The sequence below is a fragment of the Vogesella oryzagri genome, from assembly GCF_040148885.1.
GTDB classification, from domain to species: domain Bacteria; phylum Pseudomonadota; class Gammaproteobacteria; order Burkholderiales; family Chromobacteriaceae; genus Vogesella; species Vogesella oryzagri.
Window position 1 is genome coordinate 1 of sequence record NZ_JBEFLD010000009.1, and the last position, 112,712, is coordinate 112,712.

General features: G+C 59.1%; 110 protein-coding genes and 2 pseudogenes (1 of these 112 running past the window's edge). 63 read left to right on the plus strand and 49 right to left on the minus strand.

All coding sequences use genetic code 11. From position 1 onward, the window contains the following. The 4 genes from ABNW52_RS15950 to ABNW52_RS15965 form a co-directional block, all read left to right on the plus strand. A partial coding sequence (locus ABNW52_RS15950; RefSeq protein WP_349589923.1) for a sarcosine oxidase subunit gamma occupies window positions 1–458 on the plus strand: 458 nt, incomplete at its 5' end. A 78-nt stretch (window positions 459–536) separates the two neighbouring features. Then, window positions 537–1,505, plus strand: a complete 969-nt coding sequence (locus ABNW52_RS15955; RefSeq protein WP_349589925.1) for a dipeptidase — start codon at window positions 537–539, stop codon at window positions 1,503–1,505. Window positions 1,506–1,583: 78 nt separating this feature from the next. Next, on the plus strand, window positions 1,584–2,639 hold the full coding sequence (locus tag ABNW52_RS15960) for an HAD family hydrolase (RefSeq protein WP_349589928.1): 1,056 nt from the start codon (window positions 1,584–1,586) through the stop codon (window positions 2,637–2,639). Between the two features lie 70 nt (window positions 2,640–2,709). Continuing rightward, window positions 2,710–3,564 (plus strand): glycine betaine ABC transporter substrate-binding protein, encoded by an 855-nt coding sequence (locus tag ABNW52_RS15965; protein ID WP_349589931.1) that lies wholly within the window; start codon window positions 2,710–2,712, stop codon window positions 3,562–3,564. Window positions 3,565–3,640: 76 nt separating this feature from the next. On the opposite strand, the gene ABNW52_RS15970 is transcribed toward ABNW52_RS15965, so the two are convergent. Next, window positions 3,641–4,984: a diguanylate cyclase domain-containing protein gene (locus ABNW52_RS15970; RefSeq protein WP_349589934.1), complete on the minus strand. Its 1,344-nt coding sequence runs from the start codon at window positions 4,982–4,984 to the stop codon at window positions 3,641–3,643. A gap of 604 nt (window positions 4,985–5,588) precedes the next feature. On the opposite strand from ABNW52_RS15970, the gene gspG reads away from it, so the two are divergent. The 12 genes from gspG (at window position 5,589) to ABNW52_RS16030 (ending at window position 17,540) form a co-directional block, all read left to right on the plus strand. Further along, window positions 5,589–6,026 carry a type II secretion system major pseudopilin GspG gene (gene gspG / locus ABNW52_RS15975; RefSeq protein WP_349589937.1) on the plus strand — a complete coding sequence of 146 codons (438 nt, stop codon included), beginning with the start codon at window positions 5,589–5,591 and terminating at the stop codon, window positions 6,024–6,026. Between the two features lie 7 nt (window positions 6,027–6,033). After that, a complete protein-coding gene (locus ABNW52_RS15980) occupies window positions 6,034–7,224 on the plus strand; it encodes a type II secretion system F family protein (RefSeq protein WP_349589939.1) in 1,191 nt (396 codons plus the stop codon). Then, window positions 7,221–8,918: a GspE/PulE family protein gene (locus ABNW52_RS15985; protein WP_349589941.1), complete on the plus strand. Its 1,698-nt coding sequence runs from the start codon at window positions 7,221–7,223 to the stop codon at window positions 8,916–8,918. The genes ABNW52_RS15980 and ABNW52_RS15985 overlap by 4 nt, the downstream gene beginning before the upstream one ends. After that, a complete protein-coding gene (locus ABNW52_RS15990) occupies window positions 8,899–9,726 on the plus strand; it encodes a hypothetical protein (RefSeq protein ID WP_349589944.1) in 828 nt (275 codons plus the stop codon). Before ABNW52_RS15985 ends, ABNW52_RS15990 begins: the two co-directional genes overlap by 20 nt. Further along, complete coding sequence (locus ABNW52_RS15995) at window positions 9,723–10,253, plus strand: hypothetical protein (protein ID WP_349589947.1); 531 nt, start codon at window positions 9,723–9,725, stop codon at window positions 10,251–10,253. The genes ABNW52_RS15990 and ABNW52_RS15995 overlap by 4 nt, the downstream gene beginning before the upstream one ends. Then, the gene (locus tag ABNW52_RS16000; protein WP_349589949.1) at window positions 10,250–10,792 is read left to right on the plus strand and encodes a hypothetical protein; all 543 of its coding nucleotides are present in this window, start codon (window positions 10,250–10,252) and stop codon (window positions 10,790–10,792) included. Before ABNW52_RS15995 ends, ABNW52_RS16000 begins: the two co-directional genes overlap by 4 nt. After that, a complete protein-coding gene (locus tag ABNW52_RS16005) occupies window positions 10,789–11,292 on the plus strand; it encodes a hypothetical protein (RefSeq protein WP_349589952.1) in 504 nt (167 codons plus the stop codon). The genes ABNW52_RS16000 and ABNW52_RS16005 overlap by 4 nt, the downstream gene beginning before the upstream one ends. Continuing rightward, window positions 11,289–13,244 (plus strand): secretin N-terminal domain-containing protein, encoded by a 1,956-nt coding sequence (locus tag ABNW52_RS16010; protein WP_349589954.1) that lies wholly within the window; start codon window positions 11,289–11,291, stop codon window positions 13,242–13,244. The genes ABNW52_RS16005 and ABNW52_RS16010 overlap by 4 nt, the downstream gene beginning before the upstream one ends. Before the next feature lie 10 nt (window positions 13,245–13,254). Next, window positions 13,255–13,734: a type II secretion system protein gene (locus tag ABNW52_RS16015; protein ID WP_349589955.1), complete on the plus strand. Its 480-nt coding sequence runs from the start codon at window positions 13,255–13,257 to the stop codon at window positions 13,732–13,734. Then, window positions 13,676–14,119 (plus strand): type II secretion system protein, encoded by a 444-nt coding sequence (locus tag ABNW52_RS16020; protein WP_349590352.1) that lies wholly within the window; start codon window positions 13,676–13,678, stop codon window positions 14,117–14,119. Before ABNW52_RS16015 ends, ABNW52_RS16020 begins: the two co-directional genes overlap by 59 nt. Beyond that, window positions 14,094–14,738 carry a type II secretion system protein gene (locus ABNW52_RS16025; RefSeq protein WP_386108345.1) on the plus strand — a complete coding sequence of 215 codons (645 nt, stop codon included), beginning with the start codon at window positions 14,094–14,096 and terminating at the stop codon, window positions 14,736–14,738. Before ABNW52_RS16020 ends, ABNW52_RS16025 begins: the two co-directional genes overlap by 26 nt. A gap of 771 nt (window positions 14,739–15,509) precedes the next feature. Continuing rightward, complete coding sequence (locus ABNW52_RS16030; RefSeq protein WP_349589959.1) at window positions 15,510–17,540, plus strand: Ig-like domain-containing protein; 2,031 nt, start codon at window positions 15,510–15,512, stop codon at window positions 17,538–17,540. 169 nt (window positions 17,541–17,709) lie between these two features. On the opposite strand, the gene ABNW52_RS16035 is transcribed toward ABNW52_RS16030, so the two are convergent. Then, entirely contained in the window at window positions 17,710–19,029 is a 1,320-nt protein-coding gene (locus ABNW52_RS16035) for a choice-of-anchor Q domain-containing protein (RefSeq protein ID WP_349589962.1), read from the minus strand. 80 nt (window positions 19,030–19,109) lie between these two features. Beyond that, window positions 19,110–22,088, minus strand: a complete 2,979-nt coding sequence (locus ABNW52_RS16040; RefSeq protein WP_349589964.1) for a DUF7507 domain-containing protein — start codon at window positions 22,086–22,088, stop codon at window positions 19,110–19,112. Between the two features lie 490 nt (window positions 22,089–22,578). Between ABNW52_RS16040 and ABNW52_RS16045 the strand changes: the two genes are divergently transcribed. Further along, complete coding sequence (locus ABNW52_RS16045; protein WP_349589966.1) at window positions 22,579–23,313, plus strand: DsbC family protein; 735 nt, start codon at window positions 22,579–22,581, stop codon at window positions 23,311–23,313. 695 nt (window positions 23,314–24,008) lie between these two features. Then, complete coding sequence (locus ABNW52_RS16050; protein ID WP_349589968.1) at window positions 24,009–26,033, plus strand: peptidase M11; 2,025 nt, start codon at window positions 24,009–24,011, stop codon at window positions 26,031–26,033. Between the two features lie 126 nt (window positions 26,034–26,159). Here ABNW52_RS16050 and ABNW52_RS16055 read toward each other — a convergent pair whose 3' ends face one another. The 7 genes from ABNW52_RS16055 to ABNW52_RS16085 all read right to left on the minus strand — a co-directional run bounded on the left by ABNW52_RS16055 (window position 26,160) and on the right by ABNW52_RS16085 (window position 35,776). Beyond that, the gene (locus tag ABNW52_RS16055; protein ID WP_349589969.1) at window positions 26,160–27,806 is read right to left on the minus strand and encodes a hypothetical protein; all 1,647 of its coding nucleotides are present in this window, start codon (window positions 27,804–27,806) and stop codon (window positions 26,160–26,162) included. A gap of 363 nt (window positions 27,807–28,169) precedes the next feature. Continuing rightward, on the minus strand, window positions 28,170–28,817 hold the full coding sequence (locus ABNW52_RS16060; protein WP_349589972.1) for a lytic transglycosylase domain-containing protein: 648 nt from the start codon (window positions 28,815–28,817) through the stop codon (window positions 28,170–28,172). 12 nt (window positions 28,818–28,829) lie between these two features. After that, entirely contained in the window at window positions 28,830–29,582 is a 753-nt protein-coding gene (locus ABNW52_RS16065; protein ID WP_349589974.1) for a general secretion pathway protein GspB, read from the minus strand. Between the two features lie 10 nt (window positions 29,583–29,592). Beyond that, window positions 29,593–31,203 carry an ExeA family protein gene (locus ABNW52_RS16070; protein ID WP_349589977.1) on the minus strand — a complete coding sequence of 537 codons (1,611 nt, stop codon included), beginning with the start codon at window positions 31,201–31,203 and terminating at the stop codon, window positions 29,593–29,595. A gap of 414 nt (window positions 31,204–31,617) precedes the next feature. Then, entirely contained in the window at window positions 31,618–33,432 is a 1,815-nt protein-coding gene (locus ABNW52_RS16075; protein ID WP_349589980.1) for an amidohydrolase, read from the minus strand. A 144-nt stretch (window positions 33,433–33,576) separates the two neighbouring features. Continuing rightward, a complete protein-coding gene (locus ABNW52_RS16080) occupies window positions 33,577–34,677 on the minus strand; it encodes a helix-turn-helix domain-containing protein (protein ID WP_349589982.1) in 1,101 nt (366 codons plus the stop codon). 187 nt (window positions 34,678–34,864) lie between these two features. Then, on the minus strand, window positions 34,865–35,776 hold the full coding sequence (locus ABNW52_RS16085; protein WP_349589984.1) for a LysR family transcriptional regulator: 912 nt from the start codon (window positions 35,774–35,776) through the stop codon (window positions 34,865–34,867). Window positions 35,777–35,874: 98 nt separating this feature from the next. On the opposite strand from ABNW52_RS16085, the gene ABNW52_RS16090 reads away from it, so the two are divergent. From ABNW52_RS16090 to argE, 4 genes are all read left to right on the plus strand, one after another. Beyond that, window positions 35,875–37,164: a flavin-containing monooxygenase gene (locus ABNW52_RS16090; RefSeq protein ID WP_349589986.1), complete on the plus strand. Its 1,290-nt coding sequence runs from the start codon at window positions 35,875–35,877 to the stop codon at window positions 37,162–37,164. 62 nt (window positions 37,165–37,226) lie between these two features. Beyond that, the gene (locus ABNW52_RS16095; RefSeq protein ID WP_349589988.1) at window positions 37,227–37,646 is read left to right on the plus strand and encodes a RidA family protein; all 420 of its coding nucleotides are present in this window, start codon (window positions 37,227–37,229) and stop codon (window positions 37,644–37,646) included. Beyond that, window positions 37,646–38,320, plus strand: a complete 675-nt coding sequence (locus ABNW52_RS16100) for a DUF1028 domain-containing protein (protein WP_349589991.1) — start codon at window positions 37,646–37,648, stop codon at window positions 38,318–38,320. The genes ABNW52_RS16095 and ABNW52_RS16100 overlap by 1 nt, the downstream gene beginning before the upstream one ends. Beyond that, on the plus strand, window positions 38,317–39,483 hold the full coding sequence (gene argE, locus ABNW52_RS16105; RefSeq protein WP_349589994.1) for an acetylornithine deacetylase: 1,167 nt from the start codon (window positions 38,317–38,319) through the stop codon (window positions 39,481–39,483). The genes ABNW52_RS16100 and argE overlap by 4 nt, the downstream gene beginning before the upstream one ends. A gap of 340 nt (window positions 39,484–39,823) precedes the next feature. On the opposite strand, the gene ABNW52_RS16110 is transcribed toward argE, so the two are convergent. Together ABNW52_RS16110 and ABNW52_RS16115 are read right to left on the minus strand one after the other, a co-directional pair. Continuing rightward, complete coding sequence (locus tag ABNW52_RS16110; RefSeq protein WP_349589996.1) at window positions 39,824–40,852, minus strand: chorismate transformation FkbO/Hyg5 family protein; 1,029 nt, start codon at window positions 40,850–40,852, stop codon at window positions 39,824–39,826. Between the two features lie 57 nt (window positions 40,853–40,909). Beyond that, on the minus strand, window positions 40,910–41,593 hold the full coding sequence (locus ABNW52_RS16115; protein WP_349589998.1) for a phosphatase PAP2 family protein: 684 nt from the start codon (window positions 41,591–41,593) through the stop codon (window positions 40,910–40,912). Window positions 41,594–41,828: 235 nt separating this feature from the next. Here ABNW52_RS16115 and ABNW52_RS16120 point away from each other — a divergent pair, with 235 nt between their 5' ends. Genes ABNW52_RS16120 through fabG form a run of 13 tightly spaced genes read left to right on the plus strand, consistent with a single transcriptional unit; the run spans window position 41,829 to window position 53,001 of the window. Then, a complete protein-coding gene (locus ABNW52_RS16120; protein ID WP_349590000.1) occupies window positions 41,829–42,107 on the plus strand; it encodes a phosphopantetheine-binding protein in 279 nt (92 codons plus the stop codon). After that, window positions 42,104–42,760 (plus strand): COG4648 family protein, encoded by a 657-nt coding sequence (locus tag ABNW52_RS16125; RefSeq protein WP_349590002.1) that lies wholly within the window; start codon window positions 42,104–42,106, stop codon window positions 42,758–42,760. The genes ABNW52_RS16120 and ABNW52_RS16125 overlap by 4 nt, the downstream gene beginning before the upstream one ends. A 33-nt stretch (window positions 42,761–42,793) precedes the next feature. Continuing rightward, window positions 42,794–44,140, plus strand: coding sequence for an AMP-binding protein (locus tag ABNW52_RS16130; RefSeq protein ID WP_349590004.1), 1,347 nt, complete (start codon window positions 42,794–42,796; stop codon window positions 44,138–44,140). 2 nt (window positions 44,141–44,142) lie between these two features. Then, the gene (locus ABNW52_RS16135; RefSeq protein WP_349590006.1) at window positions 44,143–44,439 is read left to right on the plus strand and encodes an ApeI family dehydratase; all 297 of its coding nucleotides are present in this window, start codon (window positions 44,143–44,145) and stop codon (window positions 44,437–44,439) included. After that, window positions 44,436–45,353 (plus strand): LpxL/LpxP family acyltransferase, encoded by a 918-nt coding sequence (locus tag ABNW52_RS16140; protein WP_349590009.1) that lies wholly within the window; start codon window positions 44,436–44,438, stop codon window positions 45,351–45,353. The genes ABNW52_RS16135 and ABNW52_RS16140 overlap by 4 nt, the downstream gene beginning before the upstream one ends. A 7-nt stretch (window positions 45,354–45,360) precedes the next feature. Beyond that, on the plus strand, window positions 45,361–45,948 hold the full coding sequence (locus ABNW52_RS16145) for a LolA-related protein (protein WP_349590011.1): 588 nt from the start codon (window positions 45,361–45,363) through the stop codon (window positions 45,946–45,948). After that, on the plus strand, window positions 45,945–48,293 hold the full coding sequence (locus ABNW52_RS16150) for an MMPL family transporter (protein ID WP_349590013.1): 2,349 nt from the start codon (window positions 45,945–45,947) through the stop codon (window positions 48,291–48,293). The genes ABNW52_RS16145 and ABNW52_RS16150 overlap by 4 nt, the downstream gene beginning before the upstream one ends. Next, on the plus strand, window positions 48,280–48,978 hold the full coding sequence (locus ABNW52_RS16155) for an alpha/beta fold hydrolase (RefSeq protein WP_349590016.1): 699 nt from the start codon (window positions 48,280–48,282) through the stop codon (window positions 48,976–48,978). The genes ABNW52_RS16150 and ABNW52_RS16155 overlap by 14 nt, the downstream gene beginning before the upstream one ends. After that, window positions 48,975–49,769: a polysaccharide deacetylase family protein gene (locus ABNW52_RS16160; protein WP_349590019.1), complete on the plus strand. Its 795-nt coding sequence runs from the start codon at window positions 48,975–48,977 to the stop codon at window positions 49,767–49,769. Before ABNW52_RS16155 ends, ABNW52_RS16160 begins: the two co-directional genes overlap by 4 nt. 58 nt (window positions 49,770–49,827) lie before the next feature. After that, window positions 49,828–51,021, plus strand: coding sequence for a beta-ketoacyl-[acyl-carrier-protein] synthase family protein (locus ABNW52_RS16165; RefSeq protein WP_349590022.1), 1,194 nt, complete (start codon window positions 49,828–49,830; stop codon window positions 51,019–51,021). Further along, window positions 51,018–51,812 (plus strand): beta-ketoacyl synthase chain length factor, encoded by a 795-nt coding sequence (locus ABNW52_RS16170; protein WP_349590025.1) that lies wholly within the window; start codon window positions 51,018–51,020, stop codon window positions 51,810–51,812. Before ABNW52_RS16165 ends, ABNW52_RS16170 begins: the two co-directional genes overlap by 4 nt. Next, window positions 51,809–52,273, plus strand: a complete 465-nt coding sequence (locus tag ABNW52_RS16175) for a hotdog family protein (RefSeq protein WP_349590028.1) — start codon at window positions 51,809–51,811, stop codon at window positions 52,271–52,273. Before ABNW52_RS16170 ends, ABNW52_RS16175 begins: the two co-directional genes overlap by 4 nt. 8 nt (window positions 52,274–52,281) lie before the next feature. Beyond that, complete coding sequence (gene fabG / locus ABNW52_RS16180; protein WP_349590030.1) at window positions 52,282–53,001, plus strand: 3-oxoacyl-ACP reductase FabG; 720 nt, start codon at window positions 52,282–52,284, stop codon at window positions 52,999–53,001. A gap of 119 nt (window positions 53,002–53,120) precedes the next feature. Here fabG and ABNW52_RS16185 read toward each other — a convergent pair whose 3' ends face one another. From ABNW52_RS16185 to ABNW52_RS16195, 3 genes are read right to left on the minus strand one after another with little or no spacing between them, the layout of a single operon-like run. Further along, window positions 53,121–53,621, minus strand: a complete 501-nt coding sequence (locus ABNW52_RS16185; RefSeq protein WP_349590032.1) for a 3-hydroxyacyl-ACP dehydratase FabZ family protein — start codon at window positions 53,619–53,621, stop codon at window positions 53,121–53,123. A gap of 2 nt (window positions 53,622–53,623) precedes the next feature. Beyond that, a complete protein-coding gene (locus ABNW52_RS16190; protein WP_349590034.1) occupies window positions 53,624–54,871 on the minus strand; it encodes a beta-ketoacyl-[acyl-carrier-protein] synthase family protein in 1,248 nt (415 codons plus the stop codon). Then, the gene (locus ABNW52_RS16195; protein WP_349590037.1) at window positions 54,871–55,149 is read right to left on the minus strand and encodes an acyl carrier protein; all 279 of its coding nucleotides are present in this window, start codon (window positions 55,147–55,149) and stop codon (window positions 54,871–54,873) included. The genes ABNW52_RS16190 and ABNW52_RS16195 overlap by 1 nt, the downstream gene beginning before the upstream one ends. Before the next feature lie 118 nt (window positions 55,150–55,267). Here ABNW52_RS16195 and ABNW52_RS16200 point away from each other — a divergent pair, with 118 nt between their 5' ends. The 4 genes from ABNW52_RS16200 (at window position 55,268) to ABNW52_RS16215 (ending at window position 58,410) form a co-directional block, all read left to right on the plus strand. Continuing rightward, entirely contained in the window at window positions 55,268–56,146 is an 879-nt protein-coding gene (locus ABNW52_RS16200; protein ID WP_349590039.1) for a lysophospholipid acyltransferase family protein, read from the plus strand. Window positions 56,147–56,256: 110 nt separating this feature from the next. Next, window positions 56,257–57,030 carry a glycosyltransferase family 2 protein gene (locus ABNW52_RS16205; RefSeq protein WP_349590041.1) on the plus strand — a complete coding sequence of 258 codons (774 nt, stop codon included), beginning with the start codon at window positions 56,257–56,259 and terminating at the stop codon, window positions 57,028–57,030. A gap of 68 nt (window positions 57,031–57,098) precedes the next feature. After that, on the plus strand, window positions 57,099–57,416 hold the full coding sequence (locus tag ABNW52_RS16210; RefSeq protein ID WP_349590044.1) for a hypothetical protein: 318 nt from the start codon (window positions 57,099–57,101) through the stop codon (window positions 57,414–57,416). A 337-nt stretch (window positions 57,417–57,753) separates the two neighbouring features. Next, complete coding sequence (locus ABNW52_RS16215) at window positions 57,754–58,410, plus strand: dihydrofolate reductase family protein (RefSeq protein ID WP_349590047.1); 657 nt, start codon at window positions 57,754–57,756, stop codon at window positions 58,408–58,410. A gap of 92 nt (window positions 58,411–58,502) precedes the next feature. Here ABNW52_RS16215 and ABNW52_RS16220 read toward each other — a convergent pair whose 3' ends face one another. The 11 genes from ABNW52_RS16220 to ABNW52_RS16270 all read right to left on the minus strand — a co-directional run bounded on the left by ABNW52_RS16220 (window position 58,503) and on the right by ABNW52_RS16270 (window position 69,650). After that, window positions 58,503–58,772: a hypothetical protein gene (locus tag ABNW52_RS16220; RefSeq protein ID WP_349590049.1), complete on the minus strand. Its 270-nt coding sequence runs from the start codon at window positions 58,770–58,772 to the stop codon at window positions 58,503–58,505. A gap of 26 nt (window positions 58,773–58,798) precedes the next feature. Further along, window positions 58,799–59,014 carry a hypothetical protein gene (locus tag ABNW52_RS16225; RefSeq protein WP_349590052.1) on the minus strand — a complete coding sequence of 72 codons (216 nt, stop codon included), beginning with the start codon at window positions 59,012–59,014 and terminating at the stop codon, window positions 58,799–58,801. A gap of 36 nt (window positions 59,015–59,050) precedes the next feature. Next, window positions 59,051–59,431: an ABC transporter substrate-binding protein gene (locus ABNW52_RS16230; RefSeq protein ID WP_349590055.1), complete on the minus strand. Its 381-nt coding sequence runs from the start codon at window positions 59,429–59,431 to the stop codon at window positions 59,051–59,053. A 102-nt stretch (window positions 59,432–59,533) separates the two neighbouring features. Next, entirely contained in the window at window positions 59,534–60,643 is a 1,110-nt protein-coding gene (locus tag ABNW52_RS16235; protein ID WP_349590058.1) for an FAD-binding oxidoreductase, read from the minus strand. 317 nt (window positions 60,644–60,960) lie between these two features. Then, the gene (locus tag ABNW52_RS16240; protein WP_349590060.1) at window positions 60,961–62,172 is read right to left on the minus strand and encodes an aromatic ring-hydroxylating oxygenase subunit alpha; all 1,212 of its coding nucleotides are present in this window, start codon (window positions 62,170–62,172) and stop codon (window positions 60,961–60,963) included. Between the two features lie 434 nt (window positions 62,173–62,606). After that, the gene (locus ABNW52_RS16245) at window positions 62,607–63,440 is read right to left on the minus strand and encodes an ABC transporter permease subunit (RefSeq protein ID WP_349590063.1); all 834 of its coding nucleotides are present in this window, start codon (window positions 63,438–63,440) and stop codon (window positions 62,607–62,609) included. Between the two features lie 9 nt (window positions 63,441–63,449). Next, on the minus strand, window positions 63,450–64,307 hold the full coding sequence (locus ABNW52_RS16250; protein WP_349590354.1) for an ABC transporter permease subunit: 858 nt from the start codon (window positions 64,305–64,307) through the stop codon (window positions 63,450–63,452). Between the two features lie 110 nt (window positions 64,308–64,417). Then, on the minus strand, window positions 64,418–65,554 hold the full coding sequence (locus ABNW52_RS16255; protein ID WP_349590065.1) for an ABC transporter ATP-binding protein: 1,137 nt from the start codon (window positions 65,552–65,554) through the stop codon (window positions 64,418–64,420). 35 nt (window positions 65,555–65,589) lie between these two features. Further along, the gene (locus tag ABNW52_RS16260; protein ID WP_349590066.1) at window positions 65,590–66,684 is read right to left on the minus strand and encodes a polyamine ABC transporter substrate-binding protein; all 1,095 of its coding nucleotides are present in this window, start codon (window positions 66,682–66,684) and stop codon (window positions 65,590–65,592) included. A gap of 56 nt (window positions 66,685–66,740) precedes the next feature. Beyond that, window positions 66,741–68,129, minus strand: coding sequence for an aspartate aminotransferase family protein (locus ABNW52_RS16265; protein WP_349590069.1), 1,389 nt, complete (start codon window positions 68,127–68,129; stop codon window positions 66,741–66,743). A 24-nt stretch (window positions 68,130–68,153) separates the two neighbouring features. Then, the gene (locus ABNW52_RS16270) at window positions 68,154–69,650 is read right to left on the minus strand and encodes an aldehyde dehydrogenase (protein ID WP_349590072.1); all 1,497 of its coding nucleotides are present in this window, start codon (window positions 69,648–69,650) and stop codon (window positions 68,154–68,156) included. A gap of 180 nt (window positions 69,651–69,830) precedes the next feature. Here ABNW52_RS16270 and ABNW52_RS16275 point away from each other — a divergent pair, with 180 nt between their 5' ends. Continuing rightward, on the plus strand, window positions 69,831–70,613 hold the full coding sequence (locus ABNW52_RS16275; RefSeq protein ID WP_349590075.1) for a helix-turn-helix transcriptional regulator: 783 nt from the start codon (window positions 69,831–69,833) through the stop codon (window positions 70,611–70,613). A 216-nt stretch (window positions 70,614–70,829) separates the two neighbouring features. Here the strand turns inward: ABNW52_RS16275 and ABNW52_RS16280 are convergent, their stop codons facing one another. From ABNW52_RS16280 to ABNW52_RS16300, 5 genes are all read right to left on the minus strand, one after another. After that, on the minus strand, window positions 70,830–71,786 hold the full coding sequence (locus tag ABNW52_RS16280) for an AraC-like ligand-binding domain-containing protein (RefSeq protein ID WP_349590076.1): 957 nt from the start codon (window positions 71,784–71,786) through the stop codon (window positions 70,830–70,832). 118 nt (window positions 71,787–71,904) lie between these two features. After that, window positions 71,905–73,989, minus strand: a complete 2,085-nt coding sequence (capA, locus tag ABNW52_RS16285) for a caprolactamase subunit alpha (RefSeq protein WP_349590079.1) — start codon at window positions 73,987–73,989, stop codon at window positions 71,905–71,907. After that, complete coding sequence (capB, locus tag ABNW52_RS16290; protein ID WP_349590082.1) at window positions 73,986–75,770, minus strand: caprolactamase subunit beta; 1,785 nt, start codon at window positions 75,768–75,770, stop codon at window positions 73,986–73,988. Before capB ends, capA begins: the two co-directional genes overlap by 4 nt. A 208-nt stretch (window positions 75,771–75,978) precedes the next feature. Next, window positions 75,979–77,319 carry a purine-cytosine permease family protein gene (locus ABNW52_RS16295; RefSeq protein WP_349590084.1) on the minus strand — a complete coding sequence of 447 codons (1,341 nt, stop codon included), beginning with the start codon at window positions 77,317–77,319 and terminating at the stop codon, window positions 75,979–75,981. A 230-nt stretch (window positions 77,320–77,549) separates the two neighbouring features. Then, window positions 77,550–78,710: a DUF2798 domain-containing protein gene (locus ABNW52_RS16300; RefSeq protein ID WP_349590086.1), complete on the minus strand. Its 1,161-nt coding sequence runs from the start codon at window positions 78,708–78,710 to the stop codon at window positions 77,550–77,552. Window positions 78,711–78,969: 259 nt separating this feature from the next. On the opposite strand from ABNW52_RS16300, the pseudogene ABNW52_RS16305 reads away from it, so the two are divergent. Then, window positions 78,970–79,257 (plus strand): annotated as a pseudogene (locus ABNW52_RS16305) (integrase core domain-containing protein); the annotation flags it as partial. Window positions 79,258–79,747: 490 nt separating this feature from the next. Here the strand turns inward: ABNW52_RS16305 and ABNW52_RS16310 are convergent. Together ABNW52_RS16310 and ABNW52_RS16315 are read right to left on the minus strand one after the other, a co-directional pair. Continuing rightward, a complete protein-coding gene (locus tag ABNW52_RS16310) occupies window positions 79,748–80,245 on the minus strand; it encodes a hypothetical protein (RefSeq protein WP_349590089.1) in 498 nt (165 codons plus the stop codon). Next, window positions 80,242–80,802, minus strand: a complete 561-nt coding sequence (locus tag ABNW52_RS16315) for a hypothetical protein (protein WP_349590092.1) — start codon at window positions 80,800–80,802, stop codon at window positions 80,242–80,244. The genes ABNW52_RS16310 and ABNW52_RS16315 overlap by 4 nt, the downstream gene beginning before the upstream one ends. A 699-nt stretch (window positions 80,803–81,501) precedes the next feature. Here ABNW52_RS16315 and ABNW52_RS16320 point away from each other — a divergent pair. Beyond that, window positions 81,502–82,167, plus strand: a complete 666-nt coding sequence (locus tag ABNW52_RS16320; RefSeq protein WP_349590095.1) for a hypothetical protein — start codon at window positions 81,502–81,504, stop codon at window positions 82,165–82,167. Window positions 82,168–82,470: 303 nt separating this feature from the next. Here ABNW52_RS16320 and ABNW52_RS16325 read toward each other — a convergent pair whose 3' ends face one another. From ABNW52_RS16325 to ABNW52_RS16340, 4 genes are all read right to left on the minus strand, one after another. Continuing rightward, window positions 82,471–82,851: a hypothetical protein gene (locus ABNW52_RS16325; protein WP_349590098.1), complete on the minus strand. Its 381-nt coding sequence runs from the start codon at window positions 82,849–82,851 to the stop codon at window positions 82,471–82,473. Between the two features lie 104 nt (window positions 82,852–82,955). Further along, window positions 82,956–83,672, minus strand: coding sequence for a hypothetical protein (locus ABNW52_RS16330; RefSeq protein ID WP_349590100.1), 717 nt, complete (start codon window positions 83,670–83,672; stop codon window positions 82,956–82,958). A 283-nt stretch (window positions 83,673–83,955) separates the two neighbouring features. After that, the gene (locus tag ABNW52_RS16335; protein WP_349590102.1) at window positions 83,956–84,207 is read right to left on the minus strand and encodes a hypothetical protein; all 252 of its coding nucleotides are present in this window, start codon (window positions 84,205–84,207) and stop codon (window positions 83,956–83,958) included. Window positions 84,208–84,319: 112 nt separating this feature from the next. Then, window positions 84,320–84,493 carry a hypothetical protein gene (locus ABNW52_RS16340; protein ID WP_349590104.1) on the minus strand — a complete coding sequence of 58 codons (174 nt, stop codon included), beginning with the start codon at window positions 84,491–84,493 and terminating at the stop codon, window positions 84,320–84,322. Between the two features lie 596 nt (window positions 84,494–85,089). On the opposite strand from ABNW52_RS16340, the gene ABNW52_RS16345 reads away from it, so the two are divergent. The 4 genes from ABNW52_RS16345 to ABNW52_RS16360 are packed head-to-tail and all read left to right on the plus strand — an operon-like array spanning window position 85,090 to window position 90,493. Then, complete coding sequence (locus ABNW52_RS16345) at window positions 85,090–85,950, plus strand: DNA adenine methylase (protein ID WP_349590106.1); 861 nt, start codon at window positions 85,090–85,092, stop codon at window positions 85,948–85,950. 13 nt (window positions 85,951–85,963) lie between these two features. Beyond that, window positions 85,964–87,976 carry an ATP-binding protein gene (locus ABNW52_RS16350; RefSeq protein WP_349590109.1) on the plus strand — a complete coding sequence of 671 codons (2,013 nt, stop codon included), beginning with the start codon at window positions 85,964–85,966 and terminating at the stop codon, window positions 87,974–87,976. 17 nt (window positions 87,977–87,993) lie between these two features. Beyond that, the gene (locus tag ABNW52_RS16355; protein ID WP_349590112.1) at window positions 87,994–89,337 is read left to right on the plus strand and encodes a hypothetical protein; all 1,344 of its coding nucleotides are present in this window, start codon (window positions 87,994–87,996) and stop codon (window positions 89,335–89,337) included. A gap of 10 nt (window positions 89,338–89,347) precedes the next feature. Further along, window positions 89,348–90,493: an HNH endonuclease gene (locus ABNW52_RS16360; protein WP_349590115.1), complete on the plus strand. Its 1,146-nt coding sequence runs from the start codon at window positions 89,348–89,350 to the stop codon at window positions 90,491–90,493. A 15-nt stretch (window positions 90,494–90,508) separates the two neighbouring features. Here the strand turns inward: ABNW52_RS16360 and ABNW52_RS16365 are convergent, their stop codons facing one another. Then, the gene (locus ABNW52_RS16365; protein ID WP_349590118.1) at window positions 90,509–90,754 is read right to left on the minus strand and encodes a hypothetical protein; all 246 of its coding nucleotides are present in this window, start codon (window positions 90,752–90,754) and stop codon (window positions 90,509–90,511) included. 38 nt (window positions 90,755–90,792) lie between these two features. Between ABNW52_RS16365 and ABNW52_RS16370 the strand changes: the two genes are divergently transcribed. Further along, complete coding sequence (locus tag ABNW52_RS16370) at window positions 90,793–91,017, plus strand: hypothetical protein (protein ID WP_349590121.1); 225 nt, start codon at window positions 90,793–90,795, stop codon at window positions 91,015–91,017. Between the two features lie 157 nt (window positions 91,018–91,174). On the opposite strand, the gene ABNW52_RS16375 is transcribed toward ABNW52_RS16370, so the two are convergent. Continuing rightward, window positions 91,175–92,383, minus strand: a complete 1,209-nt coding sequence (locus ABNW52_RS16375) for a phospholipase D family protein (protein WP_349590124.1) — start codon at window positions 92,381–92,383, stop codon at window positions 91,175–91,177. A gap of 326 nt (window positions 92,384–92,709) precedes the next feature. Continuing rightward, a complete protein-coding gene (locus tag ABNW52_RS16380; RefSeq protein WP_349590126.1) occupies window positions 92,710–93,153 on the minus strand; it encodes a hypothetical protein in 444 nt (147 codons plus the stop codon). Between the two features lie 673 nt (window positions 93,154–93,826). Here ABNW52_RS16380 and ABNW52_RS16385 point away from each other — a divergent pair. Further along, window positions 93,827–94,375, plus strand: coding sequence for a Rha family transcriptional regulator (locus ABNW52_RS16385; protein WP_349590128.1), 549 nt, complete (start codon window positions 93,827–93,829; stop codon window positions 94,373–94,375). A gap of 489 nt (window positions 94,376–94,864) precedes the next feature. Here the strand turns inward: ABNW52_RS16385 and ABNW52_RS16390 are convergent, their stop codons facing one another. The 3 genes from ABNW52_RS16390 to ABNW52_RS16400 all read right to left on the minus strand — a co-directional run bounded on the left by ABNW52_RS16390 (window position 94,865) and on the right by ABNW52_RS16400 (window position 98,087). Beyond that, the gene (locus ABNW52_RS16390; protein ID WP_349590131.1) at window positions 94,865–95,440 is read right to left on the minus strand and encodes a hypothetical protein; all 576 of its coding nucleotides are present in this window, start codon (window positions 95,438–95,440) and stop codon (window positions 94,865–94,867) included. Continuing rightward, on the minus strand, window positions 95,441–96,928 hold the full coding sequence (locus ABNW52_RS16395) for an AAA family ATPase (protein WP_349590133.1): 1,488 nt from the start codon (window positions 96,926–96,928) through the stop codon (window positions 95,441–95,443). It lies immediately after the preceding gene. Between the two features lie 481 nt (window positions 96,929–97,409). Further along, window positions 97,410–98,087, minus strand: a complete 678-nt coding sequence (locus ABNW52_RS16400; protein WP_349590135.1) for an XRE family transcriptional regulator — start codon at window positions 98,085–98,087, stop codon at window positions 97,410–97,412. 44 nt (window positions 98,088–98,131) lie between these two features. Here ABNW52_RS16400 and ABNW52_RS16405 point away from each other — a divergent pair, with 44 nt between their 5' ends. The 10 genes from ABNW52_RS16405 to ABNW52_RS16450 all read left to right on the plus strand — a co-directional run bounded on the left by ABNW52_RS16405 (window position 98,132) and on the right by ABNW52_RS16450 (window position 103,946). After that, entirely contained in the window at window positions 98,132–98,449 is a 318-nt protein-coding gene (locus ABNW52_RS16405) for a YdaS family helix-turn-helix protein (protein WP_349590138.1), read from the plus strand. Window positions 98,450–98,587: 138 nt separating this feature from the next. Continuing rightward, window positions 98,588–99,046, plus strand: a complete 459-nt coding sequence (locus ABNW52_RS16410; protein WP_349590140.1) for a phage regulatory CII family protein — start codon at window positions 98,588–98,590, stop codon at window positions 99,044–99,046. After that, on the plus strand, window positions 99,006–99,653 hold the full coding sequence (locus tag ABNW52_RS16415; protein ID WP_349590142.1) for a gp53-like domain-containing protein: 648 nt from the start codon (window positions 99,006–99,008) through the stop codon (window positions 99,651–99,653). The genes ABNW52_RS16410 and ABNW52_RS16415 overlap by 41 nt, the downstream gene beginning before the upstream one ends. Before the next feature lie 9 nt (window positions 99,654–99,662). Further along, window positions 99,663–100,247: a hypothetical protein gene (locus ABNW52_RS16420; protein WP_349590145.1), complete on the plus strand. Its 585-nt coding sequence runs from the start codon at window positions 99,663–99,665 to the stop codon at window positions 100,245–100,247. Then, on the plus strand, window positions 100,244–101,215 hold the full coding sequence (locus tag ABNW52_RS16425; RefSeq protein ID WP_349590148.1) for a phage tail sheath subtilisin-like domain-containing protein: 972 nt from the start codon (window positions 100,244–100,246) through the stop codon (window positions 101,213–101,215). Before ABNW52_RS16420 ends, ABNW52_RS16425 begins: the two co-directional genes overlap by 4 nt. 72 nt (window positions 101,216–101,287) lie before the next feature. After that, window positions 101,288–101,494, plus strand: a complete 207-nt coding sequence (locus tag ABNW52_RS16430; protein WP_349590151.1) for a tail protein X — start codon at window positions 101,288–101,290, stop codon at window positions 101,492–101,494. Window positions 101,495–101,497: 3 nt separating this feature from the next. Next, window positions 101,498–102,547, plus strand: coding sequence for a phage late control D family protein (locus ABNW52_RS16435; protein ID WP_349590153.1), 1,050 nt, complete (start codon window positions 101,498–101,500; stop codon window positions 102,545–102,547). 56 nt (window positions 102,548–102,603) lie between these two features. Then, window positions 102,604–102,882: a phage holin family protein gene (locus ABNW52_RS16440; protein ID WP_349590156.1), complete on the plus strand. Its 279-nt coding sequence runs from the start codon at window positions 102,604–102,606 to the stop codon at window positions 102,880–102,882. A gap of 60 nt (window positions 102,883–102,942) precedes the next feature. Then, on the plus strand, window positions 102,943–103,440 hold the full coding sequence (locus ABNW52_RS16445; protein ID WP_349590158.1) for a glycoside hydrolase family 24 protein: 498 nt from the start codon (window positions 102,943–102,945) through the stop codon (window positions 103,438–103,440). After that, complete coding sequence (locus ABNW52_RS16450; protein WP_349590160.1) at window positions 103,437–103,946, plus strand: lysis system i-spanin subunit Rz; 510 nt, start codon at window positions 103,437–103,439, stop codon at window positions 103,944–103,946. Before ABNW52_RS16445 ends, ABNW52_RS16450 begins: the two co-directional genes overlap by 4 nt. Here the strand turns inward: ABNW52_RS16450 and ABNW52_RS16455 are convergent. Both ABNW52_RS16455 and ABNW52_RS16460 read right to left on the minus strand, forming a co-directional pair. After that, window positions 103,920–104,897, minus strand: a complete 978-nt coding sequence (locus ABNW52_RS16455; RefSeq protein ID WP_349590162.1) for a DUF2971 domain-containing protein — start codon at window positions 104,895–104,897, stop codon at window positions 103,920–103,922. The two genes, ABNW52_RS16450 and ABNW52_RS16455, sit on opposite strands and share 27 nt — an antisense overlap. 63 nt (window positions 104,898–104,960) lie before the next feature. After that, window positions 104,961–105,566, minus strand: a complete 606-nt coding sequence (locus ABNW52_RS16460) for a hypothetical protein (RefSeq protein WP_349590165.1) — start codon at window positions 105,564–105,566, stop codon at window positions 104,961–104,963. A gap of 166 nt (window positions 105,567–105,732) precedes the next feature. On the opposite strand from ABNW52_RS16460, the gene ABNW52_RS16465 reads away from it, so the two are divergent. Both ABNW52_RS16465 and ABNW52_RS16470 read left to right on the plus strand, forming a co-directional pair. Beyond that, entirely contained in the window at window positions 105,733–106,161 is a 429-nt protein-coding gene (locus ABNW52_RS16465) for a LexA family protein (protein WP_349590167.1), read from the plus strand. A 2-nt stretch (window positions 106,162–106,163) separates the two neighbouring features. Further along, on the plus strand, window positions 106,164–107,429 hold the full coding sequence (locus tag ABNW52_RS16470) for a Y-family DNA polymerase (protein WP_349590169.1): 1,266 nt from the start codon (window positions 106,164–106,166) through the stop codon (window positions 107,427–107,429). Between the two features lie 555 nt (window positions 107,430–107,984). Here ABNW52_RS16470 and ABNW52_RS16475 read toward each other — a convergent pair. From ABNW52_RS16475 to ABNW52_RS16485, 3 genes are all read right to left on the minus strand, one after another. Then, entirely contained in the window at window positions 107,985–108,173 is a 189-nt protein-coding gene (locus tag ABNW52_RS16475; RefSeq protein WP_349590171.1) for a hypothetical protein, read from the minus strand. A 116-nt stretch (window positions 108,174–108,289) separates the two neighbouring features. Further along, window positions 108,290–109,510 carry a hypothetical protein gene (locus ABNW52_RS16480; RefSeq protein WP_349590173.1) on the minus strand — a complete coding sequence of 407 codons (1,221 nt, stop codon included), beginning with the start codon at window positions 109,508–109,510 and terminating at the stop codon, window positions 108,290–108,292. Further along, the gene (locus ABNW52_RS16485) at window positions 109,482–110,693 is read right to left on the minus strand and encodes a nucleoid-associated protein (RefSeq protein ID WP_349590175.1); all 1,212 of its coding nucleotides are present in this window, start codon (window positions 110,691–110,693) and stop codon (window positions 109,482–109,484) included. The genes ABNW52_RS16480 and ABNW52_RS16485 overlap by 29 nt, the downstream gene beginning before the upstream one ends. A gap of 447 nt (window positions 110,694–111,140) precedes the next feature. Here ABNW52_RS16485 and ABNW52_RS18630 point away from each other — a divergent pair. Continuing rightward, a pseudogene (locus tag ABNW52_RS18630) lies at window positions 111,141–111,464 on the plus strand (BRO-N domain-containing protein); the annotation flags it as partial. Between the two features lie 32 nt (window positions 111,465–111,496). Here the strand turns inward: ABNW52_RS18630 and ABNW52_RS18635 are convergent. Beyond that, a complete protein-coding gene (locus ABNW52_RS18635; RefSeq protein ID WP_465270731.1) occupies window positions 111,497–111,823 on the minus strand; it encodes a portal protein in 327 nt (108 codons plus the stop codon). On the opposite strand from ABNW52_RS18635, the gene ABNW52_RS16495 reads away from it, so the two are divergent. Then, complete coding sequence (locus ABNW52_RS16495; protein ID WP_349590180.1) at window positions 111,712–112,119, plus strand: tyrosine-type recombinase/integrase; 408 nt, start codon at window positions 111,712–111,714, stop codon at window positions 112,117–112,119. The genes ABNW52_RS18635 and ABNW52_RS16495 overlap by 112 nt on opposite strands. Before the next feature lie 220 nt (window positions 112,120–112,339). After that, on the plus strand, window positions 112,340–112,712 hold the 5' portion of the coding sequence (locus ABNW52_RS16500) for a tyrosine-type recombinase/integrase (RefSeq protein ID WP_349590182.1). It continues 830 nt past the right edge of the window; only the first 373 of its 1,203 coding nucleotides appear in the window; it begins with the start codon at window positions 112,340–112,342; its stop codon lies off the right edge, out of view.

Genomic DNA, 112,712 nt, shown 5'->3' on the forward strand with positions numbered 1-112,712 from the left:
CGGGCGTGCTGCTGTGGCAGTCGCCGGACGAGCTGCTGCTGATCACCCGCCGCGCCGAGCTGACCCAAAGGTTGGCCGCTTTCGATGCCGCCTTTGCCGGCCTGTTCGCCCAGGCGGTGGACAACAGTGGCGGGCTGACCTGCCTGTCGCTGTCAGGTGCCGAGCACGTCACCGTGCTGCGCCACATGGGGGTGTACGACTTCGAATCGATCGCCGTGGGCCAGGTGGTGAACACCGTGCTGGGCAAAGCGGGTGGCATGGTGTTGCGGCTGGAGAACGACGGGGTGTTTCTGGTGATTCGTCGCAGCTTTGCCGACTACCTGTGGCTGCTGCTGCGCAAGGTGGCGACACCGTACCGCTTTGCGGTGACCAAGCTGCCGGAATCGGCCAGCCACCCGCTGCTGCGGCTGGTGGACAAGCAGCACGCCACCCCGGCTCGCAAGGCCGTGACTGCCTGATCTGTCACTGTTAATTCTGTCTCGGCGGTGCGCCTGACGCCCCGCTGCGGCCAACTCATGCTCAAAGGAAACGCCATCATGTCATTGCATCAAGACAGCGTCGTTATTGACGGCCTGATTATCGCCAAGTGGGAGCGCTCGGTCTTCGAAGACATGCGCAAGGGCGGCCTGACCGCGGCCAACTGTACCGTGTCGGTATGGGAAGGCTTTGCCGATACCGTGAGCAACATCGCCGAGATGAAGCAGAAAATCCGCCAGTACGACGAAATCCTGTCGCTGGTGCGCACCACCGACGACATCCGCAAGGCCAAGGCCGACGGCAAGACCGGCATCATCCTGGGCTTCCAGAACGCGCATGCCTTCGAAGACAACATCGGCTACATCGAGGCTTTCGCCGATATGGGCGTGCGCGTGGTGCAGCTGTGCTACAACACGCAGAACCTGATCGGCACCGGCTGCTACGAGCGTGATGGCGGTCTGTCCGGCTTTGGCCGCGAGGTGATTGCCGAGATGAACCGCACCGGCATCATGGTTGACCTGTCGCACGTCGGCGGCAACACCTCGAAAGAGGCGATCCTGGAATCCAAGAAGCCGGTGTGCTACTCGCACTGCCTGCCGTCCGGCCTGAAAGAGCACCCGCGTAACAAGAGCGACGAGGAGCTGAAGTTCATTGCCGACCACGGCGGCTTCATCGGCGTGACCATGTTCCCACCGTTCCTCAAGCGCGGTATCGAAGCCACCGTCGACGACTACGTGGAAGCGATGGACTACGTGATCAATCTGGTGGGCGAAGACTGCGTCGGCTTCGGCACCGACTTTACCCAGGGCTACGACAAGGGCTTCTTCGACTGGATCACCCACGACAAGGGCCGCTATCGCCGCCTGACCAGCTTTGGCACCATCCTCAACCCGGAAGGCATCCGCACCATCGGCGAAACGCCCAATCTGACCGCTGCCATGGAAAAGGCCGGCTGGAGCGAAAGCAAGATGCGCAAGGTGCTGGGGGAAAACTGGCTGCGGGTATTTGGCGAGGTATGGGGGGCGTAAATCCAATTCAGCCCGGCATGTAAGGCATGCCGGGTTTTTTGTTGTCGGCAGTTTTGTCCCCACCTACAGGAGTTGCTGATGAATCGTTTCAAACGCCTTACCGTTTCCCTGTCACTGCTGCTGGCCGCCGCCGGTAGCCAAGCCACCGAACTGGCGCATTGGCCGGCAGATGCCGCCAGTCGGCTCAATGGCCTGATCAGCAAGCATGCCAACAAGGGCGAGTACGCGGTGTTCGACATGGACAACACCAGTTACCGCTATGACCTGGAAGAATCGTTGCTGCCCTATCTGGAAATGAAGGGCGTGCTGACCCGCGACAAGCTGGACCCGTCGCTGAAGCTGCTGCCGTTCAAGGACGGTCCGGGCTTCAGGGAGAGCCTCAACAGCTACTACTACCGCTTGTGCGAGGTGGACGATCTGGTGTGCTACCCGTGGGTGGCGCAGGTGTTCTCCGGTTTCACGCTGAAAGAGCTGAAGGGCTACGTCGACGAGCTGATGGCCTACGACAAGCCGATCCCGATCAAGTACTACAACGGCGAGCAGGTAGTGGAGGGCACGGTCAACCGGCCACGCATCTACACCGGCATGCAGGAGCTGTACAACAAGCTGCAGGAAAACGGCATCGAGGTGTATGTGATGACCGCCGCCAGCGAGGAGCTGGTGCGCATGGTGGCCAGCGATCCGAAGTATGGCTACAACGTCAAGCCGCAGAACGTGATCGGGGTGAACCTGCTGCTGAAAGATCGTGCCAGCGGCGCGCTGACCACTTCGCGGCTGCAGATCAAGAAGGGCAAGTACGACGCTGCGGCCAACCTGGGGCTGGAGCTGACGCCGTTCCTGATGAACCCGATGACCTGGTATGAAGGCAAGCTCGGCAGCATCGTCGGCTGGATCGACCAGTGGCGCAAACCGGTGCTGGTGGCGGGCGATACGCCGATTTCCGATGGCTACATGCTGCTTAACAGTACCGATATCGACAAGGGCGGCATGCGGGTGTGGGTGAACCGCAAGGCCAAGTACATGCCGGCAATGCAATCGTGGTGGGAAAAATCCGCCCAGCAGCAAAAGGCACTGGGTCAGGCGGTAACCGCCGACAAGAACTGGCTGGTGGTGAAGCCGGAAGAGATTCAATAAGAAGTGCCATTCAGGTGCTCGCAATGGGCAGTTTCTCGTGATTACCTACATAACAGGCTGAGGAATAGAGATGAACACAAATAGCAAGTACTTCACCCGTATGACGTTGCTGGCAGCCGCCGTGGCTTGTAGTGCCGGCGCTTATGCTGCTGACAAGCCGACGATCAAGATTGGTTATGTGGAAGGCTGGTCCGACAGCGTGGCCACTACCCAGGTGGCGGCCAACATCATCAAGACCAAGCTCGGTTACCCGGTAGAGCTGGTGCCGGTAGCGGCCGGCATCATGTGGCAGGGCGTGGCGCGTGGCGATCTGGATGCCACGCTGTCGGCCTGGCTGCCGGCCACCCATGGTGACTACTACCAGAAGCTGAAGGACAAGGTGGTGATCGCCGGTACCAACTATCCGGGTGCCAAGATCGGCCTGATCGTGCCGGAATACGTGCCGGCCAAGACCATTACCGACCTTAATAAGTACAAGGAGGTGTTTCAGGGTCGCATCGTCGGCATTGATGCCGGCGCCGGGGTGATGAAGCGCACCGAGGTGGCGATCAAGGATTACGGCCTGGATGTGAAGCTGATGCCTAGCTCCGGCCCGGGTATGGCGTCCGAGCTGGCTCGTGCCATCAATGCCAAGCGCCCGATCGCGGTAACCGGCTGGATTCCGCACTGGATGTTTGCCAAGTGGCGCCTGCGCTTCCTGGAAGACCCGAAAAAGGTCTACGGCGAAGAGGAGCATGTTGATACCGTGGTGAACCCGGGCCTGGCGGCCAAGGCACCGGCCGTGGCCAGCTTCCTGAAGAAATTCAGCTGGAAGGCGGAAGAGGTGGGTAACGTGATGCTGGACGTGGAAAACGGCATCAAGCCGGCCGCTGCGGCCGAAAAATGGGTAGCCGGCAACAGCGCCCGTGTGGCTGGCTGGCTGTAAGCCACCCCGCTAACGCAGTACAAAGCCCCGGTAGCGCAAGCTGCCGGGGCTTTTTGTCGCCAAAGGTTGGCCGCAATCAGCGCGCGTGCTGGCCGCGGCGCTGCTTCTTCATCTGGTACATCATGTCGTCGGCGTGGCTGAGCAGCTGCTGTCCGTTGCTGCCGTGTTCCGGGAAGTGGGCGACGCCGACGCTGACATGGACTTGCAGCGCGCAGGCATTGACGTCGATCGGCGTGGCAAACGCCTGCTGGATTTTCTCCGCCACCAGGCTGGCATGTTCCGGCCGCAGGTGGTTTTCGATCAGCACGATGAACTCGTCGCCGCCAATGCGCGCCACCGAGTCCGAACCGCGCACGCACTGGCTCAAGCGGCTGGCCACCGCCTGCAGCAGCAGGTCGCCGGTGGTGTGGCCCAGGCTGTCGTTGATGTGCTTGAAGTTGTCCAGGTCCAGATACAGCAGTGCCACCCGGCTGTTGTGGCGGATCGCCTTGGTCAGCGCGTTTTGCAGCTTGTCGTTCAGCAGCGCGCGGTTGGGCAGCCCGGTGAGGGCATCATGCTGGGCCAGATGCTGTAGGCGGCTGTGCAGCTGCTTGCGCTCGATGGCGGTGGCGATCTGGGTAGAGACGTATTGCAGCAGCTCCTGATGCTGCAGGGTATAGCTCATGCTGGCGTGGTAGCTTTTCAGAATCAGCACGCCGGTCACGCCCATGCTGGCGCACAGCGGCACGCCCAGCCAGCTTTGCAGCAGGGGGTCGTCCAGCTCCGCGGCGCATTCCGGCTGATTCAACTGCCGCTGCCACAGCAAAGGTTGGCCGCTGGTGATGACCTGATTGCCCAGCGCACACAGGTCCGGCGGCGTCAGCGGCGCGTCTGCCGGGCGCGTATCTACCTGGTAGGGCACGCTCAGCTGCTGGCTGGCGGCATCGTAGAGGGCCACCGCGAAATTCTGCGCCGGCAACAGCTCGCCAATGATCTGGTGGATTTGCTGATACAGCGCCGGCAGATTCTCGGCGGCATGCGCGGCTTCGGAGATGGCAAACAGCGCCGCCTGCATCGATTCCGCCCGCTTGCGTTCGGTGACATCGCGCGCCACGGCAATGCGCATCTGGTTCGATTCGGACCAGCGGGCCGACCACATGATGTGCACCACCTTGCCATCCTTGCGGATATAGCGGTTTTCAAAATGCGGGTTGGGCTGGCCGGCCATGATCTTGCCGGCGGCGGCAAGCGTGCGCTCACGGTCGGCGGGATGGATGAAGGCCAGCATGGAGTGGCCCACCATCTCCTCCGGCGTGTAGCCGAAGATCTGCTCGCCGGCGGCGCTGACAAACACAAAGCGGCCGTCGCTATCCACCGCGCACACGGCATCCAGCAGCAGCTCCATGAAGGAGGCTGGATTCAGCTGCTTGTTCATTGCCATGGTGGAAATCCTGCGTGGTGATTTGTTTGCCGTGCGGCAGCGAGACATGCCTTATCGACCCGGGCACTTTCACTACGACAATACAATACCCGACGGGCATTGTCTGCCAGGAAATGGTGTGCGGCCAACGTTCTGACACCAGCCCAGCTGGCGTGTCTGCCGTGCGGTGCCGCCGCGCAGCCCGGCTGTGGCTGGCGCACAGCGGCCAGTCAGCGCTGCCACGTGTGGCCGCCTGTCATCTCCCTTGTTTCATCTCGCCCGCGTGGCCGCGCTGGTTGCGGGGCGCCGTGGGCGGCTGACTGCCGGGCTGCCGGCGGGCTTCATGTCGGCATACTATCCAGAAAGGATTTTCTGCGCTGTTGTGCCATTGGGTATTGGTGGTAAGCAAATTCATGCTTGCATTGATAATTAAATATGCGTACCAGTTATTTTTACGGCATTAATAAGCACGAGGCAGACTACAGGGTAGCATGAAATTAATGGCGGAAAAAATTGGCTGCACTATAAAGAAGCCAAGCTAAATATGCAGCATGCGCAATCTATTTGAAACCATGATGGACAGCTGCATTGCTTTCCCAAACTTTATGTTTGCAGGGAGTGTTGCGTGTCATTTTTTTCTGTTTTTTCTGATCGTGGCAGCAGGCATGCCGGCTTTACCTTGCTAGAACTGCTGGTGGTGCTGGTCATCATTGGCTTGCTGGCCGGCTATGTTGCGCCGCGCTATTTTGCGCAAGTTGGCAAGGCCGAGGTAAAAACGGCACGGGCGCAAATAGATGCGTTTGAAAAGGCGCTGGATCAATACCGCCTTGATACCGGGCATTATCCTTCCAGTGAGCAGGGTTTGACTGCGCTGTTTGGCAAGCCGACCGACGAGCCAAACTGGCAGGGGCCGTATCTGAAAAAGGCCGCGCCGCAGGATCCGTGGGGGCGTAATTATATTTATCGCTACCCCGGTGAACACGCCGATTTTGACTTGTTCAGCTATGGCAAAGATGGGCAACTGGGGGGCAGCGGCGAGGAAGCCGATATCGGAAACTGGTAGCGCAGCCATGCAATTCGAAATCAAGGCAGTCGATAGAATCGGCAAAATACAGTTGCTGACACTGGATGCGGCAAGCGACGATGATGCGCTGCGGCAGGCCGATGCCCAGGGCTATGCGGTATTGACCATAAAACGCCAGTCAGGTAGCAGTTTATTATCTGGCAAGAAACATACCGGTTTTCAATTGAATCTGTTTACCCAGGAGTTATTGGCACTGTTGGCCGCCGGTCTGGTATTGGTCGAGGCGATTGAAACGCTGAATGAAAAAGAGCAGCGTGCAGAATCCAGACAAATATTGCTGCAGATTGTCGGCCTATTGAAAGAAGGCAAGTCTTTTTCCGATGCCTTACAGTTTTATCCCGCTATATTTCCTGCCCTGTATATTGCCACCGTGCGTGCCAGTGAAAAAACCGGTGATTTGCAGCAGGCCCTGAAACGCTATGCCGCCTACCAGGAGCAAGCGGACCTGGTGAAGAAAAAACTGGTCAATGCCTCGATCTATCCCGCCTTGCTGATCTTGATGGGGTCGCTGGTTTTCCTGTTTCTGCTGGGCTATGTGGTGCCGCGGTTTTCTCGGGTGTATGAGGCGGTCGGCAGTGAGCTGCCGCTTTTCTCCCGCCTGCTGCTGCAGTGGGGGCAGTTTATCGAAGGACATGCGCTGACGTTGCTGCTGCTGGTGCTGGCCGCTCTGGTGCTGCTCGTCCAGCTGCTGAGCCGTCCGGGCGTGCGTCGCTGGCTGCTGGATCGCCTGTGGCAGCTGCCGGTGCTGGGCGTGCACATGCACTTGTATCAGCTGGCCCGCTTCTATCGCATGCTCGGCATGCTGCTGGTCAGCGGGATTCCGGTGGTGCCGGCGCTGGGCATGGTGGCGGGGCTGCTGCAGTTTTCGATGAGTGACCGCCTGCAGCAGGTGGCGGCCCAGATTGCGGAAGGCAAGCCGTTGTCGCAAGCCATGCATGGCAACGACCTGACCACGCCGGTGGTATTGCGCATGTTGCGGGTAGGGGAAAAAAGCGGGCAGATGGGCGCAATGATGGAGCACATCGCCAAGTTCTATGAAGACGAGATTGCCATGACCGTCGAGCGCTTTACGCGCTTGTTCGAGCCGGTGCTGATGGCATTTATCGGTTTGCTGATCGGTGCGGTAGTGGTGCTGATGTACCTGCCGATTTTCGAGCTGGCTGGGAGCATACGATGAGCCAGGACGCCTTACTGCCGGGTCGCACCCTCGTGTTGACGGATGCCCAGCTGCGCGAATCGCGCGAGCTGGCCCGGCTGCACAACCGGCCACTGATTTCCATTCTGGAGGAGCGCTCTGGCTTGTCGCCGGAGGCGTTCGTGGCGTCGTTGGCGCAGACCTTTCACTACCCGGTGCGCAGTATGGAGGATTTGCAGTCGCTGACACCGGCGTTCGAAATCGTGCCGTATCTGGAGGCCGCGCAGCACGAGTGCATGCTGTGCCGGACCGAGAACGGAGCGCTGCAACTGCTGTTTGTCGATCCGTTCGATGCGGACTTCCGCGCCTGGGCCAACTGCGCGGTGCCGGCTGCGGCCAACTGGTGCCTGGTGCACCATGCCGACCTTGCCGCCTTCTTGCTGCGCTCGGAGGAATCCTGGCGCGCGGTGGATCTGCTGCTTGGCCACGATGGCAATGCCCAGGTGGCGACCACGGCGATCGAGGATATCTCCTACAAGTCCATCAGCGAGGACACTAGCCAGGTGGTCAAGCTGGTGCACTCGGTGATTTACGACGCCTTGAAGATGGGCGCCAGCGACATTCACCTGGAGGCCGAAGCCGGCGGGCTGGCGATGAAATACCGGGTGGACGGGGTGTTGCTGCCGGCCGGTAGCCTGCGCGGGGCGGATCTGGCCGAGCAGATGGTGTCGCGGGTCAAGGTGATGTCGGAGCTGGACATCACCGAACGGCGCATTCCGCAGGACGGCCGCTTCAAGATCGCCATGCAGGGCCGCGAGGTGGATTTCCGCGTCTCCATCATGCCTAGCCTGCTGGGCGAGGATGCGGTGCTGCGCATCCTGGACCGGCAGGCGCTGACCGACCAGCTGCATGAATTGCGGCTGGACAGCCTGGGTTTCGATCAAGGGCTGATCGGCGAGATGCGCCGCTACATCTGCGAGCCTTACGGCATGGTGCTGGTCACCGGGCCGACCGGTAGCGGCAAGACCACCACGCTGTACGCCGCCGTCACCGAGATCAACTCCGGCCGCGACAAGATCATCACCATCGAAGAGCCGGTGGAATACCAGCTGCCCGGCGTGTTGCAGATTCAGGTCAACGAGAAAAAGGGCCTGTCCTTTGCCCGCGGGCTGCGCTCCATTCTGCGCCATGACCCGGACAAGATCCTGGTGGGCGAAATCCGCGATACCGAAACCGCGCAGATTGCGGTGCAGGCGGCGCTGACCGGGCACCTGGTGTTCACCACCGTGCACGCCAACAACGTGTTCGATGTCATTGGCCGCTTCGTGCACATGGGGGTGGAACCCTACAGCTTTGTTTCCGCGCTGAACTGCATTTTTGCCCAGCGGCTGGTGCGGCTTAACTGCCCGCATTGCTCACACCCGGAGCAGCCATCGGCGGCACTGTTGGCCGCATCCGGTATCACCGCGGAGCAGACCGCCGTGGCCAACTTCCGTGCCGGCAGCGGCTGCGGTCACTGCCGTGGCACCGGTTTCAAGGGCCGCAAGGCGATCGGGGAGATGCTGCGGCTGACGGATGAGATTCGCGAATTGATCGTGATGCGGGAACCGATCCGCACCATCAAGGAAGCGGCGCGGCGCAACGGGACGCGCTTCTTGCGGGAGGCTGCCATGGATATGGTGGTCCGCGGCGAGACCACATTACAGGAAGTCAATCGTGTTACTTTCGTGGCATGACCGGCTAGTGCTGGCAATCACCCCCGAGCAACTGGTGTTGCGCCATGCCCGGGCCGGGTGGCGTCCGCAGCTGAGCGACATCACGGTAAGCGCCGACGCGGATGCCACCCCCGGCTGGCAAGCGCTGTTGCCGCAGCTGGAGCAACTGCTGCGCAGCCGACAGTGGCAGCGGCCGGTGCTGAGCGTGGTGCTGTCCAATCGGCTGGCACGCTATCAATTGCTGCCGTGGAGCGACGAGCTGCACGGGCCGGCAGAGTGGCTGGCGCTGGCGCGGCACAATTACCGCCAGGTGTTTGGCGAGTTGGCCGCCGGCTGGCGCTATCGCCTGTCCGGCAATGGCTATGGCCGCGCGGTGCTGGCGTGCGCCATCGACGAGGCGCTGCTTACCAGTCTGCAGGGGCTTTGCGACAAGCTGGCTATCCGCCTGCAGCTGGTGCAGCCCTATCTCATGGTGGCCTTCAATCTGTGGCGCAAACAGCTGAACGTGCAGGATGGTGGCCTGCTGCTGGCCGAGCCGGGGCTACTGAGTCTGGCCAGTTTCCGCCATGCCAGCTGGCAGAGCTTGCTGTTTGAAACCCTGCCGGCCGAGCAGCCGGGCGCGGCGTCGCTGGCGCTGCATCGCATGCTGCTGCAGCTGGAACAGTCGCAGCTGCCGAGCGAGCTGGCCACCTTTACCCCCGGCTATGCCATCGCGCCGACGCGGCCAAGTCCACGCCTGCGCCCGCTGCAGCTACCCGCCGAGGCCGGTCATCCAGGTTCGGCGTTGGCCGCATGCTATGGCCTGGCGTCGAGCGGAGGAGGGAGATGATGCGCGCCCTCGAACTAGACTTCGTACAGGCCCGGCGTGTGCGGCCGGGACGCGTGCTGTTGCTGCTGCTGGCCGTGGCGGCGGTAGCGCTGACCGGTTGGCATTACCGGCAGCAGACGGCCAATCTGCAGCAGTTCCAGGCACTGGCCAACCATAACCAGCAGGCATTGCAGCGGATAAGCCCGGTGAGCGAGCGCAAGCTCGACCCGGCGCTGCAGAAGCAGATCGTGCAGGCCAATGCCACCTGGGACGAGCTGGCACAGCCGTGGGACGCCTTGTTCGCCGAGCTGGAAGCCGCGGCCAACAAGCAGGTTGCCTTGCTGGCGCTGGAGGTGGACGGCAAGAAACGGCTGTTGCGCATCACCGCCGAGGTCAAGCAGCGGCAGGCGCTGCTGGACTACATGTCGCGGCTGGAAAAACTGCCGGGCGTCAGCGACGTGGCGCTGCAGGAGCACCACATCAATCTGCAGGACAAGGAGCTACCGATCCGCTTCACGCTGCAGGCCAAGTGGGAGCTGGCATCATGATCGCCGCCCGCTGGCGCTACTTGCTGGCGCAGACCGACCAGGCACTGTGGGTGCTGCTGCTGGTGCTGCTGGGCTGCGGGCTGTTCTATGTCACCGTCAGCCGGCCGCTGCAAGCGCAGCTGACGGCGACGCAGCAGCAAATCCAGCTGCAGCGGCAGGCGTTGGCCAAGCTGCGCTATCAGCAGGCGCACCCGGTAGCCAGTCCGCAGCTGCGGCTCAGCCAGTTTTATCGTTCCTTCCCAGTGCAGGGGCAGGCGGAGCAGTGGCTGCAGAAAGTCTATGCCGCGGCCGATGCACAGCAACTGCAGCTGCCGCGCGGAGAGTACAAGGTGCAGCCCCTGCCGGGCAGCCAGCTGCTGCGCTACGAAATCGCCCTGCCGCTGCGCGGCAACTATCGCCAGTTGCGGCAGTTCCTGTCGCGGGCAATGGCGGACAACCCGGCGCTGCTGCTGGATGACCTGCGCTTCAAGCGCGACAACATCGGGCAGGAGCAGCTGGATGCCACCATGCATCTGGCTGTACTGATGAGGGGGGAATGAGCATGCTGACCCCACGCCAACGCGTCTTGCTGCTGGTTTCCGCCCTGGTGGTGACGCTGGGGCTGGTCGTGATGGCGCCGGATGACGGCGCACAGGCCCCGCTGGCGGTGGTTAGCAGCGAGCGGGTGCGTGTGACCAAGGCCGCCGCCCCGCCGCAGGCAGAGCTGCGCGCGCTGTCATTGGCGAGCCTGCCGCGGCAGGTGCCGCAGGATGGCTCTGCGGCCAACCTGTTTCCACAGCAGACATGGTACGTGCCGCCGCCACCGCCAAAACCCGCACCACCCAGCCCGCCTGCCTTGCCGTTTACCTATATCGGCAAGCTGGTCGATGGTGACCAGGTGACCGTCTTTGTCAGCAACGGCGATCGCAATCTGGTGTTGAAGAACCATGATGTCGTCGACGGGACCTACCGGGTGGAAGCCATCACCCCGCCCGTCATGCGGCTCACCTATTTGCCGCTCCAGATGCAGCAAACCCTGGATATAGGAGGCGCAAATTGAAACGCTTAATCGTGTTGCTCCCCACCGTGCTGCTGCTGTGGGCTTGTGCCAGTAACAAGGAGTTCATGGAAGGCAAGCAGCTGCTGCTGGATGGCCATGTCGAGGAAGGCCTGGCCCGTCTTGAGCGGGTGGTCAAGGCCGAGCCGGGTAACGCCGAGTACAAGAGCTACCTGTTTACCCAGCGCGAGCGGGCCATCAACCAGTGGCTGGCAGCAGCCAACAGCGCCCAAGTGAGCGGGCAGCTGGACGATGCCGAGCAGCTGTTCCAGCGCGTGCTGCGGCTGGATGCGCAGAACCAGCGGGCGCAGGATGGGCTGGAGGCGCTGTCGCTCAGCCGCCGTCATGTGCAGCTGCTGGCCGATGCGCAGCAGCAGATGGAAAAAGGCGATCGCGCCGCCGCCCTGGCCACGGTGCAGCGGGTGCTGTCCGAAAACCCGCGCCAGCGCGATGCGCGGGTGTTGCAGCGCAAGCTGTACGATCAGCAGGCCGCACCCTCGCTGCTCAGCCCACAGTTGCAGGCCGCCATGTCGCGGCCCATCACGCTGGAGTTCCGTGATGCGGCACTCAAGGCGGTATTCGAGGTGATCTCGCGCACCGCCGGCATCAATTTTGTGTTCGACAAGGATGTGCGCCCGGATCTGCGCGCCACCATCTTTGTGCGCAATACCCGTATTGAGGATGCCGTGCAGTTGCTGCTGGTCACCAATCAGCTTAGCCAGCGGGTGCTCAGCGACAACACCGTCATGATCTACCCCAATAACCCGGCCAAGCTGAAGGACTATCAGGAGCTGGTGATCCGCAGTTTCTTCCTGGCCAATGCCGAGGCCAAGGATGCGGCCAACCTGATCCGCGCGCTGGTCAAGACCCGCGATGTGTATGTGGACGACAAACGCAACCTGGTGGTGATGCGGGATACCCCGGAAGCGGTGCAACTGGCAGAGAAACTGCTGGCCACCCAGGATCTGGCCGAGCCGGAAGCGATTCTGGAGGTCGAGGTGCTGGAGGTGAATCGCGCCCGGCTGCAGAACCTGGGTATCGAGTGGCCGGCGCAGATCGGCTACGGCTTGCTGGATAAGGGCAGCACCACCTCGTCGACCACCGGCGGCGTCATCGTGTCCTCCTCCACGCCCGGCGGCAGCCTGTCCAGCGGCATGATCGACCTGCGCGCCAATCCGCTGGGCTTGACCACCTTCATTCCCAATCCGGCCATTCTGCTGCGGCTGCGGGCACAGGACAGCAACGCCAACGTGCTGGCCAATCCGCGCATCCGGGTGAAAAACCACGAGAAAGCCAAGATCCACATCGGCGACAAGGTGCCGGTGTTTACCAGCACCGCGGTGGTGAACGCCGGTATCGCGCAGTCGGTGTCCTATCTGGACGTGGGGGTGAAACTGGAAGTACAGCCCAGTATCGGGCTGGATGACGACGTCACCATCGATGTCGGCCTGGAGGTCAGCAGTATCGTCAAGCAAGTGGATTTTGGCAGCAGTACGGCGTACCAGATCGGCTCGCGGGCGGCGGACACCGTGCTACGGCTGCGCGATGGCGAGACACAGGTACTGGCCGGGCTGATTCAGGATGAGGACCGCAGCTCGATCACCAAGGTGCCGGGGCTGGGCGATCTGCCACTGCTTGGCCGGCTGTTTTCCAGCAATAACGACAACCGTTCCAAAACGGAAATCGTGCTGCTGATTACCCCGCATATCGTGCACAACCTGGCGGTGCCGGACCCGCGCTTTACCCAGTTCCGGGCCGGGACGGAAAGTACGGTGGGTGGTGGCGTATCCGGCGGCAGCGCACCGCCGGCCACCATCGTCGCCACGCCGGCCATTGTGCCGCCACCACCGGCGCCGAGCATGGTGCCGGTGCCGGGGATCGTGCCCTTCCGCTCGACGCCGGCCGTGCCGCCGTCTGGCGCGCCACCGGGCGGGAGTACACCGCCAGTTCAGTGAGGGCATGGCCATGCTTTCCCGTCGGATGCAGGGTTTCACTCTGATAGAACTGGTGGTGACGGTTGCCATCATCGCTTTGCTGGCCAGCGTGGCGCTGCCGCTGGCCGAGCTGACGGTGCAGCGGCAGAAGGAGCAGGCGCTGCAGCAGGCGTTGCGGCAGTTAAGAGAGGCCATTGATGCTTATAAGGCAGCGGTGGATCAGGGCAAGATTCCCCGCGCGGCGGACGAAAGCGGTTATCCGAAGACCCTGGCGGTACTGACGGATGGCGTGGTCGACCCCAAGGATCCGGAAGGCAAGCGCCGCTTCTATTTCCTGCGCCGTATCCCCCGCGACCCGATGGCCAGCAACGAGCAGGCGCCGGTCGACAGCTGGGGACTGCGTAGCTACGCCAGCCCGGCGGATAATCCCGAGGAGGGCGAAGATGTCTATGATGTTTACTCGTTGTCGCAAGGCGTCGGGCTCAACGGCATCCCCTACCGGCAGTGGTAACGGCCGCAGACGGCGCTGGTCAGCCGGCTTTACCCTGATCGAGCTGATTGTGGTGATGGTGATCATCTCGCTGTTGCTCACCATCGCGGTTCCCCGCTACCTGGATAGCGTGGCCAGGGCGCGCGAGGCGGTGCTGCTGAGCGATCTGTCTACCATGCGCGATGCCATCGACAAATACTATGGCGACCGGGCGCGCTACCCGGACAGCCTGCAAGCGCTGGTTACCGATCGCTACTTACGCAAACTGCCGGCCGATCCGTTTACCGATACCGAAACCAGCTGGGTGGTGGTCCCACCGGACGACCCCAGCAAGGGCGGGGTCTACGATGTTCGTAGCGGCGCGGAAGGGGAGACCCGTGATGGCACGCCGCTGCGCGAGCTGTAGCCATTCGGCGCGACGCCGCCCGGCCTGGCCGCGTCGGCAGCATGGCTTCAGCTATCTGGGGTTGCTGGCGGTGCTGCTGGTGCTGGGCTGGTGGTTGGCCGCAAGCGGGCAGATCTGGTCAACCGTAGTGCAGCGGCAACGTGAGAGAGAGCTGCTGTTTATCGGCAATCAGTTCCGGCAGGCTATCGCGCAATACTATGAACAGTCGCCGGGTGGGGCCAAACGTTTCCCGCCCACGCTGGCGGCGCTGTTGCAAGACCCGCGTTTTCCATTCACTCGCCGCTATTTGCGCCGCGTCTATCCCGATCCATTTACCGCCAAGGCCGAATGGGGGCTTATCCGCGCCCCGGATGAAGGCATTGCCGGGGTGTATAGCCTGGCGGCAGGCAAGCCGCTGAAGCGGGATAATTTTTCGCCGCAAGACCGCGATTTTGCCCAGGCCGACAGCTACGCTGATTGGCGCTTTGTTTATCGATTGGTAGCGGCCTCCCCCGGTGCTGTCAGCGACAGTTCCGGCGCGCCGGAACAGGCGGCGTCTCAGCCTGCCGCGGAGGCGCCTTCTATCCCATCCCCACCATCCGAGGCGGGCAGTGACACGGGTGAACTCTCGCCCGAGTAACTATCTACTTGCAGAATATCGCTATATTAATTCGCCTTTTATTTTTGCAATCTGAATAGCCGCCGCCGATTTGGCGGCTATTTTTTTTGCCAAAATCTGACTGTTAAGCAATGATTGCAAGTTTTTGCCAAAACCATCCATTGATATTTTGATTGTAACTGTACTGGTGAAGTATTTTTCTAATTTATATGCAGTATGATATACGATGCTTTTTATTTTTAGAATAAATGGATGTAATCCTGGAGATAATGGGTGGCACTATTTTTGTGACGGTGTGTGTCAGGTGTGTATTAGTTTGTTGACGGTGTGGTGTTGTAAAAAATAACACGTTAAGTGAGTGATTTTGCTGGATTATTCTTTTTGAAAAATGTTGAATAAATAAATATACAAACAGTATTTATTGTATGTACTAATTTTGTCATAAAATATTTTGCCTATTTTTTTTGAAATCAGGATGTGTATAGTAAGGGCTAGATCCTAAACGAAGCGCTACGAATTCAAGAAAAACCGGGTCCGGTTTGATATGAATTCTGGTTAATAGGCGCCGAGGGTTGAGCTGAAAGCTTTGTTATCAATTTTGGAATCTAATAAACAATATATTTAAAATAGCCGCAGCGCATTTTCTGCTTTTAGAGCTTTAAACCAAATGATCTCGTCTTAAATGGGCCGGATGCTTGGAAAAGTTGCAGAAAAATGCGCAAGCCAGCGCCTCACCGGCACATGGCAACGGCGGCAAGCAGGTTCCAGGGCATTTGTGAAAGGAAGTAGTCGATGTTTACCCGCACCCAGGCCACCGGCCAGAAGTCAGGTCAGATTTTTCAGCTCGCACTGCTGCTGCCATTGATGGCAGCCGTGGGCGGCTTTACGCCGGTACACGCGGCAGTGCCGCCGCAGGCGCAACAGGCGTTGCAGGCCGCAGGCAAAGTGGAGCTGGAAGGTGAATTGGAAGTGCTGCATGTACACAATGCAGACAAGACAAGCGGCTATCGCTATTTCCTGCATACCGACAAAGGCCGTGTCGAAATGAAGTTCAAAGGCAAGGGGCCACGGCAGCCCAGTGGTGCCCGCTTGAAGGTAAAGGGCAGCCAGAGCGGCAATGTGCTGGCGCTGGATTCATCCACCTCTGGCAGCGTGCAGGTATTGGCATCGCCGGAGCCCAACACCTTTGGTACCCAAAACACTGCGGTATTGCTGGTGAATTTCCAGGACAACCAGACCCAGCCCTATACCAAGGACCAGGCAAACACAGTGGTGTTTGGCGAGGGCAATAGCTTTATCAAGGAAAACTCGTCGCAGCAGACCTCGATCAGTGGCAGCGTATTTGGCTGGATCACCATGCCGATTGCCCAGACTTGCGATTACATGGTGATTCGCGATGCGGCGCTGCAAGCGGCGACCAATGCCGGCGTGAATATCTCCGCCTATAGCCGCCACGTGATTGTGATGCCGAAAAACAGCACCTGCGCCTGGGCTGGCCTGGGCACCGTAGGCGGCAGCCCGTCTACTGCCTGGATGAATGGCAACCTGACTCGTAAACCGTTTACCCATGAATTCGGCCATAACCTGGGGATGTGGCATTCGCATTCGCTGGAATGTGGTGCCACCACGCTGGGCAGTAGCTGCACGCGCAGCGAATATGGTGACTGGTTCGATACCATGGGTGCTGGTTTGGCTGTGCATTACAACGCCTTCCAGAAAGAACGTCTGGGCTGGCTGAATTACGGTGTGTCGCCGGCTATCGCCACGGTGGAAAGCGGCAGTGCTACCGTCATGATCCAGCCCTATGCGGCTACCGGCAATGGCACCAAGGCAGTGAAGCTGCTGAAGTCAGTTAATGCCACTACCGGACAAAAAAGCTGGTACTACCTGGAGTATCGCCAGGCCATCAACTTGGATACGCCCTTGGAAAATAGTCCGGGTATAACTGGTGGTGTACTGGTGCACATGGCCACCGAAGGGGACGGCGACAGCAGCGATCTGCTGGACATGACCCCGGCTAGTAATACCAACCTTTCCTATGAGTGGAGCGATGCATCGCTGGCCGTGGGTAAGACCTACACCGATGCCAATGGTGTCAGCATGACCGTGCTGTCTGCCGACGGTACCGGTGCCGCCGTGAGCGTCAGCACCACCGGCCAGACTGCACCCGTGCCCAGCTGCGTGCGGGCCAACCCGACCGTAACGCTGACTAGCAGCCAGAGCGGGACGGTAACGCCGGGCGGTGCGGCCAACTACACCCTGAGTGTCACCAATGCCGATGGTAGCGCCTGCAGCAGCAGCACCTTCAACCTGGCATCGGTAGTGCCGGCCGGCTGGAGTGGCAGCCTGGGTGCCGCCTCGCTGACCCTGGCCGCAGGTGCCAGCGGTAGCACCACCCTGACCGTGACTTCGTCCAGCACGGCCACCAACGGTAGCTACAGCATTAGCACCAATGCCAGTAATGCCACGCAGTCCGGTTACCAGGGGGCGGCCAGCGCCAGCTTCAGCGTGCAGGCCACGACTACCAGCGGTGGCACCACCACCAACCTGGCCCCGGTTGCTGTGAGCGATAGCGCCGCCACCCGCATCGGTACTGCCGTCACCATTACCGTGCTGGGCAACGACTACGATCCGGAAGGCAAGGCGCTGGCCGTCACCGCCGTGACCACCCCCAGCAAGGGCAAGGTAAGCATCAACAGCAATGGCACGTTGACCTACACCCCGAACAGCAAGGCCAAAGGTGGCGACAGCTTCAGCTACACCATCAGCGATGGGGTCAACAAAGCCAGCACCAGCGTGGCAGTACAGATCAGCACCAGGTAACAAGCGTATGAATGCCCTGTTGTGCCCGGCAAGTTTGCCGGGCATTTTTTTTGCTGCGCCACCCCGCGTGGAGGGGCGCAGCAGGGGGTGGAGGGGGGCGGTGGCGCGTGACGGCACTGCTTGCCACGAAGCGATGGCTGCATTGGCCAACTCGCGCGAGTCGGGTTGGTTAGTCCAGCAATTCGATGCCTCGCAGCTGCAGTTGTGTGTTGCGGGCAAACGGGGCACCGGTGCCGCGCAGGGTGATGGCGGCACAGTTGGCCGCATCCAGTGCCAGCGGAACGCTTGGTGCGGGCAGGGGCGAGGCCAGCGTTATTTGCTGTGGAGTGCCAAAGATGTGCGGGTCGAACAGGATGGTGGCGGATTTGCCCATGGCTTCGACCAGGCTGAGGGCGCCACGCAGCGAGCAGTCACCCCGCGTGCCACTGCAGGCGGCGGCAGGACTGTCGGCAAGGGTGTTCACCATCAAGCGTGGGTAGGCCTGTACTTCGAAGGCTCCGATATCAACGATGCCCGCCACAATGCGGGGGTCACCGTTGCCGCGCTGATCCCATTCCAGTGGTTGATCCTGTTCGTCGAGTGCCGCCGCGTTGCTGCCCAGGTTGATGGCCGGGCTGCCGCCACCCAGCGGCAGGGTGGGGGTAGGGCCATTGTAATAACCCAGCGCTTCCAGCCGTGGCTCCTGCTGGCTGACAGGTTGGCCGCACCCCTGGTGTTTCATGATCAGATTGTTGTCGCTGGCCGGGTGCAGTGCGCCTAGCAGAACACAGTCGGTTTCGCTCTGGCTGTTGGCCAGCAGGGTGTTGCGCAGCCATAGCCCGCCAAGGCTATGAAGCGCCCCTCCGGTCTGCGCGGCATTGTCGGCAAAGGTGCTGTTGCCCACCACTAACTCCCCGCCGGATTGCGCGATGCCGCCACCGTGGCGAGCGGCCCCATTGCGGTAAAACGTGCTGTTGATGATGTGGCTCCGGCCGGCGGTCTGCAAAATTGCGCCGCCATCCTCGCTCGCATGATTTTGCAAAAAGCTCACGCCGTTTACCCGTAGCTGGCCACTGCTCAGAATGGCCGCGCCTGCCGGCGCCTGGCCATCGGCCAGTGTCAGGTCTGTTATGGCGACCTTGCCGTCCGCTGCGACTTCCAGCAGGCGAAAGCGCTTGGCGCCGCTGATGATGATGCCGCCGCTTTGCCACAGCTGGCTTGGCTGCTGTCCTTGCAGGGTCAGTTCACCATGCAATACCGGTAAAGGGGAGCGCAGTGTGATGGTGGCCGGTGCGGCCAACGTTTCGAGTTCAAAGCGCACAAGATGCGAGCCCGGCTGTTGCCGGCTGTCCAGGATGGCCTGGCGCAGCGAGCCCGGGCCGCTGTCCTGCACATTCAGCACTCGATGCAGTAGCGGCTGGGGGGGCTCGTTCCCCCAGACCAACGGGGCGATCAGGCAACACAGCAGGGCGGCGCTGGTGGCCGCTAGCTGACGTAATGGAAGCAACATGGCCGCTCTCCCATCGGGGATGAAAAAGGCCGGTCCGAGGACCGGCCTGACTGGTTGGTGACCAGTTGTGGCGACTACGCTCAGTTGCAGTCGGCCACCGGGATGTCAGCATGCTGACGAGAAGAACGCGGGTCGGCATGTTTGACCACCGTACCATCGGCGTCGATGATGGCAGTGTTGTCGCCAGAGCCGTTGTAATCACCCAGCAGACCTTTCAGGCGCAGGATGTTGTTACGGTCACACACGGTGCTGCTGTTATTGTCATAGCAGTAGCTCAGTGCTTGTTGCTCGGCTTTTACGATGTCCAGACCCGACTTCGGATCAATCGGCAGTGATTTGCCGTTATCCAGCGCAGTGTTGAGGATGGCGGCAAGCAACTGGAAGGATGCCAGTTCCGTGGCCTGACACAGCTGGCTACGTTTCGTGCCGTTGCTGTTCTTGGCCGGGCTGGCCCAGAAGATGCCCATTACCTCGCTGCACTCTTCGACGTTCCTCCAACCAAGGCTGATACTGCCCGACAGATGGTCGTAGAACACATGGCAGGTGTAGCCAGTGTCGAAGCCATGAGTCTGCCAGAAGCCCGGGGTGCGAGTGGCGCCACCTTGTACTACAGAGCAACTTGAGCTTGCGCTGTGGTTGATCACGTTAGGCAAGCCATACTGCGTCGGCAGGGTTGCGGTGGCATCAACCGTGTTGTTTACGCTCGTGCCGGTGGCGATCATGCTGCCTTGTGCAAGGTAGCAGCCGTCAGAGGCATTGTTGTCATACACGCAGTTGTTGTTCACCACGGTGCCCAAGGCGATATTGCTCAGGTCGATACCAGTTGCCGCATCTTTCAGGGCCAGTACCAGCGGGATATCGCCGGTATTCAGCACCTTGATGTCGAAGTTGGCACTAGCACCAGCCGGAACCGGCTCGCTAACGCAGGACTTGCTGACCGTGTAGGCTGGATGCACCAGATCAACTTCGTGCGATGCCTCGGCAAAAGCTGCATTGGCAAACGCATCAACCAGAGTAACTTTAACCGTATTCTTCAGCGGATCAGCATCACCTGCCTGGATGGCGCGCGAGGCAGTAAAGGTGCAACTGTCGCCGGTATTGCCGGCTGCCGCCAGTTGATCGGTACCACAACCGGTAACCGCTTTCATGTCATCCAGCAGGTCACCCAGCACGTTGTCGCTGAGTGAGGTTACTGTGGTTGGCACATTGCTTTCGCTGGTTACCTTGAAGGTGTAAGTGACGGTATCACCCACCTTGGCGTATTGCGGACCTGTTTTTTTGATCGTCACGCCCACGAATGCCGGTGTAATGACGACCTTGGCACTTGCCTGCTTGCTCAGCACGTTCGGCCAGTTTTGTGGTGAGCAGGTGGCCACCGCAGTATTGGTACACTCTACTAGCCCGTCCAGCCGTAGTGCACACCAGCTTAGTTTGATGTTGTCGAACAGGAATTGCGGTGTCAGCTCCTTGCTGCCGTTTGGCACCAGTCCGGTCACCGTTTCGTTGATACCCAGCATGGCGTCGGTGATGGTGCAATTGAGCAGTGGCGTATCGTCCGAGCTGGTGTTGGTCAGCTTGATCTTATAGTTCACTGTTTGGCCTTGCAGTATCGCAGTTGGGTCGGCTGTCTTGGTCAGGGTAATCGACGGCTGGAACAGGTTGACCTCGTGCCCGGACGTTGCCGTCAGGGAGGTGCCTGTCAGGTTCGCTTTCTCCCGGTAGATTGCGGTTGCCGTATTGGGCAGAGGATCAGGATCCCCGGCTTGTACGGTACGACGCAGGGTAACGGTACAGGTGGCACCACCGACCAGGCTGGCACCGCAGGTATTGCCAAGCACATAGCTGTTGCTCTGGTCTACACCACCGGTGGTGATGGCGCCCAGTACGCTATCGCTAATGCTTTGTTTGTACAGGGTTTGTATGCCTGTGTTGGTGATGGTGATGGTGTAATCGACCGGATCGCTGACTTTCGACAGCGTGTCGCCCGTTTTTTCAACCTTCATACCGCAGACGTTGAATTGCCCCATGGCAAAGTCTTTCAACTCGGCACTCAGCGAGTGGGACGAGCGGGTTTCCGCCATGAAGGTGCTGAAGCAGCCCAAATCCAGTCCCAGGGCTGTCAGGTCGATACCGCCTTCAAACAGTGCTGCCGTTTGGTAGCTGTGCTGGCCATCCTTGTTGGTGTAACCCCAGGGTGGTGTTTCACCGGCGATATTGTTGATGACAGCACAGGCCTGATCGCCAGTGCCTACCAGCGAGCAGTCGGCTCCACTCTTGTCGGCCACCAGTGTCATGGTCGGTACGCCAGTGGCACTTACGGCACTGACTTTATAAATGGTGATGTTGCCAACATCGCCACCACCGACAAAGTCCACCAGGACCAGGATGTCGCCTACCGCATGCACGCCTTTAAAAGCTGGTTTCACTCCCAGGCTGATCGGGTTGCGGAAGAACCAGAACCCCATCTCGGCATCGCCACTGGTATCGAGGCGATCGGCACCAAAGTAGAAAATGATGTGATCGTCAGCGGCCTTGTAGGCGGCGGCAAACGCATGGGCAATATCGTCTTTGTCAGGGACGACATCATTGGCGTTGTTGTACTCCCAGGATTTGTTGGCATTTAGCGTGGTGTCGATAGCTTCCTCATCTTTGGAGCCGCCACCGGTAAAAAAGCTGGTTTCTGCAGCGCCAGTTGGATCTTCAACGAAGGCACGGGCAAAGGCATGGTCGGTGCCAGCGTAGACATTGGCCCAGTCATCCGGCATGCCAGCGGGGTTGTCCGCTACGTTGGCCGCACCGCAGTTGACCACGGTGTCCACGCCTTTCTCTTGTACGGTACAGGTTGTGGGTTGATCGAGTTCAAACAGGTTGTCGTCGTGAACTGCCCAGACCGGGCTGGCTGCCAGGCTGGCCAGAATGATTGCCAGAATGGCGGGGGCACGTCGTATCAGTGCCAATAGCCTGCTCTGGACGCCGGATTGAGGTGGTGCCGTACACCTGCTGTCTGTCGTGGGACAGGCAGCAGGGGTGTCCGGCATCCCTGTGACTAGATGACTCATTTTGCACCTCCAGATACTTAAGAGGCGGTTCCTGCCAGGAATCGCTCGCCGATTCCCCTGTGATAAATCTAGCTAAATGAAAGAGTGGCAACGCTAATCGTTATGCTTATTGTGGTTGTGCCGTTTGGGAGGCAAGGTCAACGACGGAGCAGTGAAATGTCGGTTCACGAGTCCGATCGGGACAGCTCGATTTTAGGTTTTTCAGACATCTAATTCAACTAATAATTTAAAGTAATGTAAATGAGTGTGATATATAGCTAGGTATGCAAGTGGCCAATGACAACTATTTTCAACATTACTTTTAATTGAAAGTGTTCAAAGCATCTGCAGGCTTCTATTACTAGTACGGGGTTAATGCTGTTGGCCCGGCCAGGCCGGTAATTGCCTGCCAGATAGGCCAAAAATGCCGGTCCCGCGCTATTGCCGGCTTACCCGTGCAGCACCAGACCGCTTGGCTATAGTGTGGAAGTAACTCTGTAGAGGAGGGTGCATGATGAAGCGCGAGGGCAGCTGGAAACTATTGCTGATGGCCGCGGCGATGGTGGTTGGCTTTGCCGGTGTGGTACAGGCCGACGAAGCGCAGGTGGCGACGCAGTTGGAGCAGCGCTTTCCCGGCATGAAGGCCGAGCAGGTGCGCAAGGCGCCAATGCCTGGCTGGTATGAGATATTCAGCAGCGGCCAGTTGTTCTACGTGGACGATGGTGTGAACTTTGTGCTGCAGGGTGCGGTGATCGATGCCAAGACACGGCAGAACCTGACCGCCATGCAATTGGCCAAGCTGACAGTGTTGCCGTTCGACAAGCTGCCGTTCGAGCAGGCGATCAAGATCGTCAAGGGCGACGGCAAGCGCAAGATGGCGGTGTTCGAGGACCCGCATTGCCCGTATTGCAAGCAACTGGAGGGCGAGCTGCTGTCGGTCAACAACGTTACCGTCTACGTGTTCCTGTTCCCTATCGAGCAGCTGCATCCGGGCGCCACGTTGAAATCGCGGCAGATATGGTGTGCCAGCGACCCGGCCAAGGCATGGTTGGCCGCAGTTAATGATGGCGTGGCCCCTGGCGGCACCGGCGACTGTGCCAATCCGGTGGCGAACCTGGAAGCACTGGCACGCAAGCACCGCATTACCGGCACCCCCACCATGTTTTTTGAGAACAACGAGCGCGTAGCGGGCGCTGTGCCGGCGGCGCGTATTGAGGCCTTGCTGAACGCGGCGGCCAGCCGCTGAGTCATTTTCGCCACTAGTTTCGATCTCCTGTCTTTTTGCGGGCCGGGTGTTTGCCAACACCCGGCCCGCAGTCTTTTGCGCCGGCCGGCTGGCTCCCGACGGGCGGCTACGGTGGTCTTCGCATTCAATACTGTTCCCCGCGGGTTTTGAAAAAATCAAAGCTTCGTCATGGCAATTTGGCATACAAGCCTTGCTGTGGCTGGCTATTTTTTTTACCCTGTGAATCTTGGTTATTTTTTACCTGTTTTAAATTTATTTTCTTTGGGTTTTATTTGAAATCTTCATTGCCATATTAATATCTCATGATGAATATTAATTGCCAGCGTTAAGCTGTTTGGCAAGTGATTTAATATCACCTATTGACACAGGCGTATGAATTTAAACGGTAAATTAATATATTGTACCTGTATGAATTTTTTTCAAAATGGCAGTAATGCAGCGTTGCAATTCATATTTTCCTCTGTATATTCTGGCCTTGGGTGTAAAGAAATTGTTGGAAACAAAATTGCGCTGGACGAGAGGGTTGTTTTGAATCTGGGACGGGTTGTTACGGGTCAGTAATTTTAAACAAAACACTAATTGTCTAAAAAGCGCTTTGCTTGATAAATATCGGGCAAATCACCGGGCTGATGGATATCGGGTCGGTTGCGCAGGCAGCGACAAGGTGGTTTCCGGGCGTGTAAAGGAGCAAGTCAGTGCGTAATTCTCAATTTTCGTGCGGCCAACGTATGGCCAAGTGGGCCGCTTTGCTGGCCGGTTTGTTGCTGGCCGGCCAGGCGGCATCGCTGCAGGCGGCGGTACCCGCTGCAAAGGTTACTGCCGTACAGGCGCAGGCCGGCACCGCGGCAGCGGTGGAGCTGGAAGGTGAGCTGGAGGTGCAGCACGAGGATGATTTCGAGAACAAGAAGAGCCGTACCCGGCATTTCCTGAAGACCGAGTCTGGAGAGCGATATGAGCTCCATTTCAAGGGCGATAAGCCACATCACCCCAGCGGCACCAAGTTGCGTGTCAGGGGGGCTAAGAGTGGTTCCATTCTCTATCTGGACTCCAGCAGCAGCGTTCAGGTTATGGCTCTGGCCTCACCCTCTACCTTGGGCGAACACAAAGTATTGGTAATGATGGTTAACTTCCAGGACAACGCTACCCAGCCCTTTACGCTTGCCGACGCGAGCAGCGTAGTGTTCACCCAGACTAATAACTTCATGCGTGAAAATTCGTCCCAGCAGACTTGGATTTCTGGTAACGCATACGGCTGGTATACGCTTCCTATTACGAGTACTTGTGATTCATTTCAAATCATCTCGCATGGGGAGCAGGCTGCGACGGCTGCGGGGATTAACTTGGCAAACTATTCCCATCATGTTTATGTGATGCCTAAAAACATGTCTTGCGGTTGGTCTGGGAGTGGGACGATGGGGGGGGTGCCTGCAAATATCGTGATTAATGGGAGCCTGGAGGCAAAGGTTGTTGCTCATGAGTTTGGTCATAACTTAGGGCTTGATCATTCTCATGGTTTGAATTGTGGTACAGGTACAATTGGCTCATCTTGCACCAGTATTGAATATGGTGATGCAGCTGATGTTATGGGAAATACTGGGGCGGGCCATTTCAATGCATTCCAGAAGGAGCGGTTGGGCTGGCTGAACAATGGCACAATGCCTACCATTACCACTGTGCAAAATAGCGGTAGTTACACTTTGGAACCCTATGAAACCGCTAGTGGTAATCCCAAGGCACTAAAGGTTCTCAAAAGTGTTGACTCTGTTACAGGAGTACGCACTTGGTATTACATTGAGTACCGTCAAGCGATTGGTTTTGATGCTTATCTTGCAACGTTACCGATCAGTAATTATATGACTGGGGTAGTGATTCGAACTGGATCAGAGTCTGGTTCTGGCACAAGCTTTCTGCTTGACATGACTCCTAATAGCGACTCAACTTCATGGGATTGGTACGACGCGGCTTTGACTTCTGGAGTGAGTTTTAGTGATTCGACGGCCGGTGTAACTATTACAACGACGTGGACAAATGGCGCCGGTGCTGGGGTCGATATACAGCTGGCTAATTCAACGTCCTGTACGCATGCGAATCCGTCAGTGGTGATGTCAAGTTCGCAAAATTCTTTGGTGGCAGTTGGTACTGTGGTGGCGTACACGGTTGCGCTCACCAACAACGACAGCAGTGCCTGCGCTGCATCAACCTTCAACCTGCAGCCGAACGTGCCGGCCGGTTGGAGCGGTACTCTTGGAAGCCCTGCCCTGACTGTCAGCCCGGGGGGCGCCAGCTCTACGACGCTCTCCGTAGCCTCCGCCTCTACTGCCGTGGCGGGTACATACAGCGTTGGGGTAACTGCTACCAATAATAGTGCTAGCAGCGCTAGTGCCTCGGCTAGCTACACGATTGCTTCTGCGACTAGTGCGAATTTGTCAACCTCGGTTATGACCGATAAGGCGAGCTATAACAAGGGCAGTACGGTGCAGATTACCAGCACGGTTATGTTGAACAGCAAGCCAGTTACCAATGCTAGTGTGGCTTTCAGTGTAACCAAACCAAACGGAACGGTGGTCAGCCAGTCGATAATTACCGATAGCAAAGGCCAAGCGGTGTATCAGATGCGTCTTAGTAAACAGAAAGACCCAGCGGGGATGTACCAGGTCAAAGGCATTGCTAGTAGTAGTGGCAGTTCCGCTAGTGCCAGTACGAGTTTCTTAGTACAATAAAGTGTTGCAAGCCGGATGACATGAAAGTGTACCATCCGGCTTGCCGTTTTCTGGATAATAAAATGGCGCTCGGAGGTGCCGCGCGCCATTTTTTCAAGAGAAAATGTTACTACATTCGGTGGAGGATTAATTGCACAGCGGGCAGGTTGCTGTGATCGTTGCTTTTTGATCCTCTTGGAGAGCCGGGTTTGTGCCAATTGCCGTTACCGTGTCACTAAACTGTGCCGTTGAGGGGTCAGTGATACCGCCATTGGCTTGGCTGGGAGTGTACGAACCAGAGTAAGGAACAACCCCGGTTGAGACGCAGTTGTCGGTGGTAGGTTGAACCAATACCTGGGATGGTAGGGACGAGCTATCGGCTCCGTTCTTTGGCGCATCCGTGATAGTTACTTTAAGTGGAACATCACCCTGCACGCAGGCATAGCCAGAGTAATTAACTTTAACCACCACTTGGCCATTGACTACGTCAAGGACAGTAGAGCAGTCCTTGGTAATGACCAGTTTAGGATTCAGTTGCAATGGTGAGCACTTCACTGAAGCTGGGTCGGCGACAATTGTGGTGCTGCCGAATACCGTTTTAGCCGTTACCGTATTCACTGGAGGGTTGTCATCCGTAAAGAACGTATCGGTGAACGAAACAGTACCGTTTACTGCTAGTGGGGATGCAAGGGTTTGAGATTTTGTTTGATCATCCGACGTGTCGCCAGGTGTTCCGACATCATCCACGATTGTGATCACGCTTCCAGTGGGTAGACTACCTGAACCTTCATTTTTGACGGTCGCTGTGTAGGTCGCCAAGTAAAACTTGGATGTGTTGTCCTGTGAAGTGGTAAGGCGAGTTACACTGCAAGACTTGCTAACCGAGATCTTGCAAGTCTGGAAGGAGTGCAGCACAAAATCCTTAAGTTGTGCAGTTTCTGACTGTGAACTCCGTGTTTCAGCCATGAAGGCGGAGAAGCACACATCAGTGCCTAACGTTTCGGTAACATCGATGCCGCCTTCAAAGAAGCTGATTGGCGGGAAAGTGCCCGGCGATCCGGATTTCGGTGTATAGCCCCAAGGGGCTGTTTGGTCGCTGCTGTTAAAAGAGGCGCAATAAGTGTGGTTGGATGGCAGCCCCGAATCTCCACATTGAGCAACTGATGTTCCTGGCCCCCCGGCAAGCCGCTGCAAAGTCCCTCCCTTGATATCGCCACCTGTCCCGACCCATTTGAGGACTTCGATGTTACCAACGGCGCCACCTTGGGTGACATTGACCAGAATGAGCAGATCTCCTACCTGATGTACGCCGTTAAACGTACCACCAGACTTAGGAGCGACCTTATCCTTGAAGAACCAGAAGCCCAATTGCGCATCACCGTCGTTGGAAGAGCGATCCAGACCGAAATAGAAAATCAGATGGTTGTTATGGGCCGGGTCGATATAGGCTGCGGCATAAGCGTTGGTGATGTTGTCCTTGTCCGGGACGCTACCATCCGTGAATCTCCATTGTGAAACATCGCTGACGTCTTTTGATCCACCCGTGGTAAAGATGGATTGTGGGGCAGGATCTGGTACCAAGCCGGTACGGGCGATGGCAGGGCCGCTATATGTGCCTGCGTTGACCGTCGACCAGTCTTCGCCTGTAGTGGATTCATCTACCGCGTTAGCGTTTTTCTCAAGCTCAAAGAGTCCCAAAGTGTCGATTGCATAGGTTGGCGTTATGCCACTCATCATGACGGCCATACACAATCCTGCTGCCGTCAAGAAATTTCGTAATGTAAAGGTTCTCACGATAACCTCCTCTGAATTGCTCAAAGGCGGTTCCTGCTAAGGAATCGCACGCATGATTCCCCTCTCCTGCGAAATACTCCGCCAAGATGACCTATCGCTATTACTTTTTATTCGGGTGCGGAATCATCAAGCGAAACACCGGCCTGCTGCCTGGCGGGTTGGTGATCATGGCACTCCCCCACAGCGATATCACTACAGCCGATCTTTACCTCCTCCCTTTGTGACGGCGGGATTTCGTATGCTCCATGCTAGTATTTGCTGACAAGTAATTCAAAGAAATATTTAAAATATAGTAGTGGCAATAATGGGGTGTAATGCTGCTCCAGCCAGCATGTTTGGGGAGGAATTTGGGGTAGTGGAGGGTTAGGGTTGCTGTTGATTGCGGCTGTAGTGGCCTAGCACGCGCGGGATGTAATTACGGGTTTCCTGATAGGGCGGCACGGTGTTGTTGTAGCGCATGACGGCCTGTTCGCCAGCGTTATAGGCGGCCAGGGCCAGGTGCAGGTTGTTCTGGAAGCGCGTCATCAAGTCGCGCAGGTACAAGGCGCCGGCACGCATGTTCTGCTCCGGGTCGAGCGGATCCGCCACGCCGTAGCGCAAGGCGGTGGCCGGCATCAGCTGCATCAGCCCCATCGCGCCTTTGGGGGACACTGCCTGGGGGTTGTAGCCGGATTCTGTGGCCACTACCGCGTGCAGCAGTGCGGCGTCCATGCTCAGTGCCTGGGCGGTACGGTCCACCAGCTCGCCCCAGCGCAGGCGCAGCTGCTGGCTGTCAGCCTGGCGCCGGCTACGGGTGCTCGCTTGCGCAGGCTCGCGGGGGCCGCGCTGCAGCAGACGGTAACGCCAGTCCTGCGGCACATTGCTCAAGTGCACCACGCCTTCGCTGTCGGTAAAGCTATAGATGTCACCGCCAGCGCCCAGCGCCATGCCGCTACACACCAGGCTGAGCAGCGCGAGTACCGCGGGCTTGGCCAGCCGGAAACTGTGGCGGGGCGGGGGCAGGGTATCCATGTCCATTTCCCGTCAGTACAGGCCCCGGCGGAAGCGGTAGCCCTTGTAGCGCAGGATGACGCCATCCGGCTGGATACGCTCCAGCGTCATGCCGGCAATGATGTCGTCGCCGGTATGGCGCGCACGATCGTTGATGATGGCCAGGTGCTCGCCATTGTCCGGCGACAGCGACAGGCCGGACACCACCACGTTCTTGTCCACCTCTTGCCGCAGTGCTGCCGGCAGTTCGCTGATATCCAGAATGCGATCGCGGTTGGCTGCGGTGCTGTCGGTGGCGGCAACCTCGTCTTTTACGAGCGGCTTGGCCGGGGGCTGCGGGTTGGCCATCGCCGGCGCTTTGGCTACCCGGCTCGGCGCGGGCCGGGCGGCAGCCGGTGCAGTGGCGGGCGGTGTGATGGCAGACGGCGCGATCGCCGGCTGGCGCGGTGCCGCAACTAGCGGGGCCGGCGGCGTGCTGTTATCCGAAACGATTGCTGCTGGTGCTTCGCGCACAGCGGGCGGGCGGGGCGCGATGGCGGTTGCCGGTGCCGTGGCTACCGCAGCCGTGGGCGCGTTGGCCGCAGGCAGCCCGGGGCGCTGGAACAAGATCGCGGCCAGACCCGCGGCACACAGTGCCACGCCAATCGACAACAGCGCCAGCCGGGAGCGGGGCGGCGGTGGCGAGCGGGTTTCCGCCGGGTAGCTGGCCACGCTCTGCAGCGATGGCACCGCCGAGCGCTGGCGTTCTTGTTCGGCTTTCAGCAGGGCATCAAGAATGTATGACATAAGCAGTTCCTCATGCCGACGTTGGCCGCACTGTCAGTTGCGGGGCGTAACGGCTGGCGTCGCCGTGTGCCAGCAGGATCAGGGTCAACGGCCCGGCGATGCCGTCCGCGGGCACGCCCATCCGTTTCTGGAATTCGCGCAGTCGCTGCTCAAGCTGCTTGTCGAAGATCACATCCCAGCGGGGGGTACCGTCGCTGCCGGATTGTTGCTCCAGCCGCTGCCACAGCCAGGTCACGCCCAGGCCGCGGCTCCCCTGCGCCATTGGCCCCTGGTAGCCCGGCGGGGGGCGCCATAGCAGTTGATAGCTGCCATCCCACGCCGTCTGCAGCAAGCGGGAAGGCACGGTACTGCGCAGCTGGCCGTTACCGACGGTGGCCTGGTCGTTGTGCAGCTGCTCCAGCAGCAGGTAGCCATCGCTGCCGGCGGTCTGCATGTGCAGCAGAACCGGCAGATTCAGCTGCAGCAGCAGGGCCAGATCGCCACGGCCATGCAGGCAGGCCAGGCCTGCCAGTGCTGCCTGCTGGCAGAATTCGTCGGTAGCGCCGCTGCTGGCGGAAAGTTTCCATTGCTGCAGCAGGGCAAGGTTGGCCGCAGGCGCTGTGGCCGGCGCCGGCAAGCTGCTGGCCATCACCGCGGCTGGCGGGCCAGGCAGTGCCGGCGCGGCTGCGACTTTGTGCGCGCTGCTAGTCGCCACTGGCGGCCGGGCCGCTGCCGGGGCCTCCTGCCGGTAGAGCAGCAGGGTCGAGGCAAGTGCGGTGGCGCTGACCAGCAGCGCCCCGGCGGTCAGCAGTTTCTGTCCGCGGCGGTGGCGCATCTCCGGGCCAAACACCTCGGCGGCGGCCGTGCGCAAGGTGGCCTTGTCGACCTCGGTCTTGCCTTGCACATAGCAGCCCAGCAGTGCGCGGTCGCACAGCAGGTTGAGCTTGCGCGGTATGCCGCCGCTGTAGCGGTACAGCAGTGGTGTCAGTTTGTCCGGAAACAGGCTGCGGCTGCAGTCGGCAATTGCCAGCCGGTGATGGATGTAGTCGGCAATTTCCGCCGCTGGCAGCGGCCCCAGGTGATAGCGCGAGACAATGCGCTGTGACAGTTGGCGCAGCGATGGCCGCTCCAGCTTGTCACGTAATTCCGGCTGCCCCAGCAGCGCAATATGCAGCAGCTTGCGCTGATTGGTTTCCAGGTTGGTCAGCAGCCGGATCTGCTCCAGCACGTCGTCGTCCAGATTCTGCGCTTCATCGATGATCACCAGCGTGGTACGCCCCTTGGCGTGGCTGTCCAGCAGGTAGCTGTTGATGCGGTCGATGTACTCTTTGGAGCCCGGCGCGGCCGGCAAGGGGATGTGCAGTTCTTCGCAAATGGTGGACAGCAGTTCCTGCGCATTCAGCTTGGGGTTGAAGATCAGCGCCACATCGCATTCCGGTGGCAGCTGCTGCAGGAAGCAGCGGCAGAGTGTCGTTTTGCCGGTGCCGATATCGCCGGTCAGCAGCACGAAACCGCCATTGTTCATCGCCCCGTACATCAGGTGGGCAAGCGCCTCCCGGTGCTGTTGGCTCATGAACAGAAAGTGCGGGTCCGGCGCGATGGAGAACGGCAAGCCGGAGAAGCCATAATGGTGTGTATACATGATGGGCGGCTTCGGTAGCACGCTACGGCTGATGTCAAAAAGTATAGTTAGCGAGCGGGAAAATACTAATCGCCGCGGCATGGCCGCCCGCCTGCGGCAGGCGTCATGTCGCGGTGTGGCGCGGGCGGGCAAGCCGCGCGGCGGGGTGGTTTCTGTGCGTGCAGCGGTGCCGGCACGGCTGCAGCGTCAAGATGGTTGCGGCCAACTTGAGGTGTGATTGTTGACCATCTGCGCTGCTGGCTGGTAGCGGATAAGTTGGCCGCAGGCTGACAAGGCCGGCCAGTCAAGCGCGCTGAAGCGGCGCAAGACACGGGGCAAGTGCTGTAGCAAAACAGCCGCCACAGCAAAACAGCCGCCGGCGGCAAGGGGTTGCCACCGGCGGCTGTGCTTATGCCGCGAAATGCGCGCAGGGGGTTAGTGGAAGCGTGGCGCGCGCCAGACCTCTTTGCCGCCAACCATGGTCAGCAGCACGCGGGTATGGGCCAGCTGCGACAGCGGTGCGCGCATGAAGTTTTTGTCCAGCACGATCAGGTCGGCATACTTGCCCGGCTCGATGGAGCCGAGCTGGCGCTCCAGCCGCAGTTGATAGGCGGCGTTCATGGTAATGGCACGGATGACGTCGCTTCTGGACAGCAGCGGGTCCAGGTTGAGCCGGCCGCGGTATTCGGCGCCAAAGCCGGCCGGGTGCTGCGGGTCGCCGCTGCGGGTGACGCCGACGCGCAGATTGTAGAAATAGGCCATCGGATCGACCGGCCAGTCGCTGCCGTAGGCGATGCGGGTATCGGCCTGGCGCAGGCTGCCTTCCGGCTCCATGTGGGCATAGCGTTGCTTGCCCAGCTGCTTTGCCACTGCCTCCACCGAGTACGGCGCGCGCTGCGCCCACTGGAACGACATCACCGCGCTGGTGTTCAGCTGCTTGAAGCGCCGGTAATCCGCCGGGTCCACCAGCTCGGCGTGGGCAATCGCCGGGCGGAAGTCCTGCAGACCCGGCTGGCTGCGGGTGTAGGCCACCGCGTCCAGCGCCTGGCGCACGGTGGCGTCGCCGATGGCATGCATGTGCACGTCCAGCCCCTGGCGCGCCGCCTGCAGCACCACGTCGTTGACCTGCTGCTGGTTGAAGTAGCCCTCGCCCAGATGCTGGCCCGGCAGCCATTCGGCATGCTTGTCCTTGGCCGGCTCTACCCGGTACGGCGCCAGCAGGCGGGCGGTCTGCGCCGGCGCCTGCAGCACGCCGTCCATCCACAGTTTGACGTTGCTGACGCGGATGCCGGGCTGGCTGCCGGCATCGGCATTGTATTTGGCGGCGATGGCCTTGATGCCGGCGATGGCGTCGGCCGGCTTGTTGGCCTCGTCCGGGGTAACCTTGATTGCAAACAGCGCCCGCGCGGTCAGCGCGCCTTGCTGCTGCAGTGTGGAGAACACCTGCACCTCCCGCTCGTCGCTCAGCGCCGACAGAAAGGTGGTAACGCCGGCTTCGCCGAACTTGCCCAGCGCCAGGCGGGCAAAGTGCAGCTGCTCGCTGTCGCTGGCTTGCGGCTTGCTGTTGTCGCTGAGCAGCACAGCGCCATCCTCGATCATGCCGCTTGGCTCACCGTTGGCCGCACGGCCGATCACGCCGCCCGGCGGGTTGGCGGTTTGTGCCGTGATGCCGGAGGCCTGCAGCGCCTTGCTGTTGTTGAGGCGGGAGTGATTGTCGATGGAGGTAACGATGATCGGGCGGCTCTGGCTGAGCGCGTCCAGGTCGGCCTTCACCGGGTCGCGGTCCAGCTTGACGGTGGCCTGGCGGTCCCAGTTGACCACCTCCAGCCAGGTGCTGTCCGGCGTGTTGGCTTTCTCGGCCAGACAGCTGCGCACCTTGTCCTGCAACTGCGCCACCGTGACCGGCTTGTAGTCCAGGTTGCACTTGGTCATGCCTTCGCCGCCGGTCAGCGGGTGGACGTGGCCGTCCACCAGGCCGGGCATCAGCATCTTGCCATGCAGGTCGATCTGCCGGGTGCGTGGCCCGATGTAGCGGGCCAGGTCACGGTTAGTGCCGACAAAGATAATGTGGCCATCCTTGACCGCCACGGCCTGACGCACCGTGTCGTGGCGATCGACGGTGTAGACGTAGCCATTCTTGAATACCGTGTCGGCGCTTGGCGCGGCGGCGGACGCCTGCGCGGCCAGCAGGCTGGCGACGGCCAGCGCCAGCGGGCGCAGCTGCTGGCGGGCAAACAGGGGGTGCGACATGTTCTCCTCCTCTTTCTTATGAGTTGCCTTGCCGCGCCGGGTGGTGCGGCAGGAGTGTCAACTATATGAAACCGGAGGTCGCGGCCTGGTATCTCCACGCCTGGATTGTGTAGCCGCAGGCACGGCTCTGGGTGGTGGCGGGCGTCAGCTGTCGGCTTCGCGGGCAAACTGGCGCGGCGTTTTGCCGGTGTAGCGTTTGAAGGCGCGGAAGAAGCTCACCCGCTCGCCATAGCCAAGCTGCGCGGCGATCTGTTCGATACTCAGGACGCCTTGCCGCAGTTCGGCGCAGGCATAGGCCATGCGCACCTGCTCCAGCAGCGCGGAAAAACTGGTTTGCTCGTCGCGCAGGTGGGCTTGCAGGGTGCTGGGCGCCAGGTGCAGCTCCTGTGCCGCCTGCTGCAGCGTGGGGGTGCTGCAGAGAATGGCGCCTTCCAGCCAGTGCTGCAGCCGTGTCCTGGTGGATGCCTCGTGGCGGCAGGCGGCAAGCTGCTTTTCGCAGGCGCGCAGCACCGCCGCCTGGGTGTCGGCATCGTAAGACAGCAGCGGGGTATCGACCCAGGCCAGCGGCAGGGTGAGCAGGTTGCGCGCGGCGGCGAAATGGATCTTGCCGGGGAAGTAACGGTACATCTCGTCGGCGTAGCTGGGCTCCGGATAGACGAAGCTCAGCTCGGCCTGCTGCATCTCGGTGATGTACGGCAGCAGGTCGGCGATGCCGGACCACAGCGAAAACATCCAGTCTTCGATCAAGCAGCGGTGCTCGATGGCGGCCTGGTCCGGAAACTGCAGTACCAGCCGTTGCGGGGTGTAGTGGACGTTGAGCCCGGTGTAGCCGGCCAGCGTCTGGTAACGGCGCGCGGTGCTGAACAGTTCGCGCAGGTTCTTGCTGCTGTGCAGCGCATAACCGAATGTGCCCAGGTCGGTCAGCTTGCTCATCGCCCCCATGCGCACGCCCAGCGCCGGTAACGGTAGCTCGTGTACCAGCAGGGTCATGAGCTGCGAGAAGTGGCGGGTTTCGAACGCTGGCTTGCCGTCGGCGGTCGTCGCAGGCGCGGGGCTCAGCCGCGCCAGAAACGCGGCGCGGTCGATGGCAACCCGGCTGCCGGCAAGCTGCAGCAACAGCTCGACCCAGCGCGCCACGGTATCGGGCGCCGGCAGCTTGATCGGCGGGCGCTTATGGTCCAGCCCCTGGATGAATTCGTAGTGGACGGGGCGGGCGGGGCTCTGGTCGGGTGTCTTCGGCGGCATAGGGCGGTAATGGCTGCCTGGCGGCGTGGCGGCCAACCTTGGGCGGCGAGTCAGGATCGGGGCGGGCGGCGCCTGCCGGCACAGGCTACCAACAAGCGGCAGCGGCAACAACGCGCCCGGGTCGATAGCTTGGCCGCCGGTGTCCGCGGCGCGCGCTGCTGCCGGCGGCTAGCGCCACCCGGCAGAGTCAATCCGCCGGCAGCGCGGCCCCCAGCAGCTGCAGGCAGCTGTCGCGCAGCGCCTCGGCCTTGCGGGTGAGCTTCAGCTCCTGCGGCCAGGCCAGCACGATGGGCAGCCTCGGCACATCGTCGACGATTTCCAGATAGACCAGCTTGCCGCCGTCGTAGCTCACATCCACCTTGGGCTGCAGGTTGAGCAGCGCATAGCCGAAATGCGCCGCCACCAGTCCGCGCACCAGCTCGAAGTTGACGGTGCGGTGGCCAACCCTGGGCTCCAGCCCCAGCTGGCGGAACAGCCCCAGAAAGTATTCGCGGCTGTGCGGCCGGTCCAGCAGCACCAGTGGCTCGTCGGCCAGCTCGGCCAGCGATACCCGGCCGCGCGCGGCCAGCGGGTGATCGGCCGCCACCAGCACGTAGGGGCGGGCGCCGGACAGCGGCAGCTTGTGCAGCGTGTCCGGCAGCCCCAGGTCGTACAGCAGCGCCAGCTCGATCTGCCCGCCCAGCAGCGCCGTTTGCAGCTGCTGGGTGTCGCCTTCCAGCAGGTTCACTTCCAGCTCCGGGTAGGTGTCGCGCAGCGCGCTGAGCAGGCCGGGCAGCAGGATGGGCGCCATGGTGGTGAAGCAGCCCAGCGTGATCGTGCCGCGCAGCGACTGGCTGATTTCCTGTGCCTGCTGCTGCAGGTCGTCGGCGTGGTGCAGCAGGTTGCGTGCGGCGGCGATGAAACTCTGCCCGGCCGGGGTCAGCGACACCCCGCGTGCATGGTGGCGCACAAAGAACTGCAGGCCGAAGGTTTCTTCCAGCTGGGCAATGGCATTGGATACGCCGGGCTGCGAGGTGTACAGCGCGTTGGCCGCAGCGGTCACGCTGCCGTGGTCGGCCACCGCTACCAGGTAGGCCAGTTGTCGCAGGGTATATTGCATAAGCTGAAATTATCCTTTGCAGAATATTTATATATTTTCAGTATCTAGCGTGGCTCCGTAGACTGGCCTTGTCAACCAGCTCAACAGGAGAGAGCAAGATGGCAATGGAAAAGACGGACACGCTGGTCATCGGTGCCGGTCAGGCAGGCGTGGCCATGAGCGAACACCTGAGCAAGCTCGAAATTCCCCACATCGTGCTGGAACGCAGCCGCATCGCCGAACGCTGGCGCAGCGAGCGCTGGGATTCGCTGGTGTGCAACGGCCCGGCCTGGCACGACCGCTTTCCCGGCCTCGCCATCGATGCCGACCAGGATGCCTTCGTGGCCAAGGACAAGGTGGCGGACTACTTCGAAGCCTATGCCCGCAAGTTCAATGCCCCGATCCGCACCGGGGTGGAAGTGAAGAAAGTCACCCGCAATGTTGGCCGCCCCGGTTTTACCGTGGAAACCTCGGCCGGGGTGTTCGAGGCCAACCGCGTGGTGGCTGCCACCGGGCCGTTCCAGAAGCCGGTGATTCCGGCGGTGGCGCCGCAGGACGACCGCCTGCTTCAGATGCACTCCACGCAGTATCGCAACCCGGCACAGCTGCCTGCCGGCGCGGTGCTGGTGGTGGGCGCCGGCTCCTCCGGCGTGCAGATCGCCGATGAACTGCAGCGCGCCGGCCGCAAGGTGTACCTGTCGGTGGGCGCGCACGACCGCCCGCCGCGCGCCTACCGTGGCCGCGACTTTTGCTGGTGGCTGGGTGTGCTGGGCGAGTGGGACGCGGCAACGGTAAAGCCGGGCACCGAGCACGTCACCATTGCGGTAAGCGGCGCACGGGGTGGAGAAACCATCGATTTCCGTCGTCTGGCGCATGAGGGCATCACCCTGGTGGGCATGACCAAGTCGTTCGACAACGGCGTGGCCAGCTTCCAGCCGGACCTTGCGGCCAACGTGGCGCGTGGCGATGCCAACTACCTGGCGCTGCTGGATGCTGCCGATGCCTACATCGCCCGCAACGGGCTGGACCTGCCGGAAGAGCCGCAAGCGCGGCGCATGCTGCCGGACCCGGCCTGCATCAGCGAGCCGGTGCTGTCGCTGGACCTGGCTGCCGCCGGGGTGAACACCATCATCTGGGCTACCGGCTTTGCGCTGGACTACAGCTGGCTGCAGGTGAATGTCTTCGACGACAAGGGCAAGCCGCAGCACCAGCGCGGCGTATCCAGCGAGCAGGGGGTGTACTTCGTCGGCCTGCCGTGGCTGTCGCGACGCGGTTCGTCCTTCATCTGGGGGGTATGGCACGACGCCCGCTTCATTGCCGACCACATCGCCATCCAGCGCAAGTACGCCGCCTACCGCGATGCCGGCCAGCGCGCGCAAGCCGCGGCGGCCGTGCCGGCGGAAGTCTGAACAACAACACCGGGTCGCCACGGCGGCCCGGAACCTGCACACACAAACACAAGGTGACAAACATGGTTCACAAGCGTATCCGCCCGTTCAATACCAAAGAAACCTACCCGGAACAGAACCTCAACAACGACCTGTGCCAGGCCGTGGTGGCCGGCAATATGGTGTTCCTGCGCGGCCAGATCGGCCAGGACCTGGACACCCGCGAGTCGGTGGGCATCGGCGACGTGACCGCGCAGGCGGAAAAGGCGATGGCCAACGTCAAGATGCTGCTGGAAGAGTCCGGCAGCTGCCTGGACGACATCTGCAAGATCGTGATCTACCTGGTAGACCCGCGCTACCGCGAAGCGGTGTACCAGGTGGTGGGCAAGTGGCTCAAGGGCGTGTACCCGGTTTCCACCGGCCTGGTGGTATCGGCACTGGCCCGCCCGGAATGGCTGGTGGAAATCGACGTTACCGCCGTGATTCCCGAGGAGCGCCGCTGATGACCTTTTCCATCGCTGCCCGCTGCCGGCAAAGCGGCATGGTCGGCGTAGCCGTGGCCTCGTCCAGCATTGCCGTGGCCAGCCGCTGCGCCAATGTGCGCGCCGGGGTAGGCGCTGCGCTGAGCCAGAACGTGACCAACCCCATGCTGGGCCGGCTGGCGCTGGCGCAGATGGCGGCCGGGCAGGATGGCGATGCACTGCGCGCCAGCCTGTTGGCCGCAGACCCGCACAGCGACTGGCGGCAGCTGGTGCTGGCGCCGCTGGACGGCACGCCGCAGGTGATCACCGGCTGTCATGCGCTGGGGGTGTACGGCGCCGCCACCGGTCAGGACTGCGCCGCTGGCGGCAACCTGCTGGCCAGCCCGCAGGTGCCGCAGGCCATGGTGGATGCATTCGAAGCCAGTAGCGGCAGTCTGCCGCAGCGGCTGCTGGCGGCATTGCAGGCGGCGGTGGATGCCGGCGGCGAGGCCGGGCCGATTCATGCCGCCGGCCTGCAGGCCACGCTGGATACCGAGTGGCCCAGCGTCGATCTGCGCATCGACTGGAGCGATGGTGCGCCGGTGGCCGAGCTGGCCGCACTGTGGCAGCGCTATCAGCCGCAGATGGCTGCCTATGTCACCCGCGCCGTGTCGCCGCAGGAAGCGCCCAGCTACGGCGTGGCGGGAGACCCATGATGGAACAATATTCTTCGCTGGGCCTGCTGCAGACGCTGGTGGGCTTCGATACCGTCAGCCAGCATTCCAATCTGGCGCTGATCCACTTCGTGCGTGACTACCTGGCGCAGTACGGCATCGCCAGCCAGCTGGTGTGCAATGAAGAAGGCAGCAAGGCCAACCTGTACGCCACCATCGGCCCCACCGACCGGGGCGGGGTGATGCTGGCCGGGCATACCGACGTGGTGCCGGTGACCGGCCAGAACTGGAGCAGCGATCCATTTTGTCTCGATGTGCGCGACGGCCGTGCCTATGGCCGTGGCAGCGCCGACATGAAGGGCTTCATTGCCGCGGTGCTGGCCGCGGTGCCGGCGTTTGCGGCGGCAAAGCTGCACACCCCGCTGCACATCGCGCTGACCTACGACGAGGAAATCGGCTGCATCGGCGTGCGCCGCCTGCTGGACGTGCTGGGCGGCCTGCCGGTGCTGCCGCAGATGGCCATCGTCGGCGAGCCCACGCTGATGCGGCTGGTGGCGGCGCACAAGGGCAAGGTGGCGTACCAGGTAAAGCTGCGCGGCAAGGAAGGCCACTCCAGCAACCCGGCTGCCGGGGTGAACGCGGTGGAATACGCCGCCGAGCTGATCACCTTCATCCGTGAACTGGCGCGCGAGCGTGCCGAACTGGGGCCGTTCGACCCGCTGTACGAAGTGCCGTACACCACGCTGCATGTGGGCAAGATGCACGGCGGCACCGCGCTGAACATCATTCCGGCCGCCAGTGAATTCGAGTTCGAAATCCGCCACCTGCCGGAAGACGACCCGCAGCCGTTGCTGAATGCCATCTTCAATTACGCGCGCGGCCAACTGCTGCCGGCAATGCGCGCGGTGGACCCGGCGGCGGGCATCGAGTTTGTGGAGCGCAGCAGCTATCCCGGCCTGCTTACCGCGCCGGACGCTGCCGTGGTGCGCTTCGTGCAGTCGCTGCTGGGCGACGAGCGCGCACCGGCCAAGATCGCCTTCGGTACCGAAGCCGGCCTGTTCTCGCAGCGCGTGGGCATCCCGGCGGTGGTACTGGGGCCGGGCAGCATAGACCAGGCGCACAAGCCGGACGAATGGCTGGCGCTGGATCAGCTGTCTGCCTGCGACACCTTGCTGGCCACGCTGTTGCAGCGGCTTGGCCAGTAATGGCGGCCAAGGTATGGCGAAACTGACTATGTGCTTGCCTACAACTTGAAGCGAGTCATGAAGGTTATCGGATTTACAGGGTTAATGGCGGCAGTAACGGCCTGTAGCTGGGGCTTTTTTACCCACCTAAATCGCCTAGTTTGCGCAGCGACTGAGTTTGATAACCCAGCACGAAACTGTACTAACTATCTTGGCAGTAACCTGTGGCTGCGTTTCCGCGTGGCTTCGGGCCAAAGTAGTCTTTTCCTTCATTCTTGTTGAGTGTCTGTTTCACCCAGAATCTCGGACACTGCCACAAGTATTGGCCATGCCCTACTGCCTGTAGAGTGCTCCAGAGGGCTCAGATTGTGGTGGCGGTGATCTCGCGGGACAGGCCATGCGCTTCGACTTCAACCAACAGATTGCTGCGGCAAATGTCCGCCTGCACGTACACGGCGCGCATGTCGGGGCCGATCAGCTGTTCCAGCGCGGTGCGCACTTTGGGGTAGTCGGCGGCATGGCGGATGTAGACCCGGTAGTCCAGCCCGGCCAGGCTGTAGTCGGCGGCCGGCGTCAAGCGTTGTGCCTGCTCCACCAGTACACTGATATTGGCCACGGTTTCCCGCGTTTGCGCCACCACGTCGTCAAGATGCACGGTGCCGTGCCCGACGATGCTGGCGGTGCCGGAAATGAACAGGATGTCATGGCGACCGCTGCTGGCGAGCGCGGCGCGGGTAAAGGTGGGGCTGCGCGGGCCGTATTGCCGCGGGTAGGCGAAGGCGCTGGTCTGGCGCGGGTTCTCGATGCAACGCGGGGCATGTCGTGCCGCCAGGAAGGCGATGCTCAGCGGGCCGTCCACCACACCCAGCGCACAGGCGGCGGGGCTGCTGTCCACCGGCCGCGCAAAGTCGGCAAACGCCTCGTGGCGGCCGATGTTGAACTGGCGGTAGCGTTCCAGCCCGTACTCCACCTCGTTGATGCGCGGCACGTAGTTCCACACCCGCCACAGGTGCGGGAAGCCTTCGGTCTCCAGTAGCGAGAACAGCTGGCGGTAGGCTTGCTCTGCGGCCAACTGCAGCGCGGTGCCGGTATCGGAACCGTGGGTTTCTTCCAGCTCGATCACGCCGTAGAGCAACTCGTCACTGGCACTGAAGCGGATGTCGTGGAAGCGGCCACGGCGGCAGGTGGCGGCGCTGTGCCAGTATTCGTGCAGCTGCTGCACACTGCCGCCCAGCAGCGGGGTGCGCACCCGTTGCACAGGCCAGGGCAGTTCTGGTGCAGGCTGCTGCAGGCTGCTCATGCCGAGGATGCCGGCGGCGGCCGGCAGCGGCTGCCCATCCGGGGCGGAAGGGTCACACTGGAAAAACTGTAAGCTGGTATCTGGACTCATGATGCGGGTGTTTCGGCGGCAACTGCAAAAAGGGGATATGGGGCGGCGGGGCACGCTTCAAGGCGGTGGCAGGCGGTAGCCAAGCGCGTGAGTCTTTAGGCCGCTCAGCCAGGCAGAGCCCAGCCCCAGCAGGGTGCCGGCGATTACGTCCAGCGCCACGTGCTGCTTCACCGCCATGGTGGAGTAGGCAATGGCCACGCACCAGGCGATGTTGAACCACTCTACACCGCGGCCCAGCCGCAGCAGGCGCAGGCGCCAGTGCAGCCACAGGCCGGAAAACACCGCGGTGGCCACGTGCAGCGAGGGAAAGGCATTGCCGGCGGTATCGACGTTTTTCAGAAAGGCCACGCCCGGATATTGCCGCCAGTCGATATCGGCCGGTGCGATGGCGTTGGGCCAGAAATAGAATATCGCCAGCCCGCTCAGGCAGGGCAGGGCTACCTTGAAACCATAAGCGATGATTTCGCCGCGGCTGAGCATCAGTACCGTCGGTAGCGACACATAGACCCACAGCGACAGGTAGATCGGCAGCGCCCAGGGCTGGAAGCCGATCATTTGGTCCACTGTGGTGGCGGGAATGATGCTGACCTCGGCGGCGGGATGCCGCAGCAGGTATACGTAGGCAACAAAAAACACCATGGTGAAGCCCATGGTGCCGAACATCTTGAACCAGAAACGGGTCAGCGCGGTGGCCACGATTCCGGTCTGGCCCAGGCGGTGGCTGGTCACACCCTCGTTCAAAACTGCTCCTTAAGGCTGGTGTCTGGTCTGGCGCGGTGGTCGGCCGGGGAGGATATTTGTTATACTCCGCCTTCATTTTCCGCAGGTTAGGTACTTGCCGCGCGTTGTCGGAGTCAGGCGCCAGAGCACTATGTTTTTGGCGTATGTCGATAGGCACGGCGATGATACAGAAACTGCGTGACGTTGGCGATTGTCAGCATTTCCCTTAAACAAGCCCTTGTTATCACTTCAAATCATGGAACAACACATCGAGCCGGATCTGGCGCTGGAACGCGAAATTGCCGCGCATATCGTTACCGCGCTGAACCTTGACATCGCTCCCGACGACATTGTTCCCGAGTCGCCGCTGTACGGTGACGAGCTGGGTATCGACTCCATCGACATCCTGGAAATCGCGCTGGTGATGTCCAAGCAGTACGGGGTGCAGATGAAGGCGGACAGCGCAGACAACTCCACCATTTTTGCCTCCCTGCGCGCACTGGCGGCCTACATCCGCGAGCATCGCAGCAAATGACCGGACTGTGGCGCACCTTGCGCCTGGTTCTGCTGGCGCTGCTTGGGGGCGGCTACCTGGTGATGGACTACCTGGCTTCCTCCTCCACGCAGCCGCCGGCCTACGCGGTGCTGATCGGCGCCGCGCCCCTTACCGCCGGGGCGATCGCGGCCTGCTGGAACTCCACCTTTCGCCTGCCCGCCACGCTGCTGTGTCTGGGTGGCCTGCTGGCGATGGTCCTGAATCTCGACCGGCTGCTGGCGCACGCTGCGTGGCTGTATTTCTTCCAGCACGCCGGCATCATGAGCGGCCTTGGCATCATGTTCGGCAGCACGCTGGGCAGCCACGAGGGCGCGCTGTGTTCGCGCATCGCCCGCGTCGCCATCGCCGAGCCGCTGGATGCGCGCTACCTGCATTACACCTGGAAGGTCACCCTGGCCTGGACCGTTTACTTCGCTGCCAGCGCGCTGCTGTCGCTGTTGCTGTTCGCCTTTGCGCCGCTGGCCAGCTGGGCGCTGTTCGCCTCACTGCTCACCCCGCTGTCGTTGGGGCTGATGTTCGGCGGCGAATACCTGATCCGCCTGCGCGCGCTGCCGGGGCAGCCGCACTTCAGCATCGCGCAGACCATCCGTTCCTATCGCCAATACACGCAGTGCCGCGACACCACCGAGTAGTGCCGCGCTGCCGACCCTGAGCCGTTCCGTTCCATGAGCCTGATTCCGCTGCTTCCCGATGCCGACCGCCACGCTCCGTTCGCCTACCGCGATGGTAGCGTGATCGACCGCGAAACCTTTTATGCCCAGGTGATGGCGCTGGCCGCCGTGCTGCCGCAAGGGCCGCGGGTGATGAATCTGTGCACCGACCGCTACTGGTTCGCTGTGGCGCTGTTCGCCGCCATCGCCCGCGGCATGCTCACCGTGCTGCCCAATTCGGCGGCGCCGGAGCACATCGCCCAGGTTGCCGCCGAGCAGCCGGGCCTGCTGGTGCTGGGCGACCAGGCCGACTGCCCGGTAGCGGGGCTGCCGTATTTTCGTGTCGACATGCTGCCACCGGCGATGCGGCCAACCTTGGGCGACATGCCGCTGATCGCTTTCGACCAGCGCATTACCTGCATGTACACCTCCGGCTCCACCGGCACGCCGATGCCGCACTTCAAGACCTTTGGCCGCCTGCAGCTGGCGATCCAGGCCGGGGCGGAGCGAGTGTGGGCGGCAGCCGGCGCGCCGTGCTCGGTGGTGGGCACGGTGCCGATCCGTCACATGTACGGGTTGGAATCCAGTGTGCTGCTGCCGATTCTTGCCGGCGGGCGCATGTCGTCGCAGATTCCGTTCTTTCCGGCCGACATCGCCGCCAGCCTGGCGGAAATGCCGGCGCCGCGGCTCTTGGTGATCACCCCCTTCCACCTGCGCAAGCTGCTGGAGGCGGACATCGTACTGCCGGAAATCGCCGTCATCCTGTCGGCCACTGCACCGCTGTCGGCGGAGTTGGCCGCACAGACCCGCCAGCAGCTGGGCTGCCCGGTACTGGAAATCTACGGCTCCACCGAAACCGGCCAGGTTGCCACCCGCGAGACCGACCGCGACAGCAACTGGCAAACCTTGCGCGGCATCGCGCTGGAGCAGCGTGATGAAGAGTTCTGGGCGGTGGGCGAGGTGTACGAGACGCCGCAGATGCTCAACGACAACATCGAGCTGTTCAGCCCGCAGCTGTTCCGGCTGGTGGATCGCAAGGCCAATATGATCAACGTTGCCGGCAAGCGCAGCTCGCTGTCCTTCCTCAACGCCACGCTCACCGGTCTGCCCGGTGTGCTGGACGGCGTGTTCTGCGTGCCGGAGCGCAGCGGTGACGGCGAAGTGGACCGCCTGGCCGTCTTCGTGGTCGCACCGGGGCTGGATCGCAGCCAGATCCTGGCTGGCCTGCGCCAGCATATCGACTCGGTATTCCTGCCGCGCCACGTGGTGTTCGTCGACACCCTGCCGCGCGACGGTAACGGCAAGATCCTGGCCCGCACCCTGCAGGATCTGATTGCGCAACATCTTCCCAAGCGGGACTAAGCATGCAGCACGTCATCCTTCAAATCGCCAGCGATCATCCGGCTTACGCCGGCCACTTTCCCGGCCGCCCGGTGCTGCCGGGGGTGGTGCTGCTCGACCACGCCATGCTGGCCATCGAGGACGCCTGTCAGCTGCAACTGAGCGGTCTGCTGGTGGCCAAGTTCCATAACCCGGTCAGCCCGGGGCAGCCGCTGCGGCTGGAGTTCCGGCAGGATGCCGCGGCTGTGGCGTTCACCATTTTTCATGAACAGCGCAAGGTGGCGGACGGCAAGTTCGCCATCGCTACGGAGCCGGTGTGAGCCAGCCCGAGGCCAATGGTCAGCAACCGGCGTGGCTGCAGCAGCGCGAGCGCGGCAGCCGCTTCTGGCTGCGCGTCATGTCCACGCTGTCCAGCCTGCTGGGGCGGCGCTGTTCGCGGCTGGTGCTGTACGGCATTGCCGCCTATTTCCTGCTGTTCGGCGGCCGCGCCCGTGCCGCATCGTGCGCCTACCTGACGCGCAGCCTGGGGCGCCCGCCGCGCTGGCATGAGCAGTACCTCCACGTGCTGAGCTTCGCCAGTACCATCCATGATCGCGTCTACCTGCTGCGCGACCGCTTCGACGATTTCCACATCGAGCTGTCCGGCACCGAGGCGCTGCACCGGCACTACCATCAGGGCCAGGGGCTGCTGCTGTTCGGCGCCCACTTCGGCAGTTTCGAGGTGCTGCGGGCGATGGCGCGCAGCCATCCGGAACTGCGGATGAGCATGGCGATGTATCCGGAGAACGCCCGTCAGATCAATCAGGCGCTACAAGCCATCAATCCGGCGGCGCAGCAGGACATCATCGCGCTGGGGACGCTGGATGCCATGCTGGGTGTGCATCGCCGGCTACAGGAGGGTGCGCTGGTGGGCATTCTGGCCGATCGCGCCGCCGGGCAGGACCAATACCAGCACCGCCCGCTGCTGGGCGCGCCGGCGCGTTTTCCCGGCGGGCCGTTCCGCATGGCGGCGATGCTGAAGCACCCGGTGTACTTCATGGCCGGCATCTATCTGGGCGGCAACCGCTACCGCGTGCATTTCGAGTTGCTGGAGGATTTTTCCGGTTCCGGGCGCCTGAAGCGGGAACAAGCGGCGGCCGCGCTGCTCGACAAATATGTGGCGGCGCTGGAGCGGCATTGCCGCGCCTACCCGTTCAACTGGTTCAACTTTTACGATTTTTGGGATGAAAGCTAGACAGAGCATGCGTGCACCTATCATGAGCAAGACCCTGGCCGGCCTGGCCGTATTGCTGGCGGCCGGTTTCTGCCAGGCGGCGGAATTGAGCGTGGCGGACCTGATGCAGATGCTGGGCCAGAAGAAGTCCGGCACGGCCACCTTTGTCGAGAAGAAATACATCGCCATGCTGAAGCAGCCGCTGGAGTCCTCCGGCGAGCTGGCCTTCCGTGCGCCGGACCGGCTGGAAAAGCGCACCCTCAAGCCCAAGATGGAAGCGGTGGTGCTGGAAGGCAACAAGCTGACGCTGGAGCGCAGCGACGGCCGCAAGATGACGGTAGCGCTGTCCGACCGCCCGGAAGTGGCGGCCTTCGTCGAGAGCATCCGCGCCACCCTGTCCGGTGACCGTGGCGGGCTGGAGCGCTTCTACACTCTGGCGCTGAGCGGCGGCGCCGAGCAGTGGCAGCTGAATCTCACCCCACTACAGCCGCGCATGCAGAAGGTGATCAGCCAGATCCGCATTGCCGGCAACCAGGCCCAGGTAAAAACCATCGAATTCCTGCAAGCCGACGGTGACCGTTCGGAAATGGCCATTACGGGCACCAGCAGCAAATGACGCTACGCCATCACAAGCTGGCGCTGGTGGTATGGCTGGCGCTGATGCTGGCCTCGGTGCTGGTGATCGTGCAGACCCGCTTTGTTGCCGACCTGTCGGCCTTCATGCCCAAGGCGCCCAGCGCGCGGCAGCAGATGCTGATCGACCAGCTGCGCGACGGCGCCATCGCCCGCATCGTGCTGGTGGGAATCGAGGGCAGCGACGAGGCCGAGCGTGGCCGGCTGTCGCGGCTGCTGGTGAGCCAGCTGGCGCACAACCCGCGCTTCACCTCGGTGCAAAATGGCGATAGCCAGACCCAGCAGCGCGACCAGCGCTATTTCTTTGACAACCGCTACCTGCTGAGCCCGGCGGTGACGCCGCAGCGTTTCAGCGCCGACGGCATGCGCACCGCCATCCAGGACACGCTGGATGCCATGTCCGGCGATGCCGGCCTGGTGGTGAAGAAGATACTGCCGCGCGACCCTAGCGGCGAAACGCTGCAAATCCTCGAGCAGTTCATCGGCGAGAGCCAGCCGCACAGCAGCAACGACATCTGGGTGTCGCGCGACGGCAAGCGCGCGGTGCTGTTGTTGCAGCTGGCCGAATCCGGGTTGAACACCGATGCTCAGGCCGAGGCGTTGGCCGACGTGCAACAGACTTTCGGGCGTCTGCCGGCGCGCCATGCCGACACCCGGCTGGTGATGAGCGGCACCAGCGTGATGTCGGTGGCCTCGCGCAACATCATCAAGAGCGAGGTGGAGCGGCTGGCCGCGCTGGGCACCGTGCTGGTGGTGGCGCTGTTGCTGCTGGTGTACCGCTCGCTGCCGCTGCTGCTGCTGGGGTTGATCCCGGTGCTGTCCGGCGCGCTGGTGGGCGTGGCCTGCGTCAGTCTGGGCTTCGGCCACGTGCATGGCCTGACGCTGGGCTTCGGTACCACGTTGATCGGAGAGGCGGTCGACTACTCCATCTACCTGTTCATTCAGCGTGCCGGCGGCAACGAGCCGCGTCACTTCTGGCGCACCATCCGCCTGGGGGTGCTCACCTCCATCACCGGTTTTGCTGCGCTGATGTGTTCCAGCTTCCCCGGGCTGTCGCAGCTGGGGCTGTATTCCATCAGCGGCTTGGTCACCGCGGCACTGGTGACCCGCTACATCTTGCCGGGGCTGATGCCGGCGCACTTGAATCTGCGTGATCTGAGCGGTCCCGGCCTGCGGCTGCAGCAGGGGCTGGATCTGCTTACCCGCATGCGCTGGGTGCTGGCGGCGGCGCTGCTGGCGGCGGTGGCGGTGCTGGTGCTGCACAAGCAGGACATCTGGAATCGCCAGCTCAACGCGCTCAGCTCTATCTCCAAACAGCAGAACCAGCTGGATGCCGAACTGCGCGGCGACCTGGGCGGCAACGACATGCGCTACGTCGCCAGCTTCAGCGCGCCCGATCAGGAAAGCGCGCTGCAACTGGCCGAACGCAGCCGGCGCGTGCTGCTGCAGTTGCAGCGCCAGGGCGTGATCGGTGGCTTCCATACCCCGGATGAGCTGTTGCCCAGCCAAGCCAGCCAGCGCGCGCGCCAGGCAGCGCTGCCGGTGGCGGCCGAGGCCAGCCAGCGCCTGCAGCAGGCGCTGAGCGGCATGCCGCTGTCGGCCGACCAGCTGCAAGGCTTCCTGGCGGATGTGGAACGCAGCCGCAGCCAGCCGCTGCTGAACCGGCAGAGCCTGCAGGGCAGCGCCAGCAGCGTGCTGCTGGATTCCATGCTGATCAAGCGTGCCAACAGTTACCTGGTGCTGATGCCGTTGCGGCCAACGGGCGAGGGCGCGCAGGGCGACCAGATCGCGCTGGACAAGGTACGCGCGGCGCTGGTCAGCCAACAGCTGGCGCAGGTGACGGTGATCGACCTGCTGGAAGAAACCACCGCCATCTTCGACAGCTATACCCACGAAGCGCTGTTGTTCTCCTCGCTGGGCAGCTTGGCCATCCTGCTGTTGCTGGGCGTTACCTGCGGCTGGGTGCAGGCGGTGCGGGTAACCATTCCACTGGGCTGCGCGGTACTGTGCGTGGTGGCGATTTTCGACGCCAGCGGCATCCAGCTGACCATCCTGCATCTGGTGGGTCTGCTGCTGGTGGTGGCCATCGGCTCCAACTACGCGCTGTTCTTCGCCAACAAGCAGCAGCTGGGCAACGAGACGGAGCAGCGCCAGGTGGAGGTATCGCTGGTGGTGGCCAACCTGGCGACGGTGACCAGCTTCGGCCTGCTGGGCACCTCCAGCGTACCGGTGCTGTCTTTCATTGGCAGCACGGTGGCGCTGGGCGCTTTGCTGGCGCTGGTGTTTTCCGCAATGATGGCGAGGATACAGCCCCGTGCGCACGCTTGAGGCGCGCTGGCAGCCGGCAGAGCGGGCGGACAGCCTGCTGGTATTGCTGCCGCCGGCCAAGGCCAGCCTGGACGACATTATTGACCAAGGCATGGTGGCGGCGGTACGCCAGCGCAACCTGCCGCTGGATGTGCTGCTGGCCGAGGTCGGCTACCAGCAGGTGATGGCCGGTACGGTGGCCGACAGCCTGCAGCAGGCGGTGGTGGCGCCGGCGCTGGCCGCCGGCTACCGCCGCATCTGGCTGGCCGGTATCTCGCTGGGCGCCTTCAACGCGCTGCATTATGCTGCCCGCTACGCCGCACAGTGCGGCCAACGTCTGGCGGGCATCAAGCTGCTGGCGCCGTATCCCGGCACCGCCGACATCCTGCAGGAGCTGCGGGCCGCCGGCGGGCCGCTGGCCTGGGCGGCGGACCCGGGCGCCTCGCGGTGCGACGAGCGCATCTGGTGGCACTGGCTGTGCCGTCAGGCGGCGGAGGGCGAGACTGCCTGCCCGGTATGGCTGGGGCTGTCTGAGCAGGATCGTTTTCTTGCCGGGCAGCAGTTGCTGGCTGGCCTGCTGCCGTCGCAACGGGTGCACCGTGTGCCGGGCGAGCACAGCTGGCCGGTATGGCTGCAGCTGTGGCAGCACTGGCTGGATCACGGCCCGCTGGCCATGCCGGCATTTGCGGCAAAGGAGCAAGCATGAAGCTGTCACCGTTTCTCAAGCTGTGCATCGCCCTGCATGTGGTGGTGGTGCTGGCATGGTTGGCCGCACCGCAGTACTGGCCGTGGCTGTTGCTGGCGCTGTTCCTGCTGCACTGCGGCATCGCGCTGGCCGGCCTGCTGCCGCGCTGCGCGCTGCTGGGCAGCAACCTAACCCGGCTGCCGGACGCCGCCATCCGCCGTGGCGAGGTGGCCATTACCATCGACGACGGCCCGGACCCGGCCGTTACCCCGGCGGTGCTGGAGGTGCTGCGCCAGTACCAGGTGCCGGCGACTTTCTTCTGCATCGGCGAGCGTGCCCAGCGCCACCCCGAGCTGTGCCGCCAGGCGGTGGCGCAGGGGCACGATATCGAAAACCACGGCCAGCGCCACCGCAAGCACACCTCGCTGTTCGGCCCGGCCGGCTGGCGCGGTGAAGTGGGCGAGGGCCAGACCACGCTGCAGGCAATTACCGGCCGGCTGCCGCGCTTCTACCGGCCCATCGCCGGGCTGCGCAACCCCTTCCTCGACCCGCTGCTGCAGCGCTCCGGGGTGTTTCTTGCGAGCTGGACCCGCCGCGGCTATGATACGCGCGCCTGCGACCCGGACACGGTGTACGCCCGGCTGGTGCGCAATCTGGCGGCGGGCGACATCCTGCTGCTGCACGATGGCAATGCCGCGCGCACAGCTGACGGCAAGCCGCTGATCCTGGCGGTGTTGCCGCGCCTGCTGGAAGAGTTGGCCGCACGCCGGCTCACGCCGGTTACCCTGCGCCAGGCGTGTGAATCCGCCTGAGCCGCGGCCCGAGCGGCCGCTTTTTTTCGCCAACCCATGCTGATCCCTCCCGTTGCTTATGCAAGCTCTCCGACTTAGTGCCTATACCCTGACCAGCGCCCTGGGCGCCGGTGTGGTCTCCCACCTCGATGCCCTGCGCCGCCAGCGCGGCGGCATCGTGCGTAAACGCTGGGAGACCGTCGAATTCGATGTCTGTGTCGGGGAAGTGGCCGGGCTGGATGCTGTCGCGCTGCGGCAGGATCTGGCGCCCTACGACTGCCGCAACAACCGGCTGGCACAGCTGGGGCTGCAGCAGGATGGCTTCATCGCCAGCGTGCAGCAGGCCGTCGCTCGTTACGGCGCCAGCCGGGTCGGGGTGTTCCTTGGCTCCAGTACCTCCGGCATCCTCAGCTCTGAAGTGGCCTACCGCCAGCGTGATCCGCTCAGCGGTGCGCTGCCGGCAGGGCACAGCTACCGCGAAACGCACAACGCCTACTCGGTGGCGGATTTCGTGCGCCGCTTCTTTGATCTGGCTGGCCCGGCGGTGGTGGTATCCACTGCCTGTTCCTCCAGTGCCAAGGTGTTCGGCACCGCCGAGCGCATGATGGCCGCCGGCCTGATCGACGCCGCTATCGTCGGCGGCGTGGATACCCTGTGCCTCACCACCATCTACGGTTTCTCCTCGCTGCAGCTGGTGTCGGCCAACCCCTGTCGCCCGTTCGACGGCGAGCGCGACGGTATCTCGGTGGGCGAGGGCGCGGCGTTCGCACTGCTGGAGCGCGCCGGGCAGCTGCATGCGGGCGACATCCTGCTCACCGGCGTGGGCGAGAGTAGCGATGCCTACCACATGTCCTCGCCGCACCCGGAAGGCCTGGGTGCCAGGGCTGCCATGGCGCAAGCCTTGCAGCAGGCCGGCCTCGCGGCGGCAGACATCGATTACATCAATCTGCATGGCACCGCCACGCCCAGCAACGACGCGGCGGAAGGCGCGGCGGTGCTAGCGCTGTTCGGCGATAGCACGCCGTGCAGCTCCACCAAGGGCCATACCGGCCATACGCTGGGTGCTGCCGGCGGCATTGAGGCGCTGATCTGCGCGCTGGCGCTGCAGCACGGCGTGATGCCGGGCGGGGTGGGCACGCAGCAGCTGGACGCCAGCCTGCAGTGCAATTACCTGCTGAGCACGGTGGAGCGCCCGTTGCGCCACGTGCTGAGCAATTCTTTCGGTTTTGGCGGCAGCAACTGCAGTCTGGTTTTTTCGCGGGTGGGTGCATGACTACGGCAACGATTTATCTTGAGGGCCTGAGTCTGCTCGGCCCGGGCATGAACGACTGGGCCGAGGCCGCGCCGCGCCTGTTGGGGCAGGCGCCCTACCAGGCCGAGGACGTGCGCCTGGCGGCGCCGGCCATCCTGCCGTCCACCGAGCGCCGCCGTGCGGGCACCGCGGTAAAGCTGTCGATGGCGCTAGGGTTGGCCGCAGTGGAAGCTGCCGGCGCCGATGCCGCCAGCCTGCCCAATGTGTTCAGCTCCACCGGCGGCGACTGCGACAACTGCCATAACCTGCTGGAAGTGCTGGCCTCGGACGAGCGCATGATCTCGCCGACCCGTTTCCATAACTCGGTGCACAACGCGCCGGCCGGCTACTGGGGCATCGCCACCGGCTGTACCGAGGCCTCCACCAGCCTGTGCGCCTACGATGCGACCTTTGGCGCCGGCCTGCTGGAAACCATTACCCAGGCGCACAGCGCCGGCAAACCCTGTCTGCTGATCGCCTTCGATACCGCCTACCCGGAACCGCTGTACGCGCAGCGGCCGATTCCCTACCCGATGGGGCTGGGCATGGTGCTGAGCCCGCTGCGCAGCGCCGCGAGCCAAGCCGAGCTGCGCGTGAGCTTCAGCAGCGAGCCGGCCAGCCGCATGGACGACGCGCAGCTGGAAGCGCTGCGCCAGCGCATTCCCGCCGCGCGCAGCCTGCCGCTGCTGCAGCTGCTGGCCAGCGGCCAGCCGGGGCGGGTGGTGATCGACTACCTGGACGACTGCCGCCTGGCCATCGAGGTGGCGGCATGATGGACCCCGTGATGGATCAGGCCTGGATCGCCGCGCGCATCCCGCACCAGGGCAGCATGTGTTTGTTGTCGGCAGTGGAACGCTGGAACGAAGACGACATCGTCTGTCTGGCCGACAGCCACCTGCGGGCGGACAATCCGCTGCGCGCCGCCGGCCGCCTGGGCGTGGCCAATGCCATCGAGTACGCCGCACAGGCCATGGCGGTGCATGGTGCGCTACTGGCCGGCGATGCCGCACCGCCGCGTGCCGGCTACCTCACCAGCGTGCGTGAGCTGAGCTGGCATTGCCGCCGGCTGGACCAGTTGGCCGCACCGCTGCGCATCCACGCGCAGCGCCTGTCCGGCAGCCCGGTGAACGCCATGTACCGCTTCAGCCTGCATGCCGGCGACAGCCTGCTGGTCAGCGGCCGCCTGGGCGTGGTGCTGGACGCCGACGCGCTGGCCGGCAAACCAACCTCTTGAGTACAAGCATGAAACGAGCCTTGATTACCGGTGGCAGTGGCGCCATCGGCGCAGCCATTAGCCAGCGGCTGGCAGCCGATGGTTTCCACGTCATCATCCACGCCAACAGCAATCTGGCGGCGGCAGAGCAACTGGGCCAGGCATTGCGTGAGCAGGGCTACTCGGCCGAGGCAGTGCAGTTCGACGTCGCCGATGCCGTGACCACCGCAACGGCGCTGGAGGCGTTGCTGGAGCAGGGCCCGGTGCAGGTGCTGGTGAACAATGCCGGTATCCACGACGATGCTGTGTTTCCTGGCATGCAGGCGGCGCAGTGGCACCGGGTGATTGATGTGTCGCTGCACGGCTTCTTCAACGTGACCCAGCCGCTGACCATGCCGATGATCCGCACCCGCTGGGGCCGCATCATCAATATCACCTCGGTGGCGGCACTGGCCGGCAACCGCGGCCAGACCAACTACGCTGCCGCTAAGAGCGCGTTGCACGGCGCCACCAAGTCGCTGTCGCTGGAGCTGGCCAGCCGCGGCATCACCGTCAACGCGGTGGCACCGGGCATCATTGCCTCGGACATGACCAAGGACGTGTTCGACAAGGAAATGGTGGCACAGCTGGTACCGATGAAGCGGGTAGGGCGGCCGGAGGAAGTGGCCAGCCTGGTGGGCTTCCTGGCGTCGGAGCAGGCGGGCTATATCAGCGGCCAGGTGATCTCCATTAACGGCGGCATGATCTAAGCGCCACTAACAAAACCTTCCTGCCGTTGTTGCGCGGCCTTGCCGTACTACTTGTACGGTCTGCGGCCGCGCGCCTAGCCAGGACCGCTGCGCTAGGTTTTGTTAGCGGCGCTACGCGTTCAGCTGGCGCAGCCGGCCGTTTGTAGCTGGCTGCGTGGCGCATAGGCCAGCGCCACTTCCAGCTTGGCCACTTCCTGATCTGCCACTTTCACCTGGGCGCTGATCTGTACCAGCAGCGGCGCCATCTGCCGGCACTGAATGAAGAATTCCACCAGCTGCCCCGGCAACACCGGCTGCTTGAACCAGCAATTGCGCACCGCCGCCAGCACGCCCACTGAGTCCTCTGGCAGGGTTTTGACGTAGGGGTCGCCCGCCAGCAGGCCGGCGCCGGCGAGCTGCGCCATGGTTTCGATCAGCAGCACGCCCGGCACGATGGGCATGCCGGGGAAGTGCCCCTCGATGACCGCATGGTCATGCGGCCAACTTGCCACGCCACGAAACTGGTGCGGCCCTTCGATGGTAAGCCGCTGGCAGACGAAGATAGCGCCGCGGTGCGGCAATATCTGCTCGATATCGCCGCGCTGCAGCTGCATCGGGTAGGCGTAGCCCTGGCCGCTCATGGCTACAGGCGCTTTGCTACCAGCGACACATTGCTGCCGCCGAAAGCGAAGGAGTTGGACATGATGGCGCGGACGTCACGGCCGTGGCGTGCCTGCAACGGAATGTAATCCAGGTCGCAGCGCGGGTCCGGCTGTTCCAGCGTGGCGGTGGGTGGCAGCGAGCCGCTGCGCATCGCCAGCACGCTGAGCGCGAATTCCAGGATGCCGCCGGCGCCGATCAGATGGCCGTGCATCGCCTTGGTGGAACTGACGGCCAACTGCTCGGCCGCCGTGCCGAACACACCGCGGATGGATGCCGTCTCGGTAACGTCGCCGGCATCGGTGGCGGTGCCGTGGGCATTCAGATACTGGATGTCCTGCGGGCGCAGGCCGGCATCGTCCAGCGCCTGCTGCATGGCATGGATCTGCTCTGCGCTGGAAGGCGCGGTGAGGTGGGCGGCATCGCTGCTGCTGCCGTAGCCGCACAGCTCGGCCAGCGCCTGCTGGCCGCGTGCGCTGGCGCGGGCTTCGCTTTCCAGCACGATGGCGGCACCGCCTTCGCCCAGTACGAAACCGCTGCGATCCTGCGAGAACGGGCGGCAGCTGCGCGCCGGGTCGGTGGCATGCGGCTTGGCCATCACGCGCAGGGCGTTCCAGGCCAGCATTGCACCCGGGGTCAGCATGGCTTCGCAGCCCACCACCACGGCGGCGTCCAGGTAGCCATCACGAATTGCCCGGAACGCTTCGCCGATGGCGACGCTGGAGGAGGCGCAGGCCACGGTATAGGTATGGCTGGGGCCGCGCAGGCCGTAGCCCATGGAAATGGCGGCGGCCGGCGCGTTGGCCATCATGCGCGGTACTGACAGCGGGTGCACCATCACCGGGTTGCGCTTGCCGTCGCTGTGTACCGCGGCCTGGAAGCGGTCGTACAGGCCGTCCACGGTATGCGCGCCGCCAAAGCCGATGCCGACATAGACGCCGACGCGGCGCGTATCGGCAGCTTCAGCGCCGAAGTTGGCCGCAGCCAGTGCTTCGTTGGCGGCCACCAGCGCAAACTGGCTGGCGCGGTCCAGACCGGCATGCTTGCCGTCCAGCAGGCCGGCCGGCTCGGCGGCCGCCTGGGCCAGCAGGACATTGGGCAGCCATTTGGCGATCTCGGGCGTCGCCGCGCCCACGGCGCAGTGGCCGGCCAGCGCCTGGGCGAAGCTGGTCGGCAGGTCGGCGCCCAGCGGGCTGATGGCGCCCATGCCGGTAATCAGAACCTTGGCCACTATTTGCTCGCCTCAAGGCTCAGTTCCGGCAGTTCGCCGTTGTTGTGCTCGCGAATGGCCATTTCGATATCGACCAGCATTTCACGGAAGCTCATCTGCGGGTAGCGGGTGGGGTCCGGTAGCTGGAAGCCGCAGCGATCTTCGATTTCGAACAGCATCTCCACCATGTCCAGCGAGTCGAGGCCCAAGTCCGACACTCGCAGTGCCGGATCGTCGAACAGGGCGCAGTCCTTGTCCTTGGTATTGACCAGATAGTTTTTGATGATTTGTTCAAGCATGAGTATTCGATCCAAAACGCGGCGTGCACCAAAAGCCGATAATTGTATAGTAAAATTATGGTATATGCGTTGCCGGTACCTGATTCGGTACGCGCTGTGACGGCATGCCGATGCTGTAATGACCGTCATCAACTACACTGAAACTTCCCCGGATTCTTGCCTGCCAGAATGTTTGGCCGCCTTAGCCCGCCTGGAGCAAAAAGATGGTTACCCAGAAAGCGGGAGTAAATTCGAGATAATGTTGAGTCGCTATTTCCGGCTGGCCCAGATCATATTGTTTTACCTGATGTTATGCTGGCTGGGTGCCATGTTGCTGCTGGGTAATATCGCCGTACTGCCGCTGTTGCTGGCACCGAGACCGCTGCGACAACCGGTGGTGCAGTGGGCGATCAGCGCCATCTGCCGCTGCTTTCTGGCCGGCGCCCAGGCCTGCGGGTTGATGCGGCTGGATCTGCGCGCGCTGGATCGGCTCAAGGGGCGGGAACACATGCTGCTGGTGCCCAATCATCCCAGCATGATCGATGCTTTTCTGGTGCTGTCGCGCGTGCCGCGCGCGGTGTGCCTGATGAAGGCCAGCATCAGCTCCAACCTGTTCCTGGGCGCCGGCGCCTACTTGGCCGGCTACGTGTCCAACCGCCACCCGGAGCAGATGTTCCGCGCTGCTATCCGCTGTGTGCAGCAGGGCAATGTGCTGATGATTTTTCCGGAAGGCACCCGTACTACGCGGCAGCCGGTAAATGATATTGGTGGCTCGGTGGCATTGATTGCCAAAAAGGCGGCGGCGCCATTGCAGACCATTATCATTACCACTAATTCACCTTATTTGAGCAAGGGCTGGAAAATATGGCGCCCACCGCTATTTCCGCTGATTTATCGCGCGGAGCCCGGCAAGCAATTCGAAGCGAATGGCCCGCGTGATGAAATCGCGCGTAATTTGCAGCAATATTTCGAAGCGTCGATCAAGCTTTCCATCGACCCGGAGCTGCGGCTGGATTGAAACACTTGCCCGCCGCCGCGCATTCTTGACCGGCAGACTGGCCATCGGCTAAGTTCCGCCCACTTAAACGCCCTCACTTCCGGGGGTACCTTCAGTTCAGTAAGCCTGCCATGCCCATTTCCTCCACCACGCATGTGGTCCTCATCCCCAGCTACAACCCCGGCCGCAAGGTCTTCGACACGGTACGCGCCGCACGCGCGCAGTGGAGCCCGGTATGGGTGATCGTGGACGGCAGCAACGACGGCTCGGAACAGACCCTGCTGCAGATGGCCGCCGAGGACGAGGGTCTGCAGGTGTTCGTGCTGCCGGAAAACCGCGGCAAGGGCGCCGCGGTGCTGCACGGGCTGGAGCAGGCCGCGCGGCTGGGCTTCAGCCACGTGCTGTGCATGGATTCCGACGGCCAGCACCCTGCGGAGCAGATTCCCGCCTTCATGGCGCGCTCGCAGCAGCAGCCGCAGGCCATGGTGCTGGGGCTGCCGGTATTCGATGCCAGCGCGCCCAGCCTGCGGGTCAAGGGCCGCAAGATTTCCAACTGGTGGGCCAATCTGGAAACACTGTGGATGGGCATCGGCGATTCGCTGTTCGGCTTCCGCGTCTACCCGGTGGCGCCGCTGCGGCAGATCATGCAACGCCAGCGCTGGATGCGCCGTTTCGACTTCGATCCAGAGGCAGTGGTCCGCCTGTGCTGGCACGGCGTGCCACCGGTCAACCTGCCCTCGCCGGTAAAGTACTTCCAGGCGGAGGAGGGCGGCGTGTCGCACTTCAATTACTGGCGCGATAACCGCCTGCTGACCTGGATGCATATCCGGCTGATGTTCGGCTTCGCCCTGCGCCTGCCGCTGCTGCTGTGGCGTCGGCTGGTCGGCAACGGCGCTGCCTGCTGATGCGGGCATGGCATCGCACTATGCCGAGTTGCAAGGTTGGCCGCAGAGCGGCAAGGGTGGCCTGAACAATGTCCACCCCCGCCATGCTGGCCCACCTGCTGCTGGAACGGTTGTCGCCGGCGGTGCTGGCGCGCGAGCCGGAGCCGCAGGCGCTGATGGAGGATGCCGAGCAGATTCGCGCCTTCATGCTCAGCGGCCAGGGTAACGGCATCCTCAATTACATCTACCTGTTCCACGCCATCATGTCGCTGCCGGTGATCCGCCCCGGTGACATTGGCAGCATAGACCAGGCGCACAAGCCGGACGAATGGCTGGCGCTGGATCAGCTGTCTGCCTGCGACACCTTGCTGGCCACGCTGTTGCAGCGGCTTGGCGGGCAAGGGTAGTCGCTGTTGTAGCCGCAGTTTCGGGGCGGTTGTTGTTTGCTTCTCAGCTTCCTGTCTGCAAGACGTTGGCCCGCTTCGGCGGGCTTCTTTTTTGCTGGTGCCGTTTGCCGCAACGCCCGGCATGTTGGCCGCAGCCGGCAGGGAGTGCGGCCAGCTATCGGCAATAACCGGCCATGCCATGCCAGGGTGCATGTCTGGTGGGGGCCAGCCAGCAAGCCCGGAAAATTTCTCTTGAAGACATATAGTTAAGCAAAAATCTGCTGGCGCAGTTTGCGCATGATCCCGGCCGGCAGCGTTGCTGTTCACCGCACGTCAGGTATCCACACGGAGGTAAACGATGACACGCGTTCGCGTTGCGGGCTTCACCATCTCGCTGGACGGATACGGTGCAGGGCCGGATCAGGACATCAACAACCCGCTCGGTGTTGGCGGCGGGGAACTGCACCAGTGGCTGTTCCCGACGCGCACCTTCCAGCAGGCCTTGTTCGGCAATGACGACGGTACGACTGGGCTTGACGATGATTTTGCCGCCCGGGGCTTTCGCAATGTCGGGGCCTGGATTCTGGGGCGCAATATGTTCGGCCCCATTCGCGGGGACTGGGCGGGCACCGACTGGAATGGCTGGTGGGGAGACAATCCGCCGTACCACGTTCCGGTGTTCGTCCTGACCCACCATGCGCGTCCCCCCATCCAGATGGAAGGCGGCACGACCTTCCACTTCATCACCGGCGGCATGTTCGAAGCGCTCGACCGTGCACGCGAGGCTGCCGCCGGCATGGATGTGCGCATCGGCGGCGGGCCGGACACCATCCGGCAGTACCTGCGTGAAGGTCTGATTGATGAACTGCACATTGCCATCTCTCCGGTGCTGCTCGGCCGGGGAGAGCCGCTGTTTGCAGGCATTGACTTGCGGGCGCTGGGCTACCAGTGCGTGGAGTTCGTCGCGTCGGAGAAGGCCACGCATGTCGTTCTGCAGCGCCAGGGGGCACGCTGATGGCTAGATCCTGCTGACGGCGGGCCTTGCTGTGAGGTTGGCCGCATTCTGGTACCACGGTAATTCAAGCCCACAATGCGCAATGGCTGCTTTCATAGGGAAAGCAGCCATTCAGCTAGCTGGCAGGCCAGCGGTAGTTCACCCTGCCAGGCAATGGCAGAACGCTTACTTGCCTTCCGTGATGGCGACTGGCTGCCCCGACTTGAAGGTGTACACCGTAATCGGCGGTTTTTCAGGTCGCACCTGTCATCAAATTGGTAAGTGCCGGCCACGCCCGGCTGGTTCAATGCCGCCAGCGCGGCCCGATATTGTTTCGGGTTGGTGGAGTTGGCCTGCTGCATGGCCTTGGCAATGATGTTCATGCCATCAAAGAATGACGCGCCACAAGTCAATGGTTCCGCCCTATAACGACGCTTATAGTCGGCAACGAATTGTTTGCCCTCCGCCGTTTGCCCCAGCGCCGGGCCACCCCTTGTCCATAAGCTGTGCGGTCATCAATCACGGCAAATGTCTTGGCTTTCAGCTTGAGTGCGGCAAATGTTCCCATCCGGGTGCCAAGCTGGGTATCGCTGGCACCGATGCGGAACACGAAGGGGTAGCCCATGCATGGTGCCCCGTGGGTTGGAGGCCACGGCTGTCATCACGATACCGGCATCGTTGAGCAGCTTGGTGGTGGGGATCGCCACTCCAGAGTTGTACGGCCCAGCACAGTTTTTACATCGGCATCGATCCGCCGCTGCACCACGGTCATGCCAGTGCGCGGGTCAGCTGCGTCGTCCTCAGACTGCAAAATAAAGCGAACCTTCTTGCCACCAACGACGATGCCCTGTGCATTCAGTCTGTCCCGCGCCAGTTTCACGCCGTTTTCGTGATCCTTGCCGATTGCAGCTTGCGGGTCGGTCAGCGGCCCGGTCAGCCCGATTTTTACTTCGAGCTCGCCGGCAGCAAGACTCACCAGCGGCAGCCGCTCAACAGACACTGCTACAGCAAACTTCGACCCGTATTGACGATTGCCTGTCATGTTCTCTCGCCTTTGTGGATCTGGGCATTGGCGGCTGGGCATGCTGCATGCAATGCCGTGCTCGCTCCAGTCGATCTGGCAAGGGAGCATTCGGGCCTTGAATCAGTACTCCACACTCACATCGGATTTGGCTTTAGTGCAGCAGCTGAGCACATAGCCTTCGGCAATTTCTTCATCGGTAAGCCCACCGTTGTGATTCATCTCGGTTTCGCCATCCAGCACGCGCACCCGGCAGGTGCCGCAGATACCCATGCCGCAGGCTTTGGGAATGGTTAGGCCGGCGCTGCTGGCCGCGGCATGCAGGGTGAGGTTTTCGCCTACCTGAACCGACTTGCCGGAGTTGCTGAAGGTGACGCAATGGCTCGCGAGCGGGTCTTCCGCCTGTTCCTGCGCGGCCGCAGCATGCTGCTCGGCGAGGGCAATATCGGCTTGCGGTGTGGCGCCGAACGATTCCTCGTGGTAGCGCGACATATCGTAACCAGCCTCCTGCAGCAGCTGGCGCACCGCGCGCATATAAGGGGCCGGGCCGCAGCAGAAGACTTCGCGCTCAAGAAAATCCGGGGCGATCAGCTGCAGCATCGCGCGGGTCAGGTAGCCACGGTAGCCACTCCACACCTGGCCAATCTCGGGTTTTTCGCAGATCAGGTGCAGTTTGAAGTTTTCGATGCGGGTGGACATGTAGTCCAGCTCCGCCCGGTAGATGATGTCCCGCGGGGTGCGTGCGCTATGGGCAAACACCATATCTACTTCTGAATTGGTGTCGAAGAACCAGCGGGCCATAGACATCACCGGCGTAACGCCAACACCGCCAGACAGCAGCAAGACCTTTTCCGACGGATAGTCGATGCAGTTGAACTGCCCAACCGGGCCATGCACTGGCAGCAGGTCGCCCTCTTGCATATTGTCGTGCAGCCAGTTGGATACCACGCCCCCGGGTACCCGTTTTACCGTGATGGAAAAACTGTAGGGAATCGACGGGGCACTGGAAATGGTATAGGAGCGCATTATCTGCTGGCCTTCAATTTCCAGTTCCAGGGTGACGAACTGGCCGGGCTTGAAGAAAAACAGCACCGGCTCCTGCATGCTGAAACAGAAGGTTCTGACGTCATGTGTTTCCTGGATCACCTTGCGACAGCGCACAAGGTGGCGGCCATTGGCCCAGGTCTGGGTATTGACGGGATTCAGGTATTCCGAGCTGGTCAGGCTAAGCATTTTTCGGTTCCTTTAAGCGATTTGCGTGCCTTGCCGAATGGCATCCGGGCAAGGGCGCAAAGGTGGGCTGCTTAATAGTCGTGGACGGTAATCGTGCACTGGAGTGGTACTGCCGGTAGCAATGCGGTTGCTTGCTACCTTATGGTCATGGGCGTGAAGCGTGCATCCGATGATGCATCCATCACGGGCCGCTATCTGCCGGCCATTTTCCGGCGCCAGGGGCGTCGGGGTGGCCTGGCGTCATGTTTGGTTGGCCGTGCCAGGGGCGCGGCATGGGCGCTGCCCGTCCGCCGGGCAGCACCGTTTCCCTGGCGGTATCAGTCGGCGAGTCGCGACTTCATGGTGTCGCAGTACCAGTCATCAAACTGGCAGGGGCCGTTTTCCGCCACATCGGAATAACGCCCCGGCTGGTAAGCGGGTGAGGTCACGCCGGCATGGGTACCTTCCACCAGCCCCCGATCCTGGTCATTGGTGGCGATCCACACGCGGGTCAGGTTGTCGAGCTGGTAGTCGATGCCTTCCTGCGCATTCTTGTGTACCAGCCACTTGGTGGTTACCAGTGTTTCACCGGGGCCAACGGGCAGCACGCGGAAACTCAAGGCGTGGTCGCCCAGGAAGTGGTTCCAGGTGGAGGGGTAGTTGAAGTACAGCAGCGCACCGATGTTTTCCACGCCGCTCTGGTCCAGCCGCCCGTTTACGGCGGGCTTGCCATCCATGGTGTAGCTGGCCGCATTGGCGGACAGCGGAATGCGGGTGATGCGGTACTGACCATTGTCGGCCAGCACCATGCGGCTTGGCAGCCCGGCGGTTTCGCAGCGATCCCAGAACGCTTCCAGCGCCGGGTCGCTGCCGTCTGCCACCCCGGCCACCGAGAGGTTTTCCACAAAGGAGTTCAGCAGTTCCGGGTGTGAGCCTTCGCAGTGATAGCACTCGCGGTTGTTCTCGAACACCAGCTTCCAGTTGCCTTTTTCCACGATGGTGGATTCAAAGGCCACCTTGCAGTCGGCCAGATTGTGGGGGGCGACAAAGGGGGTCAGTGCCTGGCGGAAGGTTTCGAAATCGGGAGCGGTTTCGGCCACGCAGACATAGACATGGGTTTCCACCACGGCACAGTGGGCCTGCTTGAGGCCATGGTGCAGCGGGTCGAAATCGTTGCTCATATTGCCGGCAAACAGCAGCTTGCCGTCCAGGCCAAAAGTCCACTTGTGGTACGGGCAGACCAGTTTGGCGGATTTGCCGCTGGAGCCCTGGCATAGCTTGGAGCCGCGATGCGGACAGACATTGTGAAAGGCGCGCAATTCACCATCCGCACCCCGTACCAGCACAATCGGGTAATCACCGATTTGCAGCGTCATGTATTGACCGGGTTTTTCCAGCTCGAAGCTATGGCCGGCAAAAATCCATTCTTTATGCCAGATCTGCGCCAGGTCTTCGCGATATACATCGGCATCTACATAAAGCTCACGCGACAGCACGTAACGCGGCTGGCGTTGTTTGATGTAGGCCAGTGTTTTTTCTTGGCTGCTCATTATTGGTAACTCCTCCTGTTGTCCCTGGTTTGGATATTGCCGCCTGGAGGCTGCCATTTCGCCGTTACCGCGAAATGCGCTATTGCCAGTAGGGGGTAATGCCAATTGTTTTCCACCCTGATTAGCCGGCCCGAGTGAGCTGCAATTCACGATGTTTGTCCTGCCATTGCAATTTCGGCCATGCGGTAAAAAGCGTCAATGCGCTTTATTTTGCTTCTGGTATTACTTCAGGTAATAGCATGGCCGTACTGGTGCAAATTCAGGATTTGGCCGTTGCCAGCTGGCTGTGCTGCTGTGTGGCTAGCCGGTTGAAGCCGCTGAGAGCAGGGAGGGAGGAGCGGCAGGGGATGCCATTTTCAGTACGGCGCATACAAGGTTGGCCGCACGCGGGGCGGTGCGTGCGGCCAAGGTGTTGCCGGATGAACCGGGCGGAATTACGCCGCCAGCTGCGCCAGCCGGCTGCGGCGGCGTTCGGCGCGGGCCATCAGCCGGTTGGCACTGATCACCAGCACGGTGACCACCAGCACGGTGATGCTGGCCAGCGCGTTGATCTCCGGATTCAGCCCCAGGCGCACCCGCGAGAAGATCAGCTGCGGCAGGGTGGTGGCGCCGGGGCCGGACAGGAAGGCGGTGATCACCAGATCATCGATGGACAGCGTGAACGCCAGCAGGAAGCTGGAGGCGATGGCCGGGGCGATGATGGGCAGGGTGATCAAAAAGAAGGTCTTCACCGGCTTGGCGCCCAGATCCATGGCCGCCTCTTCCACCGAGCGGTCCATCTCCAACAGCCGCGAGCGGATCACCACCGTGACGTAGGCCATGCACAGCGTGACGTGGCCGATCCAGATGGTGAGCATGCCGCGCTCGGCGGGAAAGCCGAACCAGTCCTTGAGCTGGATGAACAGCAGCAGCATGGACAGGCCGGTGATCACTTCCGGCATCACCATCGGTGCGGTAAGCATGCCGGCAAACAGGCTCTTGCCGCGAAAGCGGCCGAAGCGCGCCAGTGCCATGCCGGCCAGCGTGCCCAGCACCACGCTCATCAGGCTGGCCAGCAGCGCGATGCGCACGCTGAGGCCGAAGGCGGCGATCACGTCGCTGTCGTTGAACAGCACGCGATACCAGCTGGTGGAAAACTCCGCCCACACGCTGACCAGCTTGGACGAGTTGAACGAGTACACGATCAGGATCAGGATCGGCACGTACAGAAAGGCCAGGCCCAGCGTCAGCACAAGCCGGCCAAAGCCGCTGATGTCTTTCTCCTGCATGGATGGCTCCTAGCGTTGTTCTGCCTGCGCGAGCTGCTTCTCTTCGCGCTTGTGCAGATAGGTGATGGGAATGATCAGCAGGGCGACCATCACGATGGTGACCGCGCCGGCCATCGGCCAGTTGTTGTTGTCGAAGAACTCCATCCACAGCACCTTGCCGATCATCAGCGACTCCGGGGTGCCCACCAGCTCGGGAATGACGAACTCGCCCACCGCCGGGATGAACACCAGCATGGCGCCGGCGACGATGCCATTGCGCGACAGCGGCAGCGTGACGCGCAAAAACGCCTGCCACGGCCTGCAGCCCAGGTCCTCTGCCGCTTCCAGCAGCCGGCCGTCCAGCTTGGCCAGGTTGGAAAACAGCGGCAGGATCATGAACGGCAGGTAGGCGTACACCATCACGATCTGCACCGACAGCTGGGTGTGCATCAGCTGCAGCGGCGTGTCGATCAGCCCCAGCTGCAAGAGCAGCTTGTTGAGCAGGCCCTCGTTGTCGAGGATGCCCATCCATGCGTACACCCGTACCAGAAACGAGGTCCAGAACGGCAGCATCACCAGCATCAGCAGCGTGTTGCGCTTGGTCAGCGGCGCGCGGGCGATGGTGTAGGCGATGGGGTAGCCCAGCAGCAGGCAGATCAGCGTGGTGATGCTGGCCATCTGCAACGAGCCGAGATAGGCGTCCAGGTACAGCGCATCGCCGAACAGATAACGGTAGTTGCCCAGATTCAGCGCCACGTTCAGTACGTCTTCGCTGCGGCTGAGCAGCGCCCGGTACGGCGGCGACGCTACTTCCACTTCCGAAAAACTGATGCCGAGCACGAACAGGAACGGCACCAGGAAGAACAGCAGCAGCCAGCCGTAGGGCATGGCGGTCACCAGCGCTTGCCCGCGCGGCAGCCAGCGGCGCCAGGCAAGGCGCGCCCGGCCGCGAGCGGTGGCAAGGTTGGCCGCAGGGTGTTGGGTCAGGAGTCGGCTATTCATTGCGTCAGCACCACGGCGTCGTTATCGGCCCAGCTGACGAACACCGGCTGGTTCCAGCCGGGCGCCGCCTCGTCGCGCCAGTGGCTGGCGGGCACGCTGGCCTTGATCACCTTGCCGCTCTCCAGCCGCACGTGAAAGATGGAAAAACTGCCCAGATAGGCGATGTCGCTTACCGTGCCGGCGGCCCAGTTGTGCTGCTGCGTAGGCTGCTGGCGGCTTACCGCCACTCGTTCCGGGCGCAGCGACAGCCACACCGGCATGCCCAGCGTGCCGGTAATGCCGTGGCCGATGCGCACCGGGCGCGGCAGCTCGGCAGCCTGGATGCAGACGTGGTCGGCCTCGTCTTCCACCACGTGGCCGCCGAACAGATTGGTCTCGCCGATGAACTCGGCGGTAAAGCGGCAGTTGGGGTGCTCGTAGATGTCGCCGGGGCTGGCCACCTGCAGCAGCTGGCCCTCGGACATGATACCGATGCGGCCGGCCATGGTCATGGCTTCCTCCTGGTCGTGGGTCACCATGATGCAGGTCACGCCGACCTGCTCGATCATGCTCACCAGCTCCAGCTGCGTTTGCTGGCGCAGTTTCTTGTCCAGTGCGCCCAGCGGCTCGTCCAGCAACAGCAGCTTGGGGCGCTTGGCCAGGCTGCGCGCCAGCGCGATGCGTTGCTGCTGGCCGCCGGACAGCTGGTAGGGTTTGCGATGCGCGTATTTCGTCATCTGCACCAGCTCCAGCATGCGTTCCACCCGCGCATCGATATCGGCGCGCGGCAGCCGGTCCTGCTTCAGGCCGAAGGCGATGTTCTGCGCCACGCTCATGTGCGGGAACAGCGCGTAGCTCTGGAACATCATGTTGATCGGGCGGTGGTAGGGCGGCAGGTCGGTGATGTCCTCGCCGTCCAGGATGATGCGGCCGGCACTGGGTTTTTCCATGCCGGCCAGCATGCGCAGCAGGGTGGATTTGCCGCAGCCGGAGCTGCCGAGCAGGGCAAAGATCTCGTTGCGCTCGATGTTCAGGTTGACGTGGTCGACGGCGGTGTGGTCACCGAATTTCTTTTCGATGTCGACGATCTGCAGATAGGGGTGGGCGTTGCCGGCGTGTTGCGACAGGCCCAGCTGCTGTTCAGCCAGGTTCATGTGTGTGTCTCCGCGTGGGTGGGGCCGGGGGCGGGTTACTTGCGGGTCTTGATCTCGGTCCACAGCCGGGTCTGCAGCCGCAGGGTGCGCTGCGCCAGCGGCAGGCGGACAAAGCTCTTGCCCTGGATGGCGACCGGCAGGTACACCGACGGGTCCTGCAGCGACTGCGCATCCAGCAGCTTGCGCGCCGGCAGGTTGGGGCTGGGGTAGCTCACGGCGCGGGCGTTGGCCGCGGCCACCTCCGGGCGCAGCACGTAGTCGATAAAGCGCAACGCGTTGTCCACGTTCTTGGCGTCTTTCGGAATCGCCAGGTTGTCCAACCAGATTTCCACCCCGCTGCGGGGGGCCAGTACCTTCAGCTGCACGCCGTTGTTGGCTTCCGCGGCGCGGCGCTTGGCGATGTTCAGGTCGCCGCCATAGCCGTACACCACGCACAGCGAGCCCTTGGCCAGCTCGTTGATGTAGCCGGAGGAGGAAAAACGGGTCAGGTAGGGGCGCACCTTGTGCAGCAGGTCGGCGGCGGCCTGCCAGTCGGCATCGACATTGCTGTTCGGGTTCTTGCCCAGGTAGTGCATGGCTGCGGCCAACGTTTCGCCCGGGCTATCCAGTACCGACACGCCGCAGGCTTGCAGCTTGGACACGTATTCCGGTTTGAACAGCAGGTCCCACTCGTTGGCCGGCAGCGGGGTGTTGCCCAGCAGCTTGGCCACGCGGCCGGTATTGATGGCCAGGGTGTTGATGCCGTAGAAGTAGGGCACGCCATAGGTGTTGCCCGGGTCGAACTTGGCCGATTCGGTCAGGATCGCCGCGTCCAGATTCTTGTAGTTGGCCAGCTTCTGCTTGTTGATCGGCAGGTAGACGCCGGCCTGGATCTGCTTGGCGAAAAACACATTATTGGGCACCACGATGTCGTAGCCGGAGTTGCCGGTAAGAATCTTGGCCTGCAGTACCTCGTTGGAATCGAACAGGTCGTAGCGGACCTTGATGCCGGTTTCCTTCTCGAAATTCTTCACCGTGTCCGGGGCGATGTAGTCGGACCAGTTGTAGATATTGAGTATTTTGTCGGCGGCCAGCGTAGTGCCGGCGCTGGCCAGCAGCAGGCTGGCGGCGATGATGGTGGGTGTGCGCATGGTGATCTCCTGTGGTCGTGGTGTGCTGCCGGGCGTGGGCGCGCCCGGCCACGGTGTTACAGCACGCCGATCTCGGCTGCGGTGCGGTCCACCGCCAGCTTGGTCTTGCTGATCAGCTCGTCGATTTCGCCGTGGCTGATCACCAGCGCCGGCGCCATGATCATGCGGCCCAGGGTGGAGCGGATGATCACGCCTTCCTCGAAGCCGATGCTGCGGCAGCGCCAGGTGATGTCGTTCTCGTTGGCAAAGCGCTGGCGCGTGGGTTTGTGCTGGCAGAACTGCAGTGCGGCCACCAGGCCGCTGCCCTGGATTTCGCCCACCAGCGGGTGCTGGCCGAACACTTCGCGCAGGCATTTCTGCAGGTAGGGGCCGGTGTCGGTCTTCACCCGTTCCACGATGCCTTCGCGTTGCAGCGCATCCAGGTTGGCCAGCGCCACGGCGGCAGCCACCGGGTGGCCGGCGTAGGTGAGGCCGTGGGCAAACACGCCGCCGTGTTCCACCAGCGCCTCGCCCATGCGGCGCGACAGCACCAGGCCGCCCATCGGGATGTAGCCGGAGGTCAGCCCCTTGGCGATGCTGATGGTGTCCGGCTGGAAGCCGAAGTGCTCATGGGCGAACCATTCGCCGGTGCGGCCAAAGCCGCCGATCACTTCGTCGGCGCACAGCAGTACGTCGTACTGGCGGCAGATGCGCTGGATTTCCGGCCAGTAGCTTTGCGGCGGAAAGATCATGCCGCCGGCGCCCTGGAACGGCTCGGCCACGAAGGCGGCCACCTTATCGGCGCCCAGCTCCAGAATCTTGGCCTCCAGCTCCTGCGCGCACTTGCGGCCGAATTCCTCCGGGCTCAGCTGGCCGCCGTGGGCAAACCAGTACGGCTCGCCGATGTGCACGATGTTCGCAATCGGCAGGTCGCCCATTTCGTGCATGAATTTCATGCCGCCCAGGCTGGCGCTGCCCACGGTGGAACCGTGGTAGCCGTTGTGGCGGCCGATGAAGATTTTCTTGCTGGGCTTGCCCACCACGTCCCAGTAGCGGCGCACGGTACGGATCAGCACCTCGTTGGCCTCGGAGCCGGAGTTGGTGTAGATCACGTGGCTGTAGTCGCCGGGCAGCAAGGAAAACAGCCGCTCCGACAGCTCGTTCACCGCCGGGTGGGTGGTGTGGAAGAAGGTGTTGTAGTAGCTGAGCTGCTCCAGCTGGCGGGTGGCGGCGGCGATCAGCTCCTGCCGGCCGTAACCGATATTGGTGCACCACAGGCCGGACATGCCGTCCAGGTACTTGTTGCCGTCGGTGTCCCACAGGTAGACGCCCTTGCCCGTGGCCATTACCCGCGGGCCTTCCTGGTTCAGTGCCTTCTGGTCGAGGAAGGCGTTGATGTGGTGGGCGGCGTCGATGGCCTGGTAGCGCTGGGTGGCCGGGTTGGCCGCATGCTGTTGCTGTGTCATGGCGTGTCTCCTTGCCGGGGCTGTTCAGTTGCGAAACTGCAGCCAGGTGGTTTTGAGCTGGGTGAATTTGTCGATGGCGTGCAGCGACAGGTCGCGGCCGAAGCCGGACTGCTTGTAGCCGCCAAACGGAATGCCGGGGTCGAGCGCGTCCACGGTGTTCACCGACACGGTGCCGGCACGCAGCCGGCGGGCCACGCGGTGGGCGCGCGACAGTTGGTTGGTCCATACCGATGCGGCCAACCCGTAGATGCTGTCGTTGGCCAGGGCGATGGCCTCGGCCTCGGTGTCGAAGCTCATCACCGCCAGTACCGGGCCGAACACCTCTTCGCGCGCCAGCGTCATGTCCGGGCTGACATCGCTGAAGATGGTGGGGCGGATGTAGCAGTCGCTGCCGTTGATGGTGGCGCGCTCGCCGCCGCACAGCAGGCTGGCGCCCTCGCGGCGGGCGATGTCGACAAAGGTCATGATGCGGTCGGCCTGGCGGGCATCGACGATGCTGCCGGTGCGGGTGGCCGGGTCCAGCGGGTTGCCCGGCTGCAGCGCGTCCACTTGCTGCAGCAGCTTGTGCAGGAAGGCATCCTTGACCCCGCGCTGCAGCAGCAGGCGCGAGTTGGCCGAACACACCTGGCCCTGGTTGAAGAAGATGCCGAAGGCGGCGCGCTGCGCGGCGGCGTCCAGATCGCAATCCTCGAACACGATGTTCGGGCTCTTGCCGCCGCACTCCAGCCACACCATCTTCATGTTCGATTCGGCGGCGTAGCGCAGGAAGTATTTGCCCACCTCGGTGGAGCCGGTAAAGCTCAGGCAGTCGATATCCGGGTGCAGGCCCAGCGGGCGGCCAACTTCCTCGCCATAGCCCGGCAGCACGTTCAGCACGCCGTCCGGCAGGCCGGCCTCCCTGGCCAGCTCGGCCAGGCGCAGCGCGGACAGCGGCGACTGCTCGGCCGGCTTCAGGATCACGCTGTTGCCGGCAATCAGCGCCGGCGCCAGCTTCCACGCCGCCATGTCTAGCGGGAAATTCCACGGAATCACCGCCGCCACCACCCCCACCGGCTCGCGGGTGATCAGCGCCAGCGCGTCGTCGGCACTGGGGGCCACTTCGTCGTACAGCTTGTCGGCGGCTTCGGCATACCAGTCGATCACCGCGGCGGTGCCCGGCACATCGATATTGCGGGCGTCGGCGATCGGCTTGCCCATGTCCAGGCAATCCAGCAACGCCAGCTCGTCGCCATGCTCGCGCACCAGTGCGGCCAACCTTTGCAGCACCGCCTTGCGTTCGCGCGGGTGGCAGCGCGACCACACGCCGGATTCGAAGCTGGTGCGCGCAGCCTGTACTGCCAGCTCGACATCGGCTTCGCCACAGCGGGCGATGTCGCCCAGCGACTGGCCGCTGATCGGGCTGATGTCGGCAAAGGTGCGGCCATCGGCGGCCGCCACGAACTGGCCGTTGATGAAGGCCTGGCAGCGCGGGCGCAGGTCTGCGGCGCGTTGTTGCCAGTACGACAGGTCATGCAGGGTCATGGGCTCACTCCGGTTTGCAGCGCGACAATGGCTGGGGTGGGGTTGGCCGCAGGGCACCCGATAGTGCTGCTGGCCGTGTCGCGCGTTGTGAGGCCATACTAGACAGCCCCCGAAGTGACGGACATCACGCAGAAACGTTAGCGGCGAGGGGTAGGAATAACCTTAACGGGGTAGGAGCACATGCAGTTGAACGTGGCGGATCTGGCGTTTCACCAGCGGCTGGGCAGGCTGCTGGGCAGCATCGATAGTGCGGCCTTCTGGCAGCAACTGGCGGCATTCCTGCATGAACAGGTGGCGTTTGATACCTGGGTGGCGGTGCTGTTTCGCCCCGGGTTGCCGCCGCTGGTGCTGGCCGATAGTGCGGTGAATTACGCCGACGACAACCTGTTTGCCGACTACATGCGCGGCCTGTATCTGCTGGACCCGTTCTATGCCTTTGCGCTGAAGTGCCCCACCGCTGGCGTGTACCGGCTGGATGAGGTGGCGCCGGACAGCTTTCGCGATACCGAATACTGCCGCCACTATTTTTCGCGCAATGTGGTCACCGACGAGCTGCAGTTCCTGCTGCCGCTGCCGCAGGGCACGCTGTCGCTGTCACTGGGCAGCCAGCGCCGCTTCAGCGATGCCGAAATCGGCTGCTGCAACTTGTACGCCCCCTGGCTGCTGCCCATGCTGCGGCTGGCCGCGCACCTGGAAGACAAGCTGGGCGAGCCGGCCAGCGAGGCCCCGCGCCGCAGCCGCCAGCAGCTGGAAGAGGCGCTGCGCCTGCGCGGCTCGACGCCGCTGACCAATCGCGAGGTGGAAGTGGCGCTGCTGATCCTGGGCGGGCATTCCACCAAGGGCGTGGCGCGCGAGCTGGATATCTCGCTGGAAACCGCCAAGGTGCACCGCCGCAACCTGTATGCCAAGCTGGGCGTATCCAGCCAGGCGGCGCTGTTCCTGCTGTTTGCTGAGCTGCATTAGCCGGGAGTAGCGCGGGGCGGGCTGCGGCTACCGCTGCGCGGTAACGGCATGTGGAGAGAGGTGTTGATTGCGGGGTGCTGCGGGCGGCGGTTCGCGGCGCGCTAGCCGGCAGAGCGGCACGCTTTGAGGCGCCGGATCACGCGCCACTTATGCTGTTCCAGCGCCGCCGTTGCCCCGCCCGCCGCGATGGTCGCCAGGGGACGGGCTTGAAAAGCGCTAATGCTGCAGTCGCAATTGCTGCTCGCGGTCCTCGCGCGGCGTGTGGCCGTAGCGCTGCTTGAACACGCGGCAGAAGTGCGACTGGTCGGTAAAGCCCCACTGGTAGGCGATCTGTGCCAGGCTCAGCCGCGGCTGGCGCACCAGCGCCTGACGGGCGCCTTCCAGCCGCTGCTCGCGCAGCCACAGGCTGAAGGTCTGGCCGGTGTCGCGGAACAGGTCGTGCAGGTAGCGGGTGGAGATGCGGCAGGCCTGAGCGATCTGCTCCGGGCTCAGCGCAGTATCGGCCAGGTTGCGGCGCACATGCTGCTCAATGCGCTGCAGATGGGCGGCACGCACGCCGGAGCCTGGCGAATCCAGCACCGCCGGGCTGTTTTCGGTGCAGGCCACGAACAGCTCCAGCAACTGCTGGCCCACCAGCGGATGCAGCACTTCCTGTCCCTGTTCCAGCTGGCTGCCAACCGCGTTGACGTAGCTGCTGAATAGCGCGCCGATGCCGCTGCTGCCGTCGAAAGTCAGCGCACAGAAGCGTTCCGGGTGGCGCAAACGGTGGCGCAGCAGCGGGCCGGGGATTTTCAGCACCCACAGATTGTTGTCGCGGCTGTGGCTGAATTCGTAAGGGTCCAGGCTGCGTTCCAGCAGGAACTGGCCGGGGGCGCAGTGCGCGTCGCGCCCCATCTGGCTGAAGCGGATATCGCTCTGCCGCGGCAGCGACACCAGGAACTGCTCGTCGCGACTGTCGGCGCTTTCGCCGCTGCTGCGGCGGTAGCGCAGCGGGCTGGAGCTGAGACGTGACAGTGACAGCTCGCCCAGGCTCCAGCGGGTGAGGCAGGCTTCGAAGTTGGCCGCATCGCGAAAATCCAGCTGCAGGTCGAAATAGGTGCTGCGAATCACATCCTGCCAGCTGCGCATGCGCTCGATGGGGCCGGCGCCGGCAGTGCTGTAATGCTGCTTCATGCGTATCTCCTCGGGTATCGCGTTGCGGATCGCTCCGCCCGTCGTCATGGCAACGGGTTCGTCAACGCGGCAGCCGGCACGGGGCCGGCTGCGGTCTTGCTGCTCAATCCATCATCGACTATTCAGCCCAGCGCGTCAGTTTATATGTGCCGGAAGCGTGCAGTTCCGCCTGCCAGCCGGGACGAATCACCACAGTGGTGGTGGGTTCCTCGATGGCGGCGGGGCCGACGATGCGGCTGCCGGCCAGCAGCTTGTCGCCACGGTACACCGGGGTTTCCACCCAGCGGCCGCTGTCGTCGAACAGCATCGGGCGGAAGCCGTCGTGCGCCTCGCGGATGCTGTCGGCGTCGTGTGCCAGGCTAGGCAGGGATGGCTTGTCCACCAGGCCGGTGAGGGTGCACTCCAGGTTCACCAGTTCCACCGGGTTGTGCGGCTCGCTGTAGGTGAACAGCGCCTCGTGGCGGGCATGGAAGGCGGCCAGGATGGCGTCCACGCTGGCGGCGGTGAGCTCGCCGCCGGCAATGTCCACCGTGCATTCGTGGATCTGCCCCATGTAGCGCATTTCCACGCTGCGGTGCGCGCGGACATCGACGGCGTCGAAGCCGTCGTCCTGCAGCAGCTGGCGGCCGCGGCTTTCCATGTCGGCGAACAGGCGGTTCAGCTCGGTGAGGTCCGCTTCGCGGTGCAGGCGCATCGGTGCGCTGGCCAGGAAGTTGTACTTCACGTCGGAGATCACCTGGCCGAAGGCGCACAGGCAGGAGGCCGATTTGGGCACCAGCACGGTTTCCACGCCCAGCTCCTCGGCCAGCGCGGTGATGTGCATGCCGGTGGCGCCGCCGGCGCAGATCAGCGCAAAGTCGCGCGGGTCGTAGCCCTGTTCGATGGAGATGCGGCGGATGCCGTTGGCCATGTTCATGTTCACCAGCGTGTTGATGCCGAAGGCGGCCTTCTCCACGCTGATGTCCAGCGGCGTGGCCACGTTGGCCGCAATCGCGCCGCGTGCCTTGTCCTGGTCCAGGCGGATGGTGCCGCCCAGCACCGCGTTCGGCCGCAGGTAGCCCAGCGCCAGGTTGCCGTCGGTAACGGTGGCCTGCTCGCCGCCCTTGCCGTAGCAGGCCGGGCCAGGGGTGGCGCCGGCGCTGTGCGGGCCCACTTCCAGCATCCCGAAGGTGTTGATGTGGGCGATGGAGCCGCCGCCGGCGCCCAGCGTTTCCACATGGATCATCGGCACGCCGATGCGGTGGCGCAGGAAGTCGAAATTGCGATTCAGCTGCGTCTGGCCGCCCTTGGCCAGGGTGATGTCGAACGAGGTGCCGCCCATGTCCACGGTGATCACGTTGTCGATACCGAAGGGCTTGGCGATGTACAGCCCGGCCTGCGGCGCCGAGGCCGGGCCGGAGTTGATGGCGTTCACCGCGCGGTCGCGCATCACCGTGCCCAGCGCCAGGCCGCCGTTGCTCTGGTAGTAGCGCACAGGGGCGCGGGCGCCCAGCTCGGCGAAGAACTGGTCGATGCGCTGCACGTAGCGGCCCATCACCGGGCTGAGGTAGGCGTTCACCACCGTGGTGGAGGTACGGGTGTACTCGCGCACCTGCGGGTAGACCTCGCTGCCGCAGCACACGAACACGCCGGGCAGGTGCTGCTCCACCAGCTCGCGGGCGCGGCGTTCGTGCGCCTGGTTGCGCACCGACCACACGAAGCTGATCGCCACGCTCTGCACCTGCTCGGCGCGGAACACCTCGATGGCAGCCAGGATGTCGTCCTCGTTCAGCGCCTCGTGCACGCTGCCGTCGGACAGCACGCGACCACGCACCGCACGGCGCAGCTGGCGCGGCACCAGCTGCGGTGCCGGCGGGTAGCTGGCGTCGTAGCGGTAGCCTTCTTCCTTGTGGCCGAGGCGGATCTCGATGCTGTCCTCGTGGCCGGCGGTGCACAGCAGGCCCACTTTCACGCCCTTGAGCTCGATCAGCGCGTTCAGTGCCACGGTGGTGCCGTTGATGCACAGGTCGCAGTTCTGCACGATCTGGCTGACCGGCATGTCCAGCGCCTCGGCCATCTGCTGCAGGCCGGCGGCGATGGCGCGGGTGCCGTCGTCCGGGGTGGACGGGCTCTTGAACAGGCGCAGCGGGCCGTCTTTCTCTGCCAGTACAAAGTCGGTAAAGGTGCCGCCGGCGTCTACGCCCAGTCGGAATCGCTGTTTCATGCCTGTACTCCCTGTTGGTTCATGCGCTGGCGGGCAGCGGCGGTGGCGGCGGCATCCACATGTTGGCCGCAGCTGTCGAAAATCACGCCGTATTCGGTGGCGGCGGCGTCGATGGACACCAGACCGTTGCGCACGTCGCGCAGCACTTCTTCGGCCGGGCGCTGCCACGGCTGGCCGTAGCCGCCGCCGCCCGGGTTGACGTTGCGGGCGCGTTCGCCCGGCTGGATGGTGGTGATCACGTTCTGGCGGTGCACGATGTGTTCGCCCGGTTTGTTGATTTCCAGCCGGCCCAGCTTGCGTTCCGGCAGCGCGTCCACCGCGCCGGCGGCGCCCATGGTGCCGATCTGGCGGCCTTCGCCGAAGGCGATGATGGTCATTTCGTGGCCAATCGGTTCCACCTCCCACACCGTGCCGCTGCCGCCGCGGTAGCGTCCGGCGCCGCCGCTGTCTTCCTGCAGGCCGTAGCGGTGGATGATGATGGGGTAGGCGTATTCCAGCAGTTCGATGTCGCCGGAGCTGAGCGCGCCAAAGCAGCACAGCGGGCCGCAGGCATGCCAGCCGTCCATGTAGCGGGTGGCGCCGGCGCCGGAGATGATGGAGGCCAGCACCATGGTCACGTATTGCTCGCCGGTGGCCGGGTTGATGCCGGCGATGTTGATGCCGCTGGCGTGGCCCCAGGAGGCGGTGACGCGCTCCGGTGCGGCGGCCTCGAACGCCATGCGCACCGCGTCGGTCAGCGTTTCCATCGGCGTGGTGGTGCAGTTCACGTGCGGCGCCGGTTCCACCGCATTGCACAGCGTGCCCTTGGCGCCCAGGTCCACGCTGACGCAGCGGTACAGGCCTTCGTTATACGGTGGCGGTACCTGGGCGAACATCATCAGCCCCAGGTAGATGCCGGACATGGAGTTGCCGGCGTAGGAGTTGATGAAGTAGGGCACCTGTGGCGGGCTGTCCACGCGGATGTGCACGGTGTCGTCCTTCACCGTGGCGGTGGCGCGGATGGTGAGCGCGCCCAGGCCGTGGCCGGCGTCTTCCAGCACTGCCTCGCCGTGGTAGCAGCCATCAGGGATCGAGCGGATCAGCGAGCGCATGTGGCGGTCAGCCATGTCTTTCAGCTCGGCAATGGCCGCGCGCACGGTGTCCACGCCGTATTTGTCCAGCAGCGCGATCAGGTTGCGCTCGCCCACGCGGCAGGCGCCGAACTGGGCGTTCAGGTCGCCTTCCTGGTCGCGGCGGGCGCGCATATTGGACAGCAGCAGGTTCACCACGTCGTCGCGGCGGCGGCCCTGGTCCCACAGCTTCACCGGCGGAATGCGCAGGCCCTCAGCGTAGATTTCCTTGGCTGCCGGGTTGTAGCCGGCCGGCACCGGGCCGCCGATGTCGGTGAGGTGGCCCTTGCATACCGTCCAGAACACCAGCTCGCCCTTGTAGAACACCGGCTTGTACATGCAGCAGTCCAGGATGTGGCTGCCCTGGTAGGCCGGGTCGTTGTGGTAGATCACATCGCCTTCGTGGATGTCGTCGCCAAAGAAACCGGCCACGGCTTTCATCGCCGGAATCAGCGAACCCAGGTGGATGGGAATGTCCTGGCCCTGCAGGATCATCTCCGGCAGATGGTCGAACAGCGCATTGCTGTAGTCGTGCGCCAGGTTGAACACGCTGGAGCGGCCGGTTTTTTCCAGTGTCAGCGTCATTTCCCGCTGTGTGGTTTCCAGCGCGCCGCGTATCACGGCCAGGGTGATCGGGTCGACCCGGCCGGCGGTATGGATGGCTTGCGTCATGGTGCGTCTCCGTGTGTCCGGCGGCCAGCAAGGTTGGCCGCAAGGGGCTTGGTCCGGTGTGGTGTCACCGGGTTTGTGCTTGTACGTTAAGCCCTTGTGCCGGCCGGCTCTTGCACCACAGTGCAGGATGCTTGGTCTGTGGGTGCAGGTCGCGGGCGGGCAAAAAAAACGCCCCGCACACAGGCGGGGCCAACGAGGAGTGAGCAAACTACGGTGCCCGGTTGAGAGCGGCTTCACCGGCAGGGGCGCGCCGCTGCAGGTAACGGTAGAGGGCAAAAGACACGATGAAGGTTGCCGGGGCAGAGAAACCGGCCAGCGTGCCGCCGAGTTCCATCAGCGCGATGCCGACACCGGTGGCCACGAACCAGCTGCTGATGCCCTCACGCTTGATGGCCGGGGTGTCGTCATCCACGCTGGCGCCCAGCCCCAGCAGGATGTGCGCCAGGGCGATGCCCACCCAGGCCACCACGAAAATGCCCTGGTAGGCCAGTGCCTGCAGGATCACGCTGAACACATTGCCCAGCATCAGCAGGTAGACGATGGCGCCCACCACCACGCCCCAGGCCACTTTGGGCAGGCGGATGCCGCAGGCGCGGTCGAAGAAGCTCTGCATGTTTACCGTGGCCAGGTAGAAGTTGGCGGTGTTGATGCGCGTCTGGCTTACCCACACGAAGGCCAGCCCGGCAAAGCCCATCAGCTTGAGCAGTGCCAGCACCACCGATACCTCGCTCACACCGCCGCTGGTGGGGATGCTGCTGGCCAGGAAGATGCCGGCGGTGCCATTGATCAGGAAGGTGAACAGGTAGAACGGCAGGCCAAAGTTCAGTCGGGCGTGGTAGTCGCTGTCGTCCGCCTTGCCGAAGCGGGCGTAGTCCCAGGTGTACATCATCAGGATCCACACCCCCATGAAGTAGGTGAAGCAGCTCCACCAGCCGTCTGCCGGCGCACCGCCGGCCGGCGCCAGCTTGAGCCAGGTATCGCTATAGCCGAACTCGGTAATGGTCAGCATCACCGCTGCGGCCAACCCTAGCAGGTAGAACGGCAGCAACACGCCGTTGAGTTTGTCCAGCCAGCGTTGCACCGAGCCGAATACCAGCGGCACGCTGTAGGCCACCACCAGCAGGTAGGCGTGCTCGATGCTGAGCGAAGGGAAGTAGTTCTGGATCGCCACCGCGATCACCGAGCCTTCGAATACCGCGTAGTAGATGGCGGTGGCAAAGAAGATCAGCGTGGCCAGCGCCGAGCCGGACTGGCCGAACAGCGTGCGCGAGAACAGCGCCACCGACAGCCCGGTCTTGATGGCATAACGGCTGATCACCGCATTGATCACGCTGTAGCAGACGGCCGACAACGCCAGGCCGATCAGCGTGTTGACCGTGCCGTAGTTCAGCGCCAGGGTGGCGGAAACCACCAGCCAGAACATGGCGCTGCACACCGACCACCAGGCCATGCTCAGCCCCAGCCGCCCCATGCGGGCCTCGGCCGGAACCGGCCCGCGGGTAAAGTCCGGGTCGGCGTGCGCCCCGGTTTCCTTGATGATGCTTGCCATGATCGTCTCCTCCTTTGTTGTGTGTGCCGTCAGGCTGTCACCATCGTAGGAAGGGGGCGGGTTGGCAGATAGCACGCCAGCGTAGGGATTGTTGGCTGACACTGCAGTAGTGTCAGGGTCTGGGGCAGTGTTGTGGTGGTGGGAAGAAAAATCCCCATCAGGAGGATGGGGACCATTAAGCGTAGGGCCGCGTTAACGGGCTGCCGGGGGCCGTCCCGTTAAACGAAATGTTAGGCCGTTCTAACGACCAATAAGGTAAGCCTGCGAACTAGGGGCAGCACGAGAAGCAGGACGGGAAAGGCAATAAGCCATGAGATGCCCCAGGCGCCGAGCCAGATGTGAGGAACGCCAGCGTGCCAGCCGACACCTCGAAGTGTACTGATGAGGGAAACAATGCACGTCATGAGAATGGACAGGAAAAACGGCATCACAATCGAAGCATGCTGGGCAGGTAGCTTGCGAAAGCCAAAGACTGATTGCGAAGAGTTCATGAGTTCTCCATAAGCCGACCAAGCAACGGACTCCTCCATCCGTTGGTCTTCCGCTTGCCGAGCTTGCACATGCTGGCGGGCATCATTGAGCTTACCGCTCATCTCCCTGGACCAGTTGATAGACCCAGGCGCCCGGTACGCACGGCTGAGCCGGTCTCGAATGAGCTGGCGATATTCTATGGAGAGCTTGCGTGCCCGCTTGGCCACTTCCAAGGCGGCCTCAAAACGCCCTCGCTGCACCAACAGGTCTAGCATCTTGGCCATGAGCTCCTGGGAGTCTTCCACAGACAGGTCCAGCATCCCTAGATAGACAAGATACCCCTCCGGTGTCGGGCGATAGTGGTACCGGTCCTCGATACCGGAGGGTTCCCCCTCAATTAAGCGGAAGCGTATGAACTTGGTACTCCGAGTCGGAGCATCAAAATAATCGGAATTGAATTCCCGTCCCCGATTCCAGAGGGCATCAAGCACCACGTCGGCCACTCGGGTGGCATTTTTCTCACTCAATGCAGGCTTCATGGAGTGGGCCACTTTCTTCAAGTGGTCGAGGGCTTCTTCGAAGAGACATCCCATCTGAATGGTTGTCGCTTCCATCATGAAGTCGAGTACCGACAAGGCAAGGTAGTGAGTATCAATTCCCTCGAATAACCCTTGGTCACCATTCGTATCGGAACCAATGCGCTGTTTGTTCAACTCGAGAAAGAACAAGGGCCGCAGAAGCAGGAGATTGCGTTGCTGGCGGGATAAGTCCAAGAGTCCACTGGTAAATGGCTCTAGTTCGAGCATAGGTTTGCCAAGCTGTTCTTCAGCATGGGGCAACTGCTCCTGAAAACCCTCTGATTGAGCGCTGTGCTCATCATTTAGGCTCGTAGGCACATTGGTAGGTACGCCTTCGGTCACGGCCAGTCTGGATATATCCATACCGCATTGTATGGAAATCGCATAAAAATGTCCATTTGCCGCAGCACACCTTTTGATAGCCAGGCATACATCAAGTCGTGGAAAGCATACTCTTCCCCCCCCTCGGCTTGCCTGTGGCCCTAACGTGGGACTCATCAGTTTGACGCATTGGCCACCAGCTCCAAGACAGGTTCATTGTGTTCACGTTTGTTCGCGATTGAATCAGCCCAGTATCTCTACGACGCCCCCCATTATCCTCGCCATGCTCACCTGGGCGCATGCGCGTGGCGTTCAGCTCTTCCTCATCGAGCCCGGCAAGCCCAATCAGAACACCTACATCGAATCGTTTAACGGGCGCTTCCGGGATGAGTGTCTGAACGAACACTGGTTCACCAGCCTGCGCCATGCCCAGGTCGTCATCGAAGCCTGGCGAAGGGAATACAACAACGAAAGACCGAAGAAAGCACTTGGCGGATTGACGCCGGCGGCCTACTCCAAATCACTCGCTGAGAAATCAGGTAAATTAACCTCGAACTCTAAAGCTTAGTGCTACTGATAATGGGGGTACGTCGGCGGGCTTAAGCTCTGGCCAAAAGCCGAGTTCGGGTACCCAGGGACCGTCGCATAATCTCGGCGCGGAGCCTCCTCAGTCCGCACTAGCTGAATCCAGTTGGGCACAGGGGGATTACCGCGCTTTTCCCAACTGCCGGCTGCAGGCAACTGGATGAGCTTGGCCACTTCCTGTCCACGCAAGTCAGCTAGCCATCACAGTATCCGCTTGCGGCGGCGCCCCATTGCCTGCTCAACGTCTTGTTCCAAAAATCCGGGACCTGCAGTACCACTTCAATTAGTTAGGTATTGCGTGGTAGGGACAAGTTGTGTGTTGGTGCCGGACCTGGTATTGGGTTCCATGGACTGTCCATGGGAGCTTTATTACTTGGGAGGGTGGGGCTTGCTCTCTCTGAGAGTTAAGCAGAAGGATGCAAGCCCCTGTTTGCACTGCTGAGTCATCAAGATTTGGTTGGGTTGGTACGTTTCTATTTTGGAGGTTCTGTAGCCATTCGCAGGGATTTCCCTGAAAATGCCTGCTGAATATTCTGTTGCTTGGTCGAAATTATGATTTCGTCATCGTCCTTAAAGTAGGAAATTGGGTCTCCTGGCTTTAGATGACATACAGAGATTCGCTCTGCATTAGCAGTCAGCTGTATGCCTTCCGCGCTTTCGAAAACTATATCAACACTTCCAATGCCACATGGAATGGAGAACATGTTGATTGCACCCATTACTAGCCCGGTGCCTGTTCCCGCGATTACTCCAAGTACAGCACCTACTGGTCCAAATGCTGCACCGCCGGCAGCACCTCCCGCAATAATTCCATCTTTCATACCGGTACCAAAGTCTTTTAATTTGGCGTCCGTGTATCCAACGTACTTTCCTGTCAATGGAGTCGATGTGACCGTAGCACATCCGGTCAGAAGTGCTGTGGTTACTATCAACACACTTTTGCATAATGAGCGCGATGAGAAAGGAGTCACTTCTGTTTCTCCTCTTCTTGAGTTGTCTGCTTATTGGATGGCTGCGACTCTGGAGACCGCGCGTTATCAGACTCAGGCTTTATCTCATTTGCGTAACGCCTAAATTCTGTTGCGACAGCGCTATCCGAATGATTCAGCGTATTAATTACTTGCGCCATCCAGGTGGGTTCTTTTGTGTCAGCGGGATTGAACTCTTTCACGAATACCGTATCTTTCCCAGTGTTTCCCGGGATGGATTTTGCCTCACCTGCCAGAAATAACTTCTCGGGGGCCTTGCCTGGGCATTGGCGTTTGTAGACTAAAAGAGCGCGCCCATCGACACTTTGGTTCGCTTGATTATTAGTGCTTTTGTCTTGTGTCGTAGGCGTCTGATTGGAGTAGGGGACAACAACGCCTTCATAAATGCATTCCCTATATTGGCTGAACATGGATACTATGGGTTTTACCGCCACTTGTGCTAATTGCCCTTGGTCTGGTGCAGGTATCCCGCCCAAAAATTGCACTTGAATTGTGGCGGCATGAATGGCTAGAAGTATTAGGTCGTCAATAACAAACATGATTGGATATTAGAAGTTAGTGGTTAATATGAAGATAACAGGCAAATATATTATTTGCTACTCGTGATATTTTTTTACATGCGATTTTGACAGTATTTTTAGAGCGCTGGTCTATTTTTTAAATTAGACGAAGAAAATGACAATGTTTTAAGTGCCGCTTTTTCTCACATAGCCCGAGTCGCTGGTGCTCCTTTTCTGCGGGGAAACGAGTCCTCGCAGGGGCCAGGTAGAAGGGGAGCAAGGCTTCGAGTTGCTCAACGATTTTCTGGAGTGCATGTCAAGAACCCTAGTGAAGGCTTGTCCGCTCAGACTTCATCCAGTCTCGGCTATCACTCGCCTGCATATGACGAACCATTTCTTGAACACTAAGCCCCGCGTGATACGCGCTATCGCCAGCAGGCACCTTCAAGAAGTGGCGGTTTCATATAAAATTGAGATTTTAACAACAAAATGTTATTGGAATATATAGAAAGTATAGTTTAATTTCAATTTGCAGTTATTTGTGATAGGTGTTTTTGTTTTTTGTGACCAATTGTAGGGAGAGGTGAAGCAGGGTGCTCTAGGATAGGGAAGTAATGGCCTTACCTTCTTTTGGCTTCTGAGACTGCGTTCTGCCAATAGCCCACAAAATTTTGGTTGAGCAATTGGCGATTTACACTAAAGGCATAGTGCTCTATGCCGTCTTTCATGGGGAAAACAATGGCCAGTCACAAACGTGGATTTCAGTACGCAAGACCGTTATGGATTCCGGCTCTTGATGCTTCGACAAATGGTAGGTCACTTAATAGGCTGGCATTTGCTCGTGACATGGCGGGACAAGACATGCAATACGATGAGTCTTGGTTGCAAAGCCTACTCTATCGCTTTCCCCATTCACTCCCTGTAGCAGAGTTAGAGCCTGGCATAGGGGTACTCATTCCCGTAGGGCGGGAGATACCAACCCCTGTGGGGCCTATCGATAACCTTTTCATCACTCAGGAAGGCAATATCGTTCTTGTTGAGTGCAAACTATGGCGAAATCCTGAAGCAAGGCGAAAGGTCATCTCGCAGATTATTGACTATGCCCAGAGTATTTCTCAGTGGCGCTATGAAGATTTAGATGCCGCTATTCGGAAAGGCATCGATGACAATGGAAAGCCTTGTGGAAAATCACTTTTGGAAGTTGTTGGAGAGGTGTTAGGTAGTATCGACGAGATAGATGAGGCAGCCTTTGTAGATGCAGTACAAAAAAACCTCCGTATGGGGAGGGTGCTACTCTTGGTAGTGGGAGATGGTAATCACCTGTTCGGAAATCATACAGAAGCAGACTTGATTGTCATGTCTCCGCACAAATTAGACCGGCAATGTCGGTTATCGGAAATTTAGGTGGCAGCTAGATTCGTTCATTTTTGCTAGCTATTGGCTGCTTTCGACCCAAAGCAGTCGATGCCTTCATGGAAATGCGGTCACTAACGTTGGAGGTAAACGTCCGTCAGAGCGCGCAGCGCGGAGGGAAGGGGGCTGCCGTATGGCCTTTCCGAAATTACGGCCTTACGGGGCAGTCCCTCTTGAACGGGATGTTAGACCTGCAAGAAGCAACGGCCTAACGACCTACACCCGCTTCGAGACAATTAATCATAAGAAGCAGAAAATATGATGCCAGTTAGCTCCCAAGGAAACAACTAGCAACTACGAATCATGACTTAAAGCAAACAATGCAAGGCATAACCCAAACAAAACAAAAAAACCCAGCAGCCTTAGATAAACCTTCAATGCAAAAACCATTGATGGGCGTGACCAAATTTTTTCGAAAGGGTTATAAACCCCAACAACGAGACCCGCCAAAAAATAATGCCCCAGCGTCATGAATGCTTTAAGAAACAGTGGCACCCCCTGAAGTCCGACAGATATAGAAAGCAAAAGAAAAGGGGCAGAGAAAATAAAAATCAGCTCCATGATCCGCCCCAATACCGGAACGAGACCAAGCACCACAAAAATCAAAATAGAGATAAATGGAAACAGAACTGCGAAAAATATCCCTGACTTCAACCTAAGCATGACATCTGTCACCACACCCCCTCTAACGTTGGACGTAACGGGCGCCGGAGCGCAGCGGAGGGAACCAAGCTGGCAGCAGTTTGGCATCCCGTTGACGGAATTGTTAGGCCGCGCGCTCAGTATTGGCATTGTTTTCGAGTACGTGGCAGGGCAAGGACGACCAGGAACGCGAGCTCACTGCAGAGAACGAGTGAAACGTGCAAATCAGGGCCATGTGAAAGGGTGAGCTTCGGCATAAGCCACAAGGCTAGTAGTGATATTTGCACTACAACAGCGCCAAGCCCCAGCCACCATGCCCAGCGACGGAGACTCCAAAGCCCCCATGAAATTAGAAGCGCGGTTGAACAAGAGAGTATTGTGCTTGGAAGGAGTAGGGTGTACTTGAGGAAGGATACGTCGCCTGTCTTGGCGTAGTAATTGACTATACCCCCCAGCACAGCCATAACGTAAGAAACTGCCAATAGAGCGCCAAGACGCGGCAGAAAAGACGTCTCGGGGGAGTTTAGGTCGGGTGGGGCTACGGTTGGTTTCTTCGCCGAAAATGCTCTGGCATAGACCATTGCCATGAAGTGTGCATTGGCAACAGAGAGAGCCATGCAAATCACTGCAATGGTTCCTCCGGTTTTCCCAGAGAAAGCGGCAATGAAACCAACAGCTAGAAGGATTACGGATCCCGGCAGAGAAAGAACGCCAATGACAGACATTATGAGCAGCAGCACATTGTTGCTGTCGTTGGATATTGGCTGACCAGAGAAGCCGAAGCTGAACGTTGCCAACAATGGAGCGCTGAGCAAGAGTCCAAATGGGAAATATCGAAAAAGTGACTTCTTCATTCTCAGGACGGCCTAACGTGAAATATACACCTATGCAGGTGCACATTAAGTCAATCAATGTGTGTAATTCAGGTGCAAATCTGTGCTTTCCCTTTAATTTTCAATAACATGGATTTACACAAGTCGTGAAATACACAACAAAACGGGACTGCTAGCAGTCTCCTTTTCCGGCCACCTCATCAGCTGTCAATGGGCGGACATTAAAGGATGTCCATCCACTTTACGGACGCTCCCAGCAAGACTGCAAACAACGTGTATGGTAGCACCCACTGAAACTGCCCACCTAGGCATGCAAAGCCTTCAGCTGCAGCGCTCCGTAGAACCGCCGGAAAATCGCTGCACTTCCAGCCAACCTCATTTCCGGATGGAAGCTTTGCTGGAGTCGGGTGGGCTGAGTGGACACGTCAGCGAGCGCACGCTTCAGCGTTGGAAGAGTCGCATGCAACTTGCCCTCGCGACTGGCGCAAATGAAGTGCTGGCGCTGGTGCCTCGGATTGCCCAGCCGGATCAGGGTGTCGACGTGGAGCGTGCTCATTTCGCAATCCAGTCAGCCAGGATCAGCAGGGCGATGAGCCCGGTGCAGGCGCCCATGCCGCGTGCAAACGTTTTCCCCATGGCCAGCAGGTCCTGCTTAAGTTCAGTAAACATCACGCCACCTTTCCGGCCGGTTCTGGCCGCTGGAGCTTGCGTACCTCATGTACCGGCATGCCAAGCATTCCCCAGCCGATAAAGCGCAGGCTGTAACCACGCTCACGGAACTGCTTCGCCAGCGCCTCCGGCACATGGCCGATCAGGGTTTCTTTGAAAGACGGTTGCATCATTGCTCTCCCAGTTTTACTTGCTTCAAGGGCATGCCCAGACCGGCGTGTTGCCAGCATTTGGCGTCAAAATTTCCAGACATGAGGGGGCGGGACGGTGGGCCGACACGATTTGGCGATATTCAGCACGAGCAGGCTGCTCATTCGTCAGTACCTGCGCAGTGGGAGCCTTGATTCGCGCCGTGTGCTTATTCCACTCGGCGTAGCTAAGGCTGGGCATGTGACACAGCAGTAACAACAGGCAAACTCGGGACATGACGGCCTCCTTGTTGGTGTCCCCTTCGGCGCGGTGCGGTGAGGCGTGCACGGCATGGGCGAGGGCGGGTGGGGTTGGCTAGTCCACCACCGCGCTACGCAATGAGGCGCAGCGTTTGCCCTGGCTGAAAGGGTGTTAGGGGTTGAAGACAAATCGTGGTGCAAACACCATAAAACACGATATGTGTTAATAATGGCACAAACACATTTCGTGTCAACACAAAAAGTGTATTATTCAGATTGAGGGCATGAGCTTTGACAAAAAATGCGAAAAATTCAGATGTCCTATGCTCTGGAGCCAGAGGAATTCAGTTATAAAGATCAGCTAATGAGGTTGACGCTAAATGGATGGTATGGGGTGCATGGTGAGTGAGCATGGACAGAACGAGCGTAAGAATTTAGTGCCGTTCTTGGCGTGGGCAGGTGGGAAGAGGTGGTTTGTGCAGCGTCACGCCGATTTGCTGCCACAACAGTTTGGTCGCTACATCGAGCCATTCCTTGGCGCCGGCTCGGTGTTCTTTCATCTTGAGCCACAAGAGGCATTGCTTGGCGACCTGAATGCGGAGCTGATTGCGGCATACGCCGGGATCAAAAAAGACTGGTTGGCACTTGAACGTAGCTTGAAGTATCGGCAGCGGGCTCATCGGGAAGATCCTGATTATTACTACCGGATTCGTGAGCGACAGCCCAAAGATGTCTTGCAGCGTGCAGCAAGGCTGATCTATCTGAACCGCACATGTTTTAACGGGATTTACCGCGTTAACAGACAGGGTAAGTTCAACGTGCCACGTGGATCCAAGACCAGGGTGGTGCTCGATACCGATGATTTTGAATCTATGTCCAAAGTTCTGCAGCGAGCAGAGTTGCGTGAATCGGACTTCGAGGCACTGATCGATGAAGCAAGGTGTGGGGATTTTGTCTTTGCTGATCCACCCTATACCGTACGCCACAACTACAACGGTTTTATTAAGTACAACGAGATCCTTTTCTCTTGGGCTGACCAGCAGAGGCTGGCTGCAGCACTCCTTCGCGCTGCGCGTCGTGGCGTCAAATTGATCTGTACAAATGCCAACCATGAATCTGTTCGAGATCTGTACAGCAGTAATGATTTCGAGCTGATTCAGGTGGCCAGAAACTCAAGTATTTCTGCCAAAAGTTCCAGTAGGAAAAATTTCGAAGAATTGATAGTCAGGGCAAATATCTAGAAAAGGGTAGGTTATGAATCTTGATCAAATGGTTAATGCATCAGCAACCAAGGGAAATCCTATTGATGCATTGCGCACATTCCTGGCACACGAGGAAATACTCGAAAATGGCCGGCGAGTTAACGAGATGCGATTTGTCGGGTATGTGCTTGAGTTGGGGTACGATACGGCAAGAATCATAACCAGTGACCCTTACAAACTGGCTGTTGGTGGTATACCTCGCGGGTCATTCTTGATCATGACGCCTGTAAATGCAGGAAAGGCTCAGCCTCACTTTACCCTTCTGCGTGTTACCGGCGTTTCTCCTACCCCACTTTCAAATCAAGTTCAGCAAACATACTTTGAACTCCACAAAAAAGCGATGCCTGAGCTGGATGTTTGGACGCAGAGTGAACTGCAGTGGGGGGCCTTGGACTGTGATGTATTGGGGATGTTTTATGCAGATCCTTCAGATATGCAAAGTCTTGCATTCTCCGGCGATGTGAATAATGTTGTCAGTGCACATCGTTATAAAGTTTTCTCTCCAGATGAGGCTTTGCTGAAACTTATCGTGAATGGAAAGGTGAAGCCCGAGCTGCAAGTAGAAATTGGCATGCTGAGAACCATGGAGTGCAGTCTAACCAGTACAGGCAAAAGCTATGACGTACCTGTCAATATATCCATGAAGGATTTTAAAGGCTGCCGTACTGCCATGTTCGGTAAAACACGCCTAGGTAAATCCAATGTAGTAAAGCTTATCGCTCAAGGCATGCTTTCAGCTACGGAGATGGATAAAACAGTTGGTCAGTTGATTTTCGATATAAATGGCGAATATGCAAATGATAGTGCTCAAGATGGAAATAGTTCACTTCGCTCTGCAAATGTAAATCGCTGTGTTGTTTATGCGCTAACTCAAAGAGACGGTACGCCTTCATTTCCGCTGCGACTTAATTTCTATGAACAGCCTGCTTCTTGTCTGGAAATTTTGGGGACAATGTTGGCGCAAGATAACAAGATGGCAAACTATATTAGAAGTTTTGCTGGGGTAGTATTGCCAGAAATATCAGATCTGCCTGGACTGACTGAGTCAGAAAAGACTAGGGCTGTTAGAAAAGTGCAAATATATTGGGCAATACTGAAGAAGGCAGGGTTTGCTGCGGATGAAAACAGGTTGCGTAAAATGAATTTGATTGCAACCCGATATGTGCAGAATTTTGATTGCCATTTTAACCAGAAGTTGAGAGCGGCTGCTTATGGCCATGTCAAAAAGGATCAGCCAATTCCAGAGAATCCTACTAATCTTGATGAGCTGATTGCTGAGCTTGATGTGATAGCGCAGTTCAGACGGGATGTATCTGGAGATCAAACGCTGATTTCAAAAGATGGGCGTCCAACGTTTGATGCTGATGCAATCGCTTTGCTTGAGTTTCTTAACCCTGCTACAGGTTCTGGACCTGCTGTCCTGCGTGCATATAAGCACTATCACTCAGCGCATGCATCTGATTTCCAAGGTGAAATTCTTCAATACTTAGATGATGGCAAGACTGTTATTCTCGATTTGGGTAATGCAACAGATCAAGTTCGTAAATATTTCTCAACATTGCTTTCCAAGGCTATTTTTAACCATCAAGAGAAGAAATTTGTCAGCAATCAGCTTGGTCAGCATTTTGTTCAATTGTACTTCGAGGAGGCTCATAACCTTTTCCCTCCAGATGGTAAAGATTTAACTGGCGTATATGCCCGCTTTGCTAAGGAAGGTGCCAAATTCCATATCGGGATGGTGTATTCAACGCAATCTCCATCCACTATCAACCGAGAACTGTTGGCTCAGACAGAAAATTTCTTCGTTGGCCATCTTTCTAGTCAAGACGAGACCAAGGCGCTGTCGCGAGTTCAGATTGCCTATGCCGGTTCCGAGCAGGATATTTTGCGTGCAAAAACGCCAGGCTACATGAGGATGTTGACCATGTCGCACCGGTTCGTTGTTCCTGTACAAGCGCATCGTTTTGCTGCCAATGCTGCGGCAAGTGATGTAGCTGGCGAGTAAACACCGGGGAGACAATTATGTCTTTTGATAAAGGTTTACGCCTGCCGGGGCAGTCTGCCTCGAAGCTTGGGCATCTTTCTGTGATTCAGAGTGATTGGGTCAGGTCACTGATTGAAGATTTTGAGAGCCCTGAGTTATTAACCTCTGATCCTTCTGCGACGACTTGGGCGGCGTTCGATGCGAATGGGGTTATGCCTCTGCGGAATGTTTGGGCAACAGATGGTTCATTTGTTGTGGTTCAGACTGAGCAAAAGCCACCCAAAGAAGTTGCTTTTGTCAAAGCGGCATTGCTGATGCTGGATCAGACCAAGCTGGATGCCCTCGACAAAGAGCATCCGCACCCACTATTACTGCGCGAAGTACTGACAGGTAGTGGTATTCAGCATGCTACCGTTTTCCCATTACGCAACGTGCGCACTAGCATGGGTAGTAACCTGCTCGCTGTCCGTAACATCGTGCGTGAGTCACTTAAGGTTGACGAGAACGGTGCTTTTTATGACACCCTGAAGTGGCTGGCTTATCGCAAATGGGATCCAGCAAGTACAGCCAGATCGCCGGGCTTTGCTTGCCCATGTTGCGGTGAAGAGATCAAAGAAGGGCTGCCCCATGATGCAGACGAGGTTTCTTGCTTGCACTGTGATGGAGAGGTCTTTCTCTCTGATGTATGGGGTTTTCACCTGGAAATGGATGAGGATAGCGCGCCAGATTCTGTTGCTTCCGCATATATGCTGGTGATGGAGCATCTAATGCTATTCACCGCAATTCGACTGATGTGGCATCACACTGATAAACAACTAGTAAGTGATACGCTTTTCATCAAGGATGGGCCGCTGATGCTGCGTAGCCAGTATTCCAAGATGGTGCCCAATATTCGGGCGTTCTTCGAATACGTCAAGCAGAAAGATCGACCAGTGCATGTAATCGGCCTGGAAAAAAGTGGCAAATTTCGAGAGCACCTCACTTCGATTGCGCGATTTGCTTCCCCTCAGGAGCGAGGTGAGCCCATGAGCTATGTCGCACTGTCACATGCCTATGTTCGGCGGGAAGTTAGCCGTTCACCAGAGCTTGCGAACCCCTATGGCTTGAGAACAAATTGGGGGGAGAAGCTTTACGTAAAAGTGGATCCCGGTCTGCACATGGTGCTGAATGTGCCCGTAGGCGAGTATCAAGATGATGTCAACAAACCGGAGAGCGCTGATCTAATCGGGCTGCAACGTATTCTGGCTACGATTCCTGGAATTATTAGCCATAGTTATGAAGGTGCTCTATATCCTGTTGCATTGGCTGATGGGATCGCCTCTATGTCCAGCTACCCATCAGCTGCAATTTTGCAAAAATTTGTCAGTGAACAGTCGAAATAGATGCTAAATCATGAAATATTACGCGCGCAATGAAGCTGGCTGGTTGAAAATAAAAGAGCATTATGGTGAGGTTGTTGATTCGCTTGCAAATCTTGGCTTTGGACGATCAGCATTTAGGGATTTGAGTGAAAGTTTAAATACGCTGTTCTTAAATGCTGGAGGTGGTGACCCTCTCAGTAAAACAACTCACGAAATTGTTTTGAAAAGAAAATTGCAAAACAAGTGGGATGTTGTTTTAAAAACGCTGACGCATGGGAAAACTGTTTATAAAAAAACCATTTCTGGTTTTTTTGATTTGCCAAGTATATTTCATGATGATGAGGTGGTGGCTTGGCTCAAGTTCGGTCCCGGCGATGATGTTCCATCAGATTCAAGTAGGTCTTTAATCAGGAAGAACACAATCAGTTTTTCTTCTCATTGCGAAAATATTGGCGTGCCACTTGCAAATATTTTTGATCGATGGTGCTCGATCTCTGATAGCAAACGTGTTGCTCTCTTCAATGTCTGGGCGAATAAGCTTGAAGATGGCAGGTATGTTTTTATGAGGCGTGAAAAATTTGGCGTAGATACTAGGGTCGGTGCCAAAGAAATGTTCCGCATAATAAATACAGTTTTAGAAAAAGGCTATGATGCCTATGGTATTTTGGCTGAGCCGATTGACAAAGATGGCAAACGAAAGCGTGGTTACTTCGAAGAAAAGACGCTACTGGTACTACGTTTTGCCGAAGAACCGATCGGGTACGTTGCTTATGTTGTTGGTGAAGTCAGCGTAGGAGATGTGCTGGCAGGTAAGAAGCAAAATATTTATCCATTCCCCAGTTCTTTAGACGATCTGGATATCCCTCCTGGGGTTGTGTCCCCAGTTCAAGTAAAGGGAGGCAGTTTTGGCTATCGGCGCAATGATGCTGTTCGTCAATATGTGCTTGAACGCGCCAAGGGGAAATGTGAACACTGCAATGAACCCGGGTTTTTACTCCCAAATGGGAAGAACTACCTCGAAGCACACCACGTTATTGCGCTCTCGGCTGCTGGGCCGGATACCGTTCACAATGTTATTGCGTTGTGCGCCGAACATCATAGAGAGGCTCATTACGGTGCTGATGCAGCAGTGCTTCAAGTTAAGTTCTTGGAAAAGTTGGCTGCAATCAACACCTGATCTGTTTTGTGGCACTCAGATTTTTTGCCAAAGCCAGGCATTGCCGCGATCGTGCAGGGGCTGGGTGGTGAGGTCGTCAACCATGTCTCCTCCCATGTGGACTATCTGGTCATCGGCGCGGATGGGAATCCTTGCTGGGCATACGCTTGCTATGGCCGTAAGGTCGAGAAAGCCGTGCAGCTGCGCAAGAAGGGGGGCCGAATCCTGCTGGTACATGAAAACGATTTTCATGACGCCGTGGCGGATGCCTGACAAGGTCATTGCTTCTACAGGAGGAAACCTTGCTAAAACGTGACGACATGAAAGAACTGGTCATCAAGGCGATCAGGGCTGCCGGCGGCAAGAGCTGGCCTAAAGATGTGGCCAAGTTTATATGGGATGGCTACGAGAAAGAGCTCAAGGCATCAGGCGATTTTCTTTACACCTGGCAATATGATGTCCGCTGGGCAGCACAAGCATTGCGCAACGAGGGTGTACTGAAGCCGGTGAACGGGCGGCGTGACTTACCTTGGGAGCTGATCTGACAAGACCACATTGAAAGGCCGGCGGATGCCGGCCTTTTCGTGTCTGCAACCAGTAGGTACAAATTCAGGCGCAGTGGAGCAGCCTGTAGGCCTACGCTGGCCATGTGCGCTATTGGCTACCTCAGGTAGCCGCCAGGTGTAAGTGGGAGGCCAGTGTCTACGTACTCGGGTCGTAGTAAATGCTGTCCATAAGTGCGGCACGGTTGTCCCAGATGCGTCCAGCCAATTCATCTCTTGGTCTTGGATGCTGCCACCAAGAAGAGATCTGCATTGGGATAATGACACGCTGCCAGTAGTTATCGAGGTTCAATGTTGTCGGAGCCGTTCCGAACGCTTCGCTGATGCCTACTCGGTTTGCGTTGTTTAGGCAGACGAAAACATCGGGTCGTTTCATTGCGAGTAGGCGGCTTGCCGTTGCGATACCCCCCTTGTGTGCTTTGCCCTCAAAGGCAAGGTTAAAGTGCTGCACGAAGGCATCGAACTGTGTCACGGAGACATCACCGTCCAAGGGGATAATTTCTAGTGCATCGGACAGAAGCTGTGGTGATTCATTGACAAGGTTTTTGAAGTCGCCTTGGCCGAACATTGCTCCAAACCAAGGCCACTCTAAATCATCGAGTTGAGGTTCCTTGCTGCCGTAGGTGCCGGCAACCGCCTTGCGTTCGTACTGCGACATGGCCGCAAACGAGCCATGTTCCTTAAACAGAGCCGCCGCCCTTTCTAGAACTTTCAGACGCCCTTCAAGGTGGTGGTGGCCATCGTTCTTCACGCTCTCGATGAAGCTCTCCCATGAGATATCCATAGGTGATTTCTGTGCCCCTGAGCGTGGCTTCTTCACTCGGTGGAACCTGTCCAGCGCATTTCGCTTGGCCTTGTTGATCTGGTACTGAGCTTCATAAGCGAACAGGAATTCATCTTCGTCGATAGCTTCCGCTGAGTTCCAGCTCGATTTGACGAACGAGATCAAGTCAACGAAGACCGTTTCGTTGGCTGAACCTTCGATCAGTACGCTCACCTCGATGTTCTTGCCGTCGAAGGCCCCGCCTGTAAGGTTGTGGCTTCCCACTACCGCCGCGAGTCCCTTCGGCATCTCGAAAAGGTAGACCTTCGGGTGGAAGAGGCGACCGTCGGGGGGTAAACAGCGAGCGCCCACGTGGGGCATAAATCTCCTTAGCACCGCCGGATCCGTCTGGTACATGTGGGTGCCGATGACAGCACGCCCAAGTTTCGGGTGCGATGCCAGCATGGCATCCAATGCCTTGTTGGGGCCTGCCCAGGCCACGGCGACATCAAACCGGGTGCATTCGCGTAATAGTTGAATAACGGTATGGGTGGCTTGACCATCCGTCAGCATGCTCACTTTCATAGGCTTCGTTTCTTGTCTTTTGTGCCGGAAAAATAGTTCATCTGAAGCTTAGCGCTTTTGAATGTCATTACTTTGAATGATCGCCAAATTTCGCCCCAGTCTGCGTGGTAGAAAGCTGGTTGATTGCATTTGGTCAAAAGTTGCAGGTCGCGTCACTCATGATGACGTCCAATTTTTGATGGTTAGCGAGTGCCGCCGCTTCGGCCAGCTTTGGTCTGCCCTGTGGCCAACGACCACCAGTGCCTGCTCCAGGTTGATGGGCTCCGCCCCAAGAACAGCCCGGAGGGGTTGGCCTCCGGGCGGTTTGCCGCTGAACGCTGAAGCGATCAGAAGGAAAGGTTACAGGAGAAATTTTTACCGTAGACCGGAATAACTTTGGCTGCGTTGCTCTTGGGGAACTTGATGGTCTGGTTGCCTACTTTGACGATTGCGTCGCCTTTGCGCAGGTTCTCCAGCAGCGACAGAAAGTTGTTGTCACCCACGCGGCTATCGGCGCTGAACGGTGCGTCATAAGTGACACCATTCACTGTGATAGTGAATTTCTTGGCAGACCGATTTGTGCTGATTTGTGAAAGCGACACGCTGGATTGGCCGTCCGCGCTGCCATCCTGAGTCGGGCAGCTGATGTAGAGGCGGATGTCGTTCTGATCGATGAAATACTCAAGGTTGCCTTGGCCAAAGCCTTCAGTCCAACGCCCCTGTGCTGCGAATGCGCTTGAAACTGTGCCAGCGACCAAGAGGGCTGCAGCGAGTTTTGAGAGATGCTTCATTGTTCCGGGCCTTTGTAGATGTTGAGCACTTGATTGGTGGGTGGTCTGTTGCAGACGGGCAATGGCCTGAGGCGGCGGGGCGGCCTTTGGCGAGATGATTGCCCGTCGGGTAAATTGTGCATTGCGATAATGACTTTATCATTGTGCCATGACCATTGGTACTTTGCTCTGAGGGAGATCAGATTCGGCATGGCATCGCCCAGGGCGGTGAGGTGGGGAAGAACAGTTGCACTCGCATGCTGGGGCTGCGGGCAGTTCGGTGCACTGGCGACGGGTGCGGCCAACGTGTGGCGGCCGGTTCAGTGACCTGGCTCGCGGCTTGGGGGTGATGGCATCACCGCGTAGGCTAACGGGCACCATGCGAGGGAGCGCCTTGCGGGTGCGCAGCTATGGCCCAATATAAATTGGGCAATTGACGAGGGTAGGGGTGCGGCCTATCATCTTGATGTCGCGTTCAATAGCGCGGCCGAGATTGGCGTCTCGGACTTCAACGGCGAACGGCCGCCTTGCGGCTATTTTTGTTCGCAACGCTTGCGCGCGTCTATGGCGGGCCGGGCGGGGGCCTCTTCGGAGGCACCGGTTTCGTTGAGCCGGCACGCCAACCCCGCTTCGGTCTGCCACCCCCGATTGGCGTCGTGGGTGGCGGTAAACACCGCTATCAACGGAGGCCATCATGGCTGCTCAATCCCTTGCGCTCAGCGCGCCTGTCGTTTCCATTTCCAATGGTCAAAGCACTACCACCAGCAAAGCGGTGGCTGACTACTTCCACAAGCAGCACAAGGATGTCCTGCGCAAGATCGAGACGTTATTGCCTGACTTGCCGAACGATTGGTATCAGCGCAATTTTGCGCCCATACAAATTGAAGTTGATCTAGGCATGGGCCGCAAGCGTGTTGATCCTGGGTTTGAAATCACCCGCGACGGCTTCACGCTGCTGGCGATGGGCTTTACCGGCAAGCAGGCACTGCAATGGAAGCTTCGATACATCGAGGCGTTCAATGCGATGGAGGCACACTTGAGCGGACAGTGGGCACTGCCTGCCGACCATGTGGCCATCAGCAAAGCCGATCTGGAAAGCCTGCGGGAGCATCTCCAAGCTTGGCGCGAGGTATCGCTACGCCTGTACCTACCATTAAGTGACCTTGGCTCGAAAGACGCCGCGAAGCTCTTCTCCTATGCCCATGAGATCAAGCTGCGCTACGGGTTGATGTACCACTGGTAGACAAAGAAAACCCCTGTGGCCAACGTTGGCCGCAGGGGTAGGGTAGATATGGATAGCTGGAGAAGTCGAAAGCTGTTTTCATATTTTTATTGAAAATTAACGGAAAACCTGTTAATATTTTCGATTAACAGGTTTGCTTAGGCAAATGGGTGAGTATGGCTGGGGAGTGGCGTCCCTTGCTGCCAATACTGTTCTGATGGCGCTTCCTCTAATAATTCTTCGCTATATTAGCCTCAACTGTGCTGGATTATTTTCTGATGAGAAAGGAATGCCTATGAATAATACTCTGTCTGGACCTAAAACAATGATCGTATCAAATTTATTTGAGACACTTTGGGCCATCGGAGTCAGTGTGGTAGCATCAGGTCTATTTGCCTAAGCAAATTGTTAAAACAAAATAGCCCGCGAAAGCGGGCTATTTTGTTTTTCTCGATGATTTTTTTTGCTAGACTCAAGTGGTATTACTAAAAATTAATAACTGACGGGGCCTTAACTTGAAGCGTAATCATTCAGCTCTATAATGTGAACTTGCGTGAATAGCATTTCGGGTAGGCCTAGAGTTATTGCATTTTTTATAGAGTCAAAGTATCTTGCCGCATCAGCAGTGTCCATGTGTTTGTCATCGTGGTGCTGTGGTGCAATAACAAGTACTGCATGTGGTTTTTTTTCAAACGAATCAGGTATGTCGGTAAATATTTTCTTTATTTCTGCCAAAATAAAAAGCGAGTCCTTAAATTTTGTGCAGAATTCTGAAGTTATTGTTCCTATTATTCTGTCGCAGTGGCTGTGACTAATTTTTTTGCCGGAGCGATCTGGAAAGGTTGCCTCTTTGATTACAAGAAATTCCTTAATCGTGTTGTTGAGCTGTCTGCGAAGATCTGTAAATTCAACAAAAGCAAACTTATCTCCCTTGGGTTCAATGTAGTCGGCCGCTTTAAGTCTATCGAGGCCGCACTTCATTTTGATGCTATTTTTGTCGTCAAGACGATAGCCATATTTCTCTAGATCTAGCTTTATGCGAACAAAGCCATGATTCATTTTTTCGCGATGGTCAGCTAATTTCATTTACCACCCGCTACTGTTTTGCATGTTAATAAATGATTGGCCAAGGTCTGCTTTTATGCTTGCAATTTGTCGGGCGGGATATTTTCCACCGTCTATCGATGTGCCTTCGCAAGATAGTTGATTAATTCCAAAGTGATCAGCTGCATTTTCGGGATCCATCTTCTCCACGATGCCTTCTATGCACTTCAGCATGTCAATGCTGTGGGTGGCGATGACAATATTAATGCCCTTTTCGCTCAGGGCATACAGAGAATCAATCATAATTTTTTGCCAAGCTGGGTGAAGATTCACCTCTGGCTCATCAATAAAAATATAACTTCCACGAGAAATAATATTTCGTTCGATAAGTAATCCGATTACCCCTAGGTTTGTTATGCCGGCAGCTGTTGAATGTAGATTTATTTCTTTCCCGCTGTTGCGGTCTTTGAATACAATGGCGTTTGAGGGTGAGATTGTCATTTCACCTTCAATGTTATTGTTTATGATTTTTTTGATTTCATCAAAATCTGACGATGTGGTGTTTGATTTTATTCTGTCGCTTAGTAAGTCCATTAAGTCATAAAAATACTTTGGCACACCAGATAGTCGATCTTGCCTTTTAAAGTGAAGGAAAAAATTAAATTTTGATGCTTCTTTGACTCGCTCAAGAGGTTGCTTTAGTCGCCAGTATGTTGGCGAGTCAAGATAAACGATATTGGAAAACTCTTGCAGTAGGTCTATGCCATTGTGTCTGAGTGAAAAAATTACTGAATCACCTGGAATTTCAATTGTTCCGATTTCGCCAAAATCAAAAATTGGATTCTCTTCGGGAGAGGATGAAAAATTTTTAAGGTCAGGTAGTTGTCCAACTTGGAAGTTTTCTTTAAGTGATTCTTTAAATTCATCTCTAATCTGAGAAACAATATGGCTTGTTGGTTTTTCAAATAAGGATTGCAAGTTCCGTAGTGAGATTCTTATTTGATCAATATCGTGTTCTACTTTTTCGAATTTCTTCTTTTCTGCTATGGTTTTTGCAAAATCTTCTATTGCTTCTCTAATGTTGTTGGTTATCGAGGAGAAATAGGATGAGTTCTCTAGCTGTAAACTAAAGGTTTGTTCGGCGTACACTTGATGAATTAAGCGCAGCAGCTCCTTCTCCATGAATATAATTCGATCGGAGATTTCTTTTTCGAATTTGCTGAGACGTATGGAAGAAAAAACCGCCGTGCTAAAAGCGATGATGTGGTCAATGTTTTTTAATGCTTCTGCAGCTGCAAAGTCTTTGTTGATTGTGCTAAAAAAACTATACAGTGCTTTTGTTATGAAGCTTTTCCCGGAGGAGTTTTTCCCGGCGATGACGGTAAATGGTCTAATTCTAAGGTCGGCATCTTTAATCTTGCCGAAGTTTTTGACTTTAATATCTATTTTCATGGCTTGTTTGGATGCTTTTCTGTTTACTGCACCAAGAGGACCGGCTGCAGCGCAGTAGCGATGCGCGTGCAGCTGCATGTTGTGGTTGCGTGGTGGCGGCTCAGTGATGTGCTGACTGCCGTGCGTTGTAAACGATTTGGCGCGGTTTTTGGCACACGCGCGCGTTTTATATACCACACATTGGAGATATTTTTAATGACTATTTTTCTCTTTTGAAAAATCATATGTCATTGCAAGGTATTGATTTTTGAGTATATTTGTGTGTTTTTCGACGAATTTAAGTAATTTTGTGGTGGATTGTTGCTGGTGGTGTGTTGAGGGGGTATGCATATTTTTTGTGTCATAGCTACCCAGATTGACGCAACGATCATGCCTTCGTACTTTTCTTGGTCTCCATTCACGTGTGTTGAGCGCCGTCGAACGGTTGCCAAGTAGGGCGTGCTGTCCATGACTAGTCTGCACGTAAGGGTGTCAATGATCTGATGCATCTTTGAAATGCAAATGACAAACGGGCTACCCATTCTGGGTGGCCCGTTTGGTTTTGAACTGACTTGGTTACTCAGCCTCCACGCCAAATAACCCGTCCAAATATCCTTACCACCTCAATCCGCTCAGGACTGACTTCCATGTCCTTGTGACGCGGATTATCCGATTGCAGCAGCAGCCCGCCGCCCGGCACTTTGAATAAGCGTTTGATGTACCACTCGTCGTCGTAGCAGACGGCGTAGACCTCGCCATCTTTGGGCGTGGTGTCGCTGATGTCGATCATCACGGTGTCGCGGTCTTGCAGGTAGGGCTCCATGCTGTCGCCGCGGACGTAGAGCGCCTTGAGGTTGTCCGGGTTGTAGCCCTTGGCTTGCATGTAGCGGCTGCGGAAGGCGAGGGGGTCTTCTTCGTGGATGACCCAGGCGATGGTGCCGCAGCCGGCGGAGAGGTTCAGATCGTAGCGGGGGATGAAGACGTAGCCTTCTTCTGCCAGTTCTTCCTGTTTTTCCCATTCCACAACGCGGCCGAGGCTGCTGGGGCTGTCGCCGTCGGTGCCGAACATGAGCTCTTGCAGGGTGAGGCCGAGGGCTTTGGCGATGTGTTCGAGATCGGCGAGCTTTGGCTCGCGCGTTTCCTGTTCGTAGTTGCCGATGCGGCTTGGGCTGTCCCAGCCGCAGCGGCGGGCCAGCTCGGTTTGGTTGAGGTGTTGTGCTTCACGCAGGGCTTTGATGCGTTTGCCGAGTTTGAGCATGGTTTTCCTGTTTACCGTGTTGTTTTATGACAGGTTAACACTTTATGTGTTATCAAATTTGCACGTATCGTGTGACAAAGACCACGAATCGTGTTTATTATGGGCGCATGAATGCAAACCAGATCCTTCGACTGATTGAAGATGCGGGCGGCCGCAGTGTGGTGATGGCGGCTTGCGGTGTGAAGTCGAGCGCTGTTGGCAACTGGGTTAGCCGGCAGCGGATTCCTGTGGAGTATTGCCCGACGCTGGAGCGGCTGACGCATGGGCGCTGGAAGTGCGAGCGGATGCACCCAGGGGTGGAGTGGGGTGTTTTACGTGGCTCGGCTCCTTTGTCTTTGTCGTTGGATTTTGGTGATGAGTAGGTTTTTGTTCAGGCCAATACCCCTGATGGCTTGGGTTTGCCCGGTGTTGGGCCGGGCGTTTTTTATTTGTTTGGTCTGGCTGTGAGACTAGGTGCGGGGTTGCCGCGTCGTCCACGGTCGTTTTGGCGGGAGTCGATCATGTCTGTTTTGGATGTTGCTCATTCTGTGGTGCATGACTATCCGGGCGGCGCAGAGGCATTGGCAGTCCGGCTGGGCATGGCGGCTTCGACATTACGCAGTCAGGTGAATCCGAATATCCCGACGCATGTGTTGGGGTTGTTGTCAGCTGTGCGGATCAGCCAGTTGTCGGGTGATTTCCGGATGCTGTTTTCGTTTGCCAGCGAGTGCGGTTTTGTGTGCATGCCTTGCGATGGTTCGATTTCGGAGGTGTCGCCGCTGATGGGGTTGTCTTCGCTGATGGAAGCGCATGGTGATGTGGGTGCCCAGGTGGCGTCTGCGCTGGCGGATGGCCAGGTGAGTGCGTCGGAGATGGATGCGATCGAGGATGCGATTGCGGCCAACGTTACGCGTTTGCATGCGCTGGCGGGGGCGCTGCGTGCTGCGCGCCGCCGGGGTGTTTGCCATGAACCGGCCTGATCCGGTGTTGCAGGTGTTGCAGCGCAAGGCTTACCGGGTGCGTTGTGCGCATCCGGATGATCGGCATGCGGCCGGTGCTGCTTTGTTAAAGACGTTGATCCGGTTGCTGGATAGCAAGGTTGGCGGTGGTGTTCAGCGGCCGGTTTCGAATGGCGGCAAAGCCAGTGCTGGCAAGGTTTTGACGAATGCGGCCAACGTTGCGGTTGAGGGTGGTGCCGGGGTGATGGTTGACGGTGGTGGTGCGGATGAGGGGCACACTTCCGCTTCTCCGGTTATCCGTAAAAAGCGTGAGTGTGTTGGCGGTAAGGCTGGTGCTGTGTCGCGGCCTGCGGCGCGTGGCTCTCGCGTGCCGGTGGATTTTGTAGCTGATGAGCAGGCGGTGGCGCTGGCTAAGGGCTATGGGCTGGATGTGGTATTCCCTCTCGCCTTCCCAACAGAATGCTTGTCCATTGCGGGTGGCCTTCATTACGCAGTTGCGCGCACCAATAACGGTGCAGTCGCTCAATTCAGAAACCTTTCAAATACATCGGTCGTTCTGGATCACCAAGCCATCTACACCGCAACAGGCTTCAACGTAGACATCTACTTCATCGCGCTGGGCCATTAGGAGTACATCGTGTTCAAAGCCACCTTCGATCCACTTGGATTTCCAACTGGTTATTACCGGACAGACTTCAACGGAAACAACATTCCGGCAGAGGCGATTGATTTATCAGAACAGCAATGGGAAGAACTGAAAAACAATCCGGGGCGTCGCCGGTTTGATCATTCGACACTCGCCGTGGTCGTTTTCGATCCGCCGGCACCTGACTTGAACGACATAAAGAACACGCTATGTAAGCGGATTGATGTCATGGCAGATTCCGCCCGCCTTGCCATCGCTGGTGACCCACTACGCGTGGTCGAGTACGAACGCGCAGCCATCGAGGCGCAGGTGTTCAAGGACGCCGGTTACATCGGTGCCGTACCACCAGCAGTACAGTCATGGGCAGAAGCAAAGGGCTGGACTGGCGAGCAAGCGGCAAACAGTATCCTCACCGAGGCGGCGAGCTGGAATGCAGCACTCTACGGAATCCGCGAAATGCGGCTAAAGGGCAAAGAGGCTGTCCGCAACGCGCCGGCTGCTGCAGAAGCCCAAGCGGCGGCAGAAGGTGCTATGGAGCAAATTCATGCGGTGGCCAATGTGGGGAATGCACAATGAAGCACCTGCACCTGCTATTCACCACCACTAACCTGCCGCTGTCGCTGCTGATCCGCGCCCGTGCTGGCGGCCCGTTCTCTCACGTTGCCCTGGTCGACGGCGACCAGTTGATTGAGGCGACCGCCGGCCATGGTGTGCGCACCGCGCCGCTGACCACTGCGATCACCCGCGCCAGCCGCGCTGCGCTGATGCGGATTCCTAGCCACAACGCCGACCAGGTGCTGGCCGCCGCTCGCAGCCAGATCGGCAAGCGCTACGACTGGAGCGGTATCGCTGGCATCGTTGCTGTCGGTGTCGAGGCCAATGCCGATCTCGCGCTTCAGACTAGCGCCATCATCGGCGGCGTGACTGCCGGCGGGGTACGTACCGGCTTGCAAGCGCTGCTGGATGGTAAATCGGCTGTCAATTTGCAGCCGCGGCTGCTGGTGGCTCCGGGTCATTCTTCCACGCAGGCCGTTGCCAGTGCCATGGACAGCCTGGCCGGTAAGCTGCGCGCGATCAGCATCATCGACGGTCCGAACACGACCGATGACGAAGCGATCGCATACGCGGCCAACTTTGGCAGCAAGCGGCTGTACCTGGTCGATGCCGGTGGCAACAAGGTGTGGGATACCACCAGCAGCAGCGAGATCCTGCTGCCGTCGTCGGGCGCGGTTGCCGGCCTGTTTGCGGCCAAGGATGCCGAGGTCGGTTTCTGGGCATCGCCGTCCAATACCGAGTTTGCCGAGGTGCTGGGCACCGGCCGCCCGGTGGAGTACCTGTACGGTGATCCGACTTGTCGCGCCAACCTGCTGAACCAGGCGTACGTATCCACCATCATCCGAGATGGCGGCTTCCGCCTGTGGGGTAACCGCACGCTGTCGGCAGATCCGAAGTGGTCGTTTGTCACCCGCGTGCGCACCACCGACATGGTGATGGACGCCATCCTGCGTGGCCACCAGTGGGCGGTGGATATCTGGCATCGATAAATGAAGAGCAGGAACACCTGTTTGTGGACGGTGCGCCCCGCAAGCAGGGCTTTACTTTGGAGCTGTCGCGCTATGGCGAAGATTATCAGAACCTCTGACGGCGACTGTCTGGACAGCATCTGCTACGCGCACTATGGCCACCTCAACGGCAGCGTTGAGGCGGTGCTGGCCGCCAACGTGGATCTGGCCGGGTTGGCACAGCCGTATCCGCAGGGCGTTTACATTGCCATGCCGGACATTGCCAGTGCCCCAACCGAAACCGTCACGTTGTGGGAGTAAACCATGCGGCCAACCTTTCGCATCCTGGCCAATGGTCAGGACATCACAGCGCTCCTGCAGGACCGCCTTATATCGATCAGCATCACCGACAAGGCGGGGCTGGATTCCGACGAGCTGACCGTTACCCTGGATGACCGCAACGGGGTGGTTAGCTTGCCGGTACGGGGTGGCATGCTCGATGTCAGCCTGGGCTATGTCGAAACTGGGTTGACCCGCATCGGGCAATACCGGGTGGATGAGGTCGAATCCAGCGGCCCTCCGCAGATTGTGGTGTTTCGTGGCAGGCCGGCGGATATGTCCGGCAAGATCAAGCAGCCGCGGCGCCACTCGTGGGAAGGCGCCACGCTGGAGCAGATCGTCAAGGACATCGCCGCCCGCAACAAGCTCAAGGCGGTGTGCAAGGTCAAGGCAACCGTTGCCCGGGCCGACCAGATGAATGAATCCGATCTGCACTTCATCACCCGGTTGGCGAGTCAGTACGACGCCACTGCCACGGTGAAGGGCGGGCAGATCCTGGTGTTGCCGCGTGGCGGGCAGACGGCCAGCGTCAGCGGCAAGACGTTGCCCACGCTGGTGATAAACCGCCAGAACATCAAGAGCTGGCACTTCAAGTCCAGTGATCGCAACGCCTCTGGCGGCGCCATCGTGCGCCACCACGACAAGGCTACGGGCAAGACCCAGTCGGTGCTGGTGCCCAATCCGGACAACCCGACCGCGCCGCCGCGGGTGATCCGCCACACAGCGAGTAGTAAAGGTAGCGCCGCCGCGGCAGCCAAAGCCGCCAGCAATCGCGCGGCACGGTCGGAAATCACCATGAGCGTCACCATGGCTGGCCGTGCCGACATTGTGGCCGAGCGCAAGCTGCGAACGCAGGGCATCAAGGACGGTGTCGATCACCTGTGGACGGTAGACAGCGTGGTGCACGATTTCAGCAGTGGTGGCTGGGAAATCAGCGTTGAACTGATCCTGAATAAAAAAGCCGATCTGGCGAAGAAGGGGAAGAAGAAAGCAGGACAGAAAAAACCCAAGGCGCTGGCCGTATTGGCGCCATGACTTGTTTCACTCCGGCCCCGCGACTTCGCGGGGTTTTACTTTTTAAGGGGGTAGTAATGCAGGAACATGAAAAAGGGCTGCTGTGGTTGCTGTGTGTTGGGGCGCTGATCGGGCTGGGCAAACTGTTGTCCAGCAATGAAGCCATCACCACGCGACTGATCTTCGGCCGCGCCATTCTAGGGGCGGGCACCTCCACCATCGCCGGCGTAGCGTTGATGCAGTTTCCCGCGCTGCCGATGCCGGCACTGGTGGGGATTGGCGCCGGGCTGGGCATTGTTGGTGCCCAGTATCTGGAAGCCTGGCTCAAGCGCCGCGCAGACAAAATTTCTGCCTGAACATTACCGCCGACCACCATACCCGCCCACGAGGCGGGTTTTTTTATGGAAGGAGTCAACATGGCTCGTATTTCGGAACAAGAGGCCGGTGGCCGCAATGTCCTGGCCTTTCTCGACATGATCGCCGTGTCCGAGCTGGGGCGTGGACTGATCGCCGCCAGCGATGACGGTTACAACGTTATCGTCGGGAGTACCGTAAAAGCACCATTGCTGTTCCGTAGCTATAGCGACCACCCGCGCCGGCTCATTGATCTGCCCAAGTTGGGCATCAAATCCACTGCTGCCGGCCGCTACCAGGTCCTGGCGCGTTATTACGACGCTTACCGCAAGCAGCTCGGCCTCAGTAACTTCGGGGCCATCAACCAGGACCGCATCGCGTTGCAGATGATCCGAGAGTGTCGTGCCCTGGACGATATTCTGCGCGGCAACATCGCCATCGCCATTAGCAAATGCCGCAGCCGCTGGGCATCACTGCCGGGGGCTGGGTATGGTCAGAACGAGCACAGCGCCGAAGCGCTACTGGCCGCGTACGCAACGGCGGGAGGGCGCTTGGCATGATCAATAGCAAACTCGTTCCCGCCATCGTTGTGATGCTGCTGCTCGGGTTATCGCATGGCCTGACATACAGGTCTGGCCAGCGTGCCGAACGCCAGGTATGGCAACTGAAAACCACCACAAGTGAGCGTGACAACACCGCCACCATCAACGATCTGCAGCAGCAGCTGCGCCGCAAGGAATCCGCCGCATCCAGCGCGTTGCTGGCTGCGGAGACCCGCTACCGTGAAGGACTTCTCAATGTACAAGCCGAAAAGAACCGCATTCTTTCTGACGCTGCTGCTGGCCGGCTGCGCCTGTCAGTCCCCGTCAAACCTGCCAACTGCCCAGCTGCAAGCGCTGCGGCCAACGTTGCCGAAGACGGAGCAGATCCAGCGCCACGAGCCGAACTATCTGACTCGGCTACAGAATTTCTTGTTGGACTCGCCAGCGAAGCCGATGCGGTAGCCGTTGAGTTGAATCGGTGTGCTGATAGAAAATTTCTAGGTCTTGAACGGAACGATTTTTAACCCATAGGTAAGGTCGCACAATTCAGCCTTGTGTATTGCTAGAGTGGGGAATCCTTTGTTTTCAAGTTTTCTATTTAGATTGAGAATGTCTGAAATTGTTTCTTCATGTGCTTTTGCGCCAAGTATTATTTTTGTTATTGTTGAATTTTCGAAAGTCAACTCTTGACCTGCAAGGCCGTCGCAAATCAATCTCCACTCTAGCTCATAATTCCAATCTATTGACTTTGTTAGGAATGTTTCTTCGTATGTTGATAAAAATGATGGCTCCGTAATGTTGATTGTTGGTCTCTTGTTTTCCGGGGTGTATATGACTTTTTGCAGAATGGCCGCAAGCATAAAATCTTCTGAGGTATCAAATTCAATACATATTCCGGTGTGGTTTAGCGCATAATGCGCCCACATTAACAGGCTGTTGTTAGTTTCAGAGAGGCAGTATATTCCGAATTTTGCCTGATAATCCCTATATGCGGAGATAAGGCTGGAGAATATTTTATTGCTATTTTTTATTAAATTGTCTTTTATTTTTTTGCGCTGACTGTGTTGTATTGTGGTTCCGTATTTTTTTAATGATCTATCCGCAAGCGCGGAGAGTGTTGAGAGCATTGGTGTGGTTGTATATCTTGGCATTGTATCAAAAGGATCGTTGAATTGATTTCTTGATGAAAGGTAGAGTTTTCCATCGATAATCAAGTTTTCAAGCCTTCTGTTTTGTTCTGCCCGCCAGTCTGCATCGAACGAACTTTTTCCAGTCTGTTTGAATGGTGGTGGGTAGTACTTGTATAGAAATACGGGGGCATCGTCACTGCCTTTTCTCGCTGATATCCTTTCTTCCTTGGAAAGTAGTTTAAAATTTCTTTCCAATTGAATATCGTTCAATGAGAGGTGGGAGGAGATTCCTCTTGTCGCATGTAATAGTGCTCTTCTTGCATCATCCTCAATCTGTTTTTTCATTTTCAAAATCTCTTGAATAATTGTGGTTTGCAAAAATTTATGGAATTTATAATTCAAGATTTATCAGCGACAAAGTGTTACCCTGCGTGTGCTGTGAAGTGTTTTTTTATAGAAAATGAAAAATAGAATTTTTTGCATGGTTCGGGGGGTGGTTTTCTCATGTGTGTTGATTTCTATAGCATGGTGTTGGGCTGTGAGTTCTAATATTTCCATTGTTTTTTTGTTTATTAAGTGTGATGAGATTTCCATCTCATCGCAATTGGATAGGATAAATATTTGAAAAATGTCATCAATGATTTTTGTCCTATGTCGTGCAATTTTATAGATTGGCTTATATATATTTATCAGAATTTTTACTGTGGTGCAGAAATCAAACCCAATGTGAATGCGTAGTTTGTTTTCTCCGTTTTTGTATGTGGTTAAGAATATGTTTTCTTCTTTATCTAATCGGTAAGTGTCTTTTAAGTTTATTCTCGTGTTGGTAATCATTGCCACTATTGTGATAGCTATTGCTGTCCAAATTATTTTTGGATAAAGGTGTGAGAGCGGTAATGCATAGCCATGCATGGAAAAGAAGAATATGTCAGTATCAATGAAGCAGAATAGACCGATGAGAATGAAAGCTAACAAAAAAAGCCATTCTTGTGTTTTTTCAAAGTTATAGTTCATGTTCTTTAAATTAATCATTGTTTGTAATTGTCTCATGCAGAAGTGCCAATCGAGGTGTTGCCAGCTGAGTTGCTGGCGGCCCTTGCTAATGACAATAGTGTAATTTCGATCTGCGGCTTGGTGTTGGTTATGAAATCGTACATAATCAAAAGACTAGGAGATTGCCATGATCACCACATTGTTTCGCCCAGTTTTCCAGCCCCACAGGTTGGCCATTCCGGTCTATAGCTCACACGTACCAGCCGGTTTCCCGTCTCCGGCTGACGACTACCTGGAGCAGCGGCTGGATCTTAACGAGCTGCTGATACACGACGCCCCGTCCACTTTCATGGTGCGGGTGACGGGTGACAGCATGGTAGGAGCCGGCATCAGCAGTGGTGACGTGCTGGTGGTTGATCGCAGCCTGACGCCGGCGCATGGGCAAATTGTGCTGGCTATCGTGGATGGAGACTTCACCGTCAAGCGGCTGCATCGGCGTGGCACACGCGTGGCGTTGATTCCAGAGAATCCGGCCTATCAGCCCATAGAGCTACACGATGGCCAGGAGCTGCAGGTGTGGGGGGTGGTTACCGGCTGTGTGAAGCAGTTTCTGTAGCCATGCCACAGTTCGCCCTGGTGGATGGCAACAGCTTCTATGCAAGCTGTGAGCGTGTTTTCCGTCCCGATCTGGAAGACAAGCCCATCGTGGTGCTGAGCAACAACGATGGCTGCGTGGTGGCGCGCAGCGCCGAGGCCAAGGCGCTGGGCATTAAGGGCTTTGTGCCGTTCTTCGAAATCCGTGATCTGTGCGAAAAACACGGTGTGGCGGTGTTCAGCTCCAACTACACCCTATACGGCGACATGAGTCACAGGATGATGCAGGTGATCGGTCGCTGGGGCATCGAGCAAGAGGTGTACAGCGTGGACGAGTCGTTCATTACGCTGGATGGCATCCCGGACTTGCGCGAGTACGCCACCCGGCTGCGTGCCGATGTGCTGCTGCGTGTCGGCATTCCAACCTGCGTCGGCATCGGCTCCAGCAAGACGCTGGCCAAGCTGGCCAACCATGTCGGCAAAGTGTACCCGCAGGCCAAGGGAGTCTTTGCTTGGGACTGGCTTACACCAGAGTGGCAGGACAAGCTGATGGCCCGCATCGAGGTGGGTGAAGTATGGGGAATAGGGCGGCGCATCTCGGAAAGGTTGGCCGCAATGGGCGTCCGTACCGCGCTGGATCTGAAGCGCGCCGACCCGCGCGATATCAAACGCCAGTTCTCGGTAGTGGTGGAGCGTACCGTGGCAGAGCTGAACGGCGTCAGCTGCTTGTCGATGGAGGATGTGGTGCCGGCCAAGCAGCAGATCATCGCCAGTCGCAGCTTTGCCGAGCTGGTGAGCGACCATGACACGCTGGCCAGCTGCATCAGCCACCACGCCTGTCGGGCCGCCGAGAAGCTGCGCCACCAGCGCAGCGTGGCGCGGCTGGTGGCGGTGAGCATCCACACCAACCGCTTTCGCACGCAGGATGCGCAGTACGCTGGCTGGCTGGTGGTACCGCTGGTGCATCCTTCATCAGACAGCGCCACCATCACCTGCGCCGCGCTGGCCGCACTCGATCATGTTTACCGCCCGGGTTACGCCTACAAGAAAGCAGGCGTGGTGCTGATGGAGATCAGCCCGGCTGGCCGGGATCAGCGTGACCTGTTCGCCCCGCTGCCCGATCCACGTCGTGCCGCGTTGATGGCGGTGATGGATAGCATCAACCACGAATTCGGCCGCGGCACCCTGCGGCTAGCCAGTGAAGGGCTGCACCGAGGGTGGGCGATGCGCCAAGAAAAAAGGTCGTCACGATGGACGACCAGTTGGGATGAATTGCCACGTGCAAGGTAGGCTGCATCTATCCGTTTCCGTCAAACTTGCCTGCCGTCCTTTGTCACAACCCGCCCTCACTCCTTACCTTGGCGTCCCGCTGCCGGGCGGCGCATTGCCGCGGCCGGTGCCGGACGGGCTGCCGGTCGTACTCGGCCAATTGCCACCAGGCCCGGGGTGGCTGGACGGGCCACGCCCACCGCTGCTGCCTCTCCCACCGGATGTCCCACTGCCTTTACCTGCACCTGAGCTACCGCCACCTTTAGCCATCACGCACTCCTTCACCAGCCGGAAACAACGACAGGCGCAGCGCCGGCAAACGCCAGCGCCTGCCATCCCCTAGATGTAGCAGCCGCCGGCCAAACGGCAAGCACAAACATCTGCCGGAACGATCGAGCAAGATGCTATCTGCGAGACCAAGACAAAGCCCGGCAATCGCCGGGCTTTGTCTTGGTCATCAGGCCACTTCCAGATCCTGTAATGCCTCCGGATGTTTTAGCGCCACTCGTAGCAACGTTTGTGCGGCACCGGTTGGCTCACCCCGCCCTTGCTTCCACTCTTGAAAGGTGCAGGCGCTTACTTGCAGCATGGCTGCGAAGGCTTTTGTGACAGTCCCACCTTGGCGCGCGCCTCTGCGGCCAACGTCGGTGTCACCTTCGTCACCCGCGCGGCCTCATTGGCCTTCATTGCCTTGACCGATGCCAGCAACTCGGCGCCCAGGTCGCGCTGCGCGTCGCGTGCGGCCAGATCCTTGTCATTTCGCATCAATCGTCTCCTTGATCAGTTTCAGTGTGGCTGCCGGGATATTTTCCTGCAGACTTGGTACGGCCGTGCCGGTAACAGGTAATGCGTCGGTTTTTTATCTGACGATGATATGTTTTTTATTGGAATTGGTCTGCAAAAATTATGCGGCACAAGCCGAAGGTTATGCTTATAATAACCATAATTAACGCCCCAGTGTTGATTTTTTTTATTCGACCTTCGCTTACTGCAATCAGCTCGTTTACTTGTGCTGTTGCGTTCCCTGCATGTTCCCTTATTTCTACGTCAGTAGATAGTTCCATATAGCTGCTAAGGTTTTCGTTGACTTGTTTTTTTAATATTTCAAGTGATTTCAAGTGGATGTCGTTGGCGGCATGAACGAAATCATGAGCAAGCCAAGATCCAATGCAGACTAGAAATGCAACCCACATTCCGCTGTCTTTTACCAGGGCTGCAGTTGCAATTATTGCTCCTGGTACTACGAGTACTTTTCCTTGGCTGTCCGAGATGTATTCATTGACTTTGCTTATATATTCTAGAGTTTTAGAGTCAATCTCATTTATTAGTCGACTGGTTGAAAATTTGTGTACATATAAATCAAAACGGGCAGTAAAGTTTTTACTTATAAATCCTGAATGTTGTAGAATTAGCTTTGGGTCAAGTTTGCCTTGACAAATTTTATGCAGCTCTGCCAGGACTGCACGAATTACTTCTCTTCGTTCGCTTGAATGTGCATCTGGGTTTGTGATTTTTTCATATAAATTTGAAATATTTTCGACATCAAGAGGCAATGGATTGATTTGTGCGAGCTCTGAATATTTCAGTGATGTGCATATTTCAAATTTTTGAATTCCATGCTCGGCATTAACGAAAAAGGCATATTCATTGCCACTTGGCAGATGAAAATCTTTGGCGACTGTTAGTATGCTGTTTATTTTTGCCAAAGAGAACATTGTACGAATTAATGGGTCGCCTAGACTGTCGGTTGAGTATATTTTTTCGCTTATCAGATAAAATTCGTGTGAAATTGAAGGGTACGCTTTCCCCGTTGCCTCTGACCAGTATTTTTGTAGGTTCTCGTAGAAAAACACTCCGTTAGGCCATGCTTCCTCCCCGTTGTATTCAAAGTATAATTTCTGGTCACTGTGTAGCTTGGGCTCCTCTCCTGCGTACCCGATGATACGCAGGGCGTTGCAGAAATTGCTATGATTATCAGCCAGCATTTTTACTGCAAGATATCCGTTATTGCAGCTTGTCTCGCAGTCTTTTAGCGCAGTGACAATAAAATGTTTTGCAGATTGTTTGTCCATTTTAAGAAATAAGAAGTTCGATTTGTTCATCCGATAGGTCGTCGCCAATCGGGATCATTAAATATTTTTTGTCTGGACTTATTTTAACAGGTTTTTTGGAATCGATTGATCCAATTGAATCCCTTTTTACGCGGCACCAATATTTTTTTTCACTTGTATCATTTAGGAAAAAATTCTTAATTTGCTTTTCGTTGTAAATATTTACTGAGAATGTTTTGTTTATCTTGTATTCGTTCTCATTTGCGAAGTCGGTGAATTTTAATCCGGAGGATTTCTCAACTAACTCTGGCTCTGCGCGTTCGAGAATTATCTGAATTTCATCTAGTGTGATAGGTTTTTTATTTTTAACTTTTTCTTCTACGAGAATTTCAAACGCTCTGATGAGGTTTGCTTTTTGCGGAGGCGAAGCATCGAGCGCATCGGCATAACCATTAACAGCTTTTTCTGCTTCAAGCAGACAGGTCTGGTCGCTAATCAGGTCAGCGCAACCCAATGCGTTCTTGAAGAAGTCGCTGCTTGATTTTCCATCAATAAACATGAGGTAGGATTCATCTTTATTGGAGTCGCCTGTTTTTGTTGGCTGCGTATGAAATACTGTCGCAAAAAGATTCAAATCAAAAGAGGCGGCCTGTCTAAGTGCGTCAGTATCAATCGAGACCAATTTTTTAGGTAGCAAATCCTCGGTAAAGTCAAAAACCCCTTTTTTGTCAACCATTACAATAAGAAGTCGCCCTGAATCCTCAGTGTCTCCGGTGATGCGATAGTGCAGAAATATTATTGAGCCGCCTTTTAGTGTTCCGCTCTGCTTATCGTTTGCGTGTGTAACCAGATTGTTGATTGTATCTTTAACAAAAGTCATGAAGCAGTCTTGGTCAACACCTCCATCGCTAGAAATGTTTGATACATAATCACTAAGAATATCGCCCATTTGACTGTTTTCAGAAACAGAGCCATGTAGCTTGCTTTTTCTGATGAATTTCTTTTCTATTTTATTTACAAAAGAAAATACTTCTTCATTATTTTTCGTGGGCCACGGCTCCCCAATTCTGCTAGTGAATTTGTCTAACTTTGTGGCCTCTTTATCAAGAAGCTCGCCAGCAATGGCATTCAGAATCGTAATTACTTTGACGTTATCTGCTTCATTGGAAGCATCTGTTTCGACGCCTTGACCTTCCTGTTGATCCATGTGCTGGCTTTCCGCGATTGCGTCCATGATGTTCCTTGTGCTTGCGTGTTCATTGTTGTGCCGACCCAGTGTCGTCACATTTAAAGAGTTCGTATGTTGTCATATTGCCTTGTCATTGGGCTTGATGCAATTCAACCTCTGTACATGCGATCTGCACGGTTTGTGCCCTGGGCGCAAGGGTGGGTACATTGTGCGCCCCCTTTGTTGACAGTAAGGGGGCACGCTCCTAACATTCACATATCACGTTCAATAGCGTGAACGGGCTTGGCCGCCCGGTGACTTACACGGCAGACAAAGGCCGCCATTGCGGCTTTTTGTTTTGCATCACTCGTGCGCGCAGTCAATGGCGGGCCGGGTGGGGACACCTTCGGGTGTGCCGGTTTCGTGTAGCCGGTCGGCCAACCCCACCTTGGTCTGCCACCCTTGCTTGGCCGCGGGGGCGGCAGGTTGGAACCGCCCTACACGGAGGCCATCATGGCTGCTCAAACCCATACCCTCGGTGCGTCCGCACCAACTGTTTTCTCTTTTGATTCTTTCGATGTCCGCACGCTCAGCCTTGATGGTGAGGTGTGGTTTGTTGCGTCCGACGTTGCTGTCGCGCTGGATTACCGCGATGCAGCCAACATGGTTCGCTCCCTTGACGATGATGAGGCTGATACTCACATTCTGAGTGTCAGGTCTGACAACGGTGTAGAGCAGTGCCGTGAGGTCAGGATCATCAACGAATCCGGCCTGTTCTCGGCCATCCTCAAAAGCCGAAAGCCAGAAGCGAAGCGCTTCAAGCGATGGGTGACGCACGAGGTGCTGCCATCTCTGCGCAAGTCCGGTAGTTACGCCTTGCCATCGGCTGCGGCCAACGCGGCAGTGCCAGGCGTGGCGATGTTGGGCGATGTGCCGGTGCTGACCATGCAAAGGTTGAAGATCTTCAGCAGGCTGGGCAGCATCCATTCGATGGTGTCTGCCACGTCGGTGCTTACCACCGATGAGCGCCCATCGATCTCCGGCGGCGCCAGATCGCCCTCGGCACGGCCAAGGTAGTACTGGTATGCGGGATGTCGAGTTGAGCAGAGATGCCCTTGATGCGCTGCGCCAACAGAAGGAGCTGACCTTCCTTGCTGGTGATCGCGTGTTCTGGAACCCGAAGACTGGAGCGCCATGGGAAACAGATCAGCAGATCAGGCGCACCTCATGGACTTACCTGCTCAAGAAAGCCGGCGTCAGGTACCGCAATCCATATCAAGTTCGCCATACCTTTGCCTCCCACCATGTGAGCAATGGATGCAACCTGTGGTGGCTGGCAAAGCAGATGGGTCACGAAACAATCGAAATGATCATTCGCCACTACGGCAAGTGGATTCCCAACGGCGGTAGAAACTTGGGTGAAAAATGGGAGAATCAGAACACAGCAGGAGACAATCTGAAGCAACAAAGAAAAACGGCAGACAACCTTTAGAGCCGCGCTACTGCTTGTTTGCGACTGTCTTGTGTTGTCTGCCGTTGCTTGGCGTCTGGTGGAGGCGGCGTCCACCATTGGTATGTCTATTGTTGTCTATGGTGTTCTATTTTTCTCCTTATTTTACATTGTGTTATGGGTTTTATTGTCTATGAAAATCTACCGGTGTACGCTTGAAGCCATCTATAAATGGCTACCATGATGGCTACCAGATTTCACAATGGCACTCATTACTGACCGTAAAGCAAAAGCCCTCAAACCGACTGACGCAGCATTCCCGCATGGCGGGGTAGTTGGCCTGGCCCTTCATCCACTCAAGACGGTAGGGCATGGTCAATGGAAGTTACGCTATATCAGCCCGACCACTGGTAAGCGTCGTGCCATAGGGCTTGGCAGCTATCCGGGCACATCTATTGCAGAGGTGACGCAAAAGGGACTCGACGTCCGTGAGTTGCTTGCCCAAGGTAAAGATCCACTTGAACAAGCCAAGCTTGCCGCTTGCATCAATGCAAAGGTGCCTACATTTGCCGAAGCTGCTCGCCTGCTCCATTCAGAGCTCCTACCTGGTTGGCGCAACACAAAGCACGGTTTTG

Bases quoted from the DNA above. Each gene is read 5' to 3' on its own strand.
- ABNW52_RS16060 (WP_349589972.1), bottom strand. From the start codon at position 28,817: ATGGATACCCTGCCCCCGCCCCGCCACAGTTTCCGGCTGGCCAAGCCC.
- ABNW52_RS16245 (WP_349590063.1), bottom strand. From the start codon at position 63,440: ATGCAGGAGAAAGACATCAGCGGCTTTGGCCGGCTTGTGCTGACGCTG.
- ABNW52_RS16435 (WP_349590153.1), top strand. From the start codon at position 101,498: ATGCGGCCAACCTTTCGCATCCTGGCCAATGGTCAGGACATCACAGCG.
- ABNW52_RS16405 (WP_349590138.1), top strand. From the start codon at position 98,132: ATGTGTTATCAAATTTGCACGTATCGTGTGACAAAGACCACGAATCGT.
- ABNW52_RS15970 (WP_349589934.1), bottom strand. From the start codon at position 4,984: ATGGCAATGAACAAGCAGCTGAATCCAGCCTCCTTCATGGAGCTGCTG.
- ABNW52_RS16440 (WP_349590156.1), top strand. From the start codon at position 102,604: ATGCAGGAACATGAAAAAGGGCTGCTGTGGTTGCTGTGTGTTGGGGCG.
- ABNW52_RS16150 (WP_349590013.1), top strand. From the start codon at position 45,945: ATGACGCTACGCCATCACAAGCTGGCGCTGGTGGTATGGCTGGCGCTG.
- ABNW52_RS16020 (WP_349590352.1), top strand. From the start codon at position 13,676: ATGTTTACTCGTTGTCGCAAGGCGTCGGGCTCAACGGCATCCCCTACC.
- ABNW52_RS16165 (WP_349590022.1), top strand. From the start codon at position 49,828: ATGCAAGCTCTCCGACTTAGTGCCTATACCCTGACCAGCGCCCTGGGC.
- ABNW52_RS16185 (WP_349590032.1), bottom strand. From the start codon at position 53,621: ATGAGCGGCCAGGGCTACGCCTACCCGATGCAGCTGCAGCGCGGCGAT.
- ABNW52_RS16425 (WP_349590148.1), top strand. From the start codon at position 100,244: ATGAAGCACCTGCACCTGCTATTCACCACCACTAACCTGCCGCTGTCG.
- ABNW52_RS16200 (WP_349590039.1), top strand. From the start codon at position 55,268: ATGACCGTCATCAACTACACTGAAACTTCCCCGGATTCTTGCCTGCCA.
- ABNW52_RS16360 (WP_349590115.1), top strand. From the start codon at position 89,348: ATGAAATATTACGCGCGCAATGAAGCTGGCTGGTTGAAAATAAAAGAG.
- ABNW52_RS16275 (WP_349590075.1), top strand. From the start codon at position 69,831: ATGCAGTTGAACGTGGCGGATCTGGCGTTTCACCAGCGGCTGGGCAGG.
- ABNW52_RS15995 (WP_349589947.1), top strand. From the start codon at position 9,723: ATGATGCGCGCCCTCGAACTAGACTTCGTACAGGCCCGGCGTGTGCGG.
- ABNW52_RS16130 (WP_349590004.1), top strand. From the start codon at position 42,794: ATGAGCCTGATTCCGCTGCTTCCCGATGCCGACCGCCACGCTCCGTTC.
- ABNW52_RS16470 (WP_349590169.1), top strand. From the start codon at position 106,164: ATGCCACAGTTCGCCCTGGTGGATGGCAACAGCTTCTATGCAAGCTGT.
- ABNW52_RS16330 (WP_349590100.1), bottom strand. From the start codon at position 83,672: ATGAAGAAGTCACTTTTTCGATATTTCCCATTTGGACTCTTGCTCAGC.
- ABNW52_RS16070 (WP_349589977.1), bottom strand. From the start codon at position 31,203: ATGTATACACACCATTATGGCTTCTCCGGCTTGCCGTTCTCCATCGCG.
- ABNW52_RS16450 (WP_349590160.1), top strand. From the start codon at position 103,437: ATGATCAATAGCAAACTCGTTCCCGCCATCGTTGTGATGCTGCTGCTC.
- ABNW52_RS16380 (WP_349590126.1), bottom strand. From the start codon at position 93,153: ATGAAGCATCTCTCAAAACTCGCTGCAGCCCTCTTGGTCGCTGGCACA.
- ABNW52_RS16225 (WP_349590052.1), bottom strand. From the start codon at position 59,014: ATGGGCTACCCCTTCGTGTTCCGCATCGGTGCCAGCGATACCCAGCTT.
- ABNW52_RS16045 (WP_349589966.1), top strand. From the start codon at position 22,579: ATGATGAAGCGCGAGGGCAGCTGGAAACTATTGCTGATGGCCGCGGCG.
- ABNW52_RS15980 (WP_349589939.1), top strand. From the start codon at position 6,034: ATGCAATTCGAAATCAAGGCAGTCGATAGAATCGGCAAAATACAGTTG.
- ABNW52_RS16320 (WP_349590095.1), top strand. From the start codon at position 81,502: ATGGCCAGTCACAAACGTGGATTTCAGTACGCAAGACCGTTATGGATT.
- ABNW52_RS16370 (WP_349590121.1), top strand. From the start codon at position 90,793: ATGAAAGAACTGGTCATCAAGGCGATCAGGGCTGCCGGCGGCAAGAGC.
- ABNW52_RS16000 (WP_349589949.1), top strand. From the start codon at position 10,250: ATGATCGCCGCCCGCTGGCGCTACTTGCTGGCGCAGACCGACCAGGCA.
- ABNW52_RS16455 (WP_349590162.1), bottom strand. From the start codon at position 104,897: ATGAAAAAACAGATTGAGGATGATGCAAGAAGAGCACTATTACATGCG.
- ABNW52_RS16295 (WP_349590084.1), bottom strand. From the start codon at position 77,319: ATGGCAAGCATCATCAAGGAAACCGGGGCGCACGCCGACCCGGACTTT.
- ABNW52_RS16465 (WP_349590167.1), top strand. From the start codon at position 105,733: ATGATCACCACATTGTTTCGCCCAGTTTTCCAGCCCCACAGGTTGGCC.
- ABNW52_RS16280 (WP_349590076.1), bottom strand. From the start codon at position 71,786: ATGAAGCAGCATTACAGCACTGCCGGCGCCGGCCCCATCGAGCGCATG.
- ABNW52_RS16495 (WP_349590180.1), top strand. From the start codon at position 111,712: ATGCGGGATGTCGAGTTGAGCAGAGATGCCCTTGATGCGCTGCGCCAA.
- ABNW52_RS16100 (WP_349589991.1), top strand. From the start codon at position 37,646: ATGACCTTTTCCATCGCTGCCCGCTGCCGGCAAAGCGGCATGGTCGGC.
- ABNW52_RS16205 (WP_349590041.1), top strand. From the start codon at position 56,257: ATGCCCATTTCCTCCACCACGCATGTGGTCCTCATCCCCAGCTACAAC.
- ABNW52_RS16075 (WP_349589980.1), bottom strand. From the start codon at position 33,432: ATGTCGCACCCCCTGTTTGCCCGCCAGCAGCTGCGCCCGCTGGCGCTG.
- ABNW52_RS16080 (WP_349589982.1), bottom strand. From the start codon at position 34,677: ATGCCGCCGAAGACACCCGACCAGAGCCCCGCCCGCCCCGTCCACTAC.
- ABNW52_RS15955 (WP_349589925.1), top strand. From the start codon at position 537: ATGTCATTGCATCAAGACAGCGTCGTTATTGACGGCCTGATTATCGCC.
- argE (WP_349589994.1), top strand. From the start codon at position 38,317: ATGATGGAACAATATTCTTCGCTGGGCCTGCTGCAGACGCTGGTGGGC.
- ABNW52_RS16410 (WP_349590140.1), top strand. From the start codon at position 98,588: ATGTCTGTTTTGGATGTTGCTCATTCTGTGGTGCATGACTATCCGGGC.
- ABNW52_RS16015 (WP_349589955.1), top strand. From the start codon at position 13,255: ATGCTTTCCCGTCGGATGCAGGGTTTCACTCTGATAGAACTGGTGGTG.
- ABNW52_RS16240 (WP_349590060.1), bottom strand. From the start codon at position 62,172: ATGAGCAGCCAAGAAAAAACACTGGCCTACATCAAACAACGCCAGCCG.
- ABNW52_RS16175 (WP_349590028.1), top strand. From the start codon at position 51,809: ATGATGGACCCCGTGATGGATCAGGCCTGGATCGCCGCGCGCATCCCG.
- ABNW52_RS16485 (WP_349590175.1), bottom strand. From the start codon at position 110,693: ATGGACGCAATCGCGGAAAGCCAGCACATGGATCAACAGGAAGGTCAA.
- ABNW52_RS16230 (WP_349590055.1), bottom strand. From the start codon at position 59,431: ATGACAGGCAATCGTCAATACGGGTCGAAGTTTGCTGTAGCAGTGTCT.
- ABNW52_RS16475 (WP_349590171.1), bottom strand. From the start codon at position 108,173: ATGCGAAATGACAAGGATCTGGCCGCACGCGACGCGCAGCGCGACCTG.
- ABNW52_RS16400 (WP_349590135.1), bottom strand. From the start codon at position 98,087: ATGCTCAAACTCGGCAAACGCATCAAAGCCCTGCGTGAAGCACAACAC.
- ABNW52_RS16160 (WP_349590019.1), top strand. From the start codon at position 48,975: ATGAAGCTGTCACCGTTTCTCAAGCTGTGCATCGCCCTGCATGTGGTG.
- ABNW52_RS16215 (WP_349590047.1), top strand. From the start codon at position 57,754: ATGACACGCGTTCGCGTTGCGGGCTTCACCATCTCGCTGGACGGATAC.
- ABNW52_RS16030 (WP_349589959.1), top strand. From the start codon at position 15,510: ATGTTTACCCGCACCCAGGCCACCGGCCAGAAGTCAGGTCAGATTTTT.
- ABNW52_RS16390 (WP_349590131.1), bottom strand. From the start codon at position 95,440: ATGAAATTAGCTGACCATCGCGAAAAAATGAATCATGGCTTTGTTCGC.
- ABNW52_RS16145 (WP_349590011.1), top strand. From the start codon at position 45,361: ATGCGTGCACCTATCATGAGCAAGACCCTGGCCGGCCTGGCCGTATTG.
- ABNW52_RS16340 (WP_349590104.1), bottom strand. From the start codon at position 84,493: ATGATGCAACCGTCTTTCAAAGAAACCCTGATCGGCCATGTGCCGGAG.
- ABNW52_RS16135 (WP_349590006.1), top strand. From the start codon at position 44,143: ATGCAGCACGTCATCCTTCAAATCGCCAGCGATCATCCGGCTTACGCC.
- ABNW52_RS16250 (WP_349590354.1), bottom strand. From the start codon at position 64,307: ATGCCCTACGGCTGGCTGCTGCTGTTCTTCCTGGTGCCGTTCCTGTTC.
- ABNW52_RS16110 (WP_349589996.1), bottom strand. From the start codon at position 40,852: ATGAGTCCAGATACCAGCTTACAGTTTTTCCAGTGTGACCCTTCCGCC.
- ABNW52_RS16125 (WP_349590002.1), top strand. From the start codon at position 42,104: ATGACCGGACTGTGGCGCACCTTGCGCCTGGTTCTGCTGGCGCTGCTT.
- ABNW52_RS16345 (WP_349590106.1), top strand. From the start codon at position 85,090: ATGGATGGTATGGGGTGCATGGTGAGTGAGCATGGACAGAACGAGCGT.
- ABNW52_RS16040 (WP_349589964.1), bottom strand. From the start codon at position 22,088: ATGAGTCATCTAGTCACAGGGATGCCGGACACCCCTGCTGCCTGTCCC.
- ABNW52_RS18635 (WP_465270731.1), bottom strand. From the start codon at position 111,823: ATGGCGCTCCAGTCTTCGGGTTCCAGAACACGCGATCACCAGCAAGGA.
- ABNW52_RS16090 (WP_349589986.1), top strand. From the start codon at position 35,875: ATGGCAATGGAAAAGACGGACACGCTGGTCATCGGTGCCGGTCAGGCA.
- ABNW52_RS16085 (WP_349589984.1), bottom strand. From the start codon at position 35,776: ATGCAATATACCCTGCGACAACTGGCCTACCTGGTAGCGGTGGCCGAC.
- ABNW52_RS16430 (WP_349590151.1), top strand. From the start codon at position 101,288: ATGGCGAAGATTATCAGAACCTCTGACGGCGACTGTCTGGACAGCATC.
- ABNW52_RS16315 (WP_349590092.1), bottom strand. From the start codon at position 80,802: ATGTTTGTTATTGACGACCTAATACTTCTAGCCATTCATGCCGCCACA.
- ABNW52_RS15965 (WP_349589931.1), top strand. From the start codon at position 2,710: ATGAACACAAATAGCAAGTACTTCACCCGTATGACGTTGCTGGCAGCC.
- ABNW52_RS16025 (WP_386108345.1), top strand. From the start codon at position 14,094: ATGGCACGCCGCTGCGCGAGCTGTAGCCATTCGGCGCGACGCCGCCCG.
- ABNW52_RS16220 (WP_349590049.1), bottom strand. From the start codon at position 58,772: ATGAACATCATTGCCAAGGCCATGCAGCAGGCCAACTCCACCAACCCG.
- ABNW52_RS16350 (WP_349590109.1), top strand. From the start codon at position 85,964: ATGAATCTTGATCAAATGGTTAATGCATCAGCAACCAAGGGAAATCCT.
- ABNW52_RS16255 (WP_349590065.1), bottom strand. From the start codon at position 65,554: ATGAACCTGGCTGAACAGCAGCTGGGCCTGTCGCAACACGCCGGCAAC.
- ABNW52_RS15960 (WP_349589928.1), top strand. From the start codon at position 1,584: ATGAATCGTTTCAAACGCCTTACCGTTTCCCTGTCACTGCTGCTGGCC.
- capA (WP_349590079.1), bottom strand. From the start codon at position 73,989: ATGAAACAGCGATTCCGACTGGGCGTAGACGCCGGCGGCACCTTTACC.
- ABNW52_RS16385 (WP_349590128.1), top strand. From the start codon at position 93,827: ATGGCTGCTCAATCCCTTGCGCTCAGCGCGCCTGTCGTTTCCATTTCC.
- ABNW52_RS16095 (WP_349589988.1), top strand. From the start codon at position 37,227: ATGGTTCACAAGCGTATCCGCCCGTTCAATACCAAAGAAACCTACCCG.
- ABNW52_RS16065 (WP_349589974.1), bottom strand. From the start codon at position 29,582: ATGTCATACATTCTTGATGCCCTGCTGAAAGCCGAACAAGAACGCCAG.
- ABNW52_RS16365 (WP_349590118.1), bottom strand. From the start codon at position 90,754: ATGACCTTGTCAGGCATCCGCCACGGCGTCATGAAAATCGTTTTCATG.
- ABNW52_RS16460 (WP_349590165.1), bottom strand. From the start codon at position 105,566: ATGAACTATAACTTTGAAAAAACACAAGAATGGCTTTTTTTGTTAGCT.
- ABNW52_RS15985 (WP_349589941.1), top strand. From the start codon at position 7,221: ATGAGCCAGGACGCCTTACTGCCGGGTCGCACCCTCGTGTTGACGGAT.
- ABNW52_RS16375 (WP_349590124.1), bottom strand. From the start codon at position 92,383: ATGAAAGTGAGCATGCTGACGGATGGTCAAGCCACCCATACCGTTATT.
- ABNW52_RS16395 (WP_349590133.1), bottom strand. From the start codon at position 96,928: ATGCAGCTGCACGCGCATCGCTACTGCGCTGCAGCCGGTCCTCTTGGT.
- ABNW52_RS16335 (WP_349590102.1), bottom strand. From the start codon at position 84,207: ATGAGCACGCTCCACGTCGACACCCTGATCCGGCTGGGCAATCCGAGG.
- ABNW52_RS16195 (WP_349590037.1), bottom strand. From the start codon at position 55,149: ATGCTTGAACAAATCATCAAAAACTATCTGGTCAATACCAAGGACAAG.
- ABNW52_RS16270 (WP_349590072.1), bottom strand. From the start codon at position 69,650: ATGACCCTGCATGACCTGTCGTACTGGCAACAACGCGCCGCAGACCTG.
- ABNW52_RS16035 (WP_349589962.1), bottom strand. From the start codon at position 19,029: ATGTTGCTTCCATTACGTCAGCTAGCGGCCACCAGCGCCGCCCTGCTG.
- capB (WP_349590082.1), bottom strand. From the start codon at position 75,770: ATGACGCAAGCCATCCATACCGCCGGCCGGGTCGACCCGATCACCCTG.
- ABNW52_RS16480 (WP_349590173.1), bottom strand. From the start codon at position 109,510: ATGAACAAATCGAACTTCTTATTTCTTAAAATGGACAAACAATCTGCA.
- ABNW52_RS16265 (WP_349590069.1), bottom strand. From the start codon at position 68,129: ATGACACAGCAACAGCATGCGGCCAACCCGGCCACCCAGCGCTACCAG.
- ABNW52_RS16005 (WP_349589952.1), top strand. From the start codon at position 10,789: ATGAGCATGCTGACCCCACGCCAACGCGTCTTGCTGCTGGTTTCCGCC.
- fabG (WP_349590030.1), top strand. From the start codon at position 52,282: ATGAAACGAGCCTTGATTACCGGTGGCAGTGGCGCCATCGGCGCAGCC.
- ABNW52_RS16355 (WP_349590112.1), top strand. From the start codon at position 87,994: ATGTCTTTTGATAAAGGTTTACGCCTGCCGGGGCAGTCTGCCTCGAAG.
- ABNW52_RS16120 (WP_349590000.1), top strand. From the start codon at position 41,829: ATGGAACAACACATCGAGCCGGATCTGGCGCTGGAACGCGAAATTGCC.
- ABNW52_RS16235 (WP_349590058.1), bottom strand. From the start codon at position 60,643: ATGCTTAGCCTGACCAGCTCGGAATACCTGAATCCCGTCAATACCCAG.
- ABNW52_RS16170 (WP_349590025.1), top strand. From the start codon at position 51,018: ATGACTACGGCAACGATTTATCTTGAGGGCCTGAGTCTGCTCGGCCCG.
- ABNW52_RS16445 (WP_349590158.1), top strand. From the start codon at position 102,943: ATGGCTCGTATTTCGGAACAAGAGGCCGGTGGCCGCAATGTCCTGGCC.
- ABNW52_RS16260 (WP_349590066.1), bottom strand. From the start codon at position 66,684: ATGCGCACACCCACCATCATCGCCGCCAGCCTGCTGCTGGCCAGCGCC.
- ABNW52_RS16210 (WP_349590044.1), top strand. From the start codon at position 57,099: ATGTCCACCCCCGCCATGCTGGCCCACCTGCTGCTGGAACGGTTGTCG.